This window comes from Pseudomonas sp. S2_A10 (genome assembly GCF_054668465.1).
Map to the genome: position 1 here is coordinate 4,384,868 of NZ_CP162773.1, position 115,343 is coordinate 4,500,210.

Genomic DNA, 115,343 nt, shown 5'->3' on the forward strand with positions numbered 1-115,343 from the left:
AGGTCTCTGCTGGATTCGAAGAACCGCTATGGGTCAGCTCTCGCCGGTTGAGAGCGGCAGATAGGGCGTCATGAGCGAAAATCACTGGCCTCGGTGATAGATTGGATCAACCAATCCTGAACGCCATATAAATAAAGGCTTACAGCGCACGCGTTTGGATCGCGTACATAATTCGCACCACCACGCGTATATCGCCGGTCGCCATCAGAAAGTCTCGTATTCAATGACTGTCGCTCCAATCCAGACGGCACCGACGCAAAATTCACTTTTGACTTCAAACAAAAGGCCCCTGCCTAGGTGAGGGAGCAAAGCTTCGTTTTTCGTACCGCTCGCAGCCGATCAAAAAATATCGAAGGAAAATCAACGGCTCACACCGATCCCGAACTAATCCCATCAATTCCGGCCCCTCAGACTAGATTGAACAGATAGACTTGGGTAGGATAGTTTTTTAAATACTCGGCTATCTAGATAGGATGGATTGATGTCTATTCCAGCGGTCAAATTAAAAGATGGCAGAAGCGAATGCTGGTCCATCATGGTTACTGTAAACGCGAGTTCCTACCTTGACTTGGTGGAAGCATCATACGACAACGACGGGGGACTGGAAGGCCAGCGCCCTGCCATAAAATCGAAATCTGGTCTGAAAATCAGGAACCGTTTGGTTCGAGATATCAGCCAGGGCGCGGTCATCCCTCCAGTCGTCATTGGAGTTGTTTGCTCACCAGAGGATTACGAATTTCTAAGTTCGTTAGATGACTCTGACACTCTTATTTCCGCAATCAGGCAACGTGACCTTGACGTCAGCATCATCGACGGCATGCAAAGAACTACCGCTCTAAAAGAAGCCAACGTAGATGATGCAGTGGTCCGGGTCGAAATATGGCTCTCACACAAAGTTGACAGCCTTATATATCGAATGCTTGTGTTAAATACCGGCCAAGTCCCATGGGACTTAAAACGACAACTCGACGTTCTGTACAGGCCTCTACTTAACAAAGTCAGTGAGCAAATAACGGATATTAGAGTAATCTCTAACGGAGACTCATCTCGTCGCTCTCAGGCGGGAACCTATAAAAGTTCAAGAATAGTAGAGCTTTTCCTGGCCTTCACATCGCGATCAATCGACGTCGACATAAAAGATAAAATGGCAGACGAGTTTGCCAAAATTGACATTACAGACGCTGCTTCAAACGAGGATTATTTCCCACTTTTCCTAGATGCTCTCTTGTTGCTCGTAGACATGGACGCGCAGTTTGATCGGGTGTCTCGGGGCGTAATTGATGCAACTGAGGATTCAAGAATCAAAGTAGGTCGTGACATATTTACATCTGCACCCGCATCAATAGGTTTTGTCGTTGCTGTAGCCGAAATAGTTTTAGGCATCGCCGGGTTTGACTACGATGTTATAGAAGCAAAGGAACGAATGTTAGAACTGCGAGAAAGCGCAAATCGCCTTCTTCGATTCATGAACAACCTAGACCCGCAGCAACTAGCTGCCTTCATAGACTTCGAAACTCTTAACGAATTATTATCGACACGCGTCCGCACGAGCCGAATAGGTGAAGTAGAAAGAAATTTCTACCTCCGGGCATTCTTATCTCTTTTCAAATATACGGATAGAATTATCGAAAATGGTAGCATGTACCCATGCTGGCGTGCGGTATGACGAAAAACCCGGTTACGTTCATTAAGGGGCCATTCCTTGAATGGCTCCGAAAAAACTCAGATGGCGGAGTTATTGAGTCATTTTGGCCGATTCCCTGTGATCGCGACGCAGCCGGTTTCAAGGAGCAATGCGCTGACGGCGCCCTACTTTTTACCCAATGCGAGTGGGCTGATCATGAAAAAATAGATGATGTATGTTTGTCTTACTTCGACGATAATGACGGAAGAGTATTCTGTGTATCTGTCGATGGCCACTTACCTACAGCCGGGGACTCAACAGCTCTTGGCTTAGTTGAATCGGAGCTTCACTTTTTACAGCAGTCGGCGTTCTTAACACTCTGTGACTTTTCTCTACCAACGGCAATCCCTAGCCGACTGCTCAATGGCGATGTATTTGAAAGCGATATTTCTCAGTACTTCCCAAAAATAATAGCATTCCGCATTACTGAAGAAGCTGAAAAAGAGCATGCACTTGCAACTTATACAAGGGTGCTGTTAAGCACCGAACCACAAGACTCTCCCAGCCTTATATTTAAGAGCCAAATAATTTCGTTAGCTCTTCTTATACCTGAAGAAAGCCATGATTGGCTATTTTTTCAATTACTATCCCTGATAAAATCCAAGCGATTCGAAAGCCTCTTCCTTGAGCTATATAAGTTCTTAGAGTTTTTCTTTCCAATTGCAAATGTTTTCAATCTGAAAAACGACATCGCTTACACTGGTTCGCCACTGGCACTTTTAGAGAGCTGCCGCAATCAACTCAGCTGGAGCATGAATCACAACAGCGGAGTTAGAGCCTCTTTGAAGTATTCCAGTATTAAGTTTGCCGAAATATTGAGAGAGACGACATTTTCTGTAGATATGAGTGTTGGGCGCGAGGAGCGCGATAAAAAAATTAATGCTTTCAAAGCATCGGCTATGGAGTCGCTTGCAGAACTAAGACACTCTCTAACGCATCAAAATTTTAAAAGAACCGTTGTTGAACGCCACAACCTAATCAAGTCTATTGAGTCACTACTATCGTTCCTTGAGGACGCATTCACCGCATATAGAAGAGACATTCTTGGTTTGAGATAGTGCGGACTAACCGATCATGGAAGGCCGCTTTTGGCCGGTCAGCGACGGTCAGGGCTCGACCGTCGCTATGCATATTCAAACCTCGGTCTGTTCCGCCATCTCTAGGGCGTCGTCAACTTCAATTCCCAGATATCGAACGGTGCTCTCCAGCTTCGTATGGCCAAGCAGCAGTTGAACCGCTCGCAAATTCTTCGTCCTGCGATAGATCAGCGATGCCTTCGTACGCCTCATTGTGTGAGTGCCATACATAGCTGGATCAAGGCCAATTGCTTCCACCCAGCCTTTGACGATACGTGCGTATTGACGTGTTGATAGATGATCTGAGGTATGCAGCTGGCTCGGAAAAAGGCAGTCCTCGCTCCGGAGTTGAGCCTGGCGTATCCAGGCTGCGATAGCAAACCGTGTTTGTTCGGTGATCTCGAACTGCACTGGCCGCAGCGTTTTCTGCTGCATCACGATGGCGCGTGGTGATACGTGCTCGCCATGGGCGACGTCACGCACACGAAGTTTTGTTAAGTCGCAGGCCCGAAGCTTGCTGTCGATGGCCAGATCGAAGAGCGCAAGATCACGGGTTCGTTCTGCAATTTGAAGCCTTACCCGGATGGCCCAGATATCTCTCAGTCTGAGTGGAGCTTTCTGCCCGACCAGTTTTCCTTTGTTCCAAGGCTCGCGGCTGCAGGTAGCGAAGATGTTCATGACGAGTCCTCCACGTGTCGAAGGACAAGGATGGCTGACCAGAGAAAGGGTCGCTAACCGGCCAGAAGCAGCAAGTGGACACAGACCTTCACAGCGAGTTAGCGTCGCCCTTTAAACAAGAGGCTGCTCCATGGATGTTATTGCCGATTACTCAAACGAACACCATCGAATTCCTGTCATGGCGCTATGGGAAACCGTTTTCGGTTACGAAACCGCGCACAACACACCGAGCCTTGCTATCGATAAGAAACTGGCTGTCAGGGACGGCCTCTTTTTTGTCGCGTTGTCCGGAAATGACGTCGTCGGCACCGTCCTCGCGGGGTATGACGGTCATCGTGGCTGGTTATATTCAGTTGCCGTGGACCCTGCACATCGCAGAAAGGGTTTGGGCGCACAACTGGTTAATCATGCTGAGCGCGCCTTGACCTTGCGCGGCTGCATGAAAATCAATCTGCAAATCGTCAGCACCAATGAAAGCGTCAAAGCCTTCTACGAGTCTCTTGGCTACTCGACCGAACCGCGCATCAGCATGGGGAAAAAGGTCGATTCGAATATCGCAACGCCTGGGCGGTAGTTTTAGAGAGCATCCGCTGGCTGGTTGCTGACTATCACGAAGGGCGGGAGTGGACGTTCTGACGTCTCATGGAAACCGGCAAGGAGAAACGGTCAATGGACTTCATTTTCGATTTGATAGCTCATCGAATTGGCGTGTTTGTGTTGGGCTTGTTGAGTGGCGGGCGTTTCAAGGGTGAGAGTGGTTTTGCCTGGGGCTGGGCAGTTGTCGTCGGTGGACTGATTCTGCTATCTCCATTCGTAGCATTTATAGCTGTGCTCATCTATTCCAGTGGCCAGTGAATTGATGTCTGTAATGGGGAATCTGCGTTTCTCGAACGGTAGCTTCTGGCCGAAAGCCGACATTCGGTGACATGTCCACCTGCGTAATATCTCGCAGTTTCCTACAGGCAGATCCTTCAGCCGATTCTGGCAGGCTTATCTATTCAAGATCTCCCGCTTTAAGCGGAATTCGCCTGATAACGTCGTCGTAAGGCACCAGGTCGAGAAAGGCAATGACCTCAACTGCCTGCATATTTCGCATGCGCATGATCCATACGTAGCTGTTGCGATAAGGCGCGCCGTCGGCTGCGGTGGCGGTGCCGTTCCAGTGCACAACGACGTCATCGCCTTCAGCCCAGATATCCGCCACCGTCGGGCGAACGGGCGAGGCGAGCCGTTTTGCGAAGGGTTGGACTGCGCGTTTCAGGAAGTCATCTCGGCCCCGGTAAGTACCCGCTGAAGGGCTCGTCCCCTTGATTGTCCAGATCACATCGGGAGACAGCACATCTGTGAAGAACGTCCGGCCGCCCTGAGCCCACTGGTTGAACGCTTGCGCAATGAATTGGCGATTGCGTTCCGTAGTCGGTTCGTTGGCCCCGGCGGGCGCCGGCCCTGCGATGAGTGTGGTGAGGACCAGTGCTAGCGCTGTAGAGAGGCGTTGAACAAGCGTCATTTCCTGTGCTCCTTAATCTGTCTGATGAGCCCCGTCGAGTTGGATGGGCCGTTGTTGTTGTCTGAGAGCCGCTAGTTGCGTTCCCACACGCCGTTGTTCTATATGAGGCATTGGCAAGAACCGGCGCGGGTTTGGCCAGCAGTGTCTCTGGGCCTCATCTGAAGTGTGACTCACGAGCGGAGGAGGGCTGTTGCAGGATCGTCCTGATTTCTTGCTTGATCATCCGATACCAGTTGTTCAACCGCCGCATGCCCTCGTTATGGAGTTGCGTTTGAGTTCCCTTTCCAAGCTTGTCGATATCGTTGGTCGTCACGCCCGGAATGACGGCATCCACAGCACCGCGATTCCGGGTGTCAGCCTGATTCGTTCGGCTACGCCTACGATGCCTATGCCGGTGGTGTACGAGCCGACACTCTGCCTTGTCGCTCAGGGACGTAAACAAGCGATGCTGGGTACTACCGTCTATGTTTACGATCCGGCCAAGTACCTGATTGCATCGGTAGACCTTCCGGTGATGGGCTCGGTCATCGAGGCGAGTGAGGCTGTTCCCTATCTGTGCCTGGCGCTGGATCTCGATACCGCTGTGTTGAGTGAACTTGCGCTGCGCCATCCGCTAAGAGAAGAGAGCGTCAGTGCACCGCCGGCAGGCATTACGCTCAACGATACGACTCCAGAACTGCTGGATGCTGCGGTTCGGCTGGCCGGGTTGCTCGACAGGCCACGGGATATCGAAGCGCTCGCTCCGCTGGTGATTCGCGAAATGCTTTATCGCCTTCTAACCGAGAAAGGCAACAGCATCATCAGGCAGATGACGCAAGCAGACAGCCGCTTGAACCAGATCGCCAAGGCCATTGCCTGGCTGCGCAGCCACTACAACGAAGCGTGTCGGATAGATGAACTCGTCGAAATCGCCGGCATGAGCCGTTCTTCTTTTCATACGCATTTCAAGGCGATCACCTCGATGAGCCCGCTGCAATTTCGTAACCAGTTGCGGCTACAGGAAGCACGCCGGCTGATGGTCACCGAAGCGGTCGATGCCGCAGAGGCGGGATATACGGTCGGTTATGAAAGCCCCTCGCAGTTCAGTCGGGACTACGCCCGTCTGTTCGGCATGCCACCAGCGAAAGACGCCTGGCGGTTGCGCACGGACATTTGCGGGATTTGAATCCAGCGCTTTTCTTCGCGCAGAAAAAAACGAGGCCGCATTTGCGGCCTCGTTTTCCATGTGTTCCGGACTACTGTTTGACGCTCAGGTAATCGCCGGTCGTGGCTGGATGACGACTCTTCGCCGTGAGAACGATGGACGTCCTGAGCGATCTCCCAGGCTGGCTGCCCCGAGGTGACTGGCAACGAATAGGTATGCCCGGCCCAGGCCATGAACATGGCGAGAGCAAGCGCGATTACTGCCGTCGTTGTCAGTGTTTTGCTGTACATGGTGTTAAAGGTTTCAACTCGTCGACAGGGCGCTCAAGCGATTTGCCTAATCCCCCTGGGGGGATACGATGCCAGCGTAATTCATCGAGCCCTGAGACTCAACTCATGAGTGAACACGAACACGAACACAGCCATCCCCATACCCACCAGAGTCACGAGGCGATCATCAAGCGCCTCAAACGGGCGGATGGCCATTTGCGCGGCATCATCACCATGATCGAAGAAGGGCGTCAGTGCGTGGATATCGCCCAGCAGCTTCATGCGGTTGAGAAAGCGATCTGCCAGGCCAAACGAACACTCATCCAGGATCACATCGATCATTGCCTGGAGGACACCGTCTCGGCGTTGAACAATGGCGAGCGCGCACCGCTGGAAGCCTTTAAACAAATCACCAAGTACCTCTAGGCCCGACATGCCCAACTTTGCTGAACTGCTGCAAGAGGGCGGGGCTCACGCCTGGCTGTATTTCCCGAGCGCGATTCTGCTCGGTGCCTTGCATGGCCTGGAGCCAGGTCATTCGAAAACCATGATGGCGGCCTTCATCGTGGCCATCCGTGGCTCGGTCAAACAGGCTGTTTTGTTGGGGTTGGCCGCAACGCTTTCGCACACCGCCGTGGTGTGGCTGGTCGCCATCGGCGGCATGTACCTGGGCAAAGGCCTGGATGCTGAAACCACTGAGCCGTATTTCCAGCTTGCTTCCTCTGCACTGATCATCGCGATTGCCCTGTGGATGCTGTGGCGTACCTGGCGCGGTGAGCAGATGTTCAAGTTTGAGCAAAGCGATGATCACCATCACGGCGAACACGACCATGGTCATCATGATGAAACGCACCGAATAGATACCGGCCATGGCCGTGTTGAACTGTCGATCTTCGAGGAAGGCATGCCACCGCACTGGCGCCTGAAGACCTTGAGCGGACACGCCTGGGCAGCCTCGGATGTTCGCCTGACCACGACGCGTCCGGACGGCAGCAGCCAATCGTTCGCGTTCGTCGAGCGTGAGGGTTTTCTGCAGTCGACGGTGGATATTCCGGAACCGCACGAGTTCAGCGCTCGCTTGAGCCTTGGACATGCCGGGCATTCGCATGATTACGACCTGACGTTCCAGGAGCATGATCACGGGCATGCGCATTCCGAACTCGAAGGCCTGGAGCTGTCGATTGATGGCTATCAGGATGCGCACGAACGTGCTCATGCCAACGACATCCGTAAGCGCTTCACCAACCGCGAAGTGACCACGGGTCAGATCGTCATATTCGGGCTGACTGGCGGCCTGATTCCCTGTCCGGCTGCCATCACTGTCCTGTTGCTGTGCCTGCAAGTCAAAGAAGTCGCGCTCGGCGGCATGCTCGTTCTGTGTTTCAGCATCGGCCTGGCGCTGACTTTGGTCACCGTCGGTGCCGCAGCAGCCATTGGCGCCAGACAGGCTTCCAATCGCTGGCCGTGGCTGGGAACCGTAGCGCGCCGCGCTCCTTACCTGTCCAGCGTGCTGATCATTGGCGTTGGCCTGTATGTCGGCTTTCATGGCTGGATTGGCCTGAGCGCATAAGGCGGGAGTGTTGGTGCTTTTCGTTGCGGCACTCAGTGCCGCCACCTGCCACCATAACCAGCCCGACAAACGACGCCGTGTGGCTGATGTTCGCGCCCAGTGACCCAGCCATCGCAAGCAATCGACCTTTGATCGAATCCTCGGAGAAGTCGCTTGCTCAATGAAGGCACCTGGCCATACGCTGCTCCGCGTGAGACATCTCACAAAGAATAACAACACGAGCATGGAGCAAGCCCTGATGAAACTGTCCGCCATTCTGATTGCCGCAATATTATCGATTACATCCGTTGCTGCCTTTGCGCACAGCGGTGGCACTGATTCAAAGGGTTGCCATCGCAACCATAAAACCAACGACTACCACTGCCACTAAACGGCAAAAGCCCAGCGCAAGGCTGGGCTTTTGAGACGAGCGCGATAGGGTGCGAGACATGAGCCCACGCCAACGCTCACCGCTGGTCTTTGAAACTTCGTACCTCACCAGCGACAGGGAGTTTGCGCTTACTCCACCGGCACGACGTTATCCAACGCCTGATTAACCGCCAGCTCGCCGAGCATGACGACCTGCGCGATACCTTGCAGTGTCTTGCGCGCAGATCCTTCAACCATCCCGATCACATCACTCAACATCACCGAAGCCGAGCCCAGCGATTCGCTGGCGTTGACCAGCAGTTCTTCAGTGGCGGTTTTCGGGTTGGCGAGGAACATGCTGCTGGTCTGGTAGGGCGTGGTTTTGAGGGTGTCGGTGGGTTTGAGGTAGTGGTCGAGGGCGCGGTCGGCGGCTTCGTGGAGTTTTTTTGAGTCGAGGGATTCGTAGGGGGAGGTTGCGTCTGACTGTGGCGGGTTGGGCGTTACTTTGAACATAGATGAAACTCCAGGGTGAAAAGTGGAGCCATCACTTTCGCTACCAAACGAGGGTGGTGGCCAAACGCAGGTTGGTAGACCGGTCACCTGGAAACCCGGCGCGTCCTGAGACGCCCTACGCATGGCCACCATAAACAGCGGACGAAGCCGTCCGTGCAAATGACTTGCGATGCGACAGGTAAGCCGGGCTACCAAACCCGATCACTGTTTTTCAGTGACCGGCCAACGATAGAGCCCCGGCCCGAGGCGCACAAGCCGGCGGATTCTGGCGTAGTCGTAGGCAATGGCGCAAGGCGTTGTAGCTTGCTGGAACAGTCTGGATGTCGGTTTTAAACGGGGTGTTTAGGGAATTGGTTTTGGCTGATGTTTTGTGTTGATCGGGCTGGGGTCTTCGCGAGCAGGCTCGCTCCCACAGGTGTCGAGTTGGCAACGTTTACAGCGTCGTGCCAGTCGGGCGGTCACACATTTTGAACTTTGCTTTCGGCGCCATTTCCATTGTTTGAGGTGACAACCCTCCAGCTCCTACCCACCTGAATCAAGGAATGACCGTGACGGCTCCCACTGATAAAACTTCTCTGCGCCGGGCTATCACTTTCCCGATGCTGTTTCTGTTTATTCTCGGCGATGTTCTGGGGGCGGGCGTTTACGCACTCGCCGGAACGATCGCGGGGGAGGTGGGCGGCGCGATTTGGGTGCCGCTGCTGATCGCATTGTTCTTCGCCATGTTGACGGCGGGTTCCTACGCAGAACTGGTGACCAAATATCCCCACGCCGGCGCGGCTTCGGTGTTCGCGGAAAAGGCCTTCAAGTCACCGCTCATTTCCTTCCTGGTCGGTTTTTGCATGCTGGCGGCTGCGGTCACCAGTGCAGCGGGTTTGTCGCTGGCGTTTGCCGGTGATTACTTGAACGCCTTCGTCGACGTATCGCCGCAGATTGCAGCGCTGGTGTTTCTTCTGGCTATCGGCCTGCTCAATGCGCGGGGGATCAAGGAGTCGCTTGGGGCAAACCTGGTGATGACCGTGATTGAACTGTCCGGGTTGATTCTGGTGATCGTGGCTGCGGTCTGGTATTTCCGTACAGGCGATGCGGATCTGGGGCGGACGCTCACGTTCAAACCGGGCGTCAGTCCCGTGCTGGCGGTGCTGGGGGCGGCATTGTTGGCGTTCTATTCCTTCGTCGGGTTCGAAACTTCGGCCAATCTGGCCGAGGAAATCAAGGACGTGCGCAAGGTCTATCCGCGCGCCTTGTTCGCGGCTTTGATTACGGCTGGCGTGGTTTACATGGCGGTGGGTGTGGCGGCTTCTTCGGTGTTGCCTACCGAGAAGTTGGTGGCCACGTCGGCGCCTTTGCTCGAAGTTGTCCGCGCATCGACCCTCGCAGTCCCGCCGGCGCTGTTCTCTTTTATTGCGCTGATTGCTGTGGCCAACGGTGCGCTATTAACCATGATCATGGCCAGTCGATTGACTTATGGCATGGCCAACCTGGGGCTGTTGCCGGGTGTCTTGGGTGCGGTTCTGCCTGAACGAAAAACTCCATGGGCTGCCATTGTCGCAACCACCGTGGTCGCTATTGCCCTGACACTCACAGGCACGCTGGCAACGCTGGCAGAGACGGTGGTGTTGCTGTTGCTGTTCGTTTTTCTGAGTACCAATGTGGCGGTGCTCGTCCTTCGTCGTGACAGGGTAGAGGAGGACCACTTTCGCGTGCCGACCTTCGTTCCGGTGCTTGCAATCGTGTCGTGTCTGGTGCTGCTCAGTCAGCAGGGGTGGGAAACGTGGTTGCGGGCGGGGGCGCTGATCATTGTCGGGATGTTGCTGCATGGCTGTTCTCGCATCAGATTTTCCGCGATCAGTAAGGCCGGGTAGCGCAGCGGTTTGAGGGATTGGTGTCGTTAGGGCGGGTGTCATCGCGAGCAGGCTCGCTCCCACAGTGGATGGGTGGTGATATTCAGAATGTGTCACACGTTGTCAGTCGGCGGGCGGGTGAGTAAGCTGCCGACATGAATCAGTCCTCAGTTTCCCCATCTTTCCCCGGCCCGCGTGGGCCAGTCGATCACGACATTCGTGATCAGATTGTCGCGGCTGCCAACGAGCATTTCAGCCAGTACGGCTACGCCAAGACCACGGTGTCCGATCTGGCCAAGGCCATCGGTTTCTCCAAGGCGTACATCTACAAATTCTTTGATTCCAAGCAGGCGATTGGCGAAGCCATCTGCGCTAACTGTCTGGGGCAAATCGTTGCGGCGGTCGAGCAGGCGATCAACGAGGAAGACCTGACGCCTACCGAGCGTTTCCGCCGTTTGGTGAAAACCGTGATCGCCACGGGCGTGAACCTGTTTTTCAACGACCGCAAGCTCTACGACATTGCTGCGTTTGCAGCGGGTGAGAACTGGCCGAGTGCGCAGCGTTACGATGCGCAGATCAAGCGTTTCATCACCGACATTGTCCGTGAAGGGCGCGAGGCCGGTGAGTTCGAGCGCAGGACGCCGCTGGACGAGACGGTCGAATCGATCCACCTGGCGTTGCGACCCTTCGTCAATCCACTGATGCTGCAACACAACCTCGACTTTATCGAAGTGGCGCCGACACTGACTTCGAACCTCATCCTGCGCAGCTTGATGCCTTGACCCTCTGCTGATCCGAATACTCGGATCAGTCGCCGCCTGATCTCGCCTCGCCTGTACAGGGCGGACGATGAATAATTGCCCAAAGCGTGACTGTTGACTGATATGGTCACTCGGATAACATGGCCGCCGCAGTTCATCCAATTCCGAGTCACCCATAGAGTCCACACAATGAAAAAAACAATGCTCAAGCGCCCGGTGGGGCTGGCTGTCGTTCTTGCCTCGTCGAATGTTCTTGCGGGTGGTTTTGCGCTCAATGAGCAAAGCGTCAGCGGCATGGGATCGGGCTTTGCCGGTCGCTCTTCCTCGGCGGAAGACGCCAGCACCGTTTTTGGCAACCCGGCGGGCATGGCGCGGCTCAAGCGCGAGCAGGCGAGCGCGGGGCAGGCGACGCTGTTTGCGAAGTCTGATATCAGCCAGACCCGCAGCACGTTCGGCGGCAAGGAAGACGGCGACATGGTGCCGACCACCACGGTACCGATGGGTTATTACGTCAAACCGATCGACGAGCATTGGGCGTTCGGCGTGGGGTTCTACGTGCCGTTTGGCCTGATCACCGACTACGGCAGTGGTTTCGCTGGCCGCTATTACGCCAACAAAAGCGAAGTCACCACGCTGACGTTCCAGCCGACCATCAGTTATGCCTTCAATGACAAGGTGTCGATCGGCTTCGGCCCGACCATCAACCGCATCAGCGGCGAGCTATCGGGGATGGTCGCCAATCCGCTGAGCCCCGGGCGCAATGACGGCAAAGTCAAAAGCACGGGCGACGATACCGCGCTGGGCTTCAACGCCGGGGTCATGATGCAGGCGACCGAGCAGACCCGCCTGGGCCTGACCTATCACTCAAAAGTCAGTTACCACCTCGACGCGAAAAGCAAACTCAGCGATGGCATCTTCAACGTGCTCGGCGTCAGCGGCCGCAGCTTTGACGCGTCGCTGGACGTCGACACCCCGGAATCGGTGGACTTCTCGGTCACCCATCAACTGAACAACGACTGGACGCTGTATGCCGGCAGCACCTGGACGCGCTGGAGCCGTTTTAAAGAGCTGACCATCGAAAACAGCGGATTGCCGCCACTGCTCGCCGGTCAGTTGGGCACGATCAGCGAAGAACAGAACTGGCATGACACCTGGGCTCACGCCATCGGCGCGGCGTACCGGTTGAACAACCAATGGGTGCTGCGCACCGGGTTCTCGGTTGATCAATCGCCGGCGAACAACACCAATCGCGGGCCGCGTATTCCAACGGGCGATCGCAAGGTGTTCAGCGTCGGCGCCGGTTGGACGCCTGCGGAAAATGTCACCATCGACGTCGCCTATTCCTATCTCTGGGAAGAGAGCGTGGAGATCAACGACACCTCGGCTGGCAAGGGTTCGTTCAGCGCGAAATACAAGAACAGCGCCAGCGGGCTCGGTACTTCTGTCAGCTATCGCTTCTGATTCAGCGCTGAACATCGGGCCGGTGACTCTGTGACTGTTGACGATATTGGTCACAAGACTGAGAATATGATGATCATCCTATTTTCAGTGAAGGAATTCCATGCGCCGGCTCCGACCTTTCCCCCTCGCGGTATGTTTGTTGCCCTTGGCCCTGACGGCGTGCGGGGATTCTTCCACCGCGCAGGATCCGCGTACCTTGGCGCCCTTTGTTAGGTCGGCGGCGGTGCAGCCTGCAGAAGACGGCTCCCGATCGTTCACCGGTGTCGTGGCGGCGCGAGTGCAGGGCGACCTGGGTTTTCGCGTCTCGGGCAAGGTGCTTGAGCGTCTGGTAGATACCGGCCAGACGGTCAAGCGCGGCCAGCCGCTGATGCGCCTGGACCCGATCGACCTCGGCCTGCAGGCGCGAGCTCAGGAAGAAGCGGTCAGCGCCGCTCGCGCCCGAGCCAAACAGACTGCCGGTGACGAAGCGCGCAATCGCCGGCTCGTCGCCGCCGGCGCCATTTCGGCATCGGCCTACGATCAGTTCAAAGCCGCAGCCGACACCGCCAGGGCGCAACTCAATGCCGCTGTGGCGCAAGCGGACGTAGCGCGCAACGCTTCCGGGTACGCGGTGCTGGTGGCGGACGCTGATGGCGTGGTGGTGGAAACCCTCGCCGAGCCCGGGCAAGTCGTCAGCCCGGGACAACCGGTGGTGCGGCTGGCGCGGGCCGGTCAGCGGGAGGCCATCATCCATCTGCCCGAGACCTTGCGCCCCGCACCGGGCTCGACCGCTCAGGCAAAACTGTATGGCGATACGTCAGCTGCCGTGAGCGCAAAACTGCGTCTGCTGTCCGACTCGGCCGACCGCACGACTCGCACCTTTGAAGCGCGCTATGTGCTCGAAGGCAAACTGGCCAATGCGCCGATCGGTTCGACAGTCACCCTTGATATCGCCCAAGGTTCTGCGCCAAAACAGGCGCTGACGGTGCCCGTCGCCGCGATCTACAACCCAGGCAAAGGCCCCGGCGTGTGGGTCATCGCCGGCACACCGGCGAAAGTGAGCTGGCGCCCGGTGGAGGTTCTGGGCTTGAGCGATGACTCGGCCCGTGTCGCTGGCCAGCTCAACGTCGGTGAACCGATTGTCGCGCTGGGCGCGCATCTGCTGCGCGATGGCGAAGAAGTACGCTTGCTTGCCCGCGACGATGGCCAGATTGCCGGGAGTCGTCCATGAGCGAGGGCCGGTTCAACCTTTCCGCCATCGCCGTGCGCCAGCGCGCAATCACGGTGTTTCTTATTTTTCTCATCGCCGTTGCCGGCGTTCTGTCGTTCTTCAAATTGGGCCGGGCGGAAGATCCGCCGTTCACGGTCAAGCAGCTGACCGTCATCACCGCGTGGCCAGGAGCGACCGCGCAAGAGATGCAGGATCAGGTCGCCGAACCCCTCGAAAAACGCTTGCAGGAACTGAAGTGGTACGACCGCTCGGAAACCTACACGCGTCCGGGACTGGCATTCACCATGGTTTCGTTGCTCGACAGCACACCGCCATCGCAGGTGCAGGAAGAGTTCTACCAGGCACGCAAGAAGCTCGACGATGAAGCGATCAGGCTGCCGGCGGGTGTCATCGGGCCGATGGTTAACGACGAGTTTTCCGACGTGACCTTCGCGCTGTTCGCTTTGAAAGCCAGGGGCGAGCCACAGCGCTTGCTGGTGCGTGATGCGGAGAGGTTACGCCAGCAGCTGTTGCATGTGCCTGGCGTGAAGAAGGTCAACATCATCGGCGAGCAGGCCGAGCGCATATTCGTTTCGTTTTCCCATGATCGGCTGGCGACGCTGGGCTTGGCGCCACAGGACATCTTCGCCGCACTGAACAATCAAAACGTGCTGACCCCCGCCGGATCGGTCGAAACCAAAGGGCCGGAGGTATTTTTGCGCGTCGATGGCGCGTTCGACACGTTACAGAAAATCCGTGACACGCCTGTGGTGGCGCAGGGACGAACACTCAAGCTGTCTGACGTGGCCACGGTCGAGCGCGGCTACGAAGACCCGGCAACCTTCCTGGTGCGCAACAACGGCGAAGAAGCGTTATTGCTCGGCGTGATCATGCGCGAGGGCTGGAACGGTCTCGATCTGGGCAAGGCGTTGGATGCCGAGACAGTCAGGATCAACGAAGAAATGCCCTTGGGCATGACCCTCTCGAAAGTCACTGATCAGGCGGTGAATATCGACTCGGCGGTCGGCGAGTTCATGGTCAAGTTCTTTGTCGCGCTGCTGGTGGTCATGCTCGTGTGTTTTCTCAGCATGGGCTGGCGTGTCGGCGTGGTGGTCGCAGCGGCGGTGCCCTTGACCTTGGCGATCGTGTTTGTGGTGATGGCGGCCACCGGCAAGAACTTTGACCGGATCACCCTGGGTTCGCTGATTCTGGCGCTCGGCTTGCTGGTCGATGACGCGATCATCGCCATTGAAATGATGGTGGTGAAAATGGAGGAGGGCTACGACCGCATCAAGGCCTCGGCCTATGCCTGGAGTCATACGGCAGCGCCGATGCTGGCCGGCACACTGGTCACGGCGATTGGCTTTCTGCCCAACGGATTCGCGCAATCAACGGCGGGCGAATACACCAGCAACATGTTCTGGATTGTCGGCATCGCGCTCATTGCTTCGTGGGTCGCCGCCGTGGCTTTCACGCCGTACCTGGGCGTGACGCTGTTGCCCGACATCAAGAAAGTCGAAGGCGGGCACGCGGCAATCTACGACACGCCGCGCTACAACCGCTTCCGGCGGATTCTGACGTGGGTGATCACGCGCAAATGGCTTGTGGCCGGTGCGGTGGTCGCGCTGTTTGCTGTTGCGATCCCAGGCATGGGGCTGGTGAAGAAGCAGTTCTTTCCAACCTCGGACCGTCCTGAAGTGATGATCGAAGTGCAGATGCCCTACGGCACGTCCATCGAGCAGACCAGCGCCGCTGCGGCCAAAGTCGAAGCCTGGCTGCACAAGCAGGAAGAGGCCAAAATCGTCACCGCCTATATCGGTCAGGGTGCGCCTCGGTTTTTCCTGGCAATGGCGCCGGAGTTGCCGGATCCATCGTTCGCCAAAATCGTTGTGCTGACCGACAACCAGGACGCTCGCGAAACCCTCAAGTTGCGTTTGCGCGAAGCGGTCGCCGAAGGGCTTGCTCCAGAGGCGCGGGTTCGGGCGACGCAGATCGTGTTCGGTCCGTATTCGCCATTCCCGGTGGCCTATCGGGTGATGGGGCCTGATCCGGCGAAGCTGCGCGACATCGCCGAGCAGGTCAGGGCGGTGATGCAGGACAGCCCGATGATGAGAACCGTCAACACTGACTGGGGGCCGCTGACGCCCACGCTGCATTTCAACCTGGATCAGGATCGCTTGCAGGCAGTGGGGCTGACGTCCAGCGCGGTGGCCCAGCAGTTGCAATTTCTTCTGAGCGGCGTGCCGATCACGGCGGTGCGCGAAGACATCCGTTCCGTGCAGGTCGTCGGCCGTACGGCGGGCAATATCCGCCTGGACCCGGCGCAGATCGAAGGCTTCACCCTGGTCGGTGCGGCTGGGCAGCGCATCCCGTTGTCGCAGATCGGCGAGGTCGAAGTGCGCATGGAAGACCCGATCCTGCGGCGCCGCGATCGCACGCCGACCATCACCGTGCGTGGCGACATCGCCGAAGGTTTGCAGCCGCCGGACGTCTCCGGCGCGATCATTCAGCAGTTGCAGCCGATCCTCGAAAACCTGCCATCCGGTTACCGGATTGAACAGGCGGGCGCCATCGAAGAATCCGGCAAGGCTGGCAAAGCGATTCTGCCGTTGCTGCCGATCATGATCGCCATGACCTTGCTGATCATCATCGTCCAGGTACGCTCGATTTCGGCCATGATCATGGTCTTTCTCACCTCGCCATTAGGCTTGATCGGTGTGGTGCCGACGCTGCTGATCTTCAACCAGCCTTTCGGCATCAATGCGCTGGTCGGGCTGATTGCGCTGTCCGGGATTCTGATGCGCAACACGCTGATCCTGATCGGGCAAATTCATCACAACGAGCAAGAAGGGCTGGCGCCGTTCCATGCCGTGGTCGAAGCGACAGTGCAACGGGCGCGGCCGGTATTGTTGACCGCGCTGGCGGCAATTCTCGCATTCATTCCGCTGACCCACTCGGTGTTCTGGGGCACGCTGGCGTACACGCTCATCGGCGGCACGTTTGTTGGCACCATCATCACGCTGGTGTTTCTGCCGGCGATGTATGCGATCTGGTTCAGGATTCGGCCTGAGCGCTGACATCGAGCACGATTTTTCCCCGGGTGTGTCCGGCCCAGCTTTGTTTAACCGCGTCGACAACTTCTGTCAGCGGTACCACTTGAGCCTCAAGGCTGAGCTTGCCGGATGTGAACAGCGCGGCAATCTCGGCCAATTGGCTGCCATCGGAGCGGGTGGCGAAATTTTTGCCACTCACACCGTGCTCGCTTGCCTTCTGTGCAGAGGGTGCGCTTACGGGGGAAACCAGAACGCCCCCGCGCTTGATCACACTCCATGAACGGTTCTGAGTTTCGCCGCCGACCAGATCAATGACCGCATCGAGGTCAGCAACGCTGTCTTCGAATTTAGCCGTGGTGTAGTCAATCACCTCATCGGCGCCAAGTGAACGCAGATAGTCGTGGTTTTTCGCAGAGCTGGTCGCGATCACATAAGCACCGGCAAGGCGGGCGAGCTGGATTGCGAAGCTGCCCACGCCACCTGAGCCGCCGTGAATGAGGACTTTTTGACCTGCCTGAATTCCGGCGTGTTCATGCAGAGCTTGCCAAGCGGTCAGCGCTGCCGCCGGCACGCCGCCGGCTTCTTGCAACGATAGTGTTGTCGGCGTGTGGGCCAGACGATCTGGCGTTGAGAGGGCCTGGGTCGCATATCCGCCGGTAATCCCGATAAACCCGAACACCTTGTCGCCAACGACAAAGTCTCTGACATTCCTGCCCACCGCGGCGACTGTGCCTGAGACTTCCACGCCAGGCGTGTAGGGCAGTGGCAGAGGAATGAATTGCTGCATGGCACCGGAGAGGATTTTCCAATCGATTGGATTGATCCCACTACCGGCAACATTGATTAACACCTGATCGTCATTGGGTTTCAGATCCGCAAGTTCTTTGAGCTCCAGCGCTTCTGCCTGGCCGTACTGCGCGACTTGGATCGCTTTCATGATTCTCTCCGTTGTGATGGTCAAGGCTCGTCGGAAGGAATGGACGTGCCGGCGATTCGATTAGTGGCGACGTGCGTCGAGGCTGAAACGCCCTGCGCCGAAAGAAACGATCTGCAAGAGCCCACCGGCCATGGCGATATTCTTGAAGAAGTGAATGAACTGATTCTGGTCCGCCAGGGCGTTATGGAAAATCAGTGCGGTCAGTACGCTGAAAATCGCCAACAGCGCTGCGGTGGTACGTGTGCGATAACCGGCGATCAACGCTACGCCGCCGAGAACCTCGACAGCAATCGCCACGCCCAACGCCAGTTCGGGAAAAGGCAACCCGACAGAGCCGATGTAGCCAATCATCATGGCCGGTGCCGCGATTTTCGACAGGCCCGAAAGAATGAAGATCGCGCTCAGAAGAATCCGCCCGATCAAGGAAACGGTGCTGTTGAGGTTGGAAGACGTTGAAGCAGTGACGCTGGAAATTGTGGCTGCGTGGGACATGACGTGGATTCCGCTGATTTCAGCGCTTCACCATGAAGCGCCGTTGTGGAGCAGATGATGTCATCGCGAGGCTTTGCGCAATAGCCGACAAGTTTCGATGATCAGGTTCGAAAAACTAGAAATGCAGCAGAAATCGAAGTGGACCTTCCACTGTGGTCAGCGACGTGTGTTGGGGAGCAGGATCAGGCAAATGTCGCGGATTAATCGGATAACAGTGGCGGGGCGGATTCGGTACGTTGGTCTCGAACGCGGTTCAGCCGAATCCTGAACCGCCGCTATCTAGAGGAGTACTGCAATGAACGAGACTAAGGTTTGGTTGGTTACAGGCTGTTCCACCGGGTTCGGTCGCCACATCGCCACGGCGCTGCTGAATGAGGGTGAGCGTGTGGTGGTCACGGCGCGCAACACACAGCAGATCGAGGATCTGGCCGCCCTCGGCGACGCTTTGATTCTGCCTCTGGACGTGACCGATCCGGCGCAGGCGATGCAGGTCGTACAGGCGGCCGAGCATCGCTTCGGGCGAGTGGACGTGCTGATCAATAACGCCGGCGTCGGCTATTTCTCATCGATAGAAGACAGCGACGATGGGGCTGTTCGGCGGATGTTCGAGGTCAACTACTTCGGCATGGCCCATATGATTCGCGCGGTACTGCCTGGCATGCGCAAGCGGCGCACCGGCATGATCGTCAACCTCACATCGGTAGGCGGTCTGGTCGGGTTCGAAGCGGTCGGCCACTACTGCGCGACGAAGTTCGCCGTTGAGGGCCTGTCGGAAAGTCTGCGCGCCGAAGTTGCGCCACTGGGTATCGGCGTGATGACCGTTCAGCCCAGCGCCTTCAGAACCCAATGGGCGGGGTCTTCGGGCGCTGCGCAAACGGTGGCCGAGGATTATCAGGCAACCGCCGGCGCTGCGATGCGCGCGTACCAGCAATCTGTTGGCAATCAAGCTGGCGACCCAGACAGGGCGGCAGCGGCGATCTACGCCGCGGTTACCTGCGCAGCGCCGCCGGCGCGCCTGCTGTTGGGCAATGAAGCCTATGAGGCAGCGCAGGCGAAGCTTGCCGCCATGGGCCGCGAGTTCAGCGCATGGGAGTCTACCGCCCGTGGCGCGGACTTCCCGACGGCCTGACAGGCGAAGCCCGCACTGATGGCATGGACGCTACAGAATCAGGCAAACACCTGAGAGGAGTGAGTTAACGGGGACGACGCGGTGCGGGAAAAACTGGGCGAGTGAGTTGACTCGCCCAATTTTGAACGGCATTTACCGAGGAGTATTTGTATGAATTCGTCGTCCCCGTCCCGACCTTTCATGTGGCTCTGCGCATTCGCAGCGGGGGCCATGATCGCTAATCTCTATTATCTGCAGCCGATCCTGTCGTTGGTAACGGGGACATTTGATATTCCGCTCGCCACGTCCGGCCTGCTGGTGAGTTGCGCTCAACTTGGCTACACGCTGGGCATTGTGCTGGTCGTCCCGCTCGGTGACGTCCTCGAAAGAAGAGCGCTTCTGAGCCGGATGTTTACCATCAACGCATTAGCGCTGTTTGTGGCTGCGGCCAGCCCGAATTTCTTGCTGTTCTGCGCCGCAGTGTTTATCAGTGGAGTCACGGCATCGGCTGCCATGTTGATTGTGCCGTACGTAGCGTCCATCGCAGCCGAGCATCGGCGCGGTCAAGTGATCGGCGTGGTGATGACCGGGGCCTTGCTCGCGATACCGCTGTCGTGGCTGGTCTCCGGCGGTATCGGCAACGCGGCAGGTTGGCGCTTGGTGTACGCCAGCGCCGGGTGCGCGGCGCTGATCCTGCTCATGCTGCTCAGAATCACCTTGCCAACCGAGCCCGAGCGCCGAGGCCAGCCCGTGCGTTATGAGCAGTTGATGCGCTCGTTGTGGCAACTCATCCTCGAGTACCCAGCGCTTGCTCGCCGGGCGCTTTACGGTGCGCTGGGAATGGCCAGCTTCAGCATGTTGTGGACTGGATTACCAATACTGTTGTCGCAACCGCCGTTCAATTTTTCGACTTCGAGCATCGGACTGATCGGGCTCACGGGAGTGACTGGCGCGTTGATTCCCGGTGTGGTTGGCCGGCTCTGTGATCATGGCTACCGGCACGCGCTGGCATTCGGGTTGGCCTCGTTGATGATACTGGCCTGGGCAGTGCTGAGCTTTGCGGCGACAGGGCTCTGGATAATTATCGCTGCCGCAATGGCCTTGAACGTTGGCGTAATGGGCTTGCAGATCACCCATCAATCGGTCATCTACAAACTGGCCCCCGCAGCCAGCTCACGGATTACCGCGGTGTTTATCAGTATCAACTTTGTTGGCGGCGCTATTGGCTCCGCAGTTGCAAGTTTCGGTATTCGGTATGTCGGCTGGGAAGGGCTGTGCCTACTGGGCGCTGCTTTGCCCGCGGCTCTTGTGCTGGCCTATGCATTGAAGGAACGGCCCTTTGCCCGCGTTGCGGTTCAATGAACATGCAAATGGGCGGCGAGGAAATCCATCAGGGCTCTTACGCGTGCGGGCAGATGTCCGCCTTGGCCGACGTAAATCGCATGAATCTCCGTGACGCTTGCAGGCACGAATGGTTGCAGGACGCAAACCAACCTTCCGGCAGCCAGGTCATCTGCAACCTGGCAGAACCCCAGCCTGGCTAGCCCTGCGCCCAGCACCGTCAATTCACGCAAGGCGTCGCCATCGCTGACGCGCAGATTGCCTTTTACCGGGTACATACGTTGCTCGCCGCTCTCGTCGAGCAAGGCCCACTCCATGGCGGGAGGCGAAAAGGTGAAACCCAGACAGTTGTGATCGGCAAGGTCTTGAGGCACCAGCGGAGTGCCCTTGGCCGCCAGGTAGTCAGGAGATCCTACGATCAGCCCTCTGGATTGCCCGAGTCGTTTCGCCACAAGGTTGGAGTTCTTGAGCGCTCCGGTGCGTATGGCGATATCCGCACGTGCTTCGATGAGATCGACCACCTCATCGGTGAGGAAAAGTTCGACGCTGACCCCAGGATGTTGATTCATGAACAAGTTGATGATGGGAAGAAAAAGCTGGCGGCCGATACCCACATTAGAGCTGATTCTGACCACTCCCTGCGGTGCAGAACTGGCAGATGCTTCGCGTTCCGCTTCGTCAAGATCGGCCAGTATGGCAACGCTGCGTTCGTAAAAAGCCATTCCTTCTGGCGTCAGCAGTTGCTTGCGCGTGGACCTGTTCAGCAAACGTGCGCCAAGACGGCTTTCCAGGCGCGTCATGAGCTTGCTCACGGCAGAGGGGGTTATCGCGCAAGCTCTTGCGGCCGCTGAATAACCTCCGCGTTCCACCACTTTAACGAACACGCTCATCTCGGCGAAGCAATTGATATCCAGTCGTCGCATGTGAACTCACGTCATAAATCGTGTGCCTGGGCACGGGCTGTTTATCTACCATTTCGCGCGCCTAATATTTTGCCAACGCGATATGGAACGGTTGCCGACTTTGCAAGCAAAGAAGTGGCCACTTCCAACCATCGCGCTCTTGCTGTCACGTTGTTTTCTCTAACCGTAGAACATTGCCATGTTGATAGCTGCTCGGAGGCTGAAATGACTCACACACTGCAATTAGTACTGATCCATAACAGCAACCAGTCCAACGGCGTAGACACGGCGTTGGTGCAATGGATTACCGCCGTGGTGCAAGACCGCAGCGAATTTGCGTTGAGCGTGGTAGAGCCGTTTGACCTGAGATTTATAGACGATTTTTCGGAACAACCCGGTCGTCGAGTGTGCTTGAGAGCGCTAGCGGCAGCAGATGCCTATATCGTCTTGGTGCCCGCACGTCACCTTGGTTACCAGCATGGATTGAAAGTCTTGATGGCGCGCTGGCCTGAACACCTCCAGGGACGACCTTGTTCATTTGTTGGTTATGGCACCACGACCGGCGGGGAGGATGAGGTCGACGAGCTTGGATGCGAGTTGTTGAAGCTGCAGGCCATGCCTGTTGGTGGCTATGTGAAGTTCGCTGAGATTGCCGAGCGTCTCGAACAAGGCCTCGGACTGGAGCACTTTGCGCAAGCACGGGTTTCGATGGCGCAGTTGTTGATCCAGCTGGCCTGGTGGGCACGGGCGCTGAAAGATGCGCGGGCCTTCTCTCCTTTGCAGAAGTTCGCGTAGTCCTTCGCTTAGACGTTCTGCGAGCGCCTGGAGCATTGGGCAAAACCTGCGCAGGAATTGCATAACGGCACCGCGCCGCGACTTTTTACTCTTGCTTCAAATCCTGCTGAACGGCAGGAAACTATGATCTGAAAACAGGAGTTCTAAAATGTCCGATGTCGAAATTCGCGTAACCCCTGATGCGCAAGAAAACGCCACGGCAAATCCAGCCGGCGATCAGGGCAAGTACGTTGGCATGTGGGTGACAGCCGACGGTCATATTCGCCATGAGTTGCTGCCAGGAGGGCGATATGACGAGGCTCGCGGTCGGCAAAAAAGCGCTTATCAAGGGCGCTACTGGCTGGAAGGCGACCACATCGAGTATGTGGACGATACTGGCTTTACCGCAGACGGAGAGTTTCGAGATAACGTGCTGTACCACGCGGGCATGGTGTTATATCCCGAGCGCTGACGCATAAGCCGGAATGAACATTCCGGCTTTTTTATTAGTGTCGTATTACAGATTCTGTGGGCGGAATTGATCGCGCAAATCCAGGGTTTCGCCCGCCACCATAAATTTCCCCTGCCCGCGGTAATGCAGGGTTTTGGGGTTTTTCACCGACGTAGCCACATGCGCCTTGACCACTTCCCACACGAACAGACCGTACTCGCCGATAAGATTGGAGTCGAACAGCTTGCACTCGAAATTGGCGTAGCACTCTTTGATCAACGGGGCCTTTACCCGTTCTGCGGGGGCGGCTGTGAGGTCAAATTGGGCAAACTTGTCGATGGCGCCACCGCTGCTGTTGCCGACGGCAACAACCTGGTCCACCAATTCGACGGTGGGCACGTTGATGACGCACTGCTGGCTGTTGTGGATCAGCTCGTAGCTGTGGTTTGCACTCCAGATATAGCAGCCAAACAGGGCGGGGGAGAACTGCATCATCATGTGCCAACCCATGGTCATTATGTTGGTTTCACCTTGCCAGGCGGAGGTCACCAGGACGATGGGGCCGGTTTCCAGATGCTGGCGAACCTCGCTCAAAGGGAAGTCGGATTTTCGAAATGCGGTCATGGCGCCTCCGGGGATCAAAAGAGGATAAACAGTTGTTGTCAGTCGCTTTCGACAATTCAACTTTCCTGCTTTTTGACATGCATCTCTCCGGCAGCCTTGCTCAGGCTGTCGGATTTTTGCTCTTTTCCCTGAATTGCTTACGTCGGCAAGAGCTGTTCGCCGAACCGCTTGATCAGCCACTGCCCAGCCGGACCGGGCGGCGAGTCGGTTCGATAAATCGCATCGAAGGCATAGGTGCCGCCTTTACAGTCGGGCATATCAAGCTCGACCAGGCGTCCTTCGTCCAGGTCAGACTGAACCATGGGCACCGGCATATTCCCCCATCCGATGCCCTCTTTGAGAAGCATGTGTTTGGCGCCCAGATCCGCCAGTCGCCAAGTGCGAGTGCTCACGACGGCAAAGTCCTTGTCACCCGTAAGCGTTGAACGATCCGATAGCACCAATTGAACAAACTCTCTGGCAGCGCCAGGGGATTTGGAACACTCGGTTGCAAGCGGGTGTGCAGGCGCGGCGACCGGTATCAATTGAACACTGCCCACGCCGATGCGCTCGATGCCGTCCAGGCCAATGTCCAGCGGACCGCTGATGCCGACTCCAGCTTTCTTCTCCATCACCAGTTGGGTCACTGCCCCCAAGGCTTCCATGTGCAAGTGCAGAGTGACTGTGGGAAATTCTTCCCTGAAGGTCCTCAACGCATCGACTACTCGCTCGGCAGGGAGCATTACATCGAGCGCGAGGTGAACTTCTGCTTCAAGCCCATGCAGCAAACCGGAGACTTTTGCGCGCAGCCCATTTACGCCGTTGGTAATAGTGCGTGCTTCAGCCAGGACGGTTCGACCTGCCTCCGTCAGTTGCGGTTTGCGCGTGGTTTTGCGGTCAAACAGTGAAACCCCGAGCTGCATCTCCAGATTGGAAATGGAGTAACTCACCACCGATGTCGCGCGATGCAGTTTTCTGGCCGCAGCGGCAAAACTGCCCACTTCTACAACCGTCAGAAATACTTTCAGTTGATCAAGCGTTGGTGTTCCTGGATCGGAGATCATTTCTACTGTCTCGAACGTTTGGGGAGTACTTGTCCTGATTTTGCAGACAGCAGCATATACGCAAGATTGAGCACTTGATCGGCTCTAACAATCAATTGACCGGTTTGTTTCTTCGGCAAGCCATTCGCTGCGCGTGATCTCCCACACCTCCACCGGCATCGGCCCCGACACAAACTGGCCGTCCCGTGTTTCAGCCATCCGCATGCCTTCATCTTCGGAAATCTTGCGCGAAGCGCGGTTGGCGGCGGCCTTGGGCACCTGCATCAATGGGCGCATCAACGTATCGAACCAGTAGGCATTGATCACCTTGCAGGCCTCGCGCATGTAGCCGTTGCCCTGAAACTGTGGGGCGAGCCAGAAGCCTCGATGGTTACCCGGTTGATCAAACAGGCTGATACTGCCGATGCAGCTCTCGGGCTGAACGCGGGTGCGGATCATCCAGTGCCATTCCTTTGCGGCAGCCATCGCGGGCAGCGCGACATCGCGGACGTAAACAAGCGCGCCGTCGTCCGGATACGGCCACGGAACGCGGCTGTCGAGATAGCGCACGACCTCCCATTGCGGAAACAATTGTTGCACCGCCGCTGCATCACTCAGTTGCAGCGGCGTGAGGATCAAGCGGCGGGTGTAAAGCGTGGGGATGCAATCCATGGCAATCAATCCTTGCGAGCAGTGGCGGGCAGCACCGGTACTCTCTCAAACGAGCAGTTCAAGTGTCGAGTGACCTGTGCGCCGTCTCACTCAAGTAGTTCGATCAACTCCCCACCGTCCTCTCTCAACCGCTGCAAAAACACCTGTGCCTCCAGCAACTGATACGGGAAATACAGCCCCGGCCTTACCGGCGCTTGCCCATCCAGCCCAACCAGTCGCTCCAGCAGCATGGCCACGCTGAGCCCGGTCAACGCCGCTGCGCCTGCGCGGTGAACCACGGCGTGGCGGGTGCGCAACGCAGATCCCTTGTGATCCGTGCCTTCAAGTTCAATGAGTATTTCCGTCGACATCGGCTGACCCTGACGCCGGGTCGAGCTGACGCCGCTGGCGAGGTTGAACTCGACGTTCGGGGCGTCGGTGGCGGCGGCGAGGCCTGTCACGTCGATGGAGGAAAAGCCGGCGCCCTGCAGGGTCGTGCCGTCGACGGCGCTGAAGCTCACCTTGGCGTCGTCGCCTTCACGCCATATGAATTCGCCGTCACGGCGGGTCAGTGCGGCGGGCAGCATTTTGTTCAGGTGCTCGAAATCGACGGCCACGGTCGGGCCGCCGCCGTCCTGTTCGTCGACCAGTGCATGAATGCGGATGTCGTGCACGCGGGCGAATGCATTGGCGAGGTGCAGCGTTGCCACGGTGGTGGCACCGACCATCCATTCGTAGCCGAGGACAATGGGCGCCGCGTCGGGCGAGTGGATGAAACTGGCGATCTGCGGGGCGATTTCGAACACGCCGGAAGAGATGCTCAGGTGCGGCACCTTGCGCTTTTGCGCAAAGCGCAACCCGGCGAGGGCATGGTCCATGTAGAACAAGGCGATGGCTCTGACCGGGCGATCACCCAGCCCCAGATCATCTGCGCGAGCATCGATGACCACACCTTGGGCATTGCCGATTTGCTCGGCGGTTTGCTCAGCCTTGGCGAGGTCGCGTCCGCCGATCAGCAAGGGGACGTCGGGATGCGCCGCGCGCAATGCGCGGGCCGTCTGATGGCCGATGGCGCCGGAGCCGCCCATGAACAGAATGGGATGAAGTGGCATGAATCCTCCTCATTTTTCCTGGATTGAAACGTGCTTGGGCTAGACACCCTAGCACGCACTTTCCAGTTCGCCGGTGCGCTTGGTCTGCGCACCGACGAACGACCACTTGAGGAATCAGCCCAGATGATGGCGCTCTGCAAGGCGATAAACATCGGTGTCGAGGCCTTCGAAACGGGCTTTCAACTGCAACGCCAGATACAGTGAATAGTGCCGTGACTGATGCAGGTTGCCGCCGTGGAACCAGAGGTTTTGCTGCTGGGTCGGCTTCCACATGTTGCGCAGTTCACCTTCATACGGGCCGGGGTCGTTGGTGGTGCCGGAACCCAGGCCCCAGCAGCGCCCGACCTTGTCGGCGACTTGCTGGGAAATCAGCTTCGCGGCCCAGCCGTTCATCGAGCCATAACCTGTCGCATAAACGATGAGATCGGCCGGCAAGCGGCTGCCATCGGTGAGCACCACCGCATCCGCTTCGATGCGTTCGACACCGAGGCCCGGCGCGCTCTTGAGCTTGATCGTGCCGTTGGCGATCAGTTCCGAGGCGCCGACGTCGATGTAGTAACCCGAGCCACGGCGTACGTATTTCATGAACAAACCCGATTCGTCATCGCCGAAATCGAGCATGAAACCCGCCCGGCTCAGGCGTTCATAGAAGTCCTTGTCGCGCTCCTTGATCGCGTCGAAGATCGGCCGATGAAACTGTGGCATGACCTTGTACGGAATCGAGGCGAACAGCAGGTCGGCCTTGTCCGTGGTCAGCCCCGACTCGAGCGCCTCTTCGGAATAAAGCCCGCCGAAAACCAGTTCCATCAGGCTGTCCGAACGCACGATGTGCGTGCTCGAACGTTGCACCATGGTCACCTCGGTGCCGTTTTCCACCAGATCGGCGCAGATGTCGTGGGCTGAATTGTTCGCGCCGATGACCACTGCGCGCTTGCCTTTCCACGCATCGCCGCCGGGGTGACGGCTGGAGTGATGTTGCTGGCCCTGGAAGTTTTCGGCGCCTGGATACACCGGCACATTCGGTACGCCAGACATGCCGGTGGCGAGGATCAGTTGCGTCGGTTGCAGGGTGACGGGCTCGCCGTTGCGCAGGACCTCCACGGTCCAACGGCCAGTCTCTTCGTCAAACGTAGCGCCGAGGCATTCAGTGCGCGGCCAGTAGTTGAGTTCCATGACCTTGGTGTACATCTCCAGCCAGTCGCCGATCTGGTCTTTCGGGGTGAACACCGGCCAGTGGTCGGGGAAGGGCAGGTAGGGCATGTGGTCATACCAGACCGGGTCGTGCAGGCACAGCGACTTGTAGCGGCCGCGCCATTGATCGCCGGGGCGTTCGGCTTTGTCGATGATCAGCGTCGGTACGCCCATGCGTTTGAGCCTTGCGCCGAGGCCGAGCCCGCCCTGACCGCCGCCGACGATCAGGCAGTACGGTTGCGTGGTGATGCCCAGCGCCGCTTCTTCATCGCGGCGGCGCTCCAGCCAGTTGCGCTTGTCAGCGTGGGCATGGCCGTGGCTCGCGCCCATCGGCCGGCGGCGGCCGCTGGGTTCTTCGAAGCCTTTGAGTTCGCGCATGGTGGTCAGCAGCGTCCAGCACAAACCGTCTTTCAGGCGCACGTAGCCTTTGCCGCGCGCCGAGTCGGTTTCCAGGCTCATCCAGCCTTCAAGCACGCCATCGCTAAGCGTGGCTTCACCTTCGAGTTGCCAGCGTTCGGGCCGGGTCTGCTCAAGGCGTGTTTCGAGCATGTCGCGAATCGCCGGTTTGCCTTCCAGGGTGACGAGGTTCCAACTGAACAGCAGCAAGTCACGCCAGTGGCATTCTTCGGCAAACAGCTCCAGCGTGCCGTCCACATCTCGTTGCGCCAGACGTCCGCCGAGGCGTTCGACCCAAGCGGCGAGTTGCGCTGTTGGCGATTGCAAAGGGGTTTCAATAGCGATGTTCATGGGGCCACTCCCGATCTTGTTGTTTTGGTAAGCCATGGCATCAGAGCAAGGCTTGGGCCATCTCCTTGAAAGGCGCGGGCCAGAGCGTTTGATGCAAAGGCCGACAAGGCTTGGCACAGGCGACATGTCACAAATTCGAGAATCGCGGATGACACTGTGTCACTCGGCGCGAAATTCCCCCGCAACGAGCTTTTCATCTAAGCTGCGGACACACCCGTGTCTTCACCGAAGCGGAGAACAACAACAATGAAACCGGCCTCGATCAACGCCCACGCGCGCCAGGTACTGCAAGCCGTGCAGGGCTCTGTTGCCAGCCACAGCGCGGCGGCAGACCTGGCGATCACCCGTTCGTGGCGGCGTTGCCTGGATCAATACCAGCTCGATCCGGCCAGCCGCCGCGCGCCGGATGTGCTCGAACAGGCGCGTTTGCGCGAACACCGTGCGCCGCTGGAACACATCATTTCCGTTGCGCACTGGCAGATGAACAGCCTGCACCAGCAACTGGGACGTGACGGCCATGTCGTGCTGCTCACCGATGCGCGCGGCGTGGCGATCGACAGCGTGTTCAACGAAGCCGAACGCGGCGAGTTCCAGCGCTCCGGGCTGTGGCTCGGCTCGATCTGGAGCGAGGAGCACGAGGGCACCAACGGCGTCGGCACCTGCCTGGTCGAGCGCCAGCACGTGACCATTCGCCGCGACGAGCATTTCCGTGGCCAGCACGTCGGCCTGACCTGTTCGGCCAGCCCGATATTCGACGCCAGCGGTGAGTTGCTTGCCGTGCTCAACCTTTCCTCCGTGCGCGAGGAAAGCAGCCTTGAGCAACGCTTCAAGGCCATGGCCCTGACCAATCTGTCGGCCAGGTTGATCGAGAGCTGTTTTTCCTTGGCCACGATCCGCAGCGCTATTTGCTGCGGTTTCATCCCGACGCCGGGTTTGTCGGGCTGCTGGGTGAAGGCCTGCTCAGCTTCGACGAGAGTGCGCGGATCTGTTCGGTGAATGCGGCGGCGCTGGATCTGTTGGGCCTGAGCCGCGAGCAGATGGTCGGGCAGTCGTTGACGATGCTGCTGGAAACGCCGATGGAGCAGTTGCTCGATCAGGCCAGTGCTCAGGCGCACGTCTGCTGGCCGATGCGCCTGGCCGACGGGCGCTTGTTCTACGGCCAGTTGCGCGAACCGATCCGCTCCGCGCCGTTGACCCTTGCGCCTGTCCCGCCAATCAAGGATGAGCGCGTGTGCCTGGAAGACCCGCGCCTGCAACGCGGATTCGCTCGCGCGTTGCGTGTACTGGAGCGTGACGTGCCGGTGTTTCTGCAGGGTGAAACCGGCACCGGCAAGGAGGCCTTTGCGGCAGCGCTGCATCGCGCCAGCTCGCGCGCCGGCCAGCCGTTTGTTGCGATCAACTGCGCGGCGATCCCCGAGACGCTGATTGAAAGCGAGCTGTTCGGCTATCGCGGCGGCAGCTTCACCGGCGCGCGCAAGGACGGCATGGTCGGCAAGCTTGAGCAGGCCCATGGCGGCATTCTGTTTCTCGACGAAATCGGCGACATGCCCCTCGCGCTACAGACCCGTCTGCTGCGCGTGCTCGAAGAGCGCCAGGTTGTGCCGCTGGGCAGCGCAACGCCGCGACCGCTTGATGTACGCCTGATCAGCGCCAGTCACCAGAATCTGCCAGCCTGCGTGGCCGACGGACGCCTGCGCGAGGACCTGTTCTATCGCATTGGCGGTTTCGCCGTGGAACTGCCGCCGCTGCGCGAGCGTTCCGACAAGGGCCGTCTGCTCGACCTCCTGCTGCGCGAAGAAGCGGCGGGCGCCACTGTGCGGCTGCAATCGGGAGTTCGAGAGCGCTTGCTGGCGCAGCCCTGGCCGGGCAACGTCCGGCAACTGCGCACCTGTTTGCGTACGTTGGTGGCGTTGGCAGTGGAAGGCCGGGTCACGCTGGAGGACGTGCATGAGTTACTGCCCGCAACTGACGACCAACCTGTTGACGATCCACTGGGCGTATCCGAACGGCAAACTCTGCTGAGCTTGATTGAAGCTGAACACTGGCATATCGCGCGAGTTGCCCGTCGTCTGGGGATTAGCCGCAATACCCTGTACCGTAAGCTTCGTCAGCATGGGATCACTCGACCTGGTTGAAGACAATCGCGATCATTTGCGTTCATTCGCTGTTGATTGCGTGCATTGCCGGGAAATTGCTTGGATCCAATCATTAACTCACTATATCGCACGCCGACAAGCGGTAGGCTGAGCCTATTGCTAAAAGTGATGGCGCAATGACATATTGCAGCACCTTTCCTCACTTCAAGATGTACCGAAAATGCGCCCCCTCAAGTCACTTGTTGCAGCGTCGTTGCTGCTCAGCGGGTGCAATGGAATGCCAGTCGCTTATGTTCAGGATCCTGTTTTAGACCAAGCCTTTGTCGTCCACTCCGGCGCGCCTTTGCCTTACGTGCTGATGGGTTCGGCTGTGCAATGGAATGAAGACTTCGCCGTGACGGTGAAGCACATTCCTTACTTGTCGGGCACGGTTTTCCAAGGGCAGGCAGATGTGCAGTTCTTCCGTCACAAGGCCAATAGCGTGCCGGCGTGGCGCGGCTACAAGCCGGGCGAGGAGCTGACTTCGGTGGGCTTCAATTCGCTGTACATGTCGGTCAAGGGTACCGGCCAGGCGTTGCCGGCGATGGTTCGCCTCGACGTCAAAGAGGGCAACGTGCTTTACGGCACCCACAATGGCGCGCTGGCCAAGGGCATGTCTGGCGGGCCGGTGTTTTCCGCCGATGGCAAAGTGGTTGGCATCAACGTGGCGTTTCTCACCCGCGATGATGTCAGCCGCCTCAAGCGCAAGGACTTGCTCGATCAACCGCGCGTAAGCATCTTTTTGCCGTACGCGGAGATCAATCGCGAGTGGTCGCGCTATCAGGCCAGCATCACCCCGACAGCGCCACCAGCGACCAAACTGGCCAGCCGCTGATCAGCGTTCGCGCAACGCTTCGCGGGCGCGGTTGAGTGGTTTGATCAGGTAGTCGAGCACGGTTTTTTCGCCGGTACGGATGTCCACCGTGGCGATCATCCCAGGCACGATGGCGAAGCGTTTGCCGGCCTTGTTGCGCAGTTCATCCGACGCGGTACGGATGAACACGCGGTAGTAGAAGATCTCCGGCTTGGCTTCGTCCTGGATGGTGTCCGGCGAGATCGTCACCACTTCGCCGTCGAGGCTGCCGTAGATCGAATAGTCATAGGCGGTGATTTTCACTTTCGCCGCCTGGCCTGGGTGAATGAAGGCGATGTCGCGCGGCGAGATGCGCGTCTCGATCAGCAGTTGTTCGTCGAGCGGCACGATCTGCATGACCTGGCCGTTGGGCGCAATGACGCCGCCAATCGTGCTGACCTCGATGTCCTTGACGATGCCGCGCACCGGCGAGCGCAGGGTCAGGCGCGACAGTGAATCGGTGCGCCCACGGATCACCGCTTCGAGCATTTGCGCCTCGGCGTTGGCTTTGGCCAGGTCTTCGCGGGCGCGGACCATGTAATCGGAGCGGGCTTCGGTGGCTTTCAATTCCAGCTCCGAACGCTGACGGGTCAGGCGCAGCACTTCGACCCGACTCGAGGCGCCGATCTTCGCCAGATTCTCGGTGATTGCCAGTTCGCTACGTACCAGTTTCAGCGAGCTCTGAATGCCGTCGAGGGTTTCCGCCAGACCTTTGCGCCGGGTCTGGTAGAGCTCGGTTTCGGCGCGGATCAGATCAGGAAACTCTTGCAGCGATGCGTCGAAGGTCAGGGGCTTTTCGCTGACCTCGGCCTGCAAGCGGTTGACGCTGGCCAGCGCCGCGCGGTACTTGGCCGCGCTTTCGCCGACGTTGGACTGGTTCTTCACCGGGTCCAGTTGCGCGAGGATCTGCCCGCGCTCGACCAACGCGCCTTCGCTGACATTGAGCTGCTCAAGAATGCCGCCCTCCATCGACTGAATCACCTGTTCGCGCGAGCTCGGCACCACTTTGCCGGTGCCGGTCGAGACCTCGACGATCTCGAACCACGCGGCCCAGGCAATGAAGCAGGCGAGCATCAGCGCGCAACCCCAGATCACCTTTGCGCCACCGGCAAGTGCGCGCTCATCGCGGCCATCGAGGTAGGACATCGGATCCGGCACGTCGGTCATCATCGGCTTCATACCGCCACTCCTTTACCCGGTGCGCGCAGCCGCGCCAATGCCGCGTCGCGGTGGTCGTCGATGACGATGCGGCCGTTGTCGAGAACGATGATCCGCTCGACCAGTTGCAACACACTGACCCGATGCGTGGCAACCACCAGCGTTCGGCCCTGGGTCCAGGTCGCGAGTTTTTCCAGCAGCAGCCGCTCGGTGACGTCATCGAGCGCGGCGGTCGGTTCGTCGAGCAGCAGCACTTGTGGCTGGCGGATCAATAAGCGCGACAGCAACAGGCTTTGACGCTGACCGCCCGACAGGCCCAAGCCACCTTCAAGCACCAGATGATCCATGCCTTTGGGCAGCTGCCGAACGAAGTCCAGCGCACCGGTGACAGTCAACGCGGCGATGATTTCCTGATCGCTGGCCTGACCGGCGCCGAGGGTGATGTTGTCGCGCAAGGTGCCGTGAAACAGTCGCGCCTGTTGCGAGAGCAGGCCGACATCGCGGCGCAGGTCGGCCGGATCCAGATGTGCCAGGGCGATGCCGTCCAGAGTGGTTTCACCGCTGCTCAGATCCATCGCGCCGCCCAGTGCTTGCAGCAACGTCGACTTGCCAGCGCCGTTGCGGCCGAGCAGGGCGATGCGCTCGCCGGGGCGAATGCTCAGGTCGATGTTGTTGAGCGCCGGGGACGATTCTTCGCTGTAGCGGAAGCTGGCCTGACGCAGGCGGTAGTCGCCGCGAATCGCCGGCAAGTGCACGCGCTGGCTGCCTTCGGGATGATCCACCGGCATCTGCATGATCCGGTTCAAGCCTTCGAGCGCGACCTTGGCCTGCTGCCATCGGGTGAGCACGTGGGTCAGTTGCGCCATCGGCCCCATCATCCGCGACGACAGAATCGACGCCGCGACCAGACTGCCGGTGGTCAGGTCGCCGGCAATCACCATTGGCGCGCCGAACACGATCACCACCGCGAACACTCCGCCTTGTACGTTCTGCGTCCACGCCACCAGGCTGTTGGTCAAGGTGCGCAGGCGCAGGCTGCTGTCCGCCGAGGCGGCGTTGTACTGATTCCACTGTTGCTGGAAACGCTGCTCGGCCTGCAGCGCCTTGATGTCGTCGAGGCCCTGAATGCTTTCCACCAGCATGGCGTTGCGCAGCGCCGCTTCACGCATCGACGCATTGGCGAGTCGCGCCAGACGCGGTTGCGCGATGATCCCGGGGAGCAACATGAACACCAACGCCACCAGTGGAATCAACACAAGTGGCCCGCCGATCAAATAGAACACCAGCAGGAACAGCAGAAAAAACGGCATGTCCGCCAGCGCCGTGGCGGTGCTGGAGGTGATCAGGTCGCGGATCTGCTCCAGCTCGCGCAACTGTGAAATGAACGAGCCGGTGGATTTCGGCCGCGCGGAATTGCGCAGGCGCAGGGCGTGGCCGAAGACCAGATCGGAGACGCGCAAATCGGCGCGCTTGCCCAGCACATCGGTGATGCGCAGACGCAGAATGCGCATGACGAAATCGAACAGCAGCGCCAGCATCACCCCGCCGAACAACACGTACAGGGTCGGCAGCGACTCGGCCGGAATCACCCGGTCGTACACCTGCATGGAAAACAGCACCCCGGCCATGCCCAGCAGGTTGGCCACCAGTGAGGCGATCATCACTTGGCTGTAGGGCCGCAGATCGGTGAGGACGATGCGCCGGAACCAGTGCTCGTCGTAGGGCTTGATGTAATCGTTGGTGCGCACGTCCGCCACCGGTTGCGTCGGACGCAGAATCACCGTGCGCAGGGCTTGCTCGGCGAGCGCGGTGGCGTCCATGCGGCTCTGCAAACCCTGGTCGCCACTGAAGCAGATGCCCAGCTCGCCGGTCTCGCCGATGCTTTCGAGCACGCCGACCTGACCATCGCGCAGTTGCACCACCAGCGGCGTGCGCCAGCGGCTCAGGCTCTTGTTGTCGAATGCCGCGAATTTCACGCTTAAACCGGCCTGCCGCGCCATGTGCCGAACCACTTCTTCGACGCGGCCTTCGCTGTGCACCGAGGCCAGGCGCACGCTTTCCGGCGAGACGTCGAGGCGATAGTGGCGGGCGACCTTGAGCACCGCTTCCAGCCATGGCGAATAATCTTCGCGAGCTTCGGCAGCAGCGGGTTCGGGAACAGTAATGCTGGCATCGGTCATGGCAGGATCTCGACATTCTGGATGGCGCTGTGGTCGATGCCGAAGACCCGGCGAATCGCACCGCTGTTGTAGAAGCAGTCGATCTGCAGACGTTGCAGCTCGGCCTGGGTGTTGACCAGATCGAAGCGCGACTGATGGATTTCCTGCTCGGCGTTGAGCAAGTCCAGCAGCGGCCGCGTGCCCAGCTCCAGGTACTGGCGGCCATACAACATGCGTGCCTCGGTGATGCTGGTCTGGCGAAATTCCAGCGAGCGCAGCCGCCGGTTCAGACCCGAGGTTTGCGCCTGGGCTTCGGCCAGACCCTGGCGCGCTTGCAGACGGGCGAAGTCTTCGGCCGAGTCCGCTGCGGTCAGCGCATGCCCGGCGGCGCGGCTGCGCGCACTGATCGCACCGCCCTGATAGATCGGCACTTCGAGGTTGAGGAAGATCCCGACCTGGGTGCGATCGGCGCGCGAGTTCTGATCGTCGTAGTGGTCATCCAGATATTGGTTGACCGAGGGTTGCAGCGACAGGGTCGGGTAGGCCTCGGCTTTGGCCTGGGCCAGCTCGGCCTGGGCCTGGGTGCGTTGCGCAGCCGCCTGGAGAACGGCGGGCAGGGTGTCGGAAATCTGCGACGCGTCGCAGGCCTGGGTCAGCGTCGGCGCGGCGGCATCGCTGACTGCTGGCGGCGTGCGTCGTCCGAGCAGACTGGTCAGAGTCGCTTGCCACCGTGCGTATTGCGCCTTGAATTCCTGCAACGTCGCCGTCGCGCCTTCTGCGCGGGACTGCGCCTGGACCATATCGGAGCGGGTGCTGGCGCCCATGTCGCTGCGCTGTCTGGCCAGGTCAACGATGCCGCCGATGCCCTGAATCTGTTCACGGGCAACCTCGAGCAGACGCTGATAACGCTGCACTTCGATGTAGGCTCTGGCGGTGTCGCGGGCGATGTCGTCGATCGCCAGCAGAATCCCCGCCTGACTGCGCGCCACCCGGGCGCGGGCGGCGTCGACCGAACTGGAAACCTTGCCGAAGTCATACAGCATCTGCTTGAGGGAAATGTTCACCGACTGGCTGCCGGCATCGCTGCCGTAACCGCTGGTGTAACCACCCTTGATGCCTCCGGTGACCTGCGGGTAATAACCGGATTCGGCGACGTTGACCCCTTCGCCTTGCTGGAACAGGGTGCCGATGGCCTCGCCGATGCGTGGGTGCCAGTCCACGGCGAGCCTGACCGCTTGTTCCAGCCCCAAAGTATCCGCGTTGGCGGCCGTTTTTGAAGCAGGGGCAGGGCGCTGACGATTGTCATTGCCTGCCGGTTGTTGCAGTTGCGACGGGCTGATGCTGCGCAAGCTACTGTCGAGGTTGTCGTCGGCGCGAACGCCGACGGTGAAAGCGGGGTAGAGGCCGATGGTCAACAGGACCACCGGCCATTTCTGGCGAAAAACTGACTCCACAGACTTCCCTTACTGTTGAGAGACCAACGTTTGATGTCTTGTTTCAAACCACTTGAATGCCGTTCTGCACCCACAAGTGGTGGCTCGGATCCTCCTGTGCCGTGTATTGAACATAGTCGATGCCGTCGGCCTGTTGCGTGCCATCGGCGACCCAGCCATCGGTCATGTGCACGCTGTCCCTGTCGTCACCCTTGATCAGCAAAGTGTTGTTGTCCGAAGAGGTAATCGCCAGCAGATCGCCGAGATTCAATGTCAGCGCAACCGCACTGGAATGGTTGAGGTCGAGGATTTCGACGTTGTGGATCTTGCTCTGCAGATCGCCGAGGTTGATCGACACGTCGCCACCGGCCCAGAGCAGGGTGTCGGTGCCGCTGCCGCCGTCCACCGAGGTGAATTGCTGATCGGCGATGATCAGCGTGTCGTCGCCACCGCCACCTTGCAGCGTGACGGCGCCACCGTGCGAGCCGTCGAGGGTGTCGTTGCCTTCGGTGCCCTGGATCAGTTCGCTGCCAGCGACATGGGCCAGACCGAGGTCATCGCTGGCCAGTGCCGAGAACGCGGTGCTGGCGAATGCGCCGGCATTGTTCAGGTCGATGGTCAGCGTCGCGGTATCCACGGTGCCGTTGGGGTGGGTGAGTTGGTAGGTGAAGGTGTCTTCCTGGCCGATCACCGCATCGGTCAGCCCGGCCTTGAGCGTGTAGGTGTAGTTGCCGTTGGCCTGGACCACCAGGGTGCCGTAGTTGCCGACCAGCGAGACGCCGTTGTAACCCGGCGCGACGTAACTGCCAGCGACCAGCACGCTGAGCAAGGTATAGACCGAGCCCAGTACATCGGCACCGCCGCCCGCGGTGTCGGTGAGCAGGTTGCCCGATACCGGTGTGTAGCTGCCGACCACGAACTGATTGTTGTAGGTCGCGACGTTGATCAGGCTGGTGTTGACGCTGGTCAGCAGGCCGAGGCCGCCCACTGCCACCCGCACCTGATAACTGCCGGCGGTCTGGTCGTCGAACTTGATCCCGTAGTTGCCGCCGCCGAGATTGACCAGCGCGTTGCCGCCGTAGCTCTTGACCAGCACGTACTGATTGGTGGCGGTGTTGAGCTTGTACAGGCCCACCGTCATCGAACCGAGCAGCGCCAGCAGGTTGCTCGAATTGACCACCACGGTCAGGTCACTGACGGTATCGGCCGCGACCACGGTGTTGTAGTTACCGCTGCCGCCGCCCAGCAGCACATTGAACGTGCCAAGGGCAGAGTTGGTGGTGACTTCGCGGTTGATCAGGGTGACGTCAGTCGAGGCGATGTCCGCTGTGGCATCAACCACCAGTGCCGGGCTGCCAAGGTTGGCGTCATTCCACACTTCGCTGGCTTGCGGGCTGTCGATGCGCACGTACAGATTGGCGGTGTCGCTCAAGCCGTTCGGGTGCACCAGTTGATAGTTGAACACGTCGACTTTGCCGACGCTGCCGACACTGCCGTTCGGTTTGTAGCTGTAGTTGCCGTTGGCGTCGATGGTCAGCGTGCCGTACAACCCTTGCACCGTGGTGCCGGCGCCGGCGCTGACCCAGGCGCCGTTCTTGAAGATCTGCAACTGCGCGCCGTTGTCCGGGCCGGTCTGATCGGCCGTGCCATCGACGCCGACGTTGGTGATGACGTTGCCGGTCACCGCTGGCCCGGCAATGCCGTTGAACTGGGTCAGGCTGCTCACATCCAGTTGCAGCTGGGTATTGACCGTGGTCAGCACGCCGATGCCGGTGCTCGAAACCGTCAGTCGATAATCGCCTGACAGCAGGTTACCGATGTCGACCCGCACGCCCTGGCCGGCGAGCGCGATCAGGTCGAGCAGACCGCCGCTGCCGTTGACATCCAGAGTGACCCAGTTGCCGCTGGCATCTTTCACTTGCAGGGTGTAGACCACGCCATCGATCAGCGAAATCAGACTGCTGGTGGTCAGCGTCAGGGTCGGATCAAGACGCGTGCCGCCGGCCACGGTGAAGGTGAAGGTTTTCGAGAACCCGGCCAGCAGTGTGGTGAACGAGTCGTTAAAGGTCTGCGACGCGGTGACCGGAGCCAGGGTGACGGTGCCAACGGCGAGGTTATCGCTGGCGATCACTGGCGCGTTGACGTCGACGTCCGGCGCAATGACGTTGGCGGCCACCGAAACGTTGCCGCGAGCGTCGCTGAGATTGACGGTGAGGTTTTCGCCGTTGATCTGCGCGCTGCTCAGGGTGACGGTAAACACGCCGAGGTTGTTGACCGTGGCGGTGCCCAGAACGGCGCCGCTGGCCGACTTGATGGTGACGGTTGCACCGGCTTCACCGGTACCGGTAACGGTCAGGCCATCGGCACCGACCAGCAGCGCCGTTGCCGCAGCGGGCGGTGTCAGGTCTGGCGCCGTCGCGGTCGCCGCTGCCGATACGTTGCCACTCGGATCGGCCTGGGTGACGCTGAGTACCTGGCTGTTGATCTGCGCTGAGGCTAGTGCCACGGAGAAACTGCCGTTAGCGGCGACGGTCGCGGTGCCGAGCACCGCACCACCGACGCCGAGCACGCTGATGGTCGAACCGGGCACGCCGACGCCAGTGAGCACGGTGCCGCTGCCATTGACGCTGACGCCAGTCGGCGCGCCAGGGGCGGTAATGTCCGGCGCCGTCAGGCTGGCATTGGGCGACAGATTGCCGGCCGGGTCGACCAGACGCACGGTCAACAGCTGCCCGTCGAGTTGCGCGGTGTTCAGGTTGAAGCTGAACGTACCGCCACTGCCCACGGTGGTGGTGCCGATCAGCGCGCCGCCGGGGCCGTAGACGTTGACCGTCGCACCGGCTTCGCCCGTACCGCTCAGGGTCAGACCGTTGGCAGCGAGCGTCAGACCGCTGGCCGCGATCGGCGCCTGTACGTCAGGGGCCGTCAGGTTGAAAACCGGCGACAGATTGCCCGTCGGGTCGGCCTGTTGGACGTTGAGCTGTTGGCCGTTAAGTTGCGCGCTGGACAGTTGCACGGTGAAGGTGCCGCCAGCATTGACCACAGCGGTGCCGAGGACGGTACCGGCTGCGTTGGTCACGCTGACGGTCGCGCCGGCCTCACCCGTGCCGCTGACCGCCAGGCCGGTGCCGTTCAAGCTGACATTGCTCAGCGGCGCTGGCGCGGTGGTATCGGCGACGCTGAGGTTGGTAACCGGCGAAACGTTGCCCGCCGCATCACTCTGCGTGACGCTCAGCTGCTGGCCGTTGAGTTGCGCGGAGGACAAGGTCACCGAGAACGAGCCATTGCCCGCCACCGTCGCCGTGCCCAGCACCGTGCCACCCGCACCGCGAACAGTGACGGTGGCGCCGGCTTCACCGAGCCCGCCGAGGACCAGACCGGCACCGCTAAGGACCAGCGCCGTCGGAGCGGCCGGGGGAGTGATATCGGGCGCCGTTACGTTAAGCCCGGATGAGGTGTTATTGGACGCATCGGTCTGTGTCGCATTGAGCACCTGACCGTTGACCTGCGGCGTATTGAGCTGTGCGCTGAAAGTGCCATTGGCGCCAACCGTCGCATTGCCCAGCACCACGCCGCCAGCGCCGGTGATGGTCACCGACGCGCCGACTTCGCCGCGACCGGTAACCAAAGTGCCGTTGGCGTTGACCGCCAGATCGCTGAGTGGCGCCGGCGCCGAGGTGTCACCTGCGGTGATTTCAGTCGGCAGCGAGGCGCCACCCAACGCAGTGTTGGCGGTGACTTCGAGGCTTTCGCCGTTGGTTTGCGCGGGCGTCAGCACGACGCTGAACGTGCCATCCGCGCCGGTGACGCCGGTGCCGATCAGGCTGTTGTCCGGCGCGTAGACATTGATGATGGTGCCAATGGCCGCCGTGCCGGTCAGCGTCAGACCATCGGCCGTAAGCGCCAGATTGGCTGGAGCGTCCGGTGCCGGAACCGCCGGGACAGTCAGGCTGGCGTCTGCCGAAACGTTGGTTGCGACGTCGATCTGATTCACCGTCAGCACCTGGCCGGCAGTGATGCCCGGCGCCAGATCGATCAGGAACGTACCGTTGGCGGCCACTGTGCCGGTGCCGACGATATTGCCCAGCGCATCGGTCACTTCGACACTCGCGCCGGCTTCGCCACGACCGGCGAGCTGGCTCAGATCGCCGCTGATGGTCAGACCGGTGACGGCATCTGGAGCGGTAGTATCAGCCGCCGGGTAGAGCAGCACTGGCGATGCGTTTTGCGCCTCATCCGTCGCGATCACTGACAACAACTGACCATTGGCCTGGGCCGGATTCAGCGTAACGGTATAGGTGCCGTCGCCCAATGCCACCGCCGTGCCGAGCACGGTGCCGGTGGCGGACAGCACAGTCACGGTGCTGCCGGCTTCGGCGGTTCCGGCGAGCAAGGTGCCGGCGCCGGTCAGCGATGTCACCGTTGGTGCGATCGGTGCAGTGCTGTCCGGCGCGTCGACTAGTACGGGCTCGGACTGGTTGTTTTGCGCGTCGGCTTGCACGACCGACAGTGCGCGGCCATCGATTTGCGCAGCCGACAACGTGACGCTGAAATTGCCATCTGCGGCCACGGTCGCCGTGCCGAGCACCACCGTGCCGTCGCGCACGGTGACGGTCGCTCCGGGCTCGCCGGTGCCGGTCACGGTCAAGCCGTCCTGGCTGACATTGAGGTCGGCCACCTCCAGTGGATCGGTGATATCGCCCGCTTGCACGGGCGCTGTCGGCGATGTGTTGGATGCCAGATCGGTCTGATTGACGCTCAACAGCTCGCCGTTCACTTGCGGCGGATTGAGGGTCACGCTGAACGAGCCATTGCCGGTCACGGTTGCCGAGCCCAGTACCGTGCCAGTCGCACTGAGTACACGCACCGTGGCGCCGGCTTCACCGGTACCGGTCAGTGTCAGGCCATCAGGCGTGAGAACGAGGTCGGTGGGCGCAGCGGGCAGGGTGATGTCCGGCGCAGTGACGGGCACGATCGGCGAAGGATTACCCGCGGCATCGCGCTGGATCACCGACAAGGCTTCACCGTTGAGCAGAGGCTGGTCGAGGGTGACGCTGAAACTGCCATCGGCCGCGACGGTGCCGGTGCCGACGATGGTGCCCACCGCGTTGGTGACGACTACCTGCGAGCCAGCCGCACCGGAGCCGGTGATGAGGCTGCCGCTGGCGTCGATCTCGACATCGGTCAGTGCGGCAGGAGGCGTGCTGTCCGGTGCGCTCAGCGTGCCGGCAGGCGAGGCATTGCCGGCTGCATCCGCCAACACCACGAACAGCGCTTGGCCATTGGTTTGCACCGGAGTCACGGTGATCTGGAAACGGCCATCGCTGCCCACGGTGCCGGTGCCCAGCTCGGTACCGTCTGCGGATGTCACGCGGACAATGGCGCCGACTTCGCCGGTCCCGGTGAGGGTGTCGCCATCGGCATTCAGTTGCAGATCGGCCGGCGTCGCTGGCGGGGTGAGATCCGGTGCGGTGATCGACACCGGCGCGCTGACGTTGCCGGGTGGATCGGCCTGCTGCACGCTGAGGATCTGTTCATTGATCTGCGGCGGGTTGAGGGTGACGCTGAAGGTGCCGTCGCCGAGTACCACGCTGGTGCCGAGCAAGGTGCCATTGGCATCGCGCACGGTCACGGTCGCGCCGGGTTCGCCAGTACCGATGACCAGCGCGCCGGACGAGTTGATATCGACGTTGTCCAGTGGATCAGGCGGGGTGAAGTCCGGCGTGGTCAGGTTCACTGCCGGCGAGTCGTTGCCCGCCGCGTCGGCCTGGACCACGGTGATCACTTCGGCGTTGGTCAACGCCGGGTTCAGTGGCAGGGTGAAGGTACCGGTCGCGCTGACCACGGCGGTGCCAAGCACGTTGCCGTCGCTGTCGATGACCCGGACTTGCGCGCCGGGTTCGCCGCGCCCGGTCAGGCTTGCGCCGTCGCCGCCGATGCTCAGTTGCGAAACGGCTGCTGGCGGTGTGCTGTCGACCGAAGTGAACGGTGTGGCTGCCGAGGTGTTGCCCGCCGCATCCGTCAGTGACACGGTCAGCGCCTGACCGTTGGCTTGTGGCGTAGTCAGGGTTATCGCAAACGTGCCGTCGATGCTCACGGTGCCGGTCCCGACCAGCGCTCCGGCAGCGTTGTACACGTTGACCGTGGTGCCGGCCTCACCGGTACCCGACAGCAAGGTGCCGTCAGTGCTTGCCACCAGCGCCGCCGGCGCATTGGGCGCGAGCAGGTCCGGGGCGATCAGGTTGACGCTGTTGGATTCGTTGCCGGCGGTGTCGGCCTGGCTCAGGCTCAAAGTCTGACCAGAGGTCTGTGCCGGGCTGAGGGTGACGCTGAAGGTGCCATTGGCCGCCACCACGGCGCTGCCGAGAACCACTCCACCCGTGCCGAGCACGGTCACCGTGGCGCCGGCTTCACCGCGCCCGGTCAGGGCCGTGCCGTTCGGTGCCAGGCTCAGTTCGCTGAGCGGCGTTGGCGCGGCGATATCGGCAGCGGTGTAATCGGTCGGGGATGAATTGATACCGGTGCTCGAGGTTGCCACGGCAGACAGCTCTTCACCGTTGAGTTGCGCGGCGTTGAGGGTGACGCTGAAAGTGCCGTTGGCCGCCACCAGCGCGCTGCCGAGCAACACACCCGAGGCATTGCGAATGCTCACGGTGCTGCCGGCGGTGGCCGAGCCGGTGAGGGTCAGACCGTCGACGCTGAGGGCCAAATTGGTCGGTGCACTTTCCGCCAGATTGCCCGGTGCAGTCACCGGCGCCGCCGGTCCGGTGTTGCCGGCAGCATCGATCTGCACCACGGAAAGATTCGATCCAGCCACCGCAGCCGGGGACAACGTGACGCTGAAATTGCCATTGCTGGCAACGGTCGCGGTACCCAGCAAAACACCTCCGGCATCGCGAACTTCCACGCTGGCGCCGACCTCGCCGATGCCGGTCAGGGTGGCACCATTGGCGCTCACCGCCAGATCGCTCGCCACCAACGGCGCCGTGCTATCGACCGCATTGACGATTGCCGGGGATGACGGATTGCCTGCCGCATCGGTGGCCGTCACGTTCAGCGACTGGCCGTTGGTTTGCGGGCTGTTGAGGGTAATCTGGAAAGTGCCGTTTGCGGCCGCCGTGGTGGTGCCGAGGAGGTTGCCCTGGCTGTCGCGCACGGTCACGGTACTGCCGGCCTCGGCGTTACCCGACAGTTGCACGCCGGCAGCATTGAGGGTCAATGCGCTCGGAATCGCCGGCGCAGTCAAATCCACGGCGGTGACTTCAACCGCAGTCGAAACGTTGCCCGGCGGATCCTCCTGAGTAACGGTCAGCACCTCAGCATTCAGTTGTGCTGCGTTGAGGGTGACAGTGAACGCGCCGCCGCTGCCGACCTGTGCGGTGCCGAGCAAGGTGCCGTCGGCGCTGCGCACAGACACGGTGGCGCCGGGCTCGCCGTGGCCGGTGACGGTGACACCGTCAGCATTCACCGCAACCTGGGTCAGTGCCGCCGGCGGGCTGATGTCGGGGGCGTTGACACTGGTCGATGGCGAGACGTTGCCGGCAGGGTCGGTCTGGCTGATCGCGAGCGCTTCACCATTGGTTGGCGCTGGCGCCAGGGTCACGCTGAACGAGCCGTCCGCGCCAACTACGGCGCTGCCTAGCACGGTGCCGTTGGCGGTGGTGACATTGACGGTTGCGCCAGCTTCACCCGTGCCGCTGAGGGTGCTGCCATCGGCGCTGATCAGTGGGTTCTGCACAGCGGCCGGCGGGGTGCCGTCGACGGTGACCACGCCAGTGGAAATCGAGGCGTTGCCGTTGGCGTCGGTCAGAGTGACCTGCAGGGTTTCGCCGGTGTTCTGCGCGTTGGGCAAGGTGACCTGGAAATTGCCGCTCTGATCGACCACGCCGGTGGCCAGAACATTGCCGGCGGCATCGCGCACGGTGACGGTGCTGCCGGCTTCGCCCTGGCCTTTGACCACGGTGCCGACGTCATTGATCGTAACGCCAGTCGCTGCTGCGGGCGGTTGCAGATCGGTGGCGATGATGCCGGCGGGTTGCGACAGGTTGCCGGCGGCATCGCTCTGGATCGCGGTAAGTGCCTGGCCATTAAGTTGTGCCGGCGTCAGCGTCAGGCTGAACGTGCCATTGCTGGCGACCAGTGCAGTACCGAGCACGGTACCTGTGGCGTCGGTGACAGTGACCGTCGCCCCGGCCTCTCCGCGTCCTGTGAGTGTCGTGCCGTTGGCATTCAGCGCCAGATTGGTCACCGCGTCCGGCGCCGTGCCATCGATCGCCGTCACCGTGCCCGGAATCGACACGTCACCGTCGGGACTGGTGGCCGTCACCTGGAGGACTTGCGCATTGATCTGTTTGCTACTGAGCAACAGGGTGAAGCGGCCGAAGCTGTTGATCAGCCCGGAGCCGAGCACCGTGCCGCTGCTGCTGGTCACCGTCACGGTGCAACCGGGCGTACCGGCGCCGGTCAGGGTGAAACCATCGGCACTCAAGGCCAGATCGGTCGGGGTCGCGACCTGGGTACCGTCCAGTCCTGCCAGCGGCACAACGGGCGAATCATTGCCGCCGCCGTCAGTGCTGATGACTTCCAGATTGCCGCCAGGCTCGGCCGGTGGACTTAGGGTCACGACGAAGCGGCCGTCCGCATCGGCCGTCGTGGTGCCCAGCACAGCGCCACCGCCGGCAATGCTGACGGTGACCGTGGTGCCCGGTTCGGCAAGGCCAGAGACCTGCGTGCCGGCGGGATTGAGCGCGAGATCGCTGACTGGCGCCGGCGGGGTGCTGTCCGGCGCAGTGACGCTGCCGGGAAGCGAACTGTTGGCGCCGTCCGACGCCACGACTTGCAAGGCTTCGCCATTGGTCTGCGCCGTATCGAGGTTGACCGTGAAGGCGCCCGTGCCGTCAGCGGTCGCGGTGCCGATGACGTTGCCGTCGGCATCCAGCACCTGCACCGTGTTATTGGGCTGCGTGGTGCCGGTGACCGTGGCACCCGCCGGATCGATGAGCAGACCGCTCGGTGCAGGTGGGGCGGTGATGTCCGGTGCGGTGACCGGTGTGGCGGGCGAGGGCAGGGCGCTCGCATCGGTCTGGATCACACTCAGCACCTGACCGTCGAGCTGAGCCGGGCTCAGGTTGAGGCTGAAGCTGCCGTCGCTGGCGACCACCGTAGTGCCAAGCACCGTGCCGTCCGCCGCGCTGACAGTTACGGTGCTGCCGGCTTGTCCTGTGCCGGTCAACGTCACGCCATTGTTGGCCAGAACGACGTTGTCTGGTGCCAGAGGCGCGGTGGTGTCCGCTGCCGTCAGCGGCGTGTTGGGGGAGACGTTCACGCCATCCGATTGGCTCACTTGCAGTTGTTGGCCTTCGATCTGCGGGCTGTTCAGCGGCACTGTAAAGGCGCCGCTGCCGTCGACGATCGCAGTGCCCAAGGTATTGCCGGCCGAATCCTTGACCGTCACCGTGGCGCCGGGTTCGCCGGTGCCGCTCAGTTCAGTGCCGCCTGCGTTCAGCGTCAGATCCGAAGGGGCAGTGGGAGCCTGGATATCCGGCGCTTCAACTGGAACTGCCGGGGAGCCAGTGGGCGAGCCATCGGTCTGCACAACGCTGAGGTTCTGGCCATTGGTTTGTGGTGAAGACAGGGTGACTTCGAACCGGCCGTTGCTGCCGACCAAAGCTGTTCCCAGCACGGTCCCGTTGGTGTCAGTAACAGTAACGGTGGCGCCGATCTGACCCGCGCCGGAGACTACGGCGCCATTGGCGGAAATGCTCACATCGGTCACGGCGACCGGCGTGGTCAGATCGGGTGCGGTGACGTTGACCGGCGCCGAGGGATTGCCTTCCGCGTCGGTCTGGATCACTTGCAGTTGTTGCGCATCGGTCTGTGGTGTGGAAAGTGGAACGGTAAAATTGCCATCGGCATCCACCGTGCCCGTGCCGATGATGTTGCCGGCCGGATCGCGCACAGTGACCGACGCACCCAACTCACCCTTACCGGTGAGCGTCTGCCCCTGAGCGTCGAGCGCAAGATCGGAGACGGCCGTCGGCCCTTGGGTGTCAGGCGCCACGTAGTTCAGTGGTGCGGAAGTGTTGCCAGCGGCGTCACTGGCGCTGATCTGCAGTGTTTCGCCGTTGTTCTGCGGACTGCTCAGTTGCAGGCTGAACGTGCCGTCCGCCGCCACCACGGCCGTGCCGAGCACATTGCCGTTGGCGTCGCGCACCGTCACGGTCGAACCGACCTGGCCGCGTCCACTCAACTGCGTGCCATCGATGCTCACCGCGATGTCGCTCGGTTGAGTCAGGCCATCCAGATCAATGGCGATAACGGTCGCTGCTGGCGAAGGGTTGCCGGCGGCGTCGGTGACCAGCACGCTCAGCGCTTCACCATCGATTTGCGCGGCGTTGAGTTGCACGGTGAACGAGCCGTCGGCGGCGACCAGAGCTGTCCCCAGTAGCGTGCCTTGGGCATTGGTGACGCTGACTGTGCTGCCGGGTTCGCCACGGCCGGTGACCGAGAGGCCATCGCTGCTCACCGCCAGATCCGTCGCAGTGCCGGGGCCGGTGATGTCCGGCGCATTGAAGGTCACGGCCGGCGATTGCGCACCGGCGCCGTTGACTGCCACGACACTGAAGGTTTCACCGTTGGCCTGCGCACGAACCAGCGTCAGCAGGAAAGTGCCGTCAGCAGCCACCGCCGCACGCCCGAGCAATTCGCCGTTGGCGGCACGGACTTCAATCGTGGTGCCGGCTCGGGCGGTGCCGGTGAGTTGACTGCCGTCGCTGCTCAAATCGAGATTGCCTGGCGTCGTCGGTTCGACGATCTCCGGCGCGCTGATCGTTGCGCCGGTCGAGGTGTTGCCTGCGGCATCGGTGGCATTCACTGTCAGCGGCTGACCGCCGGTTTGCGCGGGGCTGAGGGCGACGCTGAAGGTGCCATCGGCTGCAACCACGGCGCTGCCGAGCAGGCTGCCATCGGCGGCGCGCACCTGGATGGTCGAGCCGACTTCACCGGTGCCGCCGAGTTGCGTGCCATCAGGGCTCACGCTGAGATTGCCTGGTGCGGTCGGCGCGGTGGTATCCGGCGCAGTGACCGTACCCGGCGTCGAAACGTTGCCCGCGGGGTCGGTGAGCGTGACGTCGAGCGGCTGGCCATTGTTCTGTGGCGTACCCAGGTCGACCTGGAAACTGCCATCGGCGCCAACGGTTCCGGAACCCAAAAGGTTGCCGGCTGCATCGCGTACCTGAACGACACTGCCAGCTTCGCCAAAACCACTCAGCACCCGGCCATCGGCCGACAAGGTTAATCCGGTCGCGGGCGCAGGAGGCGTCGCGTCTCCATCGCCACCACCACCACCGCCGCCGCCGCCACTTCCGCCGGCAGCGGCTGCCGCACCACCCGCGCCCAACAGGCCAAGCCCGGCAATCGCCCAGGCCGGCGTCGCGCCATCCACCACACCGACGCCAGCGATCAGCTCGTCCAGCGAATTGATTTCGTCAAAGGTAAAGCCATTGAACGGCTCGGCGCTGTAGCGCGCCTGCCACAGCGTCGCGTCGTCACCCTGAAAGACAATGTCATTGGGCACGCCGTCAGGGCTGGTGACAAAGAAATTGGAGATTTTGATTTGCTCGCCAGACTTCAGATTGACGATCAAATCCTGACCGCTGCGACTGGTCGACGCCAATTGATCGGGCCGAACCGGCATTTGTACAACTGAAGGCTGACTGAGCTGAACATTGCCCCAGTTCTGGGCAGTGAGCTGAGAATTGGCTTTGTCGGCAATGACGATGTTGTCCATTACTACTCCCTGTAAATGGGTGGGGCGGACGTCCACGGATGGTTTTAAAACCATAGATAGGGAGTGTCGGATGGGGCTGCCTGATTTTTGACGAGCGTATGGATGGGCCATTTGCCCACGTTTATCTATTTGAAAATCTGCTCTATTCAGGTCGTTACCGTTTGTCGGGACGTTGGATCCAAGCGGTTTTTGGGTGCAACAAAATGTGTCGGTTTCGACATTATCCAACGAGACGCTGGAAAATATCCGGGCGGAATCGAGGAGAGCGATGGCTAAGCGATATTGAATTTCTCAAAGCGCAGGCCAACCTCCGCAGCTGCCGGTCTGCGAAGGTATTAATCAATAAGCGTGGGAGGGGGGAAGGCTTTGTATAAGAAATCCAGTCGTACCGTTTCAGCTGTTCTTTCTATCCCTCAGCAGTTAATGCGCTAGCTATCGATCGCCGAAGTGATCGGACAATATCCTGCGCAGACTGATCGCTAACACTGCCGGGGCACTGATCAAACATATGTGGCGCCCCAGGGTAGACATGCAGTTCGACGGCAACCCCGGCGCGCGACAGACTCAGGGCAAATGCAACGTCCTCTTCCAGAAACAGATCCAGCGCCCCAACGGCCAGAAACGTCGGTGGCAAGTCACGCAGATCGTCTTGCAGGGCCGGCGAAAACCAGCCGATTGGCAGATCATCCAGCGCTTGGCCAGCGCGCAGGCACTCCCAACAAAACTGGTTGGCTTGCGCCGGCCAGCCAATCACGCCGGTCGTGCTGTTCTGCTGAGGCGAGGCTGCGCTGCCCGAACGGTAATCGAGCATCGGATAAACCAGCACCTGACTGGCGATGGAATATTCGCCGCGATCCCGCGCCACAATGGCCAGCGCTGCTGCCAGCCCGGCGCCGGCACTGTGACCCATGACGATTACTTTGTCGGCGTCAATATTGAGCGTTTGCTGGTGGGCGAAAACCCAGCCGAGGGCGGTGTAGCAATCTTCCAGGGGAATAGGGAAGGGGTGCTCTGGCGCGAGACGGTAATCGACAGCGACGATGATCGCCTGAAGTTCTTCGGCGAGGTTAGCCAGATAGTCATCGGCCATTTCGGGGCAACCAAGGACGAAACCTCCACCGTGGATGTACAGGATCACCGCAAAATTACCGCCCGGTGCCCCGGCGGCAGGCCGGTAAAGACACAGGCGCAAATCCTCACCGTCGTGGGCCTTGGTCCATAGGCTTTCACCGCGCGCTTGTTCTCGGGATTTGAATGTCGCATGGACACGCTCCCTGATCGCGGGCAGCGTCTCCAACGTCCAGGCTTGTGCGCCGGGAGTTAAAAAGCTTTTGAAGTCGGGATCCAGCAGTTCATGTGCTTTCACGTTCTGCCTCCTGTTCTCGAATGAGCGAGCGCCTCTGATCGAAGCGCCGCCCACGGTGGAGTTACAGCCAGGCTTTGATCTGCGCGCAGACAGCCAGCGTCGAAATGCCGTAGCGATCATGCAGCGTCGGCAGGGCACCGGCGTCGAGGAAGGCGTCGGGCAACGCGATCTGTCTGAAGGTGGGCGTCACGCCATTGCGCAACAACAACCCGGCAACCGCCTCACCCAAACCGCCGATGATCGAGCTGTTCTCGGCTGTGACCACCAGACGCCCGGATTTACGCGCTTCGGCGAGAATGGTTTGTTCATCCAGCGGCTTGATGGTCGGCACGTGCAGCACGGCCACATCAATGCCGTCGGCCTGCAATTGCTTGGCCGCTTCCAGTGAGCGCATGGTCATCAGCCCGGTGGAGATGATCAGCACGTCGTTGCCCGTGCGCAGAGTCTTGGCCTTGCCGATTTCGAATTGATAGCCGTACTCGTCCAGCACCAACGGCACATTGCCGCGCAGCAAACGCATGTAGACCGGGCCTTGGTGAGCGGCGATGGCCGGGACGGCCTGTTCGATTTCCAGCGCATCGCACGGGTCGACAATCATCAGATTGGGCATGGCGCGGAAAATAGCCAGGTCATCGGTGGCCTGGTGGCTCGGCCCGTAACCCGTGGTGAGACCGGGGAGGCCGCAGACGATTTTGACGTTAAGGTTTTCCTCGGCGATGGCCATGCAGATGAAATCGTAAGCACGGCGCGAAGCGAACACCGCGTAGGTGGTGGCGAAGGGTACGAAACCCTCACGCGCCATGCCCGCCGCAGCGCTCATCAGCAACTGTTCGGCCATGCCCATTTGATAGAAACGCTCCGGATGCGCCTTGGCGAAAATGTGCAGGTCGGTGTACTTGGACAGGTCAGCCGAGAGACCGACGATGTCCGCGCGCTGGTCTGCCAGCGCTGCGAGCGCATGGCCGAACGGTGCCGAACGGGTCGCCTGGCCCTCGGAGGCAATCGAGGCAATCATCGCCGAGGTGGTCAGGCGCTTTTTCACCGGCGCGCCAGTAGCAGTCGAAGTCGCAGTATTGGCGGTGTTGCTCATTGGTCTTTTCCTTCTTCAAGGTTGCTCAGTGCCAGGTCCCATTCGTGCTCTTCGACGCGAATGAAATGGGTCTTTTCCCGGTTCTCCAGAAACGGCACGCCTTTGCCCATTTTCGTGTCGCAGATGATCACGCGCGGTTGCCCGCCGGGGTGATTGCGGGCGGCATCGAATGCAGCGACCAGGGCGTCGAGGTCATTGCCGTCGACGCGCTGGGTGAACCAGCCGAAGGCTTGCCAGCGATCGACAATGGGTTCGAACGAAAGAATCTCGCTGGAGTAACCGTCGGCCTGCTGGTTGTTGACGTCGACGATGGCGATCAGGTTGTCGAGCTTCCAGTGCGAAGCCGACATCACCGCTTCCCAGGTCGAGCCTTCATTGAGTTCGCCATCGGACAGCAGGTTGTAGACGAACGAGGCCGAGCCTTTGCGCTTGAGGCCCAGGCAGGCGCCGACCGCGATACCCAGACCCTGACCCAGCGAACCGCCGGTGATCTCCATCCCCGGGGTGTAGGCGGCCATGCCCGACATCGGCAGGCGGCTGTCATCCGAGCCGTAGGTTTCCAGCTCGTCGAGGGGAATGATCTCGGCTTCGATCAGCGCTGCGTACAGCGCAATGGCGTAGTGGCCGATGGAGAGATAGAAGCGATCGCGCTGCTCCCATTCGGGATCTGTCGGGCGATGGTTCATTGCATGAAAGTAAGACACCGCCAGCAGGTCAGCCGCGCCGAGGGCCTGGCCCACATAGCCCTGGCCCTGAACCTGACCCATGCGCAGTGCATGGCGGCGAATATTGTGCGCGCGCTGGGTCAGGCTCAGCGATGCAGCGTGTGCAAGATTAGTCGTCATGATGAAACTCCGTTGACTCAACGATTGACCAAAGCGGCGGGAATACGCAGGACCAGGCTCGCGCCGAGGAACAGCACCCCGGTGATGAGGTACATGCCGATGGCGCTGGAACCGGTCAGGGTAGTGATCCAGCCGATCAGATAGGGCGAGCAAAACCCGGCGAGGTTGGCGAAGCTGTTGACCGCCGCGATGCCGGCGGCCGCAGACACCCCGCCAAGCAGCGTGGTGGGCAGCATCCAGAACAACGAGGTGGCGGACAGAATGCCGGAGGCGGCCAGGCACAGGCTGAGGATCGACAAGGTCGGGTTGCCGCCCATCATTGCTGCCAGGCTCAAGCCGATCGCACCGGCGATCATCGGCACGATCAGGTGCCAGCGGCGCTCGCGGTGTTTGTCGCCACTGCGGCCGACCAGGAGCATGGCGGCGATGGCGCACAGATAGGGCAGGCTGGTCAGGAAACCGATGTGCAGCGGGTCGGAAACCCCTGCATTACGCACCAGTGTCGGCAGCCAGAAGGTGATCGCATATTGGCCCATGACCACACAGAAGTAGATCGCCGCCAGCAGCCACAAGCGCCGGTCGCGGATGAACTCGCCGACCGAGGCGTGGGTGACCTTTTGCTGGTCGTCTTCGGCCAGCTCGCGAGTGATCAGCGCTTTTTCCTCGTCATTGAGCCAGGTCGCCTGATGCACGCCGTCCTTCAGATAACTCAGCACCAGCAGGCCGACGACCACGGTGGGCACCGCCTCGAGAACGAACATCCATTGCCAGCCGGCCCAGCCGTGCACACCGGCAAAGTGGTTCATGATCCAGCCCGACAGCGGGCCTCCGACCATGCCTGACAGCGGAATGGCGATAAACCACAACACGGTCATGCGCGCTCGCCGATAGGACGGAAACCAGTAGGTGAGGTAGAGCAGCAGGCCCGGCGCCAGACCGGCTTCGGCGATCCCCAGCAGAAAGCGCAGCGCGTAGAACTGCCAGGCGGTTTCGACGAAGGCGAACAGCGCCGAGACGATGCCCCAGGTGATCATGATCCGCGCAATCCACACTCGCGCGCCGACCTTGTGCAGGATGATGTTGCTAGGCACTTCGCAAAGGAAATAGCCGATGAAAAACACCCCGGCGCCCAGTCCGTAGACCGTTTCGCTGAGGGCCAGATCGTTCATCATTTGCAGCTTGGCGAAACCGACGTTGACCCGGTCCAGATAGGCGCACAGGTAGCACAGCATCAGGAACGGCATCAGCCGCCAGGCCGTTTTGCGGTAGGCAGAAGAGCGCACGGTCGAAACCGCTTCGAGCGACAGGGTAGTCATGATGGTCTGATCTCTTGTTTTTATTGACCGCCAGGCCATCAGGCCCGGCTGCGTCATCGATCCAGAACCGCACGGGCCACGCAGGCCCGCCCAGAGTTACTCAGTGAATCAGCATGCCGCCGTTCACATCGAGGGTGATGCCGGTCAGATAAGCGGACAGGTCGCTGGCCAGAAACAGCGCGGCGTTGGCGACGTCCTGCGCTTGACCCAGGCGCCCCAGCGGAATGCCTTCGATGATGGCGTGGCGGCGTTCATCCTGCATCAGACCGCCGGTGATGTCGGTGTGAACCAGGCCCGGGGCGATGGAGTTGACGCGGATGTTGTCCGGCCCCAATTCCCGTGCCATGGCCTTGCCCAGACCCAGCACCCCAGCCTTGGCTGCGCTGTAATGCGGGCCACCGAAGATGCCACCGCCGCGCTGGGCAGACACCGACGACATGCAGACGATGCTGCCGGAAGACTGTTGGCGCATCAGCGGAATCACCGCCTGGGACATGAGCAAAGTGCCGCGCAGGCTGACGTCCAGCACCTTGTCGTAGTCCGAAGGGCGAATATCCAGAGTCTTCAGTGGCTGGGTAATGCCGGCGTTGTTGACGAGGATATCGATGCGCCCGAAGTGCTCGATGATGGCGGCGACGGCTTGCTGAACCTGCGCTTCGTCGGCCACGTTGGCCGCCAGGCCCAGATGACCTTCGCCCAGTGCTGCGGCGGCGTCACGTGCTGCGGATGCATCCAGATCGAGGATGACCACGCGAGCGCCGTGTTGCGCAAATGTACTGGCGGTAGCGCGGCCAATGCCACGGGCAGATGCGGCACCGGTAATGATTGCGACTTTGCCTTGAAGAAGCATGGAGGATTCCCTCGAATTGTTTTTATTGGGTCGGTGTGTAAGTAACCGATGACTCAGCTTGTCCTCCGGGGCGAGCGTGAGCAATAACGCGGAAGTCACTCAATGCTGAAAAAAATTCAGCACTCGTCAGACCGTTTCGCAAATGCTTGAATGAAACCGGTCCGTACATCACAAGAAATCACCACGGAGTCCCTATGCGCTCAGACACTGAGGCATCGATCATCCTGCCACCGCTGAAAGCAATTCAGGCCTTCGAACAAACCGCGCGCTTCGGCAACGTCGCCAGAGCGGCGGAAGTGCTGGACCTGACACCCTCGGCAGTCAGCCATCAACTGGCGAAACTGGAAGGGATGATCGGCCGGCAATTATTCGTCCGTGCTGCCCGTGGCGTCTCGCTGACGCCGGTCGGCGAGCAATACCTCAAGGAAGTCTCCGGGATTCTGCACAGTCTCGCCGTTGCCACCGAGCGTGCGGCCAGCGATGTCAGCCTCGATTGCCTGCGCTTGCACTCATCGCCAAGCTTCGGCCTGCTCTGGCTGATGCCGCGCCTGGAAGCGTTTCGTGCGAGTCATCCGGACATACAGATCAATCTGTCGTGCTCCTATGAATCGCTGCACTTCAGTCGCGACAAGATCGACGTCGATATCCGCCATGGTCTGCCGAACTGGCCAAGCTATGAGGTGCGCACGGTCAGGAACGAGACGTTCGCGGTGCTGACCTCACCGAAACTGCTCGCGCAACGCCCGGTACGCGGCGCGTCGGATCTGCTGGAGTGCGATCTGATTCTGTCGGAAGCCACTCTGCTCAAATGGCCGCAATGGTTTGCCCAGCATGGTCTGGCGCGTCCGGAACGGCCTTACGCATTGAGCTTCGATCGCTCGTACATGTCGCTGGAAGCGGCGAGTCATGGCTTGGGTTTCGCGCTGGAAAGCACATTGCTTGCGCAGAAGTATCTGGCAGCGGGCACGTTGGTTGAAGTAGCGCCTGAATCACTGAGTGCTGCGGTGGCGGCGCACCATTTGGTGTATCCCAAGGCGCATTCGAGCTTTCCACGGGTGAGGCGTTTTCTGGCGTGGATGGAGAGCGAATTGGGCCACGAGTTCGCGTATTGAGTCGGGATTAATTCTTTCAAACTCTCTGAACTGCTCAAGGTCAATCCATCATCGGTCTTGATCATTCACGCAAGAACGCACTTTACCGCGCGCTGCCGATCCGCGAAAAACCAAAGGCTGAGCAGGCTGTTGTTTTCTGTGTTCATCGTTTCTTTAGAAGGGGCTGATTTATGGTCATCACATGTCTGGGATGGAGATCACTGATCTGTAAGCCGGGGAAGCGATGAGCACTCGCAGCCAGGCGCAGATTGCCGCGATCTTTGATCAGCTGTTGGCACTGCGAGAAAGCGTGGACATTCTTCAACACGTAGAGAGCAGTAGCGTCGAGTCGCTGCGTGGCCATCAGACCGTGGACGCTCCCGAGTCGCTGGATCTGGTGTTTCAAAAGCTGCATGAAGACATCGCCAGCATGGAGGAAACCTTGGCGACGATTGCCGAGGCTACCGGGGATGTGTCGAAGTTGTGAGGCGCGCGCGGGGTGGCATGCAGAGATGATTTGCCTGGTCTGGCGTCTTCGCGAGCAGGCTCGCTCCCACAATGGATTTGTGAATCGATTGATTTCCGGGATCTGACGCAAAACCCTGTGGGAGCGAGCCTGCTCGCGAAAGCCCTGGGTCAGGCACTTACTCTGTTGGATGTGCCGACGCTATCGGAGCAGGCTCGCTCCTACAACGGGGCTGGGTCTCTGACCACGCGCAACGCATCCACCACCAGTGAAAACGCCGGCGACGGTTGGCGGCGGCTGGGGTAGTAGAGGTGGAAGCCACCGAACGGTTCGCACCAGTCTTCCAGCACCCTGACCAAACGCCCTTCAGCCAGATGCGTACCGAACTCGTCTTCAGGCAGGTAGGCAATCCCTAACCCGTTCACAGCCGCGTCGGCGATGTGCACGGTGGAGTTGAACACCAGTTGCCCGTCGACTCGCACTTTCAACTTTTTGCCCTGACGCTCGAATTCCCATGCATCGACGCCGTCGTAGGTCGGAAAACGGATGTCGATGCAACGGTGCGCCGCCAGATCGCGCGGATGTTGCGGGGCGGGGTGCTGGGCGAAGTAGCTGGGCGACGCGACCACGGCCATGCGCAGTGGCGGGCCGATCGGTACGGCGATCATGTCCTGGGCGACGGTATCGCTGAAACGCACGCCGGCATCGAAGCGATCGGCAACGATGTCGCGGAAACCGTAGTTGATATCGAACTCGAGCTTGATGTCCGGGTATTGCAGCAATAGTGGCGTCAGCTTGGGCAGCAGAGTGGTCTTGATGATGTTGTCGCCGCAGGTGATGCGCACCGTGCCGGCGGGCTTGTCGCGCAACTCGGTCAGGGCGTCCAGCTCGGCTTCGATCTCATCGAAACGATGACCCACGGTGTGCAGCAAGCGTTCGCCGGCCGCGGTCAGTGACACGCTGCGCGTAGTGCGGGTCAGCAGGCGAATTTTCAGACGCGCTTCCAGCGCCGAGACTACCTGGCTCACCGCCGATTGCGTCACGCCCAGTTGCACCGCCGCGCGGGTGAAGCTGCCGCTGCGGGCAACGGTGACGAAGGCGAGCAGGTCGTTGAAATTGGGTTTGGCCATGGCGCAATGCTCAGGTTTATTGATTAGCAGTGTTTATAACCGCATTAAGCACTCATTAGCTAATCAAAGCCTAGAGCCTGCGCAACAATACCTTCATCCCGGCCACGCCTGGCTTCTCGATCAAGGACGCCCCCATGAAACGACTGTTCATACTGCTCGGGTTTCTCCTGAGTTCATTCACTGCATTCGGAGCTGACATGTCCCACGGTGCCGACAATTTCTTCAAAAGCGACAAGGTGACCGCGCAGAAGGTCAGCTTCAAAAATCAATATCAACTCACCGTGGTCGGCAACCTGTTTGTCCCTAAAGGACTCGACCCGGCAGCCCGCAGCGCGGCGATTATCGTTGGTCATCCGATGGGCGCGGTAAAGGAGCAGAGCGCCAATCTGTACGCACAGAAACTGGCGGAGCAGGGCTTTGTCACCTTGTCGCTGGATCTGTCGTTCTGGGGCGAAAGCGAGGGCGCGCCGCGCAATGCCGTGCTGCCGGATATGTACGCCGAAGACTTCAGCGCGGCCGTCGATTACCTCGGCACACGGCCATTCATCGACCGCGAGCGCATCGGCGTGTTGGGCATTTGCGGTAGCGGCAGCTTCGTGATCAGCGTGGCGAAAATCGACCCGCGCATGAAAGCCATCGCCACGGTCAGCATGTACGACATGGGCGCCGCCAACCGTGACGGCCTAAAGCATTCGCAAAGCCTTGCGCAGCGCAAGCAGATCATTGCGCAAGCGGCCGAGCAGCGTTACGCCGAGTTCACTGGCGGCAAGGTCGAATACACCGGCGGCACGGTGCTGGAACTGAAGGCCGACACCCATCCGATCCAGCGTGAATTCTTCGATTTCTACCGCACCCCGCGCGGCGAATTCACCCCGGCCAGCTCGACGCCGCAACAGACCACGCGCCCGACGCTGAGCAGCAACACCAAGTTCATGAACTTCTATCCATTCGTCGATATCGAGAGCATCTCGCCGCGCCCGATGTTGTTTATTGCCGGTGCCGATGCGCACTCCCGTGAGTTCAGCGAAGAGGCGTTCCGGTTGGCGGGGCAGCCGAAAGAACTGGTGATTGTGCCGAATGCCGGTCATGTCGATCTGTACGACCGGGCCGAGCTGATTCCTTTTGCCAAGCTGACGCAGTTCTTCAAGAGCAACCTGAAGTAACTTTCAACGCGACGGAGCAAAGCGATGCGGATTTTTGCCAACGGCTGGAAGGGATTCGTACTGATGGCATGGCTGCCCTTTGCTCAGTCTGCTGCTAACCCGGAGGAGACCACGATGTGGATGACCGTCGGAGAACACCGTTTTGCCATTGCTCTTGAGGACAACCCGAGCACTCGGCAATTGCTCACGCGATTGCCGCTGAGCCTGAACATGGTCGACCTGCACAGCAACGAAAAATACGCCACCGTGCAGCCGCCCTTGCCCACGCAGCCCTATCGGCCGGGCACGATCCACAACGGCGATTTCCTTTTGTATGGCGACGATACGTTGGTGGTCTTCTACAAAACCTTCGATTCGTCTTACCGCTATTCGCGCCTTGGTCGCATCGACCGGCCGCAGGACTTGGCCGAGACCTTGGGGCGTGGCGATGTGCGGGTGACGTTCACGCTGGATGAGTGAGGAGATTCATTGATGAAGCTGAAAAACCTGCATCAGCCGCGCCTTCTGCGCATTGTGGCTCTCGGCTGCGCGGTCCTCGCCAGCGCAGCCTGCGTGAATCCTCTGTGCGCCAATCCTTCCCGATCACCGGAGAAACCGATCATGCAAGAACAACCTCTGACGCTTAAGCAACTGGCGATCGCCCCGATTGCCGCCAACGCTGCAATCGGCGACATGCCGCGTTTGCACGACGCACTCAATCGCGGCCTCGATGCCGGGTTGAGCATCAGCGAAACCAAGGAAGTTCTGGTGCAGCTGTACGCCTACGCCGGGTTCCCACGCAGCCTCAACGCCTTGTCCTTGCTAATGAAGGTTGTGCAGGAACGCGCCGCGCGGGGCATTGAAGACGCGCCCGGACGAGAGCCCGGCCCGGTTCCGTCGGGGTATGCACTTACCGAACTCGGCACCGACAATCAGACCCGTCTGGTCGGCGCGCCAGTGTCCGGCCCGCTCTTCGAATTCGCCCCGGCGATCGATCAGTTCCTGAAAGTGCACTTGTTCGGCGACATCTTCGCCCGCGACAACCTGGCATGGACGGATCGGGAACTGGCGACGGTTGGCGCGCTGGCGGCAATGGCTGGGGTGGAGTCGCAACTGGAGTCGCATTTGAAGATCAGTCTGAATGTGGGGTTCACGGTTGAGCAGTTGCGGCAAGTGGCGCAGGAGTTGGAGGCGCGTGGGGATTTGCAGGCTGCTGAGCGGGTGGGCGCGGGGCTGGGGAAAATCCAGCGGTGAGGGCGGCTCGGATTCATTGCCGCCCTGTTAACGCAATTTTCTACAGTGCGCGCTGGCGCCGACTCGCTCCCGGCGAGCTTCCCGTTATCCGCTTGAACGCACGACTGAACGCCGCTTGGGAGGTGTAGCCCAAGCGCTGCGCCACTTCTTCGATCGGCAGTCTTTCCAGTGTCAGCCACTGACTGGCCAGGCGCATGCGCAGTTCGGTGGCGTAGCGCAGCGGCGGGGTGCCGAGGGTGGTCTGGAAGCGTTCGGCGAAGACCGAGCGTGAGGTGTTGCACAGCGTTGCGAGTTCGGCGACGCTCCAGTCGCGCCCCGGTTGTTGGTGCAGGGCCAGCAAAGCTTTCGACAGACGAGGGTCGCGCAGGGCGGCGACGAGACCGGAGGCATTGCCGCAAGCGCATTCGACCCAGCCACGAACAATCATTGCCGCCACTACGTCGGCAAGGCGAGCGAGAATGCCGGCGAAGCCGATGCGCGCTGCGCTGACTTCGCGTTCCATGGTCGCAAGAATTGGCATAAGCCCCGGATAACGCTGGCCGCCGGCGTCGATCAGCATCAGTCCCGGCATCAGCCGACCGAGGCCCTGCAGGCTGCCGAGCTCGAACTCCATACAGCCACTGAAGAGCAGGGCGCTATCGGGCGAAACGGCGCTGTGACCGACCTGCACCGCGCAGACCGTATCGCCGAGTGGCGCGGCGACGGCGCTGTCAATGTCCTGCACTTCGGCGTTTGGGTGTGACAGCAACTGGTGCGCGGCACCATGGGCAATGAATACCGCATTGCCCGTCGCCAACTCGTAAAGGCTGCCGTCCTCCAGTCGCAACACCGTCGATCCAGCGGCAACGAAGTGGAAATACGCATGGCCCGATTTGTCGCTGAAACCCAGACCATACGGCGGACCGGCGTGGATCCGCCGATACTGCACGCCACGCAGACGCATGCTGCGCAGCAATTCTGTGATCAGGTCTGATGACAGTGAAAAGGAATCAGTGCTGCTCATGTTCGGGGTTTCGATCAAAAGTTCAAGACTGCGCATCATAGATCATCCGGTTTGCCGTCAATAGACTGCCCTCTCGAAATGTCCGAGGGAGTCTGGAAATGAATGAATGTGTAGGTGATGGGCGAACTGAAGAGGAGCCGATGGCTCCTGCGTGGATGGCGGTTTTCTCACTGGCGATGGGGGTGTTCGGTTTACTCACCGCAGAATATCTGCCGGCCAGCCTGCTGACGCCGATGGCGCTCGACCTTGGCGTCAGCGAAGCGCTGGCCGGGCAAGCAGTGACGGTGACCGCAGTGGTGGCGCTCTTTGCCGGATTGCTCGTACCTGGATTGACGCGCAGTCTTGATCGGCGGCTGGTCTTGCTCGGTTTCTCGGTACTGATGATCGCGTCGAATCTGCTGGTGGCGCTGTCGTCGAGCCTCGCAGTTTTGCTGATCATGCGCATCCTTTTGGGCATAGCTCTGGGCGGATTCTGGAGCATGGCGGCGGCCGTGGCGATGCGCCTGGTGCCGGCGGCGCTGCTGCCACGGGCGCTATCGATCATCTTCAGCGGGATCGCCGTGGGGACCGTGGTCGCGGTGCCATTGGGCAGCTATCTCGGCGGCCAGTTTGGCTGGCGCAGTGCGTTTTTCGCAGCTGCGGCGGTTGGCGTGGTGACGCTGGTCTTTCAAATGTTCACGTTACCGAGTCTGGCGCCGCATCGACCGTCACGCCTGCGTACGGTGCTTGAGGTGTTGCTGCGACCGGGCATTGCCATTGGCATGTTCGGCTGTGTATTGGTGCACACCGGCCACTTCGCGTTGTTCACCTACATCAGGCCATTTCTGGAAAGCACCACCGGAGTCGGCGCGCAGACGCTGGCGCTGATGCTGCTCGGTTTCGGCGTGGCGAACTTTGCCGGCACGCTGTTCGCTGGCTGGCTGTTGCAGCGCAATCCACGCGCAACACTGGTGCTGATGCCGGTGTTGGTGGGCGTTGCTGCTCTGGCGTTGGTCGGGTTACCGGCGTCGCTCACCGGGCAGGCGTTGCTTCTGGCTCTGTGGGGGATGGCCTTCGGTGGCGTGCCGGTGGCATGGTCGAACTGGGTGGCGCGATCGATACCCGATCAGGCCGAAAGCGCAGGCGGCATGGTCGTCGCATCGGTGCAGTCGGCGATTGCCGCAGGCGCCGCCGCCGGCGGTTCGGTGTTCAGTTTCAGCGGCATCAATGGCGTGTTTGTAGCAGCTGGAATTCTGATGTTGCTGGCCGCGCTGCTGATTGCCCTGAAGGTCAATGTCGATGTGCCGGAGCCGGGTTCGGCGCCGGTGGCACCGGTGCATTTGTGATTTGATCAATCCGCCTTACGCGTGGCGGCAATTTCCCAGATTTGCATGATCTGAGTGATAGCAGCATCAATGTTTTCCAGCGCGGTGTTGTCTCTGGCGAGGATGGATATGCCCTGCAGGAAACTGTCGAATACCGTCGCCATCGCCGCCGCACTTGTGCCGCTGGCCAGCTCGTCGGCATTCACAGCGCGTTCGACGCAGGCTTGAATGCCGGCACGGGTGCGCTGCCTTGAGTGGGTCAGGGCTTGCGCCACATGGGCGGTTTCCGGGCTCGGTGCGCTCATGACGCCGAGGGTAACCATGCAGCCCTTGGGGTGTGTGTCGTCGCACTGCATGCGTGCCGACTGGCGCAAAGCGGTCTCGATCGCCTGGCGTGGTGGCAGGCTGTCGTCCCACAGGCACTCGGTGACTTGCGCATAGGTGGTTAAATAACGCTGCACGCATTCATCGAACAACGCTTCCTTGGAACCGAACGCGGCGTAGAAGCTAGGTGCAGAGATACCGCCACCCAGGCCTGCCTTCAATTGGGCCAGCGATGTCGCGTCGTAGCCGTGTTGCCAGAACAGTTGCAAAGCCTGATCGACGGCGTCGTCGCGATCAAACTGACGGGGGCGACCGGTTCTCGCCATGACCTGACTCCTCATTGATTTAATATAAAGACTAGTCGATACAGAAATTGTTGACAACGCTGCGCATGCACCCTCAGGATCTAGATCGATCGGTATTTAAATCTGAGTCGGTTTTTTCGAGGAGCTTCCAGTGACACCTTCAATCACGTTAACGGCTACGCCAAAAGGTCTGCCCATCGGCGCTTTGCTGGCGCTGGCCATGACTGGCTTCATCTGCATCGTCACCGAAACCCTGCCGGCGGGCCTGTTGCCGTTGATCAGTGAAGGCCTGGCGATTTCGCCGTCCATGGCCGGGCAAATGGTTACCGCGTACGCATTGGGTTCCGTACTGGCGGTGATCCCGATGACCATCGCCACCCGGGGCTGGCGGCGCCGCAACGTGCTGCTGCTGACGATTGTCGGTTTCCTGCTGTTCAATTCGATTACCGCGCTGTCGTCGCATTACGGCGTGACGCTGGTCGCGCGGTTCTTCGCCGGGGTTGCGGCGGGTCTGGCATGGAGTCTGCTGGCCGGCTATGCGCGACGCATGGTTGAGCCCGAACAGCAGGGCAAGGCGTTGGCGCTGGCGATGGTCGGCACACCGATTGCGCTGTCGCTGGGCGTGCCTCTGGGTACGTGGCTCGGTGGGCTGGTCGGTTGGCGCACTACATTCGGTCTGATGTCGGCGCTGACCTTGGTACTGATCGTCTGGGTACTGGTGAAAGTGCCCGACTACCCGCCGCAGCCGGCCCATCAACGCCTATCGCTGAGCAAAGTCCTGACTACCCCGGGCGTGCGTCCTGTGCTAGCAGTGGTGATCAGTTGGATGCTGGCGCACAACATTCTCTACACCTATATCGCTCCGTTCGTGGCGCCGGCGGGCATGGCCGAGCGGGTGGATGTGGTGTTGTTGAGCTTCGGCATCGCCGCTCTGGTCGGGATATGGCTGACGGCGAAGCTGGTCGAGCCGCTGCTGCGTTCGACGGTTCTGCTGAGTTTGGCGACCTTTGCCGCCGTCTGCGTGGCGCTGGGATTTGGCGGAGGCAGCCCAGAGGTGATTTATCTCGGCGTGGCGGCATGGGGTTTAACCTTTGGCGGCGCGGCGACGCTGTTGCAAACGGCGCTGGCTGATGCGGCGGGCGACGGAGCGGATGTCGCCTTGTCGTTGAACGTAGTGGCGTGGAACAGCGCGATCGCTGGCAGCGGTGTCGTCGGCGGCGTGCTGCTCGATCAGTGGGGCGTTACCTCATTTCCGTGGGCCATGCTGGCACTGGTCGCTATCGCCTTCGCCATTGCCTGGGGTGCCCGGGCCCACGGTTTCAAGTCGGGCCCGCGCTCTGTAGAAGCTTCGGTGGTGGCGGGGCATTGAACCCCGCCAGCAGTTTCTTCAACCGCGCTTCGGCAGTTTCCAGTTAGGCCGGATGAAATGGCAGGTGTAGCCGTTCGGAATCCGCTCCAGGTAATCCTGATGCTCGGGTTCCGCTTCCCAGAACGGGCCGGCCGGTTCTATTTCCGTAACCACTCGGCCCGGCCACAACTTCGATGCGTCTACATCGGCGGCGGTGTCTTCAGCGACGGCACGCTGCTCGTCGTTGAGGTAGTAGATCGCCGAGCGGTAGCTCGGGCCAAGATCGTTGCCCTGACGGTTAGGCGTGCTCGGGTCGTGGATCTGGAAGAAGAACTCAAGGATCTGCCGGTAGCTGATCACGGCCGGATCAAACTCGATCTCGATGGCTTCGGCGTGGTTGCCGTGGTTGCGATAGGTCGCATTCGGCACATCGCCGCCGGTATAGCCGACGCGGGTTTTCAGCACACCCGGATAGCGGCGCAACAGATCCTGCATGCCCCAGAAGCAGCCGCCGGCGAGAATGGCAGTTTCGGTTTGAGTGGTCATGGTGTGTGCTTCCTCTCGAGACGATGGGGGGATACCCACTGTTATGAGGGCGGGTTGAGAGAATCCAAGGTCACGCTCATGAGAATCGACCACTGGCCTGCTGATCAAGCGACATGCAGGCGACTGCGATTTTCATCAGATCGTATTCAACCAAAGCCAAAGAACGAACGCAGCTTGCTCGGTGACTTGCGCTCGTAGAACGGTTTGGTCTCCCTGAGGAAGTAATCACTCAGCCCGGCTTGTCCCGTCAGCACGCGGCAAAAATCAACCGGCCCGCCATCAGGGGCTGTGTCCGCAGCGACATTGCCGGCTTCGCGCATGACCTGTTCGATATCGCCATCTGCTTCGATGCCGACGATCAAGTGCGGTTTTTCATCAACCGAGGGGTCGTGCATCAGCGCCAGGAACGCGCGTTTCACATTGGCGTGTTTGGCCAGCAGTTGCGAGAGCGAATGGACCATCGTCGATGGGTAGTCCGAAGGCTGTCCAAGCAAGACGTTGGTTTCTTTTTCAACGGTACGCTGCGTGGCGGGCCGGCCGATTTCGCCTGAGAGCAGGCGTTGCACTTCCTCCGGAAAGAATTCCTTGCCGTACGGCGACTTCGGATTGAGAAAGAGCAGCGCGCCCAGCGTGATTTCGAACAATGATCGGGCAGGGATTTCTACATAGCTCTGCTCGCTGTCGATGGATTGTTGCAGCGTTGGCAGCGAGGAGAAGAACGGAATGACCGGCGTGCCATCGGGCTTCTGCCAATGGGCGATGCTGATGTTGCTGCCGGCTTCGAGATTGACATGACCTTGCGCCGCACCGGCGGTGCCGAGGATGTAGACAGTGGAATCCAGCAGGGTGCGATAGAACTCAGGGCGATGCGCAGGTTCATCGGCCGCCAGTCGGAGCGATGTTTCCAGAGGGTTTTCTTGGGAAGTATCCATGAGGTCAGTCCGTTATTTTCAATGGAGAGCGATGATTATCTGGTCGGTCCGATGAGACGTGCTGTCACGATGATACTCGTCCAGAGATTCGAATCCTGCGTCGTTCTAACCCACACCACAAAGCCAACTGTGGGAGCGAGCCTGCTCGCGAAGGCGTCGTGTCAGTTGAAATAACTCACGGCTGATACACCGCTTTCGCGAGCAGGCTCGCTCCCACATTTGAATTTCGCGTTGGGTCTTATAGCAAACTCCACGAAACCCCAACATAAGCCCCCATCCCTTCACCCGGAGTCGACCGCGCAGCATCCAGACCTTTGTCGTCATACCCCGGCGTGACCGTTGCCGCGTAGCGTTTGCCGGTCAGGTTGCGCATGTCGACCCAACCTTGCCAGTCGCCCTTCGGGGCGTTGTAGCCCAGGGTGGCGCCGAACAGGGCGTAGGGATCGGCGTAGTAGCTGTTGGCGTAGTCCACGGCAACTTTGGAGACCAGTTGCGTGTTCACGGCGGCAAAGAAGCCCTGCGGCCAGTCGTAACGCAGTTCGCCTTGGTAATAATGCATCGGCAGGCCCGGCAAGCGGTTGTCGCCGAAGCGTTCGTCGTCGCGGTAGTGGAAGTCGCTGAAGGTGTAGGCCTGGCGCAAGCTCAACTGGCGGCCGTCGGCGGCGGTCCAGAGTTTGCTGTTCAGGCTGGCCTCGATGCCTTGGTGCACGGTCGGGCTGGCGTTGAGTTCGTAGGGCGTGACGGCGTTGGCGTCCGGCAGTACCGAGAGCAGTTCGTGACGAACTTGCGCGTAGTACCAGGCCAGGCTCCATTCGCCCAAATGGCTGTCGCCACGGCCGCCGAGTTCCAGAGTGGTAGCGGTCTGGTTTTGCAGTTCGACCGGGTCGCGCTGGGTGCCGGTGGCGGCGCCGTTGCCGGCAGGGAAGCGCACGTTGGAGCTGTAGATCAGCGACCACGGGTGCGGTGCTTCGACGGAGCGGCTGAGGTTGCCGAACACTTGCACGTCCGGGGTGATCTGGTAGCGCAGGCCGATGCGCGGTGCATAGTCCCAGTCGCTGAGACTTGTTTTGCCGCCGCCCTGCGGATAGGTCACGGCGCTTTCGCGGCGGGTGTAGATGGCGGCAAGGCCGGTGGTCAGCCACAGGTCGTCGGCAATTTCCAGGTCATTGCCGAAATGCAGCACGGTATCTGAACCCTGATAAGTGAAATTACGCATCCGCGTGCCCGGGGCGTAGCTGGCGGTGTTGCCACTCGGGATGCGCACGAACTCGCTGGCGCCATCGTTGGGCAGGTGCTTGGTCACGCGCAGGCCGACGTTGCTGCGGCTTTCCATCCCGAACAAAGTGTCGCGGCGTTTGTAGTCGAAGGTGCCGCTGACGTCGGTATAAGCCACCTTCAGCCGGTTCGGGCCTTCGCGCAGATCCATCGGGTAGTCGTGGTAGGCGAGGCCGGTCTGGATGCTCGAATCGTCATCGAGGTAGAACGTGGTCTTGTTGCCGATGAACGTACTGCCGGGCTGCTTGCGGCTGTCATCGCGGGCCACATACGCCGGGTTGGCTGCCCGTGGGCTGTGTTCGATGGAATGCTTGGTCACGCGACCGGCGAGGTCGTTGTCGGTTTCGCGATAGCGGAAGTAGAAGCGGGTTTCCAGATTCGGGTTGAAGCGATAGCCGAAGTTGGCGACCAGGCCTTTGCTCTCGCTGGCGGTGTGGTCCTGATAGCCGTCGGCGTTGGCATCGGTCAGGGACACGTAGTAATCGAAATCTCCCAGCACTTGCCCGGAGCTGACCTGGCGCTGCTGATAGCCATGGCTGCCGGTGGCGTAGCGCACGTTCAGCTTTGGCGCGGTGTAACCGGTGTGGCTGACGTAATCGATAGCTCCGCCCAGTGCCAGCGCGCCGCGATCGAAGCCGTTGGCGCCGCGCAGCACTTCGACATGGTCGACCCACAGCGGCTCGAGCAATTCATACGGCGTGCCGCCGGGGCCGGTCAGCGGCAAGCCATCCAGCATCGTGTACAGCCCCGAGGCGTGGGCACCGGGTGCGCGGTTGATGCCTGAACCACGGATGGAAATCTTTACGCCTTCGTTGCCCGCCGACTGGGCATACACCCCCGGCTGATAGGCCAGCACATCCTGATTGCTGGCAACGCGGCCCTGCAACGGCTGGCGCATGTCGACCACGTTGGCGCCGCCGGGAACCTGCTCAAGGCGTTGCCGCGCTTCTTCGACCGCTGCATCGCTGCCACTGCGCTCATCTGCCGAAATCAGCACTTGCCCCAGCTCCAGACCTTGGGTCTCGGCCATCGCCGGGCAGGCCAGGGCCAGACCGAGCAGGGCAGTGGGCAATGATTTGGACGACGGCATCGAAAAAACTCCAGCAAACAGGGGATCGGGCAATGAACAGTGCGACGTCGGAACAACCTCAGGAAACACATGGCGACAGGGCTTTTTTGCCCGGCAATGGCAAACAACCGGGCGTGAACTAACCTCACGGATCAGGCCCTTCGGGTCAATAAACAAATTCAGCGGGCTGTTGAAGCGCGAGGACAGGTTCATGGCGAAAGACAAGAAGAAACCTGCAAAGGCAATCGAACGTCCGCGCTTGAAAAACAAGGACTATCTCGAACAGCTGCGCAAGCTCCACGTTGAGCTGGTCAAGCTGCAGGAGTGGGTCATCGCCAAAGGTGTCAAGGTTTGTATTGTTTTCGAAGGGCGCGACGGTGCGGGCAAGGGCGGGGTGATCAAGGCGATCACGGAGCGCGTCAGCCCACGGGTGTTCCGCGTGATGGCATTACCGGCGCCAACCGATCGAGAAAAAGTCAGATGCATGTACAGCGCTATCTGCCGCATCTGCCGGCGGGCGGCGAGGTGGTGATTTTCGACCGCAGTTGGTACAACCGCGCCGGTGTCGAACGGGTCATGGGTTTTTGTACGGAGGAGCAGGCCGACAAGTTTCTCAAGTCGATCCCGTGGGTGGAAAACGCCATCGTCGATTCGGGGGTGATCCTGCTCAAGTACTGGCTTGAGGTCAGTCCGGAGGAACAGACCCGCCGGCTCGAAGCGCGAATCAATGACGGGCGCAAGATCTGGAAACTGACACCCATGGATCTGAAGTCCTACAGCCGCTGGTATGACTACTCACGGGCGCGGGACGAGATGTTCAAGCACACCGACACCGATTGGGCGCCGTGGAGGGTTGCCGACTCGAATGACAAACGTCGTGCGCGGCTGAACATCATCACTGATCTGCTCAGTCGCATCCCCTATGAAGAGGTGAAGCGCGACAAGGTCGAGTTGCCGAAACGGCAGAAGCCGGGCAAGTATCGGGAGCCGGATTATGCGTACAAGCGGGTGGCGGAGCGGTTTTGACATTTGCGGTTTTTTTTGGGCGTGGCGGCCTTTGGGCCGACCAGGCTCTTGGGGTTTTGGGTGTATATCCGTTTTTTCGGGTGTTGCGGCTGGCGGTTCCGCTCTTACAGCGGGTCACTTTTGCAGACGCCCAAAAGTAACCAAAACGCTTTGCTCCTGCGTTCGGCCCTCGCAGGCTCGGGTTCCTTCGCTGCGGGATCGATCCTGGCGCAGCGGCTCCGGTTTGCTTCGCTGCACCTACACTCGCTGTGTACGACTGCGTCGTACGGTCGCTGCGCTCCCACGCCCGGATCAATCCCTCCACTCAGCCTTCCGACGTCGCTGGTGGATCAAGATCAAAAGCGGTACTCGAGCTTGCGCTCATTGTTGAGTGGTGCGGCTTCGCCGCGGGCAGCTGCGCTGCTTTGCGTTTGCTTTGTAGGCGAGCCTGCTCGCGAAGGCGGCCTGACAGCCGACCTGTTCTTGAGGTGGTACGCGATCCAACTGTAGGAGCTGCCGAAGGCTGCGATCTTTTGATTTTGCTTTTCTGTGGGAGTGAGCCTGCTCGCGAAGGCGGCCTGACAGCCGACCTGTTCTTGAGGTGGTACGCGATCCAACTGTAGGAGCTGCCGAAGGCTGCGATCTTTTGATTTTGCTTTTCTGTGGGAGTGAGCCTGCTCGCGATAACGGAGGAACATTCAAATTTAATTTGACAGATATACCGCTATCGCGAGCAGGCTCACTCCGACAAGGTTTTGCGCATCAACCGTCCATCCGTCGTCTGCCCTGAACCTCTCTCGCGCTGATTTTTCTACCGGGTAAGTCCCTCAGGAGATACTGGTATGTTCGATCAGCAAAAGCAGGCATCACTGGCGGCATGGCGGAAGATGGCAGAGCAGGCCGAGCGCGATCTGGATCCGGAACAGCAATATGACGAGCTGCTCAAGGCTGCGGATCAGATGGAGGAGCAAGGCCTGATCACCAGTGCCGAATGGCGCCAGTTGGTGCGTGACGCCGGCAACGTGTTCACCTTGAACCAAGAACAGCCACAGCGCTGACAGCTGTCATTGGAGGACGTCCCATGCTCAGTTATCTGTTTATCGGCGCCAACGATGTCGAGCGTTCGGCAGCTTTCTACAAGGCGATTCTGACGCCGCTCGGCTACCGGCATGATCGCGAAGAACACTACTGTTTTTACCTGCCCGATTGCGCCGACAAGTCCAACGGCCCCGGCAGTGTGCACATCTCGCAACCGTTCAATGGTGAGCCGGCGACACCCGGCAACGGCATGATGCCGGCATTTCGCGCCGACTCGCGGCACCAGGTCGATCAGGTGCACAAGGCCGGGCTCGACCATGGCGGCAGCGACGAAGGCGCGCCTGGCACTCGCGAGGCCTATACGCCGGACTTTTACGTGGCCTATCTGCGCGACCCCGAAGGCAACAAGCTGGCTGTGTTCTACAGCGGCTGATGGATGGAGCCCGTTGATTCGGCCCTGATGGCCGCCCGCGCTCAGTTCGCAATCACGATCAGCTTCCACATCGTGCTGGCGGCGTTCAGCATCGGTCTGGCGAATTTCCTCATGGTGCTGGAAGCGTTGTGGTTGAAAACCGGGCGCCAGGTTTATCTGGATGTTTATCGTTACTGGCTCAAGGTATTCGCCCTCAACGTTGCGGTGGGCACGGCGTCGGGGTTGATTCTGGAGTATCAGTTCGGCCTCAACTGGTCGCGGCTGTCGGTGCAGGCCGGTGATGTCCTCGGTCCGCTGATGTTCTATGAAGTGATGGCGGCGTTTTTCATCGAAGCGGGATTTCTCGGCATCATGCTGTTCGGCTTGAAGAAAGTCGGCCCGCGTCTGCACTTTTTTGCCACGTGCGCGGTGGCGGTGGGCTCGCTGATCAGCGCGTTCTGGATTCTGTCTGCCAACTCCTGGATGCAAACCCCGGCCGGCTATTCGATTGGCGCGGACGGGCGGTTTCTTGCCGAGGACTGGTGGGCAATCATCTTCAACCCTTCGTTTCCCTATCGCCTGGCGCACATGCTGCTTGCCGTGTTCATCGGCAGCGCGACGCTGATTGCCGGGATCAGTGCCTGGCAATTGCGCAAGGCCCCGAAAAACCCGCGTGCTCGCCTGCAATTCTCCATGGGGCTATGGGTGATTGCGCTGCTGATGCCGGTGCAGATTGTCGTCGGGGACCTGCATGGCCGGCACAGTTTGCACGCCCAGCCGCAGAAAGTGGCGGCCATCGAAGGCTCATGGACGCGCCCGGCCCAAGGGGCAGGGGAGCCACTGCGGCTGTTCGCATGGCCGGATATGCAAGAGCGCCGCAACCACTGGGAGGTGGCGATTCCGCGCATTGGTTCCCTCTACCTGCAGCATGACCTGACCAGCACAATCGCTGCGCTTGATGAGTTCCCGGCTGAGGACATCCCGCCCGTGGCGCCGGTGTTTTTCGCATTTCGGCTGATGGTCGGGTTGGGGCTGTTGATGCTTGGGCAGGGTGTGGTCAGCCTGATCCTGCGCCGACGTAATCGCCTGTACACGGCGCGGCTCTGGCTGGGCGCGTGCGTGCTGCTGGCACCGGCCGGGTTTCTGGCGATGCTCAGCGGCTGGGTCGTCACCGAAGTGGGGCGACAGCCGTTCACCGTTTACGGATTGATGCGCACGGCGGACAGTCTGTCATCGGTGTCCAGGGCTCAAGTCGTCGGGTCGACGTGGCTGATTCTGCTGTTTTATCTGCTGATCTTCGGCATCGGTCTGTGGGTGTTGCTGCGCCTGTTGCGCGAGCCGCCGCAGCAGGATCAACCCGGGCCGCAGCCCACCCTTGCCGACGAAACCGGGCACTGAGGAATAGCAGACATGGACACGGACTGGCTGACTCTGTTGTGCGCCGCCGCACTGGCGTTCTCGGTCATGAACTACGTGGTGCTCGACGGCACCGATCTGGGCGTCGGCATGCTCATGGGCCTCACGGATTGCAAACACCAGCGACGAGCCATGGCGGTGTCGATTCTGCCGGTGTGGGACGCCAACGAAACCTGGCTGGTGCTCGGCGGCGGCGGGCTGCTGGCGTTGTTTCCGCTGGCGTACGCGATCTTGCTACCGGCCTTGTACGTGCCTTTTATCGTGATGTTCCTCGCCTTGATCGCGCGGGCCATGGCGTTGGAGTTTCGCGATTACGCACCGAACGAGCGACGCAAGCGCATCGTCGACGGCGTGCTGGCCCTGGCTTCGCTGCTGACCGGGTTGGTCCAGGGCATGGTGCTCGGCACTCTCGTGCAAGGCGTTGCGCATCGGGGCGGTCAATACATTGGCGATGGCCGCGACTGGCTGAATCCGTTCCCGGTGTTTTGCGGTTTGGTGCTGGTACTCGGTTACGTCTGGCTGGGGACGTGCTGGTTGTACTGGCGCACCCTGGATGAATTGCAGCAGCGCTCGGCTCGTCAGGCCCGCATGCTGGCGCTGGTCGTCGCGGCACTATTGCTGGTGCTGATCGCATGGACGGCGACGTTGCAGCCGCAATATGCCCGGAGGCTCGCCGATATTCGCCTGTGGTTGCCGGCAGGACTGATCGTCAGCGCTCTAGGATGGGTGTTCAGCAAAGGCTTTCACTGCCGCTTCGACTTCATCCCACTGTTCGCCGCATTGGGCATCTTCGTCCTGGCTTTCGCGGTGATGCTGGTCGCGCTATTTCCCTTCATCATTCCGCCGGATCTGACCTTGAGCGAAGCAGCCTCAAGCCCCACCAGCCAGATCTTCATGCTGGTCGGATTCGCCGTGCTGATCCCCATCACGCTGGCCTACAACACCTTCGGTTTCCGCGTGTTCAGCGGCAAAGTGCGCGTTGCCAGCGATGGCTGATATTCACGTCACCCGACCTTTTTTGCTCACCAGCGACAGTCGCGAAGCCCGTAGCAGATCAGCAAAAGCCGCCTTGTCGATCGGCCGACTCATGAAATAACCCTGCACCTCGTTGCATTGATCCTTGCCGAGAATCGCCAGTTGCTCCTCGGTCTCGACGCCTTCGGCGGTCACCGTCAGCCCCATGGCTTTGCCCAGACCGATGATCGCCTGCACCACGGCACGGTCGTTGGCGCCGCTGCTGATCGAGGCGATAAAGCGTTTGTCGATCTTGATCCCGTCGAATGGATAGGCGCGTAGGTAACCGAGCGACGAATAACCGGTGCCGAAGTCGTCCATGTTCAGACGCACGCCGAGCTCCTTGAGCTGATTCATGGTAGTCAGCGCGCCATCGGTGTCGTTGAGCATCACGTTCTCGGTGATCTCCAGCTCCAGACGGCTGGCCGGGAAACGCGTTTCCACCAGCACTTCACGAACATCCTCGACGACGTCGCTGAGAGCGAACTGCGCAGGCGAGAGGTTGACCGACAGCAGAATGTCATGGGGCCATTCCAGCGCGGTTTCACAGGCTTCGCGCAGCACCCAGCGGCCCAGCGGTACGATCAGGTCGGTCTGTTCGGCCAGCGGAATGAACACGTCCGGCCCGAGCAGGCCCTGGGTCGGATGCTGCCAGCGCACCAGCGCCTCCACCGAAACGATGTGCTTGCCATCAACCTTGTAGCGCGGCTGATAGTGCAGGACGAATTCGTTGTGCTTGAGCGCATGGCGCAAGTCATCTTCCATTTGCCGGCGCGTCTGGATCTGATCGCTCATGTGCGCTTCGAAATAGCACCAGGTGTTCTTGCCATCGGACTTGGCCTGATACAGCGCGATGTCGGCGTAGCGGATCAGATCGCTGGCGACGAAACCGTGCCGACGACTCAGGGCGATGCCGACACTGGCACCGATATGCAGTGGATGATGTTCGTAGAGGATCGGCTGATGCAGGCTGCCGATCAGCCGTGTGCAGAATTTGTCGATCTCGTTATGGCTGTCCATGCCATTGAGCACCACGACGAATTCATCACCACCGAGGCGGGCGACGAGGTCGTGCTCGCGGGTGCATTCGCGCAGACGCGTGGCGACTTCCTGGAGTACCGCGTCACCGGCAGGATGGCCGAGGGAATCGTTGATCGGTTTGAAGTTGTCCAGATCGATCATCAGCAGCGACAGCGGCGGCGCGTGTTCCTTCAATACCAGGACGTCGTCGAGATAACGCGCCAGTTTGTTGCGGTTGGGCAGGCCGGTCAGGGCGTCATGCATCGACAGGTGCTGGATCTGCGCATGGGCGGCGACTTCGTCGGTGATATCGCTGGCAGTACCGCGATAGCCGACGACGCTGTTCTTGTCGAAAATCGGCCGCGCCGAGAGCCGGCAGTGGCGCGGCTGCCCGGAGTGATCGCGATAAGTGCAGCGCAAGTCGCCAGCACTGTTTTCCTCGCTGAGTTTGCGCAGCCACAGCTCCAGTGGCGTGGTGTCGCAACTCAGTAATTCGCCGATGTCCTGGCCCAGCCACAGGGCTTGCGGGTAGCCGGTGACTTCGCTGAAGCGCGCCGACAGATAGGTCAGCGCCAACTGATCATCAACTTCCCAGATCCAGTCCGACGCCGCTTCGGCCACGGCGCGAAAGCGTTCTTCACTGGCTTCGAGGGCATGATTGGCTTTCTCGAGTGCCTGATTCGAGGCCTGCATGGCATGAATGCTGTTGTCGACGTATTGCGATGAGCGCAATGCATGGCGGAAAAAATAGGCGGTGAGCAGCATCAGCACCAGAAACGTCGCGCCGAGCGGCGGCACCAGCGTCCACAGCAGTTGCTGACCGGGTCGCTGCAGGTCGGCGACCAGACTGTAGCCGGTGCTGTCGAGGGGCACGCTTGGATGGCCTTTCTCAATGGTTTCATCCGGGACCAGGGTCAGGTTCGTCAGGCCATAACCGCTGCCGATCTTGCGCAGCTTGGTCGGGGTCAGCTTGTCGACGAACACCAGCACCGAGGTGTTTCTCAATTCATCCAGCGGGCGCTCGTCATTGGGAATGATCGCGGCAGCGGTGATCAGCGCCGGCCAGCCTTCGAACAATGAATAACTGCTGATCGGCTTGGTCAGATCAGGCTGACTCAGCACCTGCTCGACCAGCGCCGAGGCGGGCGCTTGCAGTACGCTGGATACGTCGGTTTCAACCATCTGCCCGCGAATCACCGCGTACTTGGTGCGATTGCGATCAAGGACGAACACGCCGTCGTAGCCGTCGCTGGTGAACAGTGTCTTGCCCATGTTCTGTTCGGTGTAGGCCCAGTTGACGTCGATCGGCCCGCTCAAGGCCTCATAGGCGCGGGTCCAGTAGGCATAACTGGTGATGTAGTTTTTCGACGCGGTGATGCGGTTTTCCACGGCGCGCACGGAATAGAACTGGTTTTGTTCCAGATCTTTCGCATCCAGGGTATTGGCGATGCCAAGCAAGGTGCTGATCGCGGCGATGACACCCGCAACAAACAGTGCGCCAACGGCGATGGCCAGGCGCCGGGTCACGGCGCGTTGCGGGGTGGGGATTGGCTGCGCAGGGAGAATAACGGCCATGTGCTCGTCCTTGATCCGGTGTCTTCTGAATCTAGAACAATGGCGAGCGCACAATGTTCAGATTGTTGTTATTGGTATCGCCTGGATTTTTTCAAAGTGTAGCGAATCCGTTGGTATTTCCAGCAGCGCCGGCCAGCGGCGAATCCCGAAAGGGCGAGACTTCCCGCACAAAAACCGGATAATGGCCGCCATTCGTTTAGCCGTATTCTGGTAATCCCGCATGGAAATCAAGGTCAACTTTCTCGACAACCTTCGACTTGAAGCCAAGTTCGACGACTTCACGGTGATCGCCGATCAGCCCATCCGCTACAAGGGCGACGGCTCGGCACCGGGGCCGTTTGACTACTTCCTGGCGTCGTCGGCCTTGTGCGCGGCTTACTTCGTCAAGCTGTACTGCGACACCCGCAACATCCCGACAGAGAACATTCGCCTGTCGCAGAACAACATCGTCGACCCGGAAAACCGCTACAACCAGATCTTCAAGATCCAGGTCGAATTGCCCGCCGATATTTCGGACAAGGATCGCCAGGGCATCCTGCGTTCCATCGACCGTTGCACCGTGAAGAAAGTGGTGCAGACCGGCCCCGAGTTCATCATCGAAGAAGTCGACAACCTCGACGCCGATGCCCAGGCCTTGTTGATGCCGCAGTCCGATTCCCAGGCGGGCACCTACATCGCCGGCAAGGACCTGCCGCTGGAACAGACCATTGCCAACATGTCGAAGATCCTCGCCGACCTCGGCATGAAGATCGAAATCGCCTCGTGGCGCAACATCGTGCCCAACGTCTGGTCGCTGCACATTCGCGATGCGCATTCGCCGATGTGCTTCACCAACGGCAAGGGCGCGACCAAGGAAGGCGCACTGGCGTCGGCGCTGGGCGAGTTCATCGAGCGCCTCAATTGCAACTTCTTCTATAACGACCAGTTCTGGGGCGAAGACATCGCCAACGCCGAATTCGTCCATTATCCGGACGAGAAGTGGTTCAAGCCGGGTCCGAAGGACGAATTGCCGAGCGAGATTCTCGACGACTACACCCTTGGCATTTATAACCGCGACGGCGAACTGCGTGGCTCGCACCTGTACGACACCAACTCCGGCAACACCCAGCGCGGCATCTGCTCGCTGCCGTTCGTGCGCCAGTCGGACGGTGAAGTGGTGTACTTCCCGTCGAACCTGATCGAAAACCTCTACCTGAGCAACGGCATGAGCGCCGGCAATACCTTGGCCGAAGCGCAGGTGCAGTGCCTGTCGGAAATTTTCGAGCGCGCGGTTAAACGCGAAATCCTCGAAGGCGAAATGGCCCTGCCGGATGTACCGCAAGAGGTACTGGAAAAATACCCGAGCATCCTCGCCGGCATCAAAGGCCTTGAAGAGCAGGGCTTCCCGGTGCTGGTCAAGGACGCCTCGCTGGGCGGTGAATTCCCGGTGATGTGCGTGACCCTGATGAACCCGCGCACCGGCGGCGTCTTCGCTTCCTTCGGCGCGCACCCGAGCCTGGAAGTCGCGCTGGAACGCAGCCTGACTGAACTGCTTCAGGGCCGCAGCTTTGAAGGACTCAACGACTTGCCGCAGCCGACTTTCTCCGGGCAGGCAGTGACCGAGCCGAACAACTTTGTCGAGCACTTCATCGATTCCAGCGGTGTGGTGTCGTGGCGCTTCTTCAGTGCCAAGCCAGATTTCGAATTCGTCGAGTGGGACTTTTCAGGCCAAGGCGAAAACTCCAACGCCGAAGAAGCCGCGACCCTGTTCGGCATCCTCGAAGACATGGGCAAGGAAGTCTACATGGCGGTCTACGAGCACATCGGCGCCAAAGCCTGCCGCATCCTCGTGCCGGACTACTCGGAGATCTACCCGATCGAAGACCTGATCTGGGACAACACCAACAAAGCCCTGCAATTCCGTGCCGACATCCTCAATCTGCACAACCTCAGCAAGGTTGGCCTGCGCAATCTGGTCCAAGGCCTGGAACGCAGCGAGCAGGATGACTACACCGATATCACCACGCTGATCGGCATTGAGTTCGATGACAACACGCCGTGGGGCAAGCTGACGATTCTGGAACTGCGCCTGCTGATCTACCTCGCACTGCAGAAGTTTGACGAGGCCAAGGATCTGGTTGAGGCGTTCCTGCAATACAACGACAACACCGTAGAGCGCGGCTTGTTCTATCAGGCAGTGAATGTGGTGCTGGAGATGGAGCTGGACGAGGATCTCGAGCTTGAGGATTACGAAGCCAATTTCCGCCGGATGTTTGGTGACGAGCGTATGGATGCGGCGATTGGGTCGGTGAATGGCAGTGTGCGTTTTTACGGTTTGACGCCAACGAGCATGAAGCTGGAAGGGCTGGATCGGCATTTGCGCTTGATCGAAAGCTATAAAAAGCTGCACGCGGCGCGGGCTGGTGTGGTGGCTTTGTCGCGTTGAAGAGCTGGCTCAGAACGTTTCGCTTTCGGCTTGAGTGTGGCTGCGTGGCTTGAACCGCAGCCCCTCACCCCAGCCCTCTCCCGAGGGAGAGGGAGCCGATTTTCAAGCTTTTCAGAATTTGTGTTCGACTCGGTTTCCCAGGTCGGCGTATTTCCACCAAGCACCTCGGTCAGTTCCCTCTCCCTCTGGGAGAGGGTTAGGGTGAGGGTTTTTTCAAGATTTGAGTTCGGCTCGGTTTCCCAGGTCGGCGTATCTCCACCAGACACCTCGGTCAGTTCCCTCTCCCTTTGGGAGAGGGCTAGGGTGAGGGGCTTTGGCTTTCGCGGCCATGCGCTGCATCCGCCAACTGCCCCGTGTCCACCCGCACAAACACCGAATCACCCACTGCTGTCAGCACTTCCCCTGCATACACCTCGCAAATCACCCGGGTCTTGCGCCCGACTTCACCTTCGACTCGCGCGCGCAAGAGCAGCGGCACGCCCATCGGTGTGGGTTTGATGAATTTGATCCCGAGGTTGCCAGTCACGCAGTCGATGCGCGGCAGGCTGCCGGCTTCGCGGTTCTCCGCGCGGTAGTGCCAGGCCATGGCGGTCCAGTTCGAATGACAGTCGACAAGCATGGCAATCAGCCCGCCGTAAACCAGATCCGGCCAGCCGCAATATTGAGCTTCGGGCAGATGCTCGGCGATGACGTGATTGCCATCCTCATCCCAACGACTTTTCACGTGCAGGCCTTGCGGATTGCGGCCGCCGCAGCCGTAACAAACGCCTTCGGGGGCGGCGAGGTCTTGCAGTGGGGTGTCGTGGCTGGACATGGCGGGTTTCATCCTGGAGTGGCGAGGCCGGACAGGCGCAAGCGGTTGCGTCCGCCGCGTTTGGACTCATAGAGCGCGGCGTCGCCAAGTTCGATCAGCGCCGCGAGACTGGCCGGCGGTTTGTCGAACAGGGTGGCGCCGATGCTCAAGGTCACCGCAGCGGACGTGGGATAGGTGTGCGACGCCAGGGCCAGAAACTGTTCGCGCAAGGCGTTGCCCAGTTCAAGGATAGCTTCCGCTGACGCGTTGTTGAGCAGCATCAAAAACTCATCCCCACCCAGCCGCGCCGTCAGCGCATGGGGCGGCAGCTGGGCGCGGATCATCTCGCTCAGAGCAATCAGCAAGCGATCACCGGCGATATGCCCGTACTGGTCGTTGACCAGTTTGAAGTTGTCGATATCGATCAACAGCAACGCACCCGGTCTTTGCGCGGATACGCCGGCCAGCAGGCGTGGCGTACGCTTTTCCAGGGCGCGGCGGTTGTAGAGGGCCGTGAGCGGATCGCGCTCGGCGAGGCGGGCGATCTGCTTTTCCCGGCGATAACGCTCGGTGCCGGTCATCGACAGGGCGATCAACATGATCGCCATCGCGCCTTCGACCAGCGAGATCTGAATGATCTCGCCGCGAAATGCCGCCAGATCGATCAGCGTGCCGGGGATCACCACGGTCAGGGCCTTGGCCACATAAAAGATGCCGTGGCCGAGCAGCACATAACGCAGTTGCACCGCGCCAACGCTCAACGACTTGCCGTGCGGGCGCAGCAGCGAACTGGCCTTGAGTGTCGGGATCGCCACCAGCAGCGAGTTGGCTACCAGCATGGCCTTGGACCACAGCGGCCCGTCCGGCAACGTCAACATAATCAGCCAGGTTGCGAAAATCAGGTACCACGCCGGCGATAGTCGGGTCTGGGTGAAGCGCGCCACACCGAGCAGGAAAAAGAAGTGCGCGGTCACCAGCAGGCCGTTGGCGAACCAGATGCCCAGCAGCAGAAAACCGCTGCTGCGTAGCAGAGCGAGGGTGGAACCGATGGTGATGGTGGCGAAACCGGCGCTCCAGAACAGTAGCGAAGGCTCACGAATGCTGCGCCACTCGACCGCCAGATACAGCGCGGCAGCGGCTGCGAGGGCGATCGTGATGGTCAGCATCGTTGGCGGGTCGAGCGGCATTTCCGGGCAGGCCTGTCTGTATGGCAATAGGCCTGCGATTGTAAGCGTTTGGTCAGGTTTTTCGCAGGGGGCGTGTTGCCGGGCAGACCACTGGCGCTCCAGCGGTCACTCTTGCGGGCTTAGCCAGGTGTCTACCATGCGGCGATCGAGCTCTTCCCAATAGGCCATGCCCAGCACCCGCGTGGTATTGAGGCCGCGCAGATAACCGCGCAGTTGCTGGGCGGTATCGCGGATCAATTGCGCATCGCGGGTGTTTTTGTCCAGCAGGACGCTTTCGTACTGCACCAGGTATTCGGCTACGCGGTCGCGATATTCGGGCAGCACGGCGTCACGGATCAGATCAAACGTTCTCAAGGCGAGACCCTCATCATTTTTCTTGAATGTGCTCAGTGTGCATCAGTCTGCGCGACGCGCAACTATTGCTGGAAGTAATAGTGACCATCAAGAAACGCAAGTTCTGCTTTGCCGGCGATCGGCGGAAAATCACCTCCATCGAAGACGCAGCTCAAGGAAATTGCGCGATGAACATTCTGACTCGACTGGCAATGATCGCCCTGCTGATGGGCGGGGTGGTTACCGCACCGGCTTACGCAGACCACGCCCGGTCGTGTCACCTGCAACCCATCGCCGCCAGCGCCTCGGCCCTGCAGCACACGCAGACCGTGGGTGTGTTGTTGAGCGAAAACACCTTGCAGAACCTGCAATATCTGGAGCGCTACCACGACATGGCGCTGAACGGTGCGAAAGACGCACTGGACTCGCGAATCCGCGACGCCTTTGTCGGCAGTTCCGACCCGGAACTGGCCCTCGACTGGCTGGTAAGTTCGCTGCAACAACAGTTCGCTTCAGTGACCGTTTACGACAATCTGGATGCGCTGGTTAAGGCCCATCCGGACGTGGTGGTCAAGCTCGACACCTTCAACCGCTTGCTGACCCAGCGCAACAGTCTGGTCGAGGCGCGCTTCTCCGCGCGGTTCTACGATGCCGATCTGCAGTACATCGGCAAGGCCGAGGGGGCGATCGAGCAAGAATTGCCTTCGGTCTGGGTGCACAACCAGGCAGCGCCGCAGATTGCCGCGCAGATCAATCAGCAGCGTGATCTGCAACTAAATGCGCTGAAGCAATTCGATGTGTCGCTCAAGGCCCTGGTGGCGTCGAGCTGATTCTTAAAACATAAATGGCAACGGCGGCGCCGTGAAGTCGAACCGTTGCCGGTTGAACCGAACCTTTATTTTCAGGATTACCCCGATGCGTCCTTTATTCGTGCCAGCCATGGCTTTTGTTTCCCTTTTGCTCGGCGGTTGTGCTTCGGCGCCGAACGATCCGACCCTGACCTTGCAGACCAGCAAGACGCCGGCGCAGTACGCCGATTGCGTGGTGCCGAAGTTGCAGGGCAGTGCGTTGAATCCGACGGTTTCGCAGAGTCAGCGCAGTTATCGGATTGTGGTGCCGAGCAAGGTGTCGGCGGATAACGTGCTGGAGGCGTACAAGGCGGGGAAGGGCGGCAAGGTGTTCATTTATGAGCGGCATTTGCTGGCGTCGAATTTGTTGCCTTCGAGTTTTGAGCGGGCGGCTCAGGAGTGCATTTGATCTGAGCGCTTGACGGGTTTTGACAGAGCTCCTTTGGTTGGCCGCAACCAACCAATTTTTTCGCCCCACACTGGTTTTCGGTTGTGGGGTTTTTTTTGGACTTGGCGGCCTTTGGGCCGACCATGCTCTTCGGGTTTTGGGTGTATATCCGTTTCTGCGGGTGTGGCTGATTACGGTTCCGCTCTTACAGCGGGTCACTTTTTCAAACGCCGGAATGCCGGCCCAGCAAAAAGTAACCAAAAGGCTGCGCCCTGACGTTCGGCCCGCTCGCTGGGGCTCGGGGTACCTTCGCTCCGGAATCGATCCGGGCGCAGCGGCTACGGTTTGCTTCGCTGCACCTCCTTCCGCTGTGTACGACTGCGTCGTACGGTCGCTGCGCTCCCACGCCCGGATCAATCCCTCCGCTCAGCCTGCCGACGGGCTCCAGGATCAAGAGCCACTCGAGCTTGCGCTCATTGTATTGAGTGGTGAAAAGCAGGAGGCGGATTGCTTTTGCTTTTTGCTTTTCTGTGGGAGCGAGCTTGCTCGCGAAGGCGGCCTGACAGCCGACCGTTTTCTCACTGAATGCATCCGATCAAAACTGTAGGAGTGAGCCTGCTCGCGATGGCTGTGTATCTGGCAACACGATGATGATTGGGGAGTGTTCTTTTGTCTTGCGATCCGGTTTCTCCAGGGACGGCCCTCACCCTAACCCTCTCCCAGAGGGGAGAGGGGACTTGGTCGAGGTGTTTGTTGAAGATGCGCCGACCTGAGACTCTGCGTCGAGCTCGTTCTTGAATTCAACGAAGATCGGCTCCCTTCCCCCTCGCCCCCCGGGGTTGTATGTACCGGGGACTTGGTCGAGGTGTTTGTTGAAGATGCGCCGACCTGAGACTCTGCGTCGAGCTCGTTCTTGAATTCAACGAAGATCGGCTCCCTTCCCCCTCGCCCCCCGGGGTTGTATGTACCGGGGACTTGGTCGAGGTGTTTGTCGAAGATGCGCCGACCTGAGACTCTGCGTCGAGCTCGTTCTTGAATTCAACGAAGATCGGCTCCCTTTCCCCCTCGCCCCCTGGGGGGAGAGGGCTGGGGTGAGGGGGCTGGGTTTCACTGACTCAACGCAATCTGCAGCCTATCCCAAACAACCATTCACCCCGTCACACACCCAACCGGCACTTTCCCCGCAAACGTATCTACCAGACTCGCCACAACCATTTCCCCCATCCGCGTGCGAGTCTGCAATGTTGCGCTGGCCCGATGAGGTTGCAGCACCACCTGTTCATTACCAAACAACGCTTCCGGCACATTCGGTTCATCAACGAATACATCCAGCCCAGCCCCGGCAATCTCTCCCGCTGAAAGCGCGGCAACCAGATCCGCCTCATTCACCAGTTTGCCCCGGGCGACGTTGATCAGATAACCGTCCTTGCCCAGCGCTTGCAGCACTTGCGCGTCGATGATCGCTTCGCCCTTGTCCGCCGCGGCGGCGAGGATCAGGGTGTCGCTGTCGCGGGCGAGTTGTTTGAGGTCGGCGACGAAGGTGTGGGGGACGTCGCTCATTGGTTGCAGGTCGGTGTAGCTGATCGGGCAGCCGAAGGCGGCGGCGCGGGTGGCGATGGCGCGGCCGACGCGGCCCATGCCGACGATGCCGATGCGCATGCCGGAGACTTGTCGGGCCAGGGGCAGTGGGGCGAGTGGGGTTGGGCTTTGCGGCCATTGGCCGGAGCGGACGTAGCGGTCGCTGGTGCACAGGCCGCGACAGACCGAGATGAGCAGGCCGATGGCGAGGTCGGCGACGTCTTCGGTGAGGGCGCCGATGGTGGCGGTGACGCGGATGCCGCGGTCGCGGGCGTAGGCCAGATCGACGGCGTCGGTGCCGACGCCGTTGACCGCGACGACTTCCAGGTTCGGCAGTTGCGCCATCAGCGCCTGGCTGATGCCGGTGTGGCCGCCGGTGATGACGCCGCGAATGTTGGCGCCGTGTTCCTTTATGTAGGCGGGTTTGTCCGCTTGCTGGAAGTAGCGGCGTACGGTGAACAGTTCGTCCAGACGCGCGTTGATTGCCGGGATCAGGATCGGGCTCAGTTGCAGGATTTCTGGCTTCATGGCTACCTCGTTACGCAATAAAAAGGCCGGCTCAACCGCGGCCGGCAAACGGCATGGCGCTGGCCATGACGGTCATGTTCAGGACGTTGGCCGACAGCGGCAGGCCGGCGATGTAGCGCACTGCATCGGCGACGTGTTTGACGTCGACCATCGGCTCGACGGCGATGCTGCCGTTGGCCTGGCGTACGCCTTTGGTCATGCGCACCGACATTTCGGTCAGGGCATTGCCGATGTCGATCTGGCTGCAGGCGATGTTGAATTCACGGCCATCCAGCGCCAGGGATTTGGTCAGGCCGAGCACGGCGTGTTTGCTCGCGGTGTAGGCGCTGCTGAACGGGCGCGGCGTGTGTGCGGAAATCGAGCCGTTGTTGATGATCCGCCCGCCCTGCGGCTGTTGTTTGCGCATCAGCCCAAACGCGCCGCGAGCGCACAGAAAGACTCCGTTGAGGTTGGTGTCGATCACGTTGCGCCACTGCTCGAAGGTCAGCTCGTCCAGCGGCACGGCGGGGGCGTTGACGCCGGCGTTGTTGAAGACCACATCGAGGCGCCCGTAGACCTCGGCAATGGTCGCGAACAGCACGTCGACACTGGCCGGATCACGCACGTCGGTGGGTACCGCCAGCGCTGGGTGACCCTGGCTCTGCGCCAGTTCGACCAGCGCTTGCAAGGGCTCGGGCCGGCGTCCGGCGAGCACAAGGGTAAAGCCGTCGGCCATCAGGCCGAGTGCCACGGCGCGGCCGATGCCACTGCCGGCGCCGGTGACCAGCGCAACTTTCAAAGAGGTCGTCATATTGTTGTTCTCCTTTTTCTCAATCCGCTGGAATCAGGGCCGTGGGCCGACGCGCATTTCCAGGTGGCCGATGCCGTCTATGCCAGCGCTGATCACGTCGCCCGGTTGCAGGCTGTCAACGCCGGCGGGGCTGCCAGTCATGATCAGGTCGCCGGCGCGCAGGGCCACGGATTGCGAGATGCGCGCGATTACTTCACTGACCGACCAGATCTGGCTGTCGAGGTTGTCGCGCTGGCGTTCTTCGCCGTTGACGTTAAGCCACAACTCGCCCTCGGGATGGCCGCAGCGGCTCACCGGGACAACGGCAGTCATCGGCGCGGCGCCGTCGAACACCTTGGCGCCTTCCCACGGCAAACCGTTGCTCTTGGCTGCGCGTTGTACATCGCGGCGGGTCAGGTCGAGGCCGGCGGCGTAGCCCCACACGTAGGCGAGCGCTTGATCCTCGGGGATATGGGCGCCGCCTTCACCGATGGCAACGACCAGTTCGATTTCGTGAACGAAGTCCTCGCACACTGAGGGGAAGGCGACGTCGCCGACGGCATCGACCACGCAGCTTGCCGGTTTCATGAAAAACACCGGCGGCTGGCGCGACTGGCCTTGAGAGTCCGGCCATGGGTAGTTGCGGCCGACACAGAACACCCGGCCGACGGGGAAGCGCTGCTCGGTGCCGAGGACCGGCAAGGTCACGGGCAGATCCGGGGTAAAGACGTATTCAGTCATGTTCATCCTGCGGGTCATCCTGTTTGAAAGGGCAGCGTACGGCGGCTGGCGTCGGCGAAGTTGGACGAAAGCCGCCTGCGTTTGGACAAATCCGGGCTTTTCGCCTCAGCGCACCTTCAGCTCGATGCGGTACAGACGTCCGAGCAACAACGAATAGGAGAGCGTGCCGATCAGCGCGACGCCGCCAATAAACCAGAAGGCATAGGCGAAGGTGCCGGTGGCGTGGACGATGGCGCCGATCACGATCGGCGTGACGATGCCGCCGATGTTCGCCGCCAGGCTGGTAATGCCGCCGGTGAGGCCGATCAGCTCTTTTGGCGCCACTTCCGATACCGCCGCCCACGATGAGGACGCGATGCCTTGGGCGAAGAACGCGATGGTCAACACGGCGATGCAGATCAGGTTGGAGTCGGTGAAATTCACCAGCACGATCGACATGCCCAGCATCGAACCGACCACCAGCGGCAACTTGCGCGCAAACGACATCGAGTAGCCGCGACGGATCAGCAAGTCGGAAACGATGCCGGCCAGCAGAATCCCCACCGTCGCACCGACGAAGGGCAGCACGGCAAAGATCCCGGCCTTGATCATGGTCAGTTTGCGTTCTTCGATCAGGTAGGTCGGGAACCAGGTGAGGAAGAAGTACAGCGCCGAGGTGCTGGCGAATTTGCCGATGCAGATCGCCCAGATCTGCCGATAGCTGAACAGCTCGGCGATCTGCCGCCAGTTGAAACGGGTGCGCTCCTGGCTGCTCTTGACCAGGCCGCCGCCGGTTTCGATGTACTTCAATTCTTCCTGGCTGACTTTTTTGCAGTTCAGCGGATCGCGATACAGGTACAGCCACAGCACACCGAAGACGATGCCGAGTGCGCCGGTGCTGTAGAACACGTGGCGCCAGTCAAAAGTGGTCGCCAGCCACAGCAGCGCGCCGGTGAACAGCGCCGTGCCGAGGTACTGACCGCACACGTAAATGCTGCTGGCCATCCCGCGTTCCCGCGCCGGGAACCACACCGTCACGGCGCGGCTGTTGGCCGGAAAAGCCGGGGCTTCCATGGCGCCGACCGCCAGGCGCAGGCCGAACAGCGAGGCAAATCCCGTGGCGAAACCTTGGCAAACGGTGACGGTCGACCAACTGATCAGCGATACGCCGTAGGTGAAGCGCGAGCCAAACCGATCAGCGATGAAGCCGGCCGGCACCAGCGCCAAGGCATAGGTCCAGGCGAAGGCGGAAAAGATCAGGCCCATTTCGATCTTGTCCAGGCCCAGGTCCTTGGCCATGAACGGCGCGGCAATCGAAATGTTCACCCGGTCGATGTAATTGATGATCGTCGCAATCAGCAGCAACGACAGCATGAACCAGCGCCGCCGCGTAGGCAGACGCTGCGCCGAAACGGCATCGCGTGCACCGGCGATCACCGGCGGCACCGTGGCACTGGAAGAATGGGAGTTGGACATGCGGAGACCTCGTTATTGTTAGAAGAGTCGAGATTTTTCGAGCAGCCGATGCCGTTGCCCGCAACGTGGGGGGCAAGGCAATCGAACGGGTTGCAGCGCGGTTTTCAGACGTTCAGGAACGTCTTTCTGCGACTGATTTCAAGGGAAGGTCGGGCGGGGCGGCGAGGGGAAATAGCAGGATCATGACGTGCGCACCTTTGATTGTTTTTGAAAGAGGTTGGGCTGCGTTGGTCATTACAGTGGTCGTACAACGGTGCTAAATCAACCGATGGGTTAGAACGTTTTTTCTTGAAAAAAGTGGATTTGGCGAACGTGTCCAAAAAGATAAATACGATTTGTCTTGAGAATAAAGATCAGGTTTAAATCACAAATATCTGAAAAACAACGAATATCTGTATTTTTATAGTGGTGCGGTTTTTGGACAGGCTCATCGCGATGCTTCTTTCAAAAAAGACAACGTCATCGTATGACTCGTTGCCGCCCACCGCACAACCCTGCAAGATGACGGGCGCCACCTCACTGCCCGGAGGACCTCCCGCCCATGTCTTCACCCAGCCGTATCCCGACCTACGTCATGCAGCAACGCAGCGAATTGACCGATTTCTACATTCGCGACAAAAAGGGTCGGCGCGCCGAAACCGCGCCTCACCGGCATGAGTATTTTCAAATCCAGATCAACCTCGGTGGCGACACCGTGCAGCACATCGGCAGCGTGCAGCGGCCGTTCCCGCGCAACACTCTGGCGTTCATCCTGCCGCACCGCGTGCATGTGATTCCGCATCCCGAGGACAGCAATTTCATCGTCATCAATTTTTCCCAGACGTTCCTCTTGCCGCATCTACAGTGCGACCCGATGGATCTGGAAGAGGTTTCAATCCTGCTCGCGCCTGAACTGTCGCCGTTCCGCTTTCAGGAGCACCTGGATTTCATTTTGGGCGATGATGATTTCGCTCAGGTCTGCGGCCTGATCGAGCAGATGCGCAGCCTTGATGAGAACCGTCAGTTCGGCACGCGAGAAATGCTCAAGGGCTTGTTGCTGCAGATGATCGGCAGCGTGTGTTTTCTTTATGCCGAGCCGCTCAAGCGCCTGGCGGAAGAGAATGCCGCCGAGAACAGCCGTCGCGACGCCTTGAGCCGCATGTTCGAATACTTGCGGAAGAACATCGCCGATCCTGATCTCAACCTGATCAAAGTCGCCGCTGCGACCTATCTGTCACCGACTTACCTGACGCACTGGCTGCGCAAGGAGATCGGCAAAACGTTCACCGAGCTGGTGCTGGAGCGGCGCATGCACGCGGCGCGCAACTTCCTCCTCAACAGTACGCGCTCGGTGGGCGAGGTCGCGCGGCTGTGTGGATTTGCTGATGAGGCCTATTTCTCCCGGCGTTTTCGCCAGATTCATGGCCAGCCACCGGGGCAGTTTCGTCGCCGCCAGCTCAATCCGGATACGCCGCAGACACCACTGAATACTTAGAACGGCGCTCAGACCCATTTGAAGCGGGCAGGGAAGCGCGCCACGAAACAGGTGCCTGCCTCGCTGTCGGACGTCACGGTCAAGGTGCCGTTGTGCGCATTGGCAATTTGCCCGGCAATGTACAAGCCCAGCCCCAGCCCTTCATTGCGCTGACCGGCTTCGGAACGTGAGAACGGTTCAAACAGCAGCGGCATCAGCGCGGGTGGAATCGGCGCGCCCTGGTTGGTCAGCGAAATCACCATCTCATCGCCCTCGGCAAACGCCTTGAGCACGATCGGTTCGGCCGTAGAACCGTGGGTCACCGCGTTGCCCAGCAGATTCGACAACAACTGGCTGATGCGCAACGGGTCGCAATAGACCCCGGTCGGTACCTCAAGCGAATCAATGAACTTCGCCTGCGGGTACGCCACCTGGATTTCTTCAAGGGTCTGGCGCAGCGTTTGCTGCAAGTCATCGACCAGTTTGCGTTGCACCGGAATCCCGCTGCCGAGCCGACCCCGGGCAAAGTCGAGGATGTTTTCGATCAGCACGCCCATGCGCACCGAACTGGTACGGATCGCCGATAGCAGCGTGCGCGAGCGCTTGTCTTCGGCTTTGCTTTGCAGCAGGTCGGCACTCATGCGAATGGCACTGAGTGGCGTGCGCAAGTCATGGCCCAGTACGGCGATGAACTGCTCGCGCAGACGGCCCAATTCGTTGGCATCGGCCAGTGCGGTTTTGGTCGCGTGCAAATGGCCCTGGGTATCCAGGCTCATTGCAATCAGCTGGGCGAAGAGGGTGAGGGTCTTTTCGATGGCCGGGTCGTCGAGGTTCGCCGGAACCGAATCAATGGCGCAGAGTGTGCCGAAAAACTCGCCATTGGCCTTGATGATCGGAATCGAAATGTAGCTTTCCAGACCATAGGTTTTCGGCGTGTGGTGCGTGGAGAACAGCGGGTGCTGGCTGGCATGGCCGAAGATCACCGGCTGATGGTGCTGACGGATTTCATGGCAAATCGTCGATTCCAGCACCAGCTCGCCGCCAGGCAACAGGCCGAAGTCAATCGAATCATCCACGGCGCAGGCGATCCACTTGCTCTCGGTAACCCGCGCTACGGCGGCGAAGCGCATGCCGGTCATGTGCTTGACCATGCTCAGGATCACCGGCACGGCGTCAATGCTGCCGATGGCTTCGAGGTCGGAGGAGAAATCTGTCTGGGGCATGGCCGGCGCTTCGCGAAAGTGTCGCCAGAGACTATCGGTAAACGCCGGACATGCCTAATGAACCTGCAAAAAAGGGCGCCGGGAAAACTCCCGGCGCTCTGTGTGGTGCTTGCTGAGCGCTATCGCCTCAGAACTTGTACTTGGCCGTCATCATGTAGCTGCGCGGGGTGCCGTAGTTATCGGTCGAGCCCCAGGTCACGTCGGTGCCGATGGAGGAATAGTACTTGCGGTCAAAGATGTTGTTGGCGTTGACCTGCAGGTCGAGGTGCTTGTTGACCTCATAACCGGCCATCAGGTCGGTGACCGCGTAGCCGCCCTGTTCTAGACGATAGCTGCCGCCATTGGCCAGAGCGATGTCGTTGTACATGCGGCTCTGCCAGTAGACGTTGCCGCCCACGCGCAGTTTTTCCAGCGGGCCTTTGAAGCGGTACACGGTGGAGACCTTGAACAGGTGCTCGGGCATGTCAGTGTCGAATTTCTGGTTATTGTTGGCCGGGTTTTCGTCCTTGATGTAGTGGGCGCGGGTGTAGGTGTAGCCGGCGCCGACTTGCCATTGCTCGGTCAGCGCACCTTGCAGTTCCATGTCCACGCCTTGGGCGCGAACCTTGCCGGAGGTTTCGTAGCAGGTCAGTTCCGGGCAGCCGAGCTGGGTCGCCGCCTGGGTGGCGCGGTTGGTCTGGTCCATCTGGAACACCGCCACGCTGCCGTTCAGCGCGCCGTCGAAATATTCGCCCTTGATTCCGACTTCGTAGTTTTCACCGACGATCGGCTCGAGCACTTTGCCGCCGAGGTCCTTCTGGGTTTGCGGGGTGAAGATATCGGTGTAGCTGGCGTAGACCGAATGATGGTCATCGAGTTTGTAGATCAGGCCGGCGTAACGGGTCAGGTTGCGCGTGACCTTGAAGTCACCGTCGGCACTGCGATCGTCGTAGTCATACCAGTCCAGGCGGCTGCCGAGGATCAACGTCAGCGGGTCGGCCAGGCTCAAGCGCGTGGTCAGGTAAACCGCGTCCTGGGTGGTGACGTTGCGCGATTTGCCGCTACGGACGAAGTCAGGTTTTGGCGCGGCGATCGGCAGGCCGGTGTCGTAAGGCGAGTATTCCTTGGTGGTGGCGTCGTACACGCGGTTGCTGGCGCCGACTACCAGTTCGTGGGTGCGGCCGAACGCTTCGAACGGGCCGCTGGCGAAACCGTCGAAGGCGCGTTGCTTGTCGGTGTGGTGCGATTGGTAGGCGGTGGTTTCCAGCGGGCCGTCGTAGCGCGACAAATACGTGCCGGAGAATTCGCCTTCGGTTGTCGAAGTGGAACCGCCAACATGCAGTTTCCAGTCGTTGTCGAAACGGTGTTCGACTTCACCGAACACGGTGTCGACCTGCAGCTTGCGGTTTTCCCAATCGGTGCCCGGGTAGGTGGAGCGGGGCAGGTCGAGGTGGTGGCCGTCTTCGCCGATCGGCAGGCCGCCCCAGAAATAGTTGGTCTGATCGTTCTGCCGGGAGAAACCGAGGGTCGCGGTGGTGCTGTCACTCAGGTCGGCTTCACCGATGGCGTAGAACAGGCCGTGATCGTTTTCTTCCTTGTCGCGGAAGCTGTCCGCGCCCTGATACGACGTCACCACCCGGCCACGCAGGGTGCCGCTGTCGTTCAGCGGGCTGGAGGCATCGACTTCGCCACGGTAGTCATCCCAGCTGCCGGCGGCGCCGGTGAGGGTTACGCGCTGATCAGCGGTTGGACGCTTGCGCACCATGTTGATCGCCGCCGACGGGTTGCCGGCACCGGTGACCAGGCCGGTCGCGCCACGAACGATTTCCACCCGGTCGAACATCGCCAGGTTCGGTTGCACCGCCAGGGTGTAAGGCGAATACGAGCTGGGCAGGCCGTCGTACATGATGTTGTCGATGTCGAAACCGCGCGCCTTGTAAGTCTGCCGGCCCGGACCGCTGGCCTCGCTGAGGAACAGCCCCGGCGTACCGCGCACCACGTCGTTGACGCTGGTCATGTTCTGGTCGTCCATGCGCTGACGAGTGATCACCGTAACCGCCTGCGGCGTTTCGCGCATGGTCAGCGACAGCTTGGTCGCGGTCTGCATCGGGCCGGTGGTGTAGGACTGCGTGTCTTCGGTGGTGCTGCTCATCTGCGTGGCGCCGATTTCGGTCGCTTGCAGTTCCAGCGGGCCATTGGCTGGCACAGTGGCTGCGGTTTCTTCAGCCAACGCAGGAGCGATGCTGGCCATGCCGATGGCGAGTGCGAGGAGGTTAGGTGAAAGGTTCGAGCGGCGGTGAATGGTGTGAAACGACATCTATCTGCTTCCCCAAGATTTACCCAAACGAAACTAATGCGAGTGAATGTAAGAATTATTCGCATTAGTATGTCGGAAGTTTCCGGGGGAATAAACCCGTACGAGTCAGTTAGTTAATGATTTTTTCACAATTGGATTGATGGCCTTCGGACGCAAATGTGGGAGCGAGCCTGCTCGCGAAGGCGGTGTGTCATTCAACAGATGCGTTGTCTGATACGACGCTTTCGCGAGCAGGCTCGCTCCCACAGGGTTATGCGGTTTTTGCTATCAGTCCAGATCCTTCGCCTCATGCCGCTCCGGCACCTGACTGTCTTCATCACCCCAGGTGCGATTCACTCGCTGCCCACGGATGACCGCTGGCCGCTTGGCGATTTCTTCCGCCCAGCGCTGCACATGGATGTACTCGTGCGCGGCGAGAAATTCCGCCGCCGAGTAAACGTTGTTGCGCACCAGTTGCCCGTACCAGGGCCACACGGCAATGTCGGCGATGGTGTAATCGTCGCCGGACAGATAGGCGTTGTCGGCGAGACGGCGGTTGAGCACATCCAGCTGCCGTTTGGCTTCCATGGTGAAGCGGTTGATCGGGTATTCGAGCTTCTCCGGCGCATACGCGTAGAAATGCCCGAAACCGCCGCCCAGGTACGGCGCCGAGCCCATTTGCCAGAACAGCCAGTTGAGGGTTTCGGTGCGACCGGCCGGATCCTTGGGCAGCAAGGCGCCGAACTTTTCCGCGAGATACAGCAGGATCGAGCCGGACTCGAACACCCGGATCGGCGGCTCGACGCTGCGGTCCAGCAGCGCCGGGATTTTCGAATTCGGGTTGACCTCGACAAAGCCGCTGGAGAACTGATCGCCTTCGCCAATGCGGATCAGCCACGCATCGTATTCGGCCTCGCTGTGCCCGAGTGCGAGCAGCTCTTCGAGCATGATGGTGACTTTGACGCCATTGGGCGTGGCCAGCGAATACAGTTGCAAAGGATGCTTGCCGACCGGCAGTTGCTTGTCGTGGGTCGGCCCGGCGATCGGCCGGTTGATGCTGGCGAAGTGGCCGCCGGACGGGGCTTCGTGTTTCCAGACCTTGGGCGGAACGTAAGACGCATTGCTCATGAAACGGACCTCGTCGATGCTGGGAGAGAACAGGTAGACACCGTAGGGAAAATTTCCGGCGGGTGCCAGCGGTGAGTGCGGTTATTCATATTGAATGATGTAAACCGATCTGCCGCCTTCGCGAGCAGGCTCGCTCCCACAGGGTATGTATTGGACAGAGAAACAGGGTTCACCCGTATTCATTGTGGGAGCGAGCCTGCTCGCGAAAGCGTCGGCAGGGTCGCCGCGCCTAATGGCTCCAATACCGCCCAACTGCACCCCCGACTCCCTGCACCGGATCTGTCTCAGGAAACGCCAGCCCCGCGATCTGCGCCAACTGCGCATCACTCGGCGCGGCCCGGCAAATGTCCGCCTGCTGCCCCGGCGGATAAGCACCCACCACCAGAAGATCCTCACTCGATCCCAGATTGCAGTGCCCGGTTCCGGCCGGCAGCAACAACACATCCCCGGCGCTGACGTCGACGACTTGGCCGTCAGGCCCGCCCAACATCAACCGCGCCTGACCGGCCGCCACGCCAAGCACTTCGTGGCCTTCAGTGTGATAGTGGTGATAGTCATAAATGCCGTAGCGCCATTGCGCCGGCCAGCCATTGGCGCCGAAGGTCTGCTCGAAGCGCGCCGCCGGATCGTCGCCTTCAACGGCAATCGCGCTGCGGTAGATCAGCACTGGCAGACGCGGATTGTTCGGCACCCAGTCATTGCGTTGAAGCAGCAGGGTTTGTACTTCAGTCATGGCCCATCCTCCTTCGATCATTTCTCAATCGACCACAGAGCAGGGCGCACGCCTCAAAAAATCATTGCCGCGCAAACACGGCGCCTAAGTTCATGCCCGGACAATCCAGCGAAACTTCATCGCGCACCGGGCTGTCCAGACCCTTACATGTCCATGCAGCGGTAAATGGCGAGGGTCGAGATGACGATGACAGTAGGTGATTTTCTGGTTGAGCGGCTCAGCGAATGGGGCGTCACGCGAATTTTTGGCTATCCGGGGGATGGCATCAATGGTGTGTTCGGCGCCATGAGCCGAGCCAAAGGCAAAATCGAATTTGTCCAGGCGCGGCACGAGGAAATGGCCGCGTTCATGGCCTCGGCCCACGCCAAGTTCACCGGCGAGCTGGGCGTCTGCATCGCCACCTCCGGTCCCGGCGCTTCGCACCTGATCACCGGCCTCTACGATGCGCGCATGGACCACATGCCGGTGCTGGCCATTGTCGGTCAGCAGGCGCGGACGGCGCTGGGCAGCCACTACCAGCAGGAGCTGGATCTGGTGTCGATGTTCAAGGATGTCGCCGGTGCGTTTGTGCAGCAGGCTTCGGCGCCGTCGCAAGTGCGCCATCTGCTTGATCGTGCGGTGCGCACTGCGGTCGGCGAGCGCCGCGTCACCGCGCTGATTCTGCCCAATGACTTGCAGGACCTGCCTTACGAACAACCGGCGCGTGCCCATGGCACCGCGCATTCCGGCGTCGGCTACAGCAAGCCGAAAGTCGTTCCTTATGCAGCCGATCTGCAACGCGCGGCCGAGGTGCTGAACAGCGGCGAGAAAGTCGCGATTCTGGTGGGTGCCGGCGCGCTGGAGGCGACCGATCTGGTCATCGCCGTGGCGGAAAAGCTCGGTGCGGGCGTCGCCAAGGCGCTGTTGGGCAAAGCAGCGTTGCCAGATGATTTGCAGTGGGTCACCGGCAGCATCGGCCTGCTCGGCACCGAGCCCAGCTACAAGCTGATGAGCGAATGCGACACCTTGCTGATGATCGGTTCGGGCTTCCCGTATTCCGAGTTTCTGCCCAAGGAAGGCCAGGCGCGCGGGGTTCAAATCGATCTGCAGCCGGACATGCTCAGCCTCCGCTATCCGATGGAGGTCAATCTGGTCGGCGATTCAGCGGAAACCCTTGCCGCGTTGCTGCCCTTGCTGGAACAGAAAACCTCGAACAAGTGGCGCAAGAAGATCGAAGGCTGGCGCAGCAGTTGGGAGAAAACCCTGGAAAAACGCGCCATGGCCAAAGCCGATCCAGTCAACCCGCAACGAGTGGTCTACGAGTTGTCACCGCGCTTGCCTGAGCAGGCAATCATCACTAGCGATTCCGGCTCCTGCGCCAACTGGTTCGCCCGTGACCTGAAAATCCGTCGCGGCATGAAATGCTCGTTGTCCGGTGGTCTGGCCTCGATGGGCGCGGCGGTGCCCTATGCGATCGCGGCGAAATTTGCTTACCCGGAACGCCCGGTCATTGCCCTGGTCGGCGATGGCGCGATGCAGATGAACAACATGGCCGAGCTGATCACTGTCGCCAAATACTGGCGACAATGGCAGAGCCCGAAATGGATCTGCGCGGTGTTCAACAACGAGGATCTCAACCAGGTCACCTGGGAGCAGCGGGTGATGGAGGGCGATCCGAAGTTCGAAGCGTCGCAGAGCATCCCGGACGTGCCGTATCACCTGTTCGCGATTTCCATCGGTCTGAAGGGCATTTTCGTTGATCGTGAAGAAGAGGTCGCCGCTGCGTGGGAACAGGCACTCGCCTCGGAAGTGCCGGTGCTGATCGAGTTCAAGACCGACCCGAACGTGCCGCCGCTGCCACCGCACATCAAGCTTGAGCAAGCGAAGAAATTCGCCACGACCCTGCTCAAGGGCGATCCGGACGAAGCCGGGGTGATTGTGCAGACCGCCAAGCAGGTGTTGGGCGCCGTGTTGCCCGGGAAGAAATGACGGTGTGCGCTTGAACGAGTCAACCATCTACATCGGTTGCGCCGGCTGGAGTCTCGGGCGCGAGCACTGGCCGGCATTCCCCGCCGAGGGCACGCACCTGCAACGCTACGCCGCGCGCTTCAACTGTGTGGAGATCAACAGCTCGTTCTACCGCCCGCATCGGCGCCAGACCTACGAGCGCTGGGCCGACTCGGTGGCGCCGGACTTTCGCTTCGCCGTGAAAGTGCCGAAGCTCATCACCCATGAACAGCGGCTGGCGGACAGCGCGGCCGCGCTCGATGAGTTTCTCGGACAGTGCCAGGGCTTGGGTGATCGACTCGGTTGCCTGCTGGTGCAACTGCCACCGAAACTGGCGTTTGAGGCGCCGGTCGCCGAGGCGTTTTTTCGTGCCCTGCGCGAGCGGTTCAAAGGCAGTGTGGTGCTGGAACCGCGACACGAATCGTGGACTGGCGCTGAGGCGATGCTGGTCGATCTGCAAATCGCCCAAGCGGTGGTCGATCCCTCGCGGATCAGCAGCGACACCGCGCCGGGTGGCTGGCAAGGCCTGCAGTATTGGCGCCTGCACGGCTCGCCTCGGATTTATCACAGCGCTTATGAAGCGGCCTATCTGCAACAGCTTGCCCGGAACCTGCTGCGCGCCAGTGCCGAGGGCAAACACATCTGGTGCATCTTCGACAACACCGCCAGCGGTGCCGCCACCGCCGATGCGCTGGCATTGAGGGCGTTGATCGAAGGCGGTGAACGCTGAACGACGACGCTCTCGTTACCCACACAAACGATCCGGCTACAGGTAAACTCCGCGCACTTTTTCAAGGAGTTCACATGAGTTACTACCAGCCGGGCATTCTCGCTACCCCTGTTCCTGCGCAAGCACGTCATCTGTTTTTCGCCCTGGCGTCGGTTGAAGCCTTGCCGCAAGCGATCGACAGCCTGCTGATGCTGGTGGATGGCAAGTCGGCGGTGGTTGGCTTTGGTGAGTCGTTGACCAAGGCGCTGAATGTCGAAATCGCTGGCCTGCGCAGCTTCCCGGCGCTGACCGGCGTTGGCGTGAATAACCCGTCGACCCAGCATGCCCTGTGGATCTGGCTGCACGGTGTTGACCGTGGTGAGCTGCTCAACCGCTGCAACGCTATCGAAGCCGCGCTGGCTCCGGCCTTGCGTCTGGTCGAGATGCAGGAAGCCTTCCGCCACATGGAGGGCCACGACCTCACCGGTTATGAGGACGGCACGGAAAACCCCCACGATGACGCCGCTGTCGCCGCCGCGCTGCTGAGCTCCGGCGCTGACGGGCTGGTCGGTGGCAGCTTCGCCGCGATCCAGCAATGGCAGCACGACCTCAAGGGTTTTCACCGCCTGTCTGCCGGCGCCAAGGACGACATCATGGGGCGTCGCTTGAGCGATAACGAAGAAATCGACGACGCGCCAATCTCCGCCCACGTCAAGCGCACCGCGCAGGAAAGCTTCGCCCCGGAAGCCTTCGTCGTGCGCCGCTCGATGCCGTGGATCGAAGGCGATCGTGCCGGTTTGATGTTCCTCGCCTTCGGCTTTTCGCTGGATGCCTTCGAAGCACAGCTGCGCCGTATGAGCGGTCTGGAAGACGGTATTGCCGATGGCTTGTATCAGATCAGCCGACCAATCACCGGCGGCTACTACTGGTGCCCGCCGCTCAAGGACGGACGCCTTGATCTGCGCGCGTTGCGCATCGGCTGAGGACTGAAGATGAACGTGGTGCGCTGGGGCATGATCGGTTGCGGTAGCGTCGCTGAACGCAAGAGCGGGCCGGCCTTTTACAAGGCGCCCGGTTCGGCGCTGATTGCGGTAATGGGCCGTCGCCTCGAAGCGGTGACCGACTACGCTGCGCGCCACGGCATTAGTCGCGTCTACACCGATGTCGATGCGCTGATCAACGATCCCGAGGTGGACGCGGTGTACATCGCCACGCCGCCCGACAGCCACCACGCCTACAGCCTGAAAGTCGCCGCCGCCGGCAAGCATTGCTGCGTGGAAAAGCCCATGGCACTCAACGCCGGGCAAAGCCGCGAGATGCAGCAAGCGTTTGCCGCTGCCGGTCTGCACTTGTTCGTCTCGTATTACCGCCGCTCGCTGCCGCGCTTTGCCCAGGTGCGGCATTGGCTGGAGGAGGGCCGCATCGGTGATGTCCGGCATATGAGCTGGACGCTGACCAAAGCGCCGTCGCCGGCTGATCTTGAGGGTCGGGATAATTGGCGCACCGACCCTGCGGTGGCTGGCGGCGGTTACTTTGCCGACCTGGCCAGCCATGGCCTGGACCTGTTCCAGTATCTGCTTGGCGACATCGTTGAGGTCGCCGGTTTCACCGCGCGTCAGGCGGGTCTGTACGCCGCCGAAGATGCGGTCAGCGCCACTTGGCGATTCGCCTCCGGGGCGTTGGGCACGGGCTGCTGGAACTTTGTTGCGGATCGCCGTGAGGATCGCGTCGAGATTATCGGCAGCAAAGGACGGATCGGTTTTTCGGTGTTTGACGAGCATCCGGTGCAGCTGTTTGCCGACGAGCAGATCAGCCTGGAGATTGCCCATCACGAGCATATCCAGTGGCATCACGTGCTGGGGATGAATGCGCATATTCGTGGTGATTCACAGCATCCCGCCGTGGCCGAGCAAGCCGTCAAGACCGATTGGGTAATGGACTGGATCCTCAAACGCTGAATAGCTCACGATCCCCGGTGGGAGCGAGCCTGCTCGCGAATGCGGTGTGTCAGTCACGGGGGTAATGACTGACAGAATGCTTTCGCGAGCAGGCTCGCTCCCACAGGTCTTCCGGCGCAACACGCATCTAAGGTTATGCCCAAACAATATTTCTCAACCTCTTCATAACGTCTCTAAGATCACGTCATAACTCGTTATGACAAGTGATCCCGTGATGACCGATAACGTTCTCTCCCTCAGTAGCGTTCCGCTGCACACCCAACTGCGCGACGTCCTGCGTGCGCGGATTCTCGACGGTGAATACCCGCAAGACAGTCAGATGCCTTCCGAAAGCGAGCTGGGTGCGCTGTTCAAAGTCAGCCGCATCACCGTGCGCCAGGCCTTGGGCGATCTGCAGAAAGAAGGGCTGATCTTCAAAATCCATGGCAAGGGCACCTTTGTCGCCAAGCCGAAAACCTTTCAGAACGTCAGCAGCCTGCAAGGCCTCGCCGAGTCGATGACCGGGCGCGGCTACGAGGTGATCAACCGCCTGCGCAGTTTCAAATTCATTCCGGCCGACAAGCGTGTGGCCGAGCGTCTGCAGGTGGCCGAAGGTGAGATCGTCGCGCAGATCAAACGCGTGCGCCTGATCAACCGCGAGCCGATCTCGCTGGAAATTACCTACCTGCCCAAAGCCGTCGGCGAACGGCTGGAGAAGGCTGATCTGGTCACTCGCGACATCTTTCTGATTCTGGAAAACGACTGCGGCATCGCCCTCGGCCACGCCGATCTGGCCATCGATGCGGTGCTGGCCGACAGCGACCTGACCCAGGCACTCAGCGTCGAAGCGGGCTCGCCGATCATGCGCATCGAGCGCCTGACCCACGATGCCCACGGCCAGCCGCTGGACTTCGAACACCTTTATTACCGTGGCGATGCGTTCCAGTACCGCCTGCGGATCGACCGGCAAAAAGGGGAGCAGGCATGACCCGCAACGTTCTAGAACAGGAATACGACATCGTCGTGATTGGCGGCGGTACGGCCGGGCCGATGGCGGCGATCAAGGCCAAAGAGAAGAACCGCGATTTGCGCGTTTTGCTGGTCGACAAGGCCAACGTCAAGCGCAGCGGCGCGATCAGCATGGGCATGGATGGCCTGAACAACGCGATCATCCCCGGCCACTCGACACCGGAGCAGTACACCAAGGAAATCACCATCGCCAACGACGGCATCGTCAATCAGGCGGCGGTCTACGCCTATGCGACGCACAGTTTTGAAACCATCGAACAACTCGACCGCTGGGGCGTGAAGTTCGAGAAAGACGAGACCGGTGACTACGCGGTAAAAAAGGTCCACCACATGGGCGCCTATGTGCTGCCGATGCCGGAAGGGCACGACATCAAGAAAGTCCTGTATCGGCAGTTGAAACGTGCGCGGGTGAGCATCACCAATCGCCTGGTATGCACGCGTTTGTTGACCGACGAGGAGGGCGCGATCAACGGAGTGATGGGCTTCGATTGCCGCACCGCCGACTTCCATGTGATCAAGGCCAAAGCAGTGATTCTCGCCTGCGGCGCGGCCGGACGCCTGGGTCTGCCATCGTCTGGCTACTTGATGGGCACCTACGAGAACCCGACCAATGCGGGCGACGGCTACGCGATGGCCTATCACGCCGGTGCTGAGCTGGCCAATCTCGAGTGCTTCCAGATCAACCCTTTGATCAAGGATTACAACGGCCCGGCTTGCGCCTACGTCACCGGCCCGCTGGGGGGCTACACCGCAAACAACAAGGGCGAACGCTTCATCGAGTGCGACTACTGGAGCGGACAGATGATGTGGGAATTTCACCAGGAACTGGAGAGCGGCAACGGTCCGGTGTTCCTCAAACTCGATCACCTGGCCGAGGAAACCATCCAGAACATCGAGGAAATCCTGCACAGCAACGAGCGCCCGAGCCGTGGCCAGTTCCACGCCAACCGTGGCACCGACTACCGCACGCAGATGGTTGAAATGCACATTTCGGAAATCGGCTTTTGCAGCGGCCACTCGGCGTCCGGCGTGTGGGTCAATGAGCGTGCCGAGACTTCAGTCAAAGGCTTGTACTCGGCCGGCGACATGGCTGCAGTGCCGCACAACTACATGCTTGGCGCGTTCACTTATGGCTGGTTCGCCGGGCACAACGCGGCGGAGTTTGTCGCCGGTCGCGAGTTTTCCGCACTGGACAGCGAGCAGATCGCCAAGGAGAAAGCCCGGGTCTACGCGCCGCTCGACCGCGAACACGGCCTGCCACCGGCGCAGGTGGAATACAAGCTGCGCCGCTTCGTCAACGACTACCTGCAACCGCCGAAAGTGACCAAGAAGATGCAGATCGGCCTGCAGCGTTTCAGCGACATCGAGCACGATCTTGAGCAGATGAAGGCCAGCAATGCTCACGAATTGATGCGCGCCATGGAAACCAGCGTGATCCGCGACTGCGCCGAAATGGCCGCCCGCGCGTCGTTGTTCCGCGCCGAAAGCCGCTGGGGCTTGTACCACTATCGCGTCGATCACCCGCAACGCAACGACGCCGAGTGGTTCTGCCATTGCCATCTGAAGAAGGGCGAGGACGGGCGCATGACCAGTTTCAAGAAAGCCGTCGAGCCTTACATCATCCCGCTCGATGCCGAAGAAATGCAGGCCTACGACCGCCTGCGGGTCGGCGCCTTCGCCGCTTGATGCATCACTAGAAAGAGAGTCCGAACCATGGCTTATCAAGCTCAGGAAATCTTCTTCCGCTCCAACGCCCCGGTCACCGTGGACGAGGACAAATGCATCGCCGAAAAGGGCTGCACCGTGTGCGTCGACGTCTGCCCGATGGACCTGCTGGCGATCAACCCGGCCACGCAAAAAGCGTACATGGCATTCGATGAATGCTGGTACTGCATGCCGTGCGAGAAGGATTGCCCGACGGGGGCGGTGAAGGTCGACATCCCCTATTTGTTGCGTTGACCCCAAATCCATTGTGGGAGCGAGCCTGCTCGCGAAAGCAATCGTTCGTTCAACAATGATGGTGACTGACCCGCCGCCTTCGCGAGCAGGCTCGCTCCCACATTGCAATTGTGATTATCCAATAGCCATCCGGTGAACCCCGGACGCTGAATGCAAAACACCCCTCGTTTCCCACCGCGCCCTGATCGCGGCGGAGACGAACTTCAAACAAATGATTCGAGGGGAAACACTCATGTTGCGTGCAGCACTTGCCGGTCTGGTACTGGCTTCATTCACCTTGTCGGCCTCGGCCGAAACCATCCGCATCGCCATCGGCACTCAGGACACCACCATCAACTGCGCCGCCGGTGGCCTGTTGATCCGTGAACTCGGTCTGCTGGAAAAATACCTGCCCCACGATGGCGCCTACAAAGACGCGAAGTACGATGTGCAGTGGAAGAATTTCACCAGTGGCGCGCCGCTGACCAACGAGATGGTCGCCGGCAAGCTCGACTTTGGCGCCATGGCCGATTTCCCCGGTGCGTTCAATGGTGTGGCGTTCGAAACAGCGGGCAAGCACAGCCTGTTCATCAGCGTGCTGTCGGGCAGCATCAAGGGCAGCGGCAACGGCATCGTCGTGCCGAGCGCCTCGGCCGTGCAGAGCTTGAGTGAACTCAAGGGCAAAACCATTTCGGTGCCATTCGCCTCGACGGCTCACGGCATGTTGCTTCGCGCCGTGGCAGAGCAGGGCTGGGACCCGCTCAAGGATGTCAACATCATCGCTCAGCCACCGGAAGTCGCCGGCTCGGCATTGCAGGCCGGGAAGATCGACGCCCACGCCGATTTCGTGCCGTTCGCCGAGCTGTTCCCGAGCCGTGGTTTCGCCCGCAAGATCTACGACGGCGCCCAGGCCAACGCGCCGACTTTCCATGGCGCACTGGTGGATCAGGCCTACGCCAGGAAGTACCCGGAAATCGTCGTCGCCTATTTGCGCGCGAGCATCGAAGCCAACCAACTGCTTGCCGCCGAACCCGAGAAGTACAGCGAACTGATCGCCAAAGTCACCGGCGTCGATGCCGAGGTCAACTACCTGTTTCACGGCCCGCTCGGCGTACAGACCCGCGACCTGAGCTGGAAACCTGAATACCGCCAGGCTGTCGGTACCGCCATCGATACCTTGAAGCTGCTGAAGAAAGCCGATCGCGGGCTCGACCTGAACAGCTTCATCGACGACCAGTACATCCGCGCCGCCTTCAAGGCTGCGAACCTCGATTACACCGCGCAACTGGCCAACTACGCGCAGACGCCATTGCCGGGCGTGGATGCGGCGACGGGCAGAGCCATCACCGACGTCAGCCATGTCGCGGAAATCTGGGTGCGCGGTGAGGAAAAAGTCCGCCGTTACGGCTCGGCTGAAGCGGCCTTCATCGCGTTGGCAGGGTTGAAGCAGGAGGGCAAGAACATTCGCGCGGTATATGCGCAGGCCAGTGACAGCGGGATCAAGTTGCTCGCCGAACAAGCGTGGTTTGCCAGCGATGCCAAGGGTCGCCTCAGCGCATTTCTGCTCAAGGGCCAGGCCCAGCACTACGCTGCGGCGCAGGGTGGCAAGGTGTTCGACTTTAGCGATGCCACTGCGCAGGTTGTTGCTGCGCGCTGAAGATCAAAAGCCCCTCACCCTAACCCTCTCCCAAAGGGAGAGGGGGCTGACCGAGTTGTTGGTGAGAGATACGCCGACGTGAATTACCGAGTCGAACTGAGGTCTGCAAGCGCTGAGATCAAAAGCCCCTCACCCTAACCCTCTCCCGGAGGGGAGAGGGGACTGACCAAGTTGTTGGTGAGAGATACGCCGACGTGAATTACCGAGTCGAACTGAGGTCTGCAAGCGCTGAGATCAAAAGCCCCTCACCCTAACCCTCTCCCGGAGGGGAGAGGGGACTGACCGAGTTGTTGGTGAGAGATACGCCGACGTGAAATATCGAGTCGAACTCAGGTCGTGAAAAGCACGCAAATCGGCTCCCTTTCCCCCTCGCCCCCCTGGGGGAGAGGGCTGGGGTGAGGGGGTAAATCTCAGCCATCACACAGAACCCGAACTGGAAACCGGACTATGAAAACACCGTTGCGCTGGACATCAAGAGCCGCCTCACTGCTGCTCTGCCTGCTCTTCTGGCAACTCGCCGCCAGCCACGACTGGAACCTCGGCCTGGTCACCTTTGCCAACGTGCCGACGCCACTGGCGGTGATCGAAGCCGCACTGGGCCTGGGCGACTCCGGCAAACTCTGGCAGCACTTGAGCAGCAGCCTCGGCCGCGTCTTCGCCGGCTATCTGGCGGCGCTGATCATCGGCATCGCCCTGGGCCTGGCCATCGGCCGGTCGAAATGGGCTGAAGACATTTTGCTGCCACCGCTGGAAGTCCTGCGCCCGATCCCCGCCGTGGCGTGGATTCCGCTGGCGATCCTGATGTTTCCATCCTCGGAATTGTCGATGGTCTTCATCACCTTCACTGGCGCGCTGTTCCCGATCCTGCTCAACACCGTGCACGGCGTCGAACGCGTTGATCCACGCCTGATCGCCTCGGCAAAGAGCCTCGGGGCAGGGCGTCGGGCGATTCTGCTGGAAGTAATCCTGCCGGGCGCTGCGCCGAGCATCATCACTGGCCTGGCGATCGGCATGGGCACGTCGTGGTTCTGTCTGGTGACGGCAGAAATGATCTCCGGGCAGTTCGGCATCGGTTACTACACCTGGGAGTCCTACACCATTCAGAACTACGCCGACATTGTCGTCGGCATGCTCCTGATCGGCGTGTTGGGCATGGGCAGCAGTTGGCTGATCAAACGCCTGGGCGGCTTGTTCACGCCTTGGCATCGACCGCGAGGCAAAGCCTGATGAGCGTGATGCAAACCCCGGAAGGGCGGATCGACATTCGCCAGTTGTCCATCGTCCTCGGCCAGGGCCGCGAAGCCTTCGAAGCGGTGCAGGGCCTCGATTGCCAGATCGAATCCGGCCAGTTCGTGTGCATTCTCGGCCCGTCCGGTTGCGGCAAGTCGACCTTGCTCGGCGCCCTGGCCGGCCACTTGAATGCCAGTACCGGCAGCCTGAAAGTCGACGGCAGCGCGGTGACCGGCCCGTCGCCGCAGCGCGGCATGGTGTTTCAGCACCACACGCTGTTCCCGTGGCGCACGGTGCGCGACAACGTCGCCTTCGGCTTGAAAATGCGCGGGGTCGGCAAGGCTGAGCGCCATCGCGCCGCTGACGACATCCTCAAACTGGTCGGCCTCGAAGGCTTCGCCGAGCGCTGGCCGGATCAACTCTCCGGGGGCATGCAGCAACGGGTAGAAATCGCCCGGGTGCTGGTCAATCGCCCGCGCCTGTTGCTGATGGACGAACCGTTCGGCGCGCTGGATGCGCTGACCCGTCTGAACATGCAGGAACTGCTGCTGGACATCTGGACGCGCATCCGCACCACGGTGGTTTTCGTCACCCACGACATTGACGAGGCGCTGTTTCTCGCCGACCGCTTGCTGGTGATGAGCGCGCGACCGGGGCGAATTATCGAAGATTTGCCTCTGGACTTTCCGCGTCCGCGCACCAGTGAACTGGTGACCAGCCCGGAATTCGCTCGCCTCAAGCGCCACTGCCTCGACCTGCTGCGCCACGACAACGACCGACCGCTGCCGCGCCTCAATCCGCTCGGCCTGCCTCCTGAAAACCCTTTGCCGCGATTTGCCTTATGACCTCTATTTTTGCTGTGACAGACAACGAAGACATCCGCGCCCTGCAACCGCGCCTGACGGCGGAAGATCCCGGCGTGCGGCGCATTGCCCTGATCGATCTGGCCGATCTCGAAGAACCGGATGGCTTGCTCTGGCTGGTTGATCGACTTCGTCAGGATCCTGCCAAGGATGTTCGCGCTGAAGCTGCGCGATTGCTTGAAGCGTGGGAGGACGATGCGGTCGTGCAAGCCTTGTGCGAAGCGCTGACGGATACGTCGCCCGCTGTGCAATCGGCAGCGGCGCAAAGCCTGAGCCTGCTCAAGACTGCAGCGGCGGGGCGCGTGATTCTGCCGTGGACCGAACATGCCGATGTCAGTGTGCGCATAGCCGCATTTCGGGCGTTGCGAGAATTGCGCTTTGCCGAGGCCGCGCCGGCTGCTGTCGCGGCATTGGAAGATGCCGATGCTCATGTTCGGCGCGAAGCGGTTGGCGTGCTCGGCTGGCTCAAACAGCTCGACGCGCTGCCAGCCCTGGCGCAACTGGCCAGCGACGACCCGGACACCGAAGTGCGCCGCGCCGCGACAGGTGCGCTGGGTCTGGCCAGTGGCGCCGAAGTATTGCCGGCGTTGCGCCAGGCTTTGCACGACCCCGCCTGGCAAGTGCGCGAAGAAGCCGCGACGACACTGGGCAAGGTTGGCCACAGCGACGCCGGCCCGACCTTGGTCGAAGCGCTGAGCGATGATTACTGGCAAGTGCGCCTGCGCGCCGCTCGCAGCCTTGGCCGCTTGCGTTTCGTCCCGGCGCTGGACGCGCTGATCGACACTCTCGGCCACCGCATCAGCAACCTGCGCAAGGAGGCCGCGCTGGCGCTTGGAGAGTTGAACGATCGCGGCGCCGTGGCCGCGTTGCAGGCAGCGCAGGACGACGGCGACCCGGAAGTGCGCAAAGCCGTGCGCATCGCGTTGAGTCAGCTGCAATGAATCCGCTGTCGGTGGGCAACTCGCAGAGTGAGCGCACGTTACACCTGAGCTGGCCGGACGGGCGCGAATCGCTGCTCAAGCATGCCGATCTGCGCCGGCAATGCCCTTGCTCGCAATGCCGCGCATTTCGCCTGCGCGGTGTCACGCCGCTGGTTGATGATCGCGTGCGCCTGATCGAACTCAACCCGCAGGGTTATGGTGTGCAACTGGTGTTCAGCGACGGGCATCAACGCGGGATTTATCCGTGGGAGTACCTGGCGCAACTGGCTTCCTGACCTTATCCGATGATCGTTCCCATGCTCCGCGTGGGAATGCAGCCCGTGACGCTCCGCGTCACTGGACGCGGAGCGTCCCTTGAGGCATTCCCACGCAGAGCGTGGGAACGATCAGATCGCAGCCTTCGGCAGCTCCCTGCGTCGGCATGCGCCGACTGGCGGTTCTTGTCAGGCATTTCCCACAGGAGTACAAATGTACTCCATGACCAATCTGACTCCCCGCCGTACCGCCATTCTGACCTTTATCCGCGATCGCATCGCCGAGCACGGTCAGCCCCCAAGCCTCGCTGAAATCAGCGAGGCTTTTGGTTTTGCCTCGCGCAGCGTGGCGCGCAAGCATGTGCTGGCGCTCACGGAAGCCGGTTTCATCGAGGTCAACCCGCATCAGGCCAGGGGCATTCGTTTGCTCGGCCAGCCATCGCGTCCGGAGCTGCTGGAGATCCCCGTACTCGGTCGTGTGGCCGCCGGCGCGCCGATTGGCGCCGATGCCGATATCCATAACCGTTTGCTGCTCGACCCGGCGCTGTTCTCCCGCACCCCGGATTACATGCTGCGGGTGCAGGGCGACTCGATGATCGAAGACGGCATTCTCGATGGCGATCTGGTCGGTGTGCGGCGCAATCCCGAGGCGCTGAACGGCCAGATCGTCGTTGCGCGTCTGGACGGTGAAGTCACCATCAAACGCTTCGAACGGGTCGGGGATGAAGTGCGCCTGCTGCCGCGCAACCCGGCGTACAAGCCGATTGTCGTGCGTGATGATCAGGATCTGGCCATTGAAGGCGTGTTCTGTGGTCTGGTGAGGCAAGGCTGATGGGCGCCGTCGTTGCGTTGGATACGCTGTTCAATGGCGGCCAGGTCTGGCGCGGCAGGCCTGCGCCACCGGCGGCGAGTCCGCAGCCGACCGGGCATGCGGGACTGGACGCAGCTCTGCCCAGCGGCGGCTGGCCGGAAGCGGCGCTGAGCGAAATCCTTCTCGCCGGCCCTGGTGTCGGCGAGCTGCAACTGGTCTGGCCAACCCTGGCGCGATTGTCCGCGGCCGGTGAGCGCATCGTGCTGGTGGCGCCGCCGTTCGTGCCGTACCCGCAGGCCTGGGCCAATGCCGGGGTCGATTTGCGCCAGTTGTCGGTGATTCAGGCCAGCGAACGCGATGCCTTGTGGGCGGCGGAGCAGTGTCTGCGCTCGGGCAGTTGCGGCGCGGTGCTGTGCTGGCCGAACAAGGCCGACGACCGGGCTTTGCGGCGTTTGCAGGTAGCGGCGGAAACCGGCCAGACCCTGGCCTTTGCCTGGCGCCCGTTGAGCGAGGCGGTCAACCCGTCACCGGCAGCGTTGCGCATAGCCATCGATGCCAAACCGGCGCAACTCCGCGTACTCAAATGCCGTGGCGGGCTGGCGCGTGCGGCGCCGATTGCCTTTGCCGTGGGGCACTGATCGTCATGCGCTGGGTATGTATTCTCTTTCCGCAACTGGCCCTCGACGCTGTGCTGCGTCAGCGGCCCGACCCTGAAGAGCCGTTGGTGCTGCTCAGCGGTCCGGCCCAACGCCGAGTGCTGCAAGCGGTAAATCCGGCGGCGCGCAAACTCGGCCTGCGCCCCGGCATGTCGATGACCGCCGCGCAAGCCATGAGCAAAGGCTTTGCCACCGCCGATTACGAGGTGGCCGAGGTCGAGCGCTGGCAGCAGTTTCTCGCCGCGTGGGCCTATCGCTTCAGCGCGCAGGTCAGCGTGCATTACCCGCGTACCGTGGTGTTCGAGATCGAATCGAGCCTCGGACTGTTCGGTACCTGGCCGCAATTTGAAGCTCGCCTGCGCCAGGAATTGAAAGATCTGGGCTTTCGCCATCGCATCGTCGCCGCGCCGAACCCGGTGGCGGCACGAGTGCTGGCCAATGCCTACGATGGCCTGGTGGTGCCGGACAGCGAAGCCTTGCAGCATCATCTCGGGCAATTGCCGGTTGATCGTGTGGGGCTGGAGCCGAATGTCGCCACGGCGTTGTCGCGCATGGGCCTGCGCAATCTCAGTCAGGTGCAAAGCCTGCCACGCCAGGCACTGGCCCGGCGTTTCGAAGCGCAGATGCTCAAGCACCTCGACACGCTGTTCGGCGCACGCCCGCTGGCGCTGGCGTTCTATCTGCCGCCAGACCGTTTCGATATCCGCATCGAACTGAATTTCGACGTGCAATCCCATCAGGCATTGCTGTTCCCGTTACGGCGCTTGACCGGCGACCTGTCGGCGTTCCTCTGTGGGCGCGACAGTGGCGTGCAGCGTTTTGATCTGCATCTGGAACACGCAGGGCTGCCGGACACGGTGATCAAGGTCGGCCTGCTCAGTGCCGAGCGTGACGCGGCGATGCTGTTTGAACTGGCCCGTGGCCGGCTGGAGCAAGTCCAGGTCGAGGCGCCGGTGCGTGGTTTTCGCTTGCGCGCCGAAGACCTGCCGAGTTTCGTTCCGCAGTATCAGGAGCTGTTCGACGACCGCCCGCAGCAGACCTTGCCCTGGGAGCAATTGCGCGAACGTCTGCGCGCACGGCTGGGTGATGACGCGGTGCAGGGCTTGCGCTTTCAGGCCGATCATCGCCCCGAGTGCGCGTGGCAGAATGGCGTCGACAAACAGCCTTGCACAGGTTTGCCCAGCGTCCAGCGCCCGGGCTGGCTGCTCAACGAACCGCAGAGCGTGCCGGAAGGTTCGGCGCGGATTCTCATGGGGCCGGAGCGCATCGAATCCGGTTGGTGGGACGGTGGCGACGTGCGGCGTGATTACTACCTGATCCAGAACCGCGCCGGTCAGCAGGGCTGGGCCTGGCGCGCTGTGGGTGAGGGCGGCCCGCTGTGGCTGCAAGGCTGGTTCGCATGAGTGCCGATTACGCCGAACTGCATTGCCTGTCGAATTTCAGTTTCCAGCGCGGAGCCTCCAGCGCGCTGGAGCTGTTTCAGCGGGCGAAAAAGCACGGCTATCAGGCGCTGGCGATCACCGACGAATGTACCCTGGCCGGCATCGTTCGTGCGTGGCAAGCGGCAAAGTCCGTCGAGTTGCCGCTGATCATCGGCAGCGAGGTGCGCATCGACAACGGCCCGAAACTGGTACTGCTGGTGGAAAACCTTGCTGGTTATCAGGCCCTGTGCGGCTTGATCACCCAGGCCCGGCGGCGTACGCAGAAAGGCCAGTATCAGCTGCTGCGCGAAGACTTCGCCGAAGCGCTGCCGGGTTTGCTGGTGTTGTGGGTGCCGGATTCAGTGGATGACCGCGAAGAAGGGCGCTGGCTGAAACAAACCTTCGGCGACCGCCTGTGGCTCACGGTGCAACTGCATCGCGGGCAGAACGATCAGCAGCGGCTCGCGGCATTGTTGGCTCTGGCGGCTGAGCTGCAGACTCCAGCCGTGGCCAGCGGCGATGTGCACATGCATGCCCGGGGGCGCCGTGCCTTGCAGGACACCATGACCGCGATCCGTCATCACGTCCCCGTGGCCGAAGCGGGTTTGCGCCTGCATCCCAATGGCGAGCGGCATTTGCGTTGCCTTGATGTGCTGCGCGAATTGTATCCGCCGGACTTGCTCGAAGCGTCGCTAAAACTGGCCAGACGCTGCACCTTCGATCTGAGCGAGCTGCGCTATCAATATCCGAAAGAGCTGGTGCCCAAGGGCCACAATGCCAGTTCCTGGTTGCGTCATCTGACCGAGGAGGGCATTGCCTGGCGCTGGCCGAAAGGGCCTCAGGCCAAGGTGCTCAAGCAGATCGATGACGAGCTGCAATTGATCGCTGAACTCGGCTACGAAAGCTACTTCCTCACCGTGCACGACGTGGTGCGCTTTGCCCGCACGCAGAACATCCTCTGTCAGGGCCGTGGTTCGGCCGCCAACTCGGCGGTGTGTTTTGCCCTGGGCATCACCGAGATCGATCCGGATCGTACTACGCTGCTGTTCGAACGCTTCATGTCCAAAGAGCGCAACGAGCCGCCGGACATCGATGTCGATTTCGAGCACGAGCGCCGCGAGGAAGTCCTGCAATACGTGTTCAACCGTTATGGCCGGCGACGTGCGGCGCTGACCGCGGTGGTCAGCACCTATCACGCCACCGGTGCCGTGCGCGATGTAGCCAAGGCCCTCGGCCTGCCACCGGATCAGATCAACGCGCTGGCCGATTGCTGCGGGCGCTGGAGCGATGAAACGCCGCCGCTGGAACGTTTGCGTGAAGGGGGCTTCGACCCGGACAGTCCGGTGCTGCGTCGGGTACTGAGCCTGACCGGGCAACTGATCGGCTTCCCCCGGCACCTGTCGCAGCATCCCGGTGGTTTCGTGATTTCCGAGCAACCGCTGGATACCCTGGTGCCAGTGGAAAACGCAGCCATGGCCGACCGCACCATCATCCAATGGGACAAGGACGACCTCGATGCGGTCGGCCTGCTCAAGGTGGATATTCTCGCCTTGGGTATGCTCAGTGCGATTCGCCGCTGCTTCGACCTGCTGCGCCGGCATCGTGATCTGAACCTGACACTCGCGACGATTCCACCTGAAGACAAACCGACCTACGAAATGATCAGTCGCGCCGATACCGTCGGCGTGTTCCAGATCGAGTCGCGGGCGCAGATGTCGATGCTGCCGCGCCTGAAGCCAAAGACTTTCTACGATCTGGTCATCGAAGTGGCGATTGTCCGTCCCGGGCCGATTCAGGGCGGGATGGTTCATCCGTATCTGCGCCGACGTAATAACGAAGAGGCGGAAACCTATCCGTCGCCGGCGCTCGAAGTCGTACTCAAAAGAACCCTGGGCGTGCCGCTGTTTCAGGAACAGGTCATGCAGATCGCCATCGTCGCTGCCGACTACAGCCCCGGTGAGGCCGATCAGTTGCGCCGCTCGATGGCGGCGTGGAAGCGCCATGGCGGACTGGAGCCGCACAAGGAGCGCCTCGCCGCCGGCATGAAAAAGAACGGCTACACACCGGAATTCGCTGCGCAGATCTTCGAGCAGATCAAAGGCTTCGGCAGTTATGGCTTCCCCGAATCCCACGCCGCCAGTTTCGCCTTGCTGACCTACGCCAGTTGCTGGCTGAAATGCCACGAGCCGGCGGCGTTCGCCTGTGCATTGATCAACAGTTGGCCGATGGGCTTTTACAGTCCGGATCAGATTCTGCAGGACGCGCGGCGGCACCAATTGCAGATCCGTCCGGTGGACGTGCGCGCCAGTGACTGGGATTGCAGCCTCGAGCCGCTGAGTGCCGGGCAACCGGCGATTCGCATGGGCCTGCGCATGATCAAGGGATTTCGCGAAGAGGACGCACGGCGCATCGAAGCCGCGCGCCGACACGGGGCGTTTGCCGATGTCGCTGACCTGGGTGAGCGCGCCGCCCTCGACAGTCGTGCGCAGGCCTTGCTGGCAGACTCCGGCGCCTTGCGCGGTCTGGCCGGGCATCGTCATCGTGCGCGTTGGGAAGTAGCCGGGGTGCAGAAACAACTCGGCCTGTTCGCCGGCCTGCCCAACGAAGAGGAAGTCAAAATCGTCCTGCCCAAACCCAGCGTTGGCGAAGACCTGCATGCTGATTACTCGACCGTGGGGACGACGCTGGGGCCGCATCCACTGGCGTTGTTGCGTGGCGAGTTGCAGGCCCGGCGTTGCCGCAGCTCGCGGGAATTGATGGATATCGAACATGGCCGGCCGGTCAGCGTGGCCGGTCTGGTCACCGGCCGACAGCGCCCCGGTACGGCCAGCGGCGTGACGTTCGTGACCCTGGAAGACGAGTTCGGCAACGTCAACGTAGTGGTCTGGCGTGACCTGGCCGAGCGGCAGCGCCAAGTGCTGGTGGGGTCGCAATTGCTCAAGGTCGACGGCCGCTGGGAACGCGAAGGCGATGTGCGCCACCTGATCGCCGGGCGCATGAGCGACCTGAGCCCGCTGCTCAACGGCATTCATGTGCAGAGCCGGGATTTCCACTGATCAAACACCCACGCTTGCGTCAGCGATCAATCCGTCAAGACGAGTGTCGAGCGACTCACTACAACCGGGCGCAATCTCGCATCTGCATCGGTTTGGGTGGCTCACCAACTTGAGCGCTTCCTAACGGATCATCAGCGGTCACAGGGTGAAATTGTCCCGCCCTTTGATAGAAAAGCTGCCCGACTTGATGATTGCACTGGCGGAACCGGGCCCATTGGATTCAAAGGAGAAGCTACCTTCATAAAGTTCCCGTTCGTGATCAAAGGACAGACTAACCGAGCCACTGTCCGCGTTGTACGTCTGAAATAAGGTTTCAGCGCCATCGGCCCGCATTTTCCACCATGTGGCAGAGTACTTCCCATCCTTGATGGCATGGGTGCCACTGACCATGTCGGGATTGAACACCATCTCAATGCCTCTGATGACGGTGTTTCCTTGTTCATCTTCAATTGTCTGAACGGCGCTGAGGGTCAGGCGCAGTTTTTTATCGGTGGTGTAATAGTCATAAGCGAAGTTGAGTCCATCGGCAGTGAACGCCGGTTCACCTATTACATCAGTGGAAACCGTACCGGAGGAAGGATTGGTTCTGGTTTGTGGGAAAACGTGTTCCGTCAGCATGTGCAGCTCCTTGGCAACGGGTGCCGTTTATACGAATCGGTCCAGCAACATATCTCCAACCTATGCTGACAGTAGCCGGTCGTAAACTGTCAAACCTGACAGTTGACAACCCCTTGCTGATCGTTTGAGCAAAGTGTGGTTTAGCCGAATGACGAAGCAGGAAATAGATGTAGAGTCATCAATGACTGACCCTTGCAGGAGCGAGCCTGCTCGCGAATGCGGACTGTCAGGCAATGACGATGTCGAACGTGCCGCCGCCTTCGCGAGCAAGCTCGCTCCCACAGGGATTTTGGTTGCAATGAAGATGGTCGATCTGCCTCGTATCAGAGTGGGAGCGAGCCTGCTCGCGAAAGCGGACTGTCAGGCAATGACGATGTCGAACGTGCCGCCGCCTTCGCGAGCAAGCTCGCTCCCACAGGGATTTTGGTTGCAATGAAGATGGTCGATCTGCCTCGTATCAGAGTGGGAGCGAGCCTGCTCGCGAAAGCGGACTGTCAGGCAATGACGATGTTGACTGTGCCGCCGCCTTCACGAGCAGGCTCGCTCCCACAGGTTTTGGCTGTTTATTCAAAATCGAGATAAATCAAAAGGCTGCACCTTTGGACCGAAGGCAGATATTCTGCGCTTCACACCGGTACGGGAACCCGATCAATCTCCATGGCCAGCCACTGCCAGGATGAATTGCCCGACGCCAAAGGAGTGTTCGAATGAGCGAAAAGAAACTGGAAACCACGGTCGATCGCGTCTACCAAGGGGTTTACGCGGCGATCAGCAAGCGTTCGTTGCGCCCAGGCATGAAGCTGGGTGAGGCCTCGCTGGCCGAGTTGTTCAATGTCAGCCGCACGTCGGTGCGTGCTGCGCTCAAGCAATTGGAAGCCGATGGTCTGGTCACCACTGAGCCCAACAAAGGTGCATCGGTGTCGCTGCCCAGTGACGCAGAGCTGCGTTCGCTGTTCGAAACCCGGCGGCTGATCGAAATCGGCATCGTCACCGAACTGTGCCGGCGCAAAGACAGCGTTGCCATGCAGGATCTGCGTGAGCACTTGTTGCTGGAGGATGCCGCCCATGCGGCCGGCGACCATGAACGGCTGATCCATCTGCTCGGCGAATTCCACCTCAAACTGGCGCGCAGCCTGAACAATCCGGTGCTGCTCGACTGGTTCCAGAAGCTGATCTCGCGCGCTTCGCTGTATGCCGCCGCGCTCGATGACGACAGTCATCAAGCCTGCCGCGACGATGAACACCTGCGTTTGCTTGAGTACATCGAGGCCGGTAATCAGAGCGCCGCGATCGAGCTGACCTGCACGCACCTCAACGGAATCGAGAAGGCGATTCTCGACGTTGCTGCAAAAATGAAAACCGGCTATCACCCACTCAAACACTTGATTGGCGTCTGAATGGCTCTGTGTCGCAAATCGGCTATACCTCCAATGAAACCAATGCGTTTTCAGGGCCTCGAAACACACGGGCGTCGCGTCGTTGTAGCGTTGCGATAGATCGGAAAACCGCAAAAAAGGACACTGAGTCAGGCGATGCAGTTTTTATCCGAAAGCCACGGCTGTGAGGGCTGGAAAGGCGAAATGGCCGGACGCATCCGTGCGTTCGACTGGAGCCTCACCGAACTGGGTCCGCTCGCCGACTGGCCGGCCAGCCTGTGTAACACCGTGCAGCTGATGCTGGCTTCGCCGCTGCCGATGGTGATGCTCTGGGGCCATGCCGGCTACATGATCTACAACGACGCCTACTCCGAATTCGCCGGTGGCCGCCATCCCTATCTGCTTGGCGTGCCGGTAGAGCTGGGCTGGCCGGAAGTCGCCGAATTCAACCGCCACGTCGTTGACACTTGCCTGGCCGGCGGCACCTTGTCCTATCGCAACAAAGAGCTGGTATTGCTGCGCGACGGCGTGCCCGAAGACGTCTGGATGGACTTGTATTACAGCCCGGTGGCCAACGACGAAGGCGTGCCCGGCGGCGTCATGGCGATGGTGGTCGAAACCACCGAACTGGTGCATTCCGAGCGCCTGCGTCAGGCGGCCGAAGATGCCTATCGCGCCGACAACGAGCGCGTGCGTCTGGCGCTGAATGCCGGCGCACTGCTTGGCTCCTTTGTCTGGGACATCAAGAACAATCGCTTCTCTGCTGACGAACGTTTCGCCCGCACCTTTTCCTATCCGCCGGATCAGGACTTGAGCGATCTGCAACAAGAGATCGCTGAATCGCGCATTCATCCCGAAGATCATCGGTGGGTGCAGGAGCGAGTTGCCCATAGCGTGCGCACTGGCGAGCCGTACAACGCTGAATACCGCGTGCAGCGGGCCGACGGCCAGTACCTGTGGGTGTTGGCCAGTGGTGCCTGCGAGTTCGATGAGCAAGGCAAGCCGTTTCGCTTTCCCGGTGTGCTGATCGACATCCATGAGCGCAAAAACGCCGAAGAATCACTGCTCAAATTCACCCGCAATCTCGAACAGCGCGTGGCCACCGAAGTGAATGCGCGGCTCGCGGCCGAGGAACAACTTCGCCAATCGCAGAAGCTCGAATCCATCGGCGGCCTGACCGGTGGCGTTGCCCACGACTTCAACAATCTGCTGCAAGTCATCGCTGGCAACCTGCATCTGCTCGCCCGGCATGAGCCCAACAATGCCAACGTACAACGCCGGGTCGTGGCTTCGCTGGCGGCGGTCGAACGCGGTGCCAAACTGTCTTCGCAACTGCTGGCCTTTGCCCGGCGGCAACCGCTGTCACCGGCCGTGTGCAATCCAGAGCAAATTTTCGAAGGCGTGGGCGAATTACTCCAACGTGCATTGGGCGAAACCATTCAGATCGACGTGCAGTTGCCGCCGCAGCCCTGGCACATCAACGTCGACCGCAACCAACTGGAAAACGCGATTCTCAACCTGGCCATCAACGCCCGCGACGCGATGAAGGGCGAGGGCGTTATCGGCCTCAGTGCCGCCAATGTCTGCCTGGACAGCGAATACTGCGTCGGCAAGGGCATCGCGTCCGGTGAGTATGTGCGCGTGGCGGTCACCGACACCGGCGTGGGCATTGCCCCACAAATGCTGGAACAGGTTTTCGAACCGTTCTTCACCACCAAGGCCGACGGGCAGGGCACTGGCCTCGGTCTGAGCATGGTCTTTGGCTTCGTCAAACAGAGTGGCGGCCACGTCGAGATCGACAGCAAGCTCGGCGAAGGCACGCGGGTGCAGTTGTATTTCCCGCGCAGTCTGCGTCCGGTTCGTGAAGAGACCGCCAGTGTCGGCGAGCGCAAGAGCGGCGGCCACGAAACCATTCTGGTGGTGGAAGACAATGACGCGGTGCGCGCTTCGGCGGTGGAGTTGCTGCGCGAAGAAGGCTATCGGGTGATGACCGCGTGCAATGGCGACGTGGCCATGCAGATGCTGCTGGAAGGCATCGAGATCGATCTGATCTTCACCGACGTGGTCATGCCCGGCCTGATCAAGAGTTCCGATCTGGCCGCGTGGGCCAAGGTGCAGACACCGCCGGTGCCGGTGCTGTTCACCTCCGGTCACACCCGCGACATCATTTCCCGCGACCACCAGCTCAGCCCCGATACGCATCTGCTCGGCAAACCCTACAGCCCGCAAGCTTTACTGCAGATGATTTGCGAGGTGCTCGGCACCTGATGCCGAGCGCTGCCCAGTTTTTCAATCAAGGCAGGCCGATGATTTCCAAGCGCAATTCCAAAGCACCCGCCGGCATGGTTCGTGTGCGCGGCGCCCGCGAACATAACCTGAAGAACGTTGATGTCGATATTCCGCGCGATGCCCTGGTGGTGTTCACCGGTGTCTCGGGTTCGGGCAAGTCGTCGCTGGCGTTTTCCACGCTTTACGCCGAGGCCCAGCGGCGTTATTTCGAATCGGTGGCGCCCTACGCGCGGCGGCTGATCGATCAGGTCGGCGTGCCGGATGTCGATTCCATCGAAGGACTGCCGCCTGCCGTCGCTCTGCAACAACAGCGCGGCACGCCAAGCGCGCGTTCTTCGGTGGGCAGTGTGACGACGCTGTCGAGCCTGATCCGCATGCTCTATTCCCGGGCCGGGAGTTACCCGCCGGGGCAGCCTATGCTGTATGCCGAGGATTTTTCACCGAACACGCCGCAGGGCGCCTGTCCGGAGTGTCATGGACTTGGTCGCGTCTATGAAGTCACCGAAGCGCTGATGGTGCCGGACCCGAACCTGACCATCCGCCAGCGTGCAGTGGCGTCCTGGCCCTTGGCCTGGCAGGGGCAGAACCTGCGCGACATCCTCGT

91 protein-coding genes and 2 pseudogenes (1 of these 93 cut by a window edge) are annotated in these 115,343 nt (G+C 60.7%); 54 read left to right on the forward strand and 39 right to left on the reverse strand.

Annotated features, from left to right (window positions below; all coding sequences use genetic code 11):
- Positions 1-481: 481 nt before the first annotated feature.
- Both AB4N41_RS19760 and AB4N41_RS19765 read left to right on the forward strand, forming a co-directional pair.
- Positions 482-1,666 (forward strand): hypothetical protein, encoded by a 1,185-nt coding sequence (locus AB4N41_RS19760; protein ID WP_252877941.1) that lies wholly within the window; start codon positions 482-484, stop codon positions 1,664-1,666.
- A complete protein-coding gene (locus AB4N41_RS19765; RefSeq protein ID WP_252877942.1) occupies positions 1,663-2,742 on the forward strand; it encodes a hypothetical protein in 1,080 nt (359 codons plus the stop codon). Before AB4N41_RS19760 ends, AB4N41_RS19765 begins: the two co-directional genes overlap by 4 nt.
- 75 nt (positions 2,743-2,817) lie before the next feature.
- On the opposite strand, the gene AB4N41_RS19770 is transcribed toward AB4N41_RS19765, so the two are convergent.
- Positions 2,818-3,438 (reverse strand): tyrosine-type recombinase/integrase, encoded by a 621-nt coding sequence (locus AB4N41_RS19770; RefSeq protein ID WP_252877943.1) that lies wholly within the window; start codon positions 3,436-3,438, stop codon positions 2,818-2,820.
- Between the two features lie 130 nt (positions 3,439-3,568).
- Here AB4N41_RS19770 and AB4N41_RS19775 point away from each other — a divergent pair, with 130 nt between their 5' ends.
- Together AB4N41_RS19775 and AB4N41_RS19780 are read left to right on the forward strand one after the other, a co-directional pair.
- A complete protein-coding gene (locus AB4N41_RS19775; protein WP_125916037.1) occupies positions 3,569-4,012 on the forward strand; it encodes a GNAT family acetyltransferase in 444 nt (147 codons plus the stop codon).
- Positions 4,013-4,107: 95 nt separating this feature from the next.
- Positions 4,108-4,293 carry a hypothetical protein gene (locus tag AB4N41_RS19780; protein ID WP_071172638.1) on the forward strand — a complete coding sequence of 62 codons (186 nt, stop codon included), beginning with the start codon at positions 4,108-4,110 and terminating at the stop codon, positions 4,291-4,293.
- A 139-nt stretch (positions 4,294-4,432) separates the two neighbouring features.
- On the opposite strand, the gene AB4N41_RS19785 is transcribed toward AB4N41_RS19780, so the two are convergent.
- A complete protein-coding gene (locus AB4N41_RS19785) occupies positions 4,433-4,945 on the reverse strand; it encodes a nuclear transport factor 2 family protein (RefSeq protein WP_252877944.1) in 513 nt (170 codons plus the stop codon).
- A 190-nt stretch (positions 4,946-5,135) separates the two neighbouring features.
- Here AB4N41_RS19785 and AB4N41_RS19790 point away from each other — a divergent pair, with 190 nt between their 5' ends.
- The 4 genes from AB4N41_RS19790 to AB4N41_RS19805 all read left to right on the forward strand — a co-directional run bounded on the left by AB4N41_RS19790 (position 5,136) and on the right by AB4N41_RS19805 (position 8,298).
- A complete protein-coding gene (locus AB4N41_RS19790; RefSeq protein ID WP_460137919.1) occupies positions 5,136-6,110 on the forward strand; it encodes an AraC family transcriptional regulator in 975 nt (324 codons plus the stop codon).
- A gap of 374 nt (positions 6,111-6,484) precedes the next feature.
- Positions 6,485-6,784: a metal-sensing transcriptional repressor gene (locus AB4N41_RS19795; protein WP_252877946.1), complete on the forward strand. Its 300-nt coding sequence runs from the start codon at positions 6,485-6,487 to the stop codon at positions 6,782-6,784.
- Positions 6,785-6,791: 7 nt separating this feature from the next.
- A complete protein-coding gene (locus AB4N41_RS19800; RefSeq protein WP_252877947.1) occupies positions 6,792-7,928 on the forward strand; it encodes a nickel/cobalt efflux protein RcnA in 1,137 nt (378 codons plus the stop codon).
- Positions 7,929-8,166: 238 nt separating this feature from the next.
- Positions 8,167-8,298: a YHYH domain-containing protein gene (locus AB4N41_RS19805; protein WP_116657708.1), complete on the forward strand. Its 132-nt coding sequence runs from the start codon at positions 8,167-8,169 to the stop codon at positions 8,296-8,298.
- 128 nt (positions 8,299-8,426) lie between these two features.
- Here the strand turns inward: AB4N41_RS19805 and AB4N41_RS19810 are convergent, their stop codons facing one another.
- On the reverse strand, positions 8,427-8,789 hold the full coding sequence (locus AB4N41_RS19810) for a DUF6124 family protein (protein WP_056785034.1): 363 nt from the start codon (positions 8,787-8,789) through the stop codon (positions 8,427-8,429).
- A gap of 542 nt (positions 8,790-9,331) precedes the next feature.
- Here AB4N41_RS19810 and AB4N41_RS19815 point away from each other — a divergent pair.
- The 5 genes from AB4N41_RS19815 to AB4N41_RS19835 all read left to right on the forward strand — a co-directional run bounded on the left by AB4N41_RS19815 (position 9,332) and on the right by AB4N41_RS19835 (position 17,121).
- A complete protein-coding gene (locus tag AB4N41_RS19815; RefSeq protein WP_252877948.1) occupies positions 9,332-10,654 on the forward strand; it encodes an APC family permease in 1,323 nt (440 codons plus the stop codon).
- Between the two features lie 134 nt (positions 10,655-10,788).
- The gene (locus tag AB4N41_RS19820; protein WP_016774383.1) at positions 10,789-11,415 is read left to right on the forward strand and encodes a TetR/AcrR family transcriptional regulator; all 627 of its coding nucleotides are present in this window, start codon (positions 10,789-10,791) and stop codon (positions 11,413-11,415) included.
- A gap of 168 nt (positions 11,416-11,583) precedes the next feature.
- The gene (locus AB4N41_RS19825) at positions 11,584-12,855 is read left to right on the forward strand and encodes an OmpP1/FadL family transporter (RefSeq protein WP_252877949.1); all 1,272 of its coding nucleotides are present in this window, start codon (positions 11,584-11,586) and stop codon (positions 12,853-12,855) included.
- Between the two features lie 100 nt (positions 12,856-12,955).
- A complete protein-coding gene (locus tag AB4N41_RS19830) occupies positions 12,956-14,065 on the forward strand; it encodes an efflux RND transporter periplasmic adaptor subunit (protein ID WP_252879957.1) in 1,110 nt (369 codons plus the stop codon).
- The gene (locus tag AB4N41_RS19835) at positions 14,062-17,121 is read left to right on the forward strand and encodes an efflux RND transporter permease subunit (protein ID WP_460137920.1); all 3,060 of its coding nucleotides are present in this window, start codon (positions 14,062-14,064) and stop codon (positions 17,119-17,121) included. Before AB4N41_RS19830 ends, AB4N41_RS19835 begins: the two co-directional genes overlap by 4 nt.
- Here the strand turns inward: AB4N41_RS19835 and AB4N41_RS19840 are convergent.
- Complete coding sequence (locus AB4N41_RS19840; RefSeq protein WP_056785049.1) at positions 17,099-18,034, reverse strand: NADP-dependent oxidoreductase; 936 nt, start codon at positions 18,032-18,034, stop codon at positions 17,099-17,101. The genes AB4N41_RS19835 and AB4N41_RS19840 overlap by 23 nt on opposite strands.
- Before the next feature lie 60 nt (positions 18,035-18,094).
- Positions 18,095-18,526 (reverse strand): DoxX family protein, encoded by a 432-nt coding sequence (locus tag AB4N41_RS19845; RefSeq protein ID WP_082228565.1) that lies wholly within the window; start codon positions 18,524-18,526, stop codon positions 18,095-18,097.
- A gap of 295 nt (positions 18,527-18,821) precedes the next feature.
- On the opposite strand from AB4N41_RS19845, the gene AB4N41_RS19850 reads away from it, so the two are divergent.
- Both AB4N41_RS19850 and AB4N41_RS19855 read left to right on the forward strand, forming a co-directional pair.
- Positions 18,822-19,655, forward strand: a complete 834-nt coding sequence (locus tag AB4N41_RS19850) for an oxidoreductase (protein WP_252877952.1) — start codon at positions 18,822-18,824, stop codon at positions 19,653-19,655.
- Positions 19,656-19,805: 150 nt separating this feature from the next.
- Positions 19,806-20,996 carry an MFS transporter gene (locus tag AB4N41_RS19855; protein ID WP_252877953.1) on the forward strand — a complete coding sequence of 397 codons (1,191 nt, stop codon included), beginning with the start codon at positions 19,806-19,808 and terminating at the stop codon, positions 20,994-20,996.
- Here the strand turns inward: AB4N41_RS19855 and AB4N41_RS19860 are convergent.
- Positions 20,990-21,898, reverse strand: a complete 909-nt coding sequence (locus AB4N41_RS19860; protein ID WP_056785056.1) for a LysR family transcriptional regulator — start codon at positions 21,896-21,898, stop codon at positions 20,990-20,992. The two genes, AB4N41_RS19855 and AB4N41_RS19860, sit on opposite strands and share 7 nt — an antisense overlap.
- Positions 21,899-22,102: 204 nt before the next feature.
- On the opposite strand from AB4N41_RS19860, the gene AB4N41_RS19865 reads away from it, so the two are divergent.
- Together AB4N41_RS19865 and AB4N41_RS19870 are read left to right on the forward strand one after the other, a co-directional pair.
- The gene (locus AB4N41_RS19865) at positions 22,103-22,672 is read left to right on the forward strand and encodes an NAD(P)H-dependent oxidoreductase (protein WP_016774391.1); all 570 of its coding nucleotides are present in this window, start codon (positions 22,103-22,105) and stop codon (positions 22,670-22,672) included.
- Positions 22,673-22,907: 235 nt separating this feature from the next.
- On the forward strand, positions 22,908-23,123 hold the full coding sequence (locus AB4N41_RS19870) for an Atu4866 domain-containing protein (RefSeq protein ID WP_056786820.1): 216 nt from the start codon (positions 22,908-22,910) through the stop codon (positions 23,121-23,123).
- Between the two features lie 45 nt (positions 23,124-23,168).
- Here the strand turns inward: AB4N41_RS19870 and AB4N41_RS19875 are convergent, their stop codons facing one another.
- The 5 genes from AB4N41_RS19875 to AB4N41_RS19895 form a co-directional block, all read right to left on the reverse strand.
- Entirely contained in the window at positions 23,169-23,726 is a 558-nt protein-coding gene (locus AB4N41_RS19875; protein ID WP_056785061.1) for a flavin reductase family protein, read from the reverse strand.
- Positions 23,727-23,863: 137 nt separating this feature from the next.
- Entirely contained in the window at positions 23,864-24,769 is a 906-nt protein-coding gene (locus AB4N41_RS19880) for a LysR family transcriptional regulator (protein WP_024012654.1), read from the reverse strand.
- An 84-nt stretch (positions 24,770-24,853) separates the two neighbouring features.
- Positions 24,854-25,420, reverse strand: coding sequence for a GNAT family N-acetyltransferase (locus AB4N41_RS19885; protein WP_252877954.1), 567 nt, complete (start codon positions 25,418-25,420; stop codon positions 24,854-24,856).
- 86 nt (positions 25,421-25,506) lie between these two features.
- Positions 25,507-26,511, reverse strand: a complete 1,005-nt coding sequence (locus AB4N41_RS19890; protein ID WP_252877955.1) for an NAD(P)-dependent oxidoreductase — start codon at positions 26,509-26,511, stop codon at positions 25,507-25,509.
- Positions 26,512-26,625: 114 nt separating this feature from the next.
- Entirely contained in the window at positions 26,626-28,449 is a 1,824-nt protein-coding gene (locus AB4N41_RS19895) for an NAD(P)/FAD-dependent oxidoreductase (RefSeq protein WP_122507437.1), read from the reverse strand.
- A 246-nt stretch (positions 28,450-28,695) separates the two neighbouring features.
- Between AB4N41_RS19895 and AB4N41_RS19900 the strand changes: the two are divergent.
- Together AB4N41_RS19900 and AB4N41_RS19905 are read left to right on the forward strand one after the other, a co-directional pair.
- Positions 28,696-30,584: pseudogene (locus tag AB4N41_RS19900) on the forward strand (sigma-54-dependent Fis family transcriptional regulator).
- 238 nt (positions 30,585-30,822) lie between these two features.
- Entirely contained in the window at positions 30,823-31,419 is a 597-nt protein-coding gene (locus tag AB4N41_RS19905; RefSeq protein WP_150742630.1) for a trypsin-like peptidase domain-containing protein, read from the forward strand.
- On the opposite strand, the gene AB4N41_RS19910 is transcribed toward AB4N41_RS19905, so the two are convergent.
- The 9 genes from AB4N41_RS19910 to AB4N41_RS19950 form a co-directional block, all read right to left on the reverse strand.
- Positions 31,420-32,607 (reverse strand): HlyD family type I secretion periplasmic adaptor subunit, encoded by a 1,188-nt coding sequence (locus tag AB4N41_RS19910; protein ID WP_370593533.1) that lies wholly within the window; start codon positions 32,605-32,607, stop codon positions 31,420-31,422. It lies immediately after the preceding gene.
- Positions 32,608-32,612: 5 nt separating this feature from the next.
- On the reverse strand, positions 32,613-34,775 hold the full coding sequence (locus AB4N41_RS19915; protein WP_056785069.1) for a type I secretion system permease/ATPase: 2,163 nt from the start codon (positions 34,773-34,775) through the stop codon (positions 32,613-32,615).
- Complete coding sequence (locus AB4N41_RS19920) at positions 34,772-36,208, reverse strand: TolC family outer membrane protein (RefSeq protein WP_252877957.1); 1,437 nt, start codon at positions 36,206-36,208, stop codon at positions 34,772-34,774. The genes AB4N41_RS19915 and AB4N41_RS19920 overlap by 4 nt, the downstream gene beginning before the upstream one ends.
- A gap of 43 nt (positions 36,209-36,251) precedes the next feature.
- Positions 36,252-47,975: a BapA/Bap/LapF family large adhesin gene (locus tag AB4N41_RS19925; RefSeq protein WP_460137921.1), complete on the reverse strand. Its 11,724-nt coding sequence runs from the start codon at positions 47,973-47,975 to the stop codon at positions 36,252-36,254.
- A gap of 406 nt (positions 47,976-48,381) precedes the next feature.
- Positions 48,382-49,341 (reverse strand): alpha/beta hydrolase, encoded by a 960-nt coding sequence (locus tag AB4N41_RS19930; protein ID WP_252877959.1) that lies wholly within the window; start codon positions 49,339-49,341, stop codon positions 48,382-48,384.
- A 61-nt stretch (positions 49,342-49,402) separates the two neighbouring features.
- Positions 49,403-50,431, reverse strand: coding sequence for a transketolase family protein (locus tag AB4N41_RS19935; protein ID WP_252877960.1), 1,029 nt, complete (start codon positions 50,429-50,431; stop codon positions 49,403-49,405).
- Entirely contained in the window at positions 50,428-51,276 is an 849-nt protein-coding gene (locus AB4N41_RS19940) for a transketolase (protein ID WP_150742625.1), read from the reverse strand. Before AB4N41_RS19940 ends, AB4N41_RS19935 begins: the two co-directional genes overlap by 4 nt.
- 17 nt (positions 51,277-51,293) lie before the next feature.
- The gene (locus AB4N41_RS19945; RefSeq protein ID WP_123442684.1) at positions 51,294-52,592 is read right to left on the reverse strand and encodes an MFS transporter; all 1,299 of its coding nucleotides are present in this window, start codon (positions 52,590-52,592) and stop codon (positions 51,294-51,296) included.
- A 100-nt stretch (positions 52,593-52,692) separates the two neighbouring features.
- Positions 52,693-53,442: an SDR family NAD(P)-dependent oxidoreductase gene (locus tag AB4N41_RS19950; RefSeq protein ID WP_252877961.1), complete on the reverse strand. Its 750-nt coding sequence runs from the start codon at positions 53,440-53,442 to the stop codon at positions 52,693-52,695.
- Positions 53,443-53,636: 194 nt separating this feature from the next.
- On the opposite strand from AB4N41_RS19950, the gene AB4N41_RS19955 reads away from it, so the two are divergent.
- Positions 53,637-54,554: a LysR substrate-binding domain-containing protein gene (locus tag AB4N41_RS19955; protein ID WP_252877962.1), complete on the forward strand. Its 918-nt coding sequence runs from the start codon at positions 53,637-53,639 to the stop codon at positions 54,552-54,554.
- Positions 54,555-54,777: 223 nt separating this feature from the next.
- On the forward strand, positions 54,778-55,020 hold the full coding sequence (locus AB4N41_RS19960; protein WP_041480449.1) for a hypothetical protein: 243 nt from the start codon (positions 54,778-54,780) through the stop codon (positions 55,018-55,020).
- 200 nt (positions 55,021-55,220) lie between these two features.
- Here AB4N41_RS19960 and AB4N41_RS19965 read toward each other — a convergent pair whose 3' ends face one another.
- On the reverse strand, positions 55,221-56,129 hold the full coding sequence (locus AB4N41_RS19965) for a LysR family transcriptional regulator (RefSeq protein WP_095179691.1): 909 nt from the start codon (positions 56,127-56,129) through the stop codon (positions 55,221-55,223).
- A 134-nt stretch (positions 56,130-56,263) separates the two neighbouring features.
- Between AB4N41_RS19965 and AB4N41_RS19970 the strand changes: the two genes are divergently transcribed.
- The 3 genes from AB4N41_RS19970 to AB4N41_RS19980 all read left to right on the forward strand — a co-directional run bounded on the left by AB4N41_RS19970 (position 56,264) and on the right by AB4N41_RS19980 (position 58,525).
- Positions 56,264-57,292 (forward strand): alpha/beta hydrolase, encoded by a 1,029-nt coding sequence (locus tag AB4N41_RS19970; protein WP_252877963.1) that lies wholly within the window; start codon positions 56,264-56,266, stop codon positions 57,290-57,292.
- A gap of 24 nt (positions 57,293-57,316) precedes the next feature.
- A complete protein-coding gene (locus tag AB4N41_RS19975) occupies positions 57,317-57,751 on the forward strand; it encodes a cyclophilin-like fold protein (RefSeq protein WP_224787240.1) in 435 nt (144 codons plus the stop codon).
- 141 nt (positions 57,752-57,892) lie between these two features.
- Positions 57,893-58,525, forward strand: a complete 633-nt coding sequence (locus AB4N41_RS19980; RefSeq protein WP_252877964.1) for a carboxymuconolactone decarboxylase family protein — start codon at positions 57,893-57,895, stop codon at positions 58,523-58,525.
- Between the two features lie 40 nt (positions 58,526-58,565).
- On the opposite strand, the gene AB4N41_RS19985 is transcribed toward AB4N41_RS19980, so the two are convergent.
- Complete coding sequence (locus AB4N41_RS19985; protein ID WP_435405992.1) at positions 58,566-59,567, reverse strand: cupin domain-containing protein; 1,002 nt, start codon at positions 59,565-59,567, stop codon at positions 58,566-58,568.
- Between the two features lie 59 nt (positions 59,568-59,626).
- Between AB4N41_RS19985 and AB4N41_RS19990 the strand changes: the two genes are divergently transcribed.
- Entirely contained in the window at positions 59,627-60,853 is a 1,227-nt protein-coding gene (locus tag AB4N41_RS19990) for an MFS transporter (protein ID WP_435405993.1), read from the forward strand.
- Between the two features lie 5 nt (positions 60,854-60,858).
- Here the strand turns inward: AB4N41_RS19990 and AB4N41_RS19995 are convergent, their stop codons facing one another.
- Positions 60,859-61,482 carry a TetR/AcrR family transcriptional regulator gene (locus AB4N41_RS19995; RefSeq protein ID WP_460137922.1) on the reverse strand — a complete coding sequence of 208 codons (624 nt, stop codon included), beginning with the start codon at positions 61,480-61,482 and terminating at the stop codon, positions 60,859-60,861.
- Between the two features lie 130 nt (positions 61,483-61,612).
- On the opposite strand from AB4N41_RS19995, the gene AB4N41_RS20000 reads away from it, so the two are divergent.
- A complete protein-coding gene (locus AB4N41_RS20000; protein WP_076563247.1) occupies positions 61,613-62,830 on the forward strand; it encodes an MFS transporter in 1,218 nt (405 codons plus the stop codon).
- Positions 62,831-62,848: 18 nt separating this feature from the next.
- On the opposite strand, the gene msrA is transcribed toward AB4N41_RS20000, so the two are convergent.
- The 3 genes from msrA to AB4N41_RS20015 all read right to left on the reverse strand — a co-directional run bounded on the left by msrA (position 62,849) and on the right by AB4N41_RS20015 (position 66,652).
- Complete coding sequence (msrA, locus tag AB4N41_RS20005; protein ID WP_016774420.1) at positions 62,849-63,355, reverse strand: peptide-methionine (S)-S-oxide reductase MsrA; 507 nt, start codon at positions 63,353-63,355, stop codon at positions 62,849-62,851.
- Between the two features lie 146 nt (positions 63,356-63,501).
- On the reverse strand, positions 63,502-64,287 hold the full coding sequence (gene sseB, locus AB4N41_RS20010) for an enhanced serine sensitivity protein SseB (RefSeq protein WP_095179694.1): 786 nt from the start codon (positions 64,285-64,287) through the stop codon (positions 63,502-63,504).
- Positions 64,288-64,525: 238 nt separating this feature from the next.
- Positions 64,526-66,652 carry a TonB-dependent receptor family protein gene (locus AB4N41_RS20015; protein ID WP_460137923.1) on the reverse strand — a complete coding sequence of 709 codons (2,127 nt, stop codon included), beginning with the start codon at positions 66,650-66,652 and terminating at the stop codon, positions 64,526-64,528.
- Between the two features lie 190 nt (positions 66,653-66,842).
- Between AB4N41_RS20015 and ppk2 the strand changes: the two are divergent.
- From ppk2 to cydB, 5 genes and pseudogenes are all read left to right on the forward strand, one after another.
- Positions 66,843-67,657, forward strand: a pseudogene (gene ppk2, locus AB4N41_RS20020) (polyphosphate kinase 2).
- Positions 67,658-68,478: 821 nt separating this feature from the next.
- A complete protein-coding gene (locus AB4N41_RS20025; RefSeq protein WP_252877966.1) occupies positions 68,479-68,694 on the forward strand; it encodes a hypothetical protein in 216 nt (71 codons plus the stop codon).
- A 23-nt stretch (positions 68,695-68,717) separates the two neighbouring features.
- Positions 68,718-69,107, forward strand: coding sequence for a VOC family protein (locus tag AB4N41_RS20030; protein WP_071172010.1), 390 nt, complete (start codon positions 68,718-68,720; stop codon positions 69,105-69,107).
- Positions 69,108-69,134: 27 nt separating this feature from the next.
- A complete protein-coding gene (locus tag AB4N41_RS20035; protein WP_252877967.1) occupies positions 69,135-70,484 on the forward strand; it encodes a cytochrome ubiquinol oxidase subunit I in 1,350 nt (449 codons plus the stop codon).
- Positions 70,485-70,496: 12 nt separating this feature from the next.
- Positions 70,497-71,498 carry a cytochrome d ubiquinol oxidase subunit II gene (gene cydB / locus AB4N41_RS20040; RefSeq protein ID WP_252877968.1) on the forward strand — a complete coding sequence of 334 codons (1,002 nt, stop codon included), beginning with the start codon at positions 70,497-70,499 and terminating at the stop codon, positions 71,496-71,498.
- Between the two features lie 3 nt (positions 71,499-71,501).
- On the opposite strand, the gene AB4N41_RS20045 is transcribed toward cydB, so the two are convergent.
- Entirely contained in the window at positions 71,502-74,111 is a 2,610-nt protein-coding gene (locus tag AB4N41_RS20045) for a bifunctional diguanylate cyclase/phosphodiesterase (RefSeq protein WP_252877969.1), read from the reverse strand.
- A 220-nt stretch (positions 74,112-74,331) separates the two neighbouring features.
- Here AB4N41_RS20045 and AB4N41_RS20050 point away from each other — a divergent pair, with 220 nt between their 5' ends.
- Positions 74,332-76,536 carry an OsmC domain/YcaO domain-containing protein gene (locus AB4N41_RS20050; protein WP_056785113.1) on the forward strand — a complete coding sequence of 735 codons (2,205 nt, stop codon included), beginning with the start codon at positions 74,332-74,334 and terminating at the stop codon, positions 76,534-76,536.
- A gap of 298 nt (positions 76,537-76,834) precedes the next feature.
- Here the strand turns inward: AB4N41_RS20050 and AB4N41_RS20055 are convergent, their stop codons facing one another.
- The 3 genes from AB4N41_RS20055 to AB4N41_RS20065 form a co-directional block, all read right to left on the reverse strand.
- Positions 76,835-77,350, reverse strand: a complete 516-nt coding sequence (locus tag AB4N41_RS20055; RefSeq protein WP_110599289.1) for a PaaI family thioesterase — start codon at positions 77,348-77,350, stop codon at positions 76,835-76,837.
- Between the two features lie 8 nt (positions 77,351-77,358).
- Positions 77,359-78,516: a GGDEF domain-containing protein gene (locus AB4N41_RS20060; RefSeq protein ID WP_160768977.1), complete on the reverse strand. Its 1,158-nt coding sequence runs from the start codon at positions 78,514-78,516 to the stop codon at positions 77,359-77,361.
- A 105-nt stretch (positions 78,517-78,621) separates the two neighbouring features.
- Positions 78,622-78,870, reverse strand: coding sequence for a hypothetical protein (locus tag AB4N41_RS20065; protein ID WP_252877970.1), 249 nt, complete (start codon positions 78,868-78,870; stop codon positions 78,622-78,624).
- A gap of 167 nt (positions 78,871-79,037) precedes the next feature.
- On the opposite strand from AB4N41_RS20065, the gene AB4N41_RS20070 reads away from it, so the two are divergent.
- A complete protein-coding gene (locus tag AB4N41_RS20070; protein WP_252877971.1) occupies positions 79,038-79,679 on the forward strand; it encodes a class II glutamine amidotransferase in 642 nt (213 codons plus the stop codon).
- 85 nt (positions 79,680-79,764) lie between these two features.
- A complete protein-coding gene (locus tag AB4N41_RS20075; protein WP_041480431.1) occupies positions 79,765-80,106 on the forward strand; it encodes a YajG family lipoprotein in 342 nt (113 codons plus the stop codon).
- Positions 80,107-81,234: 1,128 nt separating this feature from the next.
- Here AB4N41_RS20075 and AB4N41_RS20080 read toward each other — a convergent pair.
- From AB4N41_RS20080 to AB4N41_RS20095, 4 genes are all read right to left on the reverse strand, one after another.
- On the reverse strand, positions 81,235-82,191 hold the full coding sequence (locus AB4N41_RS20080; protein WP_252877972.1) for a 2-hydroxyacid dehydrogenase: 957 nt from the start codon (positions 82,189-82,191) through the stop codon (positions 81,235-81,237).
- A 31-nt stretch (positions 82,192-82,222) separates the two neighbouring features.
- Positions 82,223-82,981 (reverse strand): SDR family oxidoreductase, encoded by a 759-nt coding sequence (locus AB4N41_RS20085; RefSeq protein WP_095179705.1) that lies wholly within the window; start codon positions 82,979-82,981, stop codon positions 82,223-82,225.
- Positions 82,982-83,014: 33 nt separating this feature from the next.
- Positions 83,015-83,707 (reverse strand): fumarylacetoacetate hydrolase family protein, encoded by a 693-nt coding sequence (locus tag AB4N41_RS20090; RefSeq protein WP_095179706.1) that lies wholly within the window; start codon positions 83,705-83,707, stop codon positions 83,015-83,017.
- A gap of 99 nt (positions 83,708-83,806) precedes the next feature.
- Complete coding sequence (locus AB4N41_RS20095; RefSeq protein WP_056785134.1) at positions 83,807-85,156, reverse strand: MFS transporter; 1,350 nt, start codon at positions 85,154-85,156, stop codon at positions 83,807-83,809.
- A 541-nt stretch (positions 85,157-85,697) separates the two neighbouring features.
- On the opposite strand from AB4N41_RS20095, the gene AB4N41_RS20100 reads away from it, so the two are divergent.
- Positions 85,698-86,630, forward strand: a complete 933-nt coding sequence (locus tag AB4N41_RS20100; protein ID WP_252877973.1) for a helix-turn-helix transcriptional regulator — start codon at positions 85,698-85,700, stop codon at positions 86,628-86,630.
- Positions 86,631-86,638: 8 nt separating this feature from the next.
- Here AB4N41_RS20100 and AB4N41_RS20105 read toward each other — a convergent pair whose 3' ends face one another.
- From AB4N41_RS20105 to AB4N41_RS20120, 4 genes are all read right to left on the reverse strand, one after another.
- Positions 86,639-87,832: a GAF domain-containing sensor histidine kinase gene (locus AB4N41_RS20105; protein WP_252877974.1), complete on the reverse strand. Its 1,194-nt coding sequence runs from the start codon at positions 87,830-87,832 to the stop codon at positions 86,639-86,641.
- Between the two features lie 127 nt (positions 87,833-87,959).
- The gene (locus tag AB4N41_RS20110) at positions 87,960-90,128 is read right to left on the reverse strand and encodes a TonB-dependent siderophore receptor (RefSeq protein ID WP_252877975.1); all 2,169 of its coding nucleotides are present in this window, start codon (positions 90,126-90,128) and stop codon (positions 87,960-87,962) included.
- A gap of 267 nt (positions 90,129-90,395) precedes the next feature.
- Positions 90,396-91,235, reverse strand: coding sequence for a glutathione-dependent disulfide-bond oxidoreductase (gene yghU, locus AB4N41_RS20115; RefSeq protein WP_252877976.1), 840 nt, complete (start codon positions 91,233-91,235; stop codon positions 90,396-90,398).
- A 229-nt stretch (positions 91,236-91,464) separates the two neighbouring features.
- A complete protein-coding gene (locus AB4N41_RS20120; RefSeq protein WP_252877977.1) occupies positions 91,465-91,968 on the reverse strand; it encodes a cupin in 504 nt (167 codons plus the stop codon).
- Between the two features lie 180 nt (positions 91,969-92,148).
- On the opposite strand from AB4N41_RS20120, the gene AB4N41_RS20125 reads away from it, so the two are divergent.
- The 16 genes from AB4N41_RS20125 to AB4N41_RS20200 all read left to right on the forward strand — a co-directional run bounded on the left by AB4N41_RS20125 (position 92,149) and on the right by AB4N41_RS20200 (position 110,456).
- Positions 92,149-93,936 (forward strand): thiamine pyrophosphate-requiring protein, encoded by a 1,788-nt coding sequence (locus AB4N41_RS20125; RefSeq protein ID WP_041478664.1) that lies wholly within the window; start codon positions 92,149-92,151, stop codon positions 93,934-93,936.
- 10 nt (positions 93,937-93,946) lie between these two features.
- Entirely contained in the window at positions 93,947-94,684 is a 738-nt protein-coding gene (locus AB4N41_RS20130) for a DUF72 domain-containing protein (protein ID WP_252877978.1), read from the forward strand.
- Positions 94,685-94,758: 74 nt separating this feature from the next.
- Positions 94,759-95,646: a Dyp-type peroxidase gene (locus AB4N41_RS20135; protein WP_076563227.1), complete on the forward strand. Its 888-nt coding sequence runs from the start codon at positions 94,759-94,761 to the stop codon at positions 95,644-95,646.
- A gap of 9 nt (positions 95,647-95,655) precedes the next feature.
- On the forward strand, positions 95,656-96,621 hold the full coding sequence (locus tag AB4N41_RS20140; protein WP_252877979.1) for a Gfo/Idh/MocA family protein: 966 nt from the start codon (positions 95,656-95,658) through the stop codon (positions 96,619-96,621).
- Positions 96,622-96,835: 214 nt separating this feature from the next.
- Positions 96,836-97,588, forward strand: coding sequence for a GntR family transcriptional regulator (locus AB4N41_RS20145; RefSeq protein WP_236169017.1), 753 nt, complete (start codon positions 96,836-96,838; stop codon positions 97,586-97,588).
- Positions 97,585-99,315, forward strand: a complete 1,731-nt coding sequence (locus AB4N41_RS20150) for a fumarate reductase/succinate dehydrogenase flavoprotein subunit (RefSeq protein WP_252877980.1) — start codon at positions 97,585-97,587, stop codon at positions 99,313-99,315. The genes AB4N41_RS20145 and AB4N41_RS20150 overlap by 4 nt, the downstream gene beginning before the upstream one ends.
- Positions 99,316-99,342: 27 nt before the next feature.
- Positions 99,343-99,588, forward strand: a complete 246-nt coding sequence (locus tag AB4N41_RS20155; protein ID WP_003225615.1) for a 4Fe-4S dicluster domain-containing protein — start codon at positions 99,343-99,345, stop codon at positions 99,586-99,588.
- A gap of 211 nt (positions 99,589-99,799) precedes the next feature.
- On the forward strand, positions 99,800-101,224 hold the full coding sequence (locus tag AB4N41_RS20160; RefSeq protein WP_252877981.1) for an ABC transporter substrate-binding protein: 1,425 nt from the start codon (positions 99,800-99,802) through the stop codon (positions 101,222-101,224).
- A gap of 447 nt (positions 101,225-101,671) precedes the next feature.
- On the forward strand, positions 101,672-102,451 hold the full coding sequence (locus AB4N41_RS20165) for an ABC transporter permease (RefSeq protein WP_056785162.1): 780 nt from the start codon (positions 101,672-101,674) through the stop codon (positions 102,449-102,451).
- The gene (locus tag AB4N41_RS20170) at positions 102,451-103,299 is read left to right on the forward strand and encodes an ABC transporter ATP-binding protein (RefSeq protein ID WP_252877982.1); all 849 of its coding nucleotides are present in this window, start codon (positions 102,451-102,453) and stop codon (positions 103,297-103,299) included. Before AB4N41_RS20165 ends, AB4N41_RS20170 begins: the two co-directional genes overlap by 1 nt.
- Entirely contained in the window at positions 103,296-104,258 is a 963-nt protein-coding gene (locus AB4N41_RS20175; RefSeq protein ID WP_252877983.1) for a HEAT repeat domain-containing protein, read from the forward strand. The genes AB4N41_RS20170 and AB4N41_RS20175 overlap by 4 nt, the downstream gene beginning before the upstream one ends.
- The gene (locus tag AB4N41_RS20180; RefSeq protein ID WP_095179719.1) at positions 104,255-104,533 is read left to right on the forward strand and encodes a DUF971 domain-containing protein; all 279 of its coding nucleotides are present in this window, start codon (positions 104,255-104,257) and stop codon (positions 104,531-104,533) included. Before AB4N41_RS20175 ends, AB4N41_RS20180 begins: the two co-directional genes overlap by 4 nt.
- A gap of 193 nt (positions 104,534-104,726) precedes the next feature.
- Positions 104,727-105,344: a transcriptional repressor LexA gene (gene lexA / locus AB4N41_RS20185; RefSeq protein ID WP_041478675.1), complete on the forward strand. Its 618-nt coding sequence runs from the start codon at positions 104,727-104,729 to the stop codon at positions 105,342-105,344.
- A complete protein-coding gene (gene imuA, locus AB4N41_RS20190) occupies positions 105,344-105,961 on the forward strand; it encodes a translesion DNA synthesis-associated protein ImuA (RefSeq protein ID WP_041478676.1) in 618 nt (205 codons plus the stop codon). Before lexA ends, imuA begins: the two co-directional genes overlap by 1 nt.
- A 5-nt stretch (positions 105,962-105,966) precedes the next feature.
- A complete protein-coding gene (locus AB4N41_RS20195) occupies positions 105,967-107,382 on the forward strand; it encodes a Y-family DNA polymerase (RefSeq protein WP_252877984.1) in 1,416 nt (471 codons plus the stop codon).
- Positions 107,379-110,456 carry an error-prone DNA polymerase gene (locus tag AB4N41_RS20200; RefSeq protein ID WP_252877985.1) on the forward strand — a complete coding sequence of 1,026 codons (3,078 nt, stop codon included), beginning with the start codon at positions 107,379-107,381 and terminating at the stop codon, positions 110,454-110,456. The genes AB4N41_RS20195 and AB4N41_RS20200 overlap by 4 nt, the downstream gene beginning before the upstream one ends.
- Positions 110,457-110,594: 138 nt before the next feature.
- Here AB4N41_RS20200 and AB4N41_RS20205 read toward each other — a convergent pair whose 3' ends face one another.
- The gene (locus AB4N41_RS20205; protein ID WP_252877986.1) at positions 110,595-111,074 is read right to left on the reverse strand and encodes a hypothetical protein; all 480 of its coding nucleotides are present in this window, start codon (positions 111,072-111,074) and stop codon (positions 110,595-110,597) included.
- Between the two features lie 707 nt (positions 111,075-111,781).
- Here AB4N41_RS20205 and AB4N41_RS20210 point away from each other — a divergent pair.
- The 3 genes from AB4N41_RS20210 to AB4N41_RS20220 form a co-directional block, all read left to right on the forward strand.
- Positions 111,782-112,471: a GntR family transcriptional regulator gene (locus tag AB4N41_RS20210; protein WP_016774461.1), complete on the forward strand. Its 690-nt coding sequence runs from the start codon at positions 111,782-111,784 to the stop codon at positions 112,469-112,471.
- A gap of 135 nt (positions 112,472-112,606) precedes the next feature.
- The gene (locus AB4N41_RS20215) at positions 112,607-114,718 is read left to right on the forward strand and encodes an ATP-binding protein (RefSeq protein WP_252877987.1); all 2,112 of its coding nucleotides are present in this window, start codon (positions 112,607-112,609) and stop codon (positions 114,716-114,718) included.
- A 38-nt stretch (positions 114,719-114,756) separates the two neighbouring features.
- Positions 114,757-115,343, forward strand: partial view of an excinuclease ABC subunit UvrA gene (locus tag AB4N41_RS20220; protein ID WP_252877988.1) — the 5' portion only. Its footprint extends 2,047 nt past the window's final position; only the first 587 of its 2,634 coding nucleotides appear in the window; the start codon lies at positions 114,757-114,759; its stop codon lies beyond the right edge, outside the window.

Excerpts from the sequence above, each read along its gene's own strand:
- AB4N41_RS20140 (WP_252877979.1), top strand. The coding sequence starts at position 95,656 with ATGAACGTGGTGCGCTGGGGCATGATCGGTTGCGGTAGCGTCGCTGAA.
- AB4N41_RS20055 (WP_110599289.1), bottom strand. The coding sequence starts at position 77,350 with ATGTCCAGCCACGACACCCCACTGCAAGACCTCGCCGCCCCCGAAGGC.
- AB4N41_RS20025 (WP_252877966.1), top strand. The coding sequence starts at position 68,479 with ATGTTCGATCAGCAAAAGCAGGCATCACTGGCGGCATGGCGGAAGATG.
- AB4N41_RS20165 (WP_056785162.1), top strand. The coding sequence starts at position 101,672 with ATGAAAACACCGTTGCGCTGGACATCAAGAGCCGCCTCACTGCTGCTC.
- AB4N41_RS19830 (WP_252879957.1), top strand. The coding sequence starts at position 12,956 with ATGCGCCGGCTCCGACCTTTCCCCCTCGCGGTATGTTTGTTGCCCTTG.
- AB4N41_RS20205 (WP_252877986.1), bottom strand. The coding sequence starts at position 111,074 with ATGCTGACGGAACACGTTTTCCCACAAACCAGAACCAATCCTTCCTCC.
- AB4N41_RS20170 (WP_252877982.1), top strand. The coding sequence starts at position 102,451 with ATGAGCGTGATGCAAACCCCGGAAGGGCGGATCGACATTCGCCAGTTG.
- AB4N41_RS19855 (WP_252877953.1), top strand. The coding sequence starts at position 19,806 with ATGAATTCGTCGTCCCCGTCCCGACCTTTCATGTGGCTCTGCGCATTC.
- AB4N41_RS19850 (WP_252877952.1), top strand. The coding sequence starts at position 18,822 with ATGAACGAGACTAAGGTTTGGTTGGTTACAGGCTGTTCCACCGGGTTC.
- AB4N41_RS20200 (WP_252877985.1), top strand. The coding sequence starts at position 107,379 with ATGAGTGCCGATTACGCCGAACTGCATTGCCTGTCGAATTTCAGTTTC.
- AB4N41_RS19800 (WP_252877947.1), top strand. The coding sequence starts at position 6,792 with ATGCCCAACTTTGCTGAACTGCTGCAAGAGGGCGGGGCTCACGCCTGG.
- AB4N41_RS19970 (WP_252877963.1), top strand. The coding sequence starts at position 56,264 with ATGAAACGACTGTTCATACTGCTCGGGTTTCTCCTGAGTTCATTCACT.
- AB4N41_RS19985 (WP_435405992.1), bottom strand. The coding sequence starts at position 59,567 with ATGATGCGCAGTCTTGAACTTTTGATCGAAACCCCGAACATGAGCAGC.
- AB4N41_RS19760 (WP_252877941.1), top strand. The coding sequence starts at position 482 with ATGTCTATTCCAGCGGTCAAATTAAAAGATGGCAGAAGCGAATGCTGG.
- AB4N41_RS20080 (WP_252877972.1), bottom strand. The coding sequence starts at position 82,191 with ATGAAGCCAGAAATCCTGCAACTGAGCCCGATCCTGATCCCGGCAATC.
- lexA (WP_041478675.1), top strand. The coding sequence starts at position 104,727 with ATGTACTCCATGACCAATCTGACTCCCCGCCGTACCGCCATTCTGACC.
- AB4N41_RS20150 (WP_252877980.1), top strand. The coding sequence starts at position 97,585 with ATGACCCGCAACGTTCTAGAACAGGAATACGACATCGTCGTGATTGGC.
- AB4N41_RS19955 (WP_252877962.1), top strand. The coding sequence starts at position 53,637 with ATGCGCTCAGACACTGAGGCATCGATCATCCTGCCACCGCTGAAAGCA.
- AB4N41_RS20015 (WP_460137923.1), bottom strand. The coding sequence starts at position 66,652 with ATGCCGTCGTCCAAATCATTGCCCACTGCCCTGCTCGGTCTGGCCCTG.
- AB4N41_RS19875 (WP_056785061.1), bottom strand. The coding sequence starts at position 23,726 with ATGACCGCATTTCGAAAATCCGACTTCCCTTTGAGCGAGGTTCGCCAG.
- AB4N41_RS19840 (WP_056785049.1), bottom strand. The coding sequence starts at position 18,034 with ATGAAAGCGATCCAAGTCGCGCAGTACGGCCAGGCAGAAGCGCTGGAG.
- AB4N41_RS19935 (WP_252877960.1), bottom strand. The coding sequence starts at position 50,431 with ATGAGCAACACCGCCAATACTGCGACTTCGACTGCTACTGGCGCGCCG.
- cydB (WP_252877968.1), top strand. The coding sequence starts at position 70,497 with ATGGACACGGACTGGCTGACTCTGTTGTGCGCCGCCGCACTGGCGTTC.
- msrA (WP_016774420.1), bottom strand. The coding sequence starts at position 63,355 with ATGACCACTCAAACCGAAACTGCCATTCTCGCCGGCGGCTGCTTCTGG.
- AB4N41_RS19960 (WP_041480449.1), top strand. The coding sequence starts at position 54,778 with ATGAGCACTCGCAGCCAGGCGCAGATTGCCGCGATCTTTGATCAGCTG.
- AB4N41_RS19845 (WP_082228565.1), bottom strand. The coding sequence starts at position 18,526 with ATGTCCCACGCAGCCACAATTTCCAGCGTCACTGCTTCAACGTCTTCC.
- AB4N41_RS19820 (WP_016774383.1), top strand. The coding sequence starts at position 10,789 with ATGAATCAGTCCTCAGTTTCCCCATCTTTCCCCGGCCCGCGTGGGCCA.
- AB4N41_RS20210 (WP_016774461.1), top strand. The coding sequence starts at position 111,782 with ATGAGCGAAAAGAAACTGGAAACCACGGTCGATCGCGTCTACCAAGGG.
- AB4N41_RS19865 (WP_016774391.1), top strand. The coding sequence starts at position 22,103 with ATGACTCACACACTGCAATTAGTACTGATCCATAACAGCAACCAGTCC.
- AB4N41_RS20120 (WP_252877977.1), bottom strand. The coding sequence starts at position 91,968 with ATGACTGAAGTACAAACCCTGCTGCTTCAACGCAATGACTGGGTGCCG.
- AB4N41_RS20125 (WP_041478664.1), top strand. The coding sequence starts at position 92,149 with ATGACGATGACAGTAGGTGATTTTCTGGTTGAGCGGCTCAGCGAATGG.
- AB4N41_RS19975 (WP_224787240.1), top strand. The coding sequence starts at position 57,317 with ATGCGGATTTTTGCCAACGGCTGGAAGGGATTCGTACTGATGGCATGG.
- AB4N41_RS20180 (WP_095179719.1), top strand. The coding sequence starts at position 104,255 with ATGAATCCGCTGTCGGTGGGCAACTCGCAGAGTGAGCGCACGTTACAC.
- AB4N41_RS19950 (WP_252877961.1), bottom strand. The coding sequence starts at position 53,442 with ATGCTTCTTCAAGGCAAAGTCGCAATCATTACCGGTGCCGCATCTGCC.
- AB4N41_RS19805 (WP_116657708.1), top strand. The coding sequence starts at position 8,167 with ATGAAACTGTCCGCCATTCTGATTGCCGCAATATTATCGATTACATCC.
- AB4N41_RS20085 (WP_095179705.1), bottom strand. The coding sequence starts at position 82,981 with ATGACGACCTCTTTGAAAGTTGCGCTGGTCACCGGCGCCGGCAGTGGC.
- AB4N41_RS19795 (WP_252877946.1), top strand. The coding sequence starts at position 6,485 with ATGAGTGAACACGAACACGAACACAGCCATCCCCATACCCACCAGAGT.
- AB4N41_RS20105 (WP_252877974.1), bottom strand. The coding sequence starts at position 87,832 with ATGCCCCAGACAGATTTCTCCTCCGACCTCGAAGCCATCGGCAGCATT.
- AB4N41_RS19765 (WP_252877942.1), top strand. The coding sequence starts at position 1,663 with ATGACGAAAAACCCGGTTACGTTCATTAAGGGGCCATTCCTTGAATGG.
- AB4N41_RS19990 (WP_435405993.1), top strand. The coding sequence starts at position 59,627 with ATGAATGAATGTGTAGGTGATGGGCGAACTGAAGAGGAGCCGATGGCT.
- AB4N41_RS19825 (WP_252877949.1), top strand. The coding sequence starts at position 11,584 with ATGAAAAAAACAATGCTCAAGCGCCCGGTGGGGCTGGCTGTCGTTCTT.
- AB4N41_RS20135 (WP_076563227.1), top strand. The coding sequence starts at position 94,759 with ATGAGTTACTACCAGCCGGGCATTCTCGCTACCCCTGTTCCTGCGCAA.
- AB4N41_RS19815 (WP_252877948.1), top strand. The coding sequence starts at position 9,332 with ATGACCGTGACGGCTCCCACTGATAAAACTTCTCTGCGCCGGGCTATC.
- AB4N41_RS20110 (WP_252877975.1), bottom strand. The coding sequence starts at position 90,128 with ATGTCGTTTCACACCATTCACCGCCGCTCGAACCTTTCACCTAACCTC.
- AB4N41_RS19810 (WP_056785034.1), bottom strand. The coding sequence starts at position 8,789 with ATGTTCAAAGTAACGCCCAACCCGCCACAGTCAGACGCAACCTCCCCC.
- AB4N41_RS20050 (WP_056785113.1), top strand. The coding sequence starts at position 74,332 with ATGGAAATCAAGGTCAACTTTCTCGACAACCTTCGACTTGAAGCCAAG.
- sseB (WP_095179694.1), bottom strand. The coding sequence starts at position 64,287 with ATGGATACTTCCCAAGAAAACCCTCTGGAAACATCGCTCCGACTGGCG.
- AB4N41_RS20095 (WP_056785134.1), bottom strand. The coding sequence starts at position 85,156 with ATGTCCAACTCCCATTCTTCCAGTGCCACGGTGCCGCCGGTGATCGCC.
- AB4N41_RS20215 (WP_252877987.1), top strand. The coding sequence starts at position 112,607 with ATGCAGTTTTTATCCGAAAGCCACGGCTGTGAGGGCTGGAAAGGCGAA.
- AB4N41_RS19940 (WP_150742625.1), bottom strand. The coding sequence starts at position 51,276 with ATGACGACTAATCTTGCACACGCTGCATCGCTGAGCCTGACCCAGCGC.
- AB4N41_RS20035 (WP_252877967.1), top strand. The coding sequence starts at position 69,135 with ATGGCCGCCCGCGCTCAGTTCGCAATCACGATCAGCTTCCACATCGTG.
- AB4N41_RS20090 (WP_095179706.1), bottom strand. The coding sequence starts at position 83,707 with ATGAACATGACTGAATACGTCTTTACCCCGGATCTGCCCGTGACCTTG.
- AB4N41_RS19890 (WP_252877955.1), bottom strand. The coding sequence starts at position 26,511 with ATGCCACTTCATCCCATTCTGTTCATGGGCGGCTCCGGCGCCATCGGC.
- AB4N41_RS19915 (WP_056785069.1), bottom strand. The coding sequence starts at position 34,775 with ATGACCGATGCCAGCATTACTGTTCCCGAACCCGCTGCTGCCGAAGCT.
- AB4N41_RS20195 (WP_252877984.1), top strand. The coding sequence starts at position 105,967 with ATGCGCTGGGTATGTATTCTCTTTCCGCAACTGGCCCTCGACGCTGTG.
- imuA (WP_041478676.1), top strand. The coding sequence starts at position 105,344 with ATGGGCGCCGTCGTTGCGTTGGATACGCTGTTCAATGGCGGCCAGGTC.
- AB4N41_RS19885 (WP_252877954.1), bottom strand. The coding sequence starts at position 25,420 with ATGGATTGCATCCCCACGCTTTACACCCGCCGCTTGATCCTCACGCCG.
- AB4N41_RS20100 (WP_252877973.1), top strand. The coding sequence starts at position 85,698 with ATGTCTTCACCCAGCCGTATCCCGACCTACGTCATGCAGCAACGCAGC.
- AB4N41_RS20060 (WP_160768977.1), bottom strand. The coding sequence starts at position 78,516 with ATGCCGCTCGACCCGCCAACGATGCTGACCATCACGATCGCCCTCGCA.
- AB4N41_RS19965 (WP_095179691.1), bottom strand. The coding sequence starts at position 56,129 with ATGGCCAAACCCAATTTCAACGACCTGCTCGCCTTCGTCACCGTTGCC.
- AB4N41_RS20160 (WP_252877981.1), top strand. The coding sequence starts at position 99,800 with ATGATTCGAGGGGAAACACTCATGTTGCGTGCAGCACTTGCCGGTCTG.
- AB4N41_RS19995 (WP_460137922.1), bottom strand. The coding sequence starts at position 61,482 with ATGGCGAGAACCGGTCGCCCCCGTCAGTTTGATCGCGACGACGCCGTC.
- AB4N41_RS20175 (WP_252877983.1), top strand. The coding sequence starts at position 103,296 with ATGACCTCTATTTTTGCTGTGACAGACAACGAAGACATCCGCGCCCTG.
- AB4N41_RS19835 (WP_460137920.1), top strand. The coding sequence starts at position 14,062 with ATGAGCGAGGGCCGGTTCAACCTTTCCGCCATCGCCGTGCGCCAGCGC.
- AB4N41_RS19780 (WP_071172638.1), top strand. The coding sequence starts at position 4,108 with ATGGACTTCATTTTCGATTTGATAGCTCATCGAATTGGCGTGTTTGTG.
- yghU (WP_252877976.1), bottom strand. The coding sequence starts at position 91,235 with ATGAGCAATGCGTCTTACGTTCCGCCCAAGGTCTGGAAACACGAAGCC.
- AB4N41_RS20070 (WP_252877971.1), top strand. The coding sequence starts at position 79,038 with ATGAACATTCTGACTCGACTGGCAATGATCGCCCTGCTGATGGGCGGG.
- AB4N41_RS19925 (WP_460137921.1), bottom strand. The coding sequence starts at position 47,975 with ATGGACAACATCGTCATTGCCGACAAAGCCAATTCTCAGCTCACTGCC.
- AB4N41_RS19910 (WP_370593533.1), bottom strand. The coding sequence starts at position 32,607 with ATGATGACCGACGTGCCGGATCCGATGTCCTACCTCGATGGCCGCGAT.
- AB4N41_RS19770 (WP_252877943.1), bottom strand. The coding sequence starts at position 3,438 with ATGAACATCTTCGCTACCTGCAGCCGCGAGCCTTGGAACAAAGGAAAA.
- AB4N41_RS19980 (WP_252877964.1), top strand. The coding sequence starts at position 57,893 with ATGCAAGAACAACCTCTGACGCTTAAGCAACTGGCGATCGCCCCGATT.
- AB4N41_RS19870 (WP_056786820.1), top strand. The coding sequence starts at position 22,908 with ATGTGGGTGACAGCCGACGGTCATATTCGCCATGAGTTGCTGCCAGGA.
- AB4N41_RS20155 (WP_003225615.1), top strand. The coding sequence starts at position 99,343 with ATGGCTTATCAAGCTCAGGAAATCTTCTTCCGCTCCAACGCCCCGGTC.
- AB4N41_RS20075 (WP_041480431.1), top strand. The coding sequence starts at position 79,765 with ATGCGTCCTTTATTCGTGCCAGCCATGGCTTTTGTTTCCCTTTTGCTC.
- AB4N41_RS20145 (WP_236169017.1), top strand. The coding sequence starts at position 96,836 with ATGACCGATAACGTTCTCTCCCTCAGTAGCGTTCCGCTGCACACCCAA.
- AB4N41_RS19895 (WP_122507437.1), bottom strand. The coding sequence starts at position 28,449 with ATGAACATCGCTATTGAAACCCCTTTGCAATCGCCAACAGCGCAACTC.
- AB4N41_RS19785 (WP_252877944.1), bottom strand. The coding sequence starts at position 4,945 with ATGACGCTTGTTCAACGCCTCTCTACAGCGCTAGCACTGGTCCTCACC.
- AB4N41_RS20030 (WP_071172010.1), top strand. The coding sequence starts at position 68,718 with ATGCTCAGTTATCTGTTTATCGGCGCCAACGATGTCGAGCGTTCGGCA.
- AB4N41_RS19945 (WP_123442684.1), bottom strand. The coding sequence starts at position 52,592 with ATGACTACCCTGTCGCTCGAAGCGGTTTCGACCGTGCGCTCTTCTGCC.
- AB4N41_RS19905 (WP_150742630.1), top strand. The coding sequence starts at position 30,823 with ATGCCAGTCGCTTATGTTCAGGATCCTGTTTTAGACCAAGCCTTTGTC.
- AB4N41_RS19860 (WP_056785056.1), bottom strand. The coding sequence starts at position 21,898 with ATGCGACGACTGGATATCAATTGCTTCGCCGAGATGAGCGTGTTCGTT.
- AB4N41_RS20045 (WP_252877969.1), bottom strand. The coding sequence starts at position 74,111 with ATGGCCGTTATTCTCCCTGCGCAGCCAATCCCCACCCCGCAACGCGCC.
- AB4N41_RS19775 (WP_125916037.1), top strand. The coding sequence starts at position 3,569 with ATGGATGTTATTGCCGATTACTCAAACGAACACCATCGAATTCCTGTC.
- AB4N41_RS19880 (WP_024012654.1), bottom strand. The coding sequence starts at position 24,769 with ATGATCTCCGATCCAGGAACACCAACGCTTGATCAACTGAAAGTATTT.